We start from the raw sequence: 115,343 nt of genomic DNA, 5'->3' as shown, positions 1-115,343 counted from the left end.
GGCTGCCGGGACAGCGTGGCGGTGAGGTCGCCGTGCGGGTCGTGCAGGGCGATGCCGTGCTCGGCGGCGAAGGCGGCGACAGCCGGGTCGTCGCTGAAGACGCCCTCGACACGGACGCCGGCGTCCAGCAGCTGGGCGGCGCAGCGGGTGAGGACCCGGGTGCCGCCGATCAGGAAGCAGGTGGTCGGCATGGTCACCCCTCGGCCGTCGCGGGTTCGGCGGAGTGGTCCGGTCCGGCGGTCTCGGCGGCGACCCAGGCGTCGATCTGGGAGACGACCTCCTCGTCCAGGGAGAGCTGGCCGGGGGCCCACTGCGGGTTGGAGAGACCGCGGTGGGTGCGCTCGCACATCTCCCAGTCCTCGTAGTTCGCCTTGTCCCAGAGGGCGAACACGGCCTCGTGGGAGAAGTCGTCCTTGGCGGTCTCCGAGGGGTGGAAGAGCCAGAAGTGCCGCACGACGCAGGTGCCGGGGCTCTCCGGCCAGACCCACTGCATCATCACGTAGTCGGCGGTGAAGCCGAAGAGCAGGTTGGGCAGGATGGTGATCCAGTTGATCCGCCGGCGGTCGGCCTCGGGAACCAGCGCCATCGGTTCGCGAGCGCTGCGTCCCGTCATGGAGACGGAGTTGAAGCCGCCCCGGATGGACTGCCAGGCACCGACGAGGTCGCCCTTGAGGTCATAGGTGCCCGCGTCGTCGAAGTCGGTGATGCGGTGCAGGTCCTTGTGGGCGGTCGGGAAGTGCAGGCTCTCGTTGACGTTGTGCGCGACGAGCTTCCAGTTGGAGGCGACCGGGTAGTCCTTGGCCTGGACACACTCCAGTTCGGCGAGTTCGTAGACGCGGGCGAACTCGCCGAACTCGCCGAGGGACTCGTCGAGGTCGGGTGCGTCGTCGGAGAAGGCGATGAAGACGACGCCGTGCCGGATCTCGGTACGCACGGGCAGCAGCCCGTTCTTCTCCTTCTCGAAGAAGTGGTCGAAGTAGGTGCCGTTGTAGCTCTTGAGCGCGCCGTTCCGGTCGTACACCCAGCAGTGGTAGAGGCAGACGAGGCTCTGCCGCTTCCCCGCCGCCTCCTCCACCAGCTTGTAGCCACGGTGCCTGCAGTAGTTTTGGTACGCCTGGATGCCGTTGTCACCGTGGAGCAGCAGCACCGAGCCGGTGCCGATGTTCAGGGTGGTGTAGGAGCCCTTCTCCTTGAGCCGGGAGACGTGGTCGACGGGCAGCCAGCGGCGCCCGTAGATGCGGGCCATCTCCCGCCGGTGCTGCTCCTCACCGGTGTAGAACTCGTGCGACCGGCCGATGCCGCCGGTCTCGAAGTACGGCCGCTGCTCGGCCTGTTCACTGATGAGCTGGAACATGCTGGACGCACGCGTCATCTGCTGGGCTCCCTCGGGGTGAGGTGCGTGAAGGCGGGTGGCGGGGCCGCCGCGGCCGGGGACGGACGGCCTTCCCCTCGTCCCGCGCGGCGTGGCGGCCGTGCGGAGCGCTCGCCGTCTCCGGGCAGGGCTGTCCGGGGCCGGGGGCGAGGGGGAGGCGGGCGCGGCGGTACGGCGGGCGGCCCGGACGGAGCGTGTCGGCGGACGGGTGCCGCTCCGTGACGAAGGGGCCGGGCGGGCGGTGGTGCCGGTCGGGGCTCGCGCGCCACGCGTCCGCGTGGCGCGCGACAGCGCCGGGCCCGGAGGTGCGGGACCAGTCAGCCGGCGGGGTCGTAGATCCGCTGGTCCTGGGGGACGCCCGCGTCGTCGTAGAGGCGCTCCAGGGCGTCCGGCGCGTAGATCTCGTGGTCCTCCACGACGCCGCCGATCAGCCCGAGCATCCGGTCGGTCCACTCCTGGCTCTTGCTCATCGCGTCCATCGTGACGCGGAAGAAGGGCGGGAGTTCGGTGAGGGGGGCCAGGGTGGTGGTGAAGTCGTAGACGCCGGCGCTCTCCTCGTCGCGCACCTTGTGGTACTCGGCGAGGGCCTCGTCCATCGGCCGCTCACCGGCGAGCCCCTGGTGGAGGCGGTCGGCGAGCAGTTCGCCGTGGAGGAAGGCGTCGGTCATGCCCCAGCCGGTGTACGGGTCCTTGTGGTACCCGGCGTCGCCCACGAGGGCCCACCCGGGACCGTAGGGGCGGCGGTAGTAGTTGTCGGGGTAGCGCATGGGTTTGAAGTCCTCCTCGCGCCTGCCCTGGTCACGCAGTTGCGCGCCCATGTCCGGGTCCACGTCGTCGAAGACGGCGTGGAAGCGGTTCTCCACGTCCTGGCGGAACTCCTTGAGCTGGGCGCGGGAGCAGATGACGGCCAGCATGCTCAGGTCGTCGTTGGTGGGCCAGGTGCCGAACCACTGCTCGTTGAGCCCGGCCTTGTGATGCAGTCCCCAGTCGAGCCCGCTGTAGTACGAGTAGTAGATGAAGCCGGCGGCGGGACGCACGTTGTACAGCTCGGCCCCCACCTTCTTGGCGACGGTGGAGTGGAAGCCGTCGGCACCGACGACGACGGTGGCGCGGAACTCCCGCTCGGGTCCGTCGCCCTCGCGCCCGCGGATGCCCACGACCTGCCCTTCGACGGCCACCACGTCGGTGACGGTGAAGCTTTCGAGCACCTCGGCGCCGGCCCTGCGGGCGGCGTTGACGAGGATCTCGTCCAGGACGCGGCGGCGGGGGGCGTACACGGCGTCGAGGCCGTCGACCGGGGCCGCGAAGCCGTTGAGATGGATTCCCCGGTAGGAGTAGTGCATCTTCTTCAGTTCCGGTGTCTTGGCGGCGACTATCTCGTCGAGCAGCCCCCACTCCCGGAGTTTCAGAAGTCCCGCCTGGTGGATGTAGTGGGTGGAGACGGCGTCGCTGGGAAAAGAGGACCGGTCCACCACGAGCACCCGGTGGCCCTGCCGGGCAAGGAGCATTCCTACCGGCGATCCCGCGCAACGGGCACCCACAACAATGACGTCGTACACGCGTCCCCCAAGAATCGGATCGAGCCCACACGGCCGCCCCTCCGCTCCGTCGGCACTTCCCGGCCAACGGACCGCGGCACTGGCGAGGAGGCTATGAGGATCTCCAACTAAAGGTCAATAGTCGCCAGAGGGCAGGTAATTCGGCTGCCGCGACAACGGGATGCCCAACATGGGCACTCCTCCACCCGCACGAAATTAAACGTCAGCCTTATGCACCGTTTCGGCAGTATATGACCCCGGCGCACGCCCCACATGACGTGATCTGGATCACACTCATTCGCCTAGGCGATTCAGCCACATCCGCCGACCATTCGCGTACGCGTCACGCAAAGTACAGGTAAAGCAGAAGCCGCTATTCCGCTTCTGACCGCCGCCGCCAATGTCCAACTACTAAGGTGAAGTCAGCCGAGTAATTAATCGCTCATTTCACGCCTCGAATTAACTATTACCCGCCAGGGCGACGGCGCTTCAGCACTCCCCTGCCGCCCCGGCCGGCGCGAGGTGGGCGGGCCGATGGCCTTTCAGTTTTCGAGGGGTCTGCTCACAGCCTGACATGGGTGAGGAAGGTGGTGCGGCTGGGGCAGGTGGTCTGGGGGAGGTAGAGGGCGTGCAGGGGCGCGTGAATGGGTGGTTCGAGGGGAAGGACGTACGCTTTGCCGCCCGCCGCCGGGCCCGGTGGTGTGGTGACGAAGGCGATGTGGCGGGTGCCGATGACGGCCGTGACGGGAGGGGTGCCCTGACGGAGGGTACGTGCGGTCTCCGGCTCGAAACCCGCGTCCCGGCAGTGGTCGACGAGGAGGTCGGTGTAGCCGGAGCGGCCGGGGTCACCCCAGACCAGGAAGGACTCCTGCGCGAGTTCGGGCAGCGCCACGGAGGTGCGGGCGGCCAGCGGGTGGTCGCAGGCGACGGCGATGTGCAGACGCTGGTGGCCGAGGGTGGTGCGGGTCAGGCCGTGGGCGGGTGCCATTCCACGGCACAGCCCGAGGTCGAGGTCGCCGGCGAGGAGGGCGGCGGTCAGCTCAGAGGGGTAGCGCTGGTGGATCTCGGGGGTGACGTCGGGGTGGGCGTCGGTCACCGGTGCGAGCAGGGTGACGAGTTCGTCGCCGGTGACGGCGGGGGTGTGGCCGATGCGGAGCGTCCGGGTCTCGCCCCGTCCGGTCTGCCGGGCGCGGCACAGGGCGGCCCGGGCCATGCCGTTGAGGACGCGGGCGTCCTCGATCAGGGCCGCTCCGGCGGGCAGTACGGTGACGCCCGCGGTGCCGCGCTCCAGCAGCGGAACTCCGACCTCGCGTTCGAGAACCCGGATGGAGGTCGACAGGGCCTGCTGGGACAGGTGGAGCCGGGCGGCGGCGCGGGTGACGCTGCCTTCCTCGGCGACGGCGATCAGGTGGTCGAGCTTGTTCAGGTCCAGGCGCATCTCCACACCTCTCGGCTCGGTGGTGGACGGTCGGGGCGCGGCCGCTGTGACACAGAGCCACGGCGGCCGCGCCCGAGGCCGAGGGGCCGGGCGGGCCCCCTCAGGCCTGGCCGGTCTCGAAGTGGCTGACGCGTCCGTCGGTGACCGTGAAGGCCCACCGCGTCCGCATGCTGCCCCAGGTGTCGTTGGTGTACGTGGCCGTCAGGGTCATGCCGTCGGCCGAGACGTCCTCGACGTCCATGCGGCCGTTCGAGGAGAAGATCTCGCGCTCCGCCCACGCGGAGAGGTCACGGTCGGTGCCGTCGTCGGACATGGTGGCGTCATCGGCCAGCGCGGCGAGGAAGGCGTCCTTGTCGCCGGCGTTGACGGCCGCGACGAAGGCGGCCACGGCGGGATCACTCGGTTGTACGGTCATCAGTTCCTCCTGGGGTGGTCGGCAGGGCGTCCACGCCGACGGGCCCCGGTCGTACCGAGGCCGAGCCGGCACGCCCCGCCGGAACGGCACGGGGTCAGCGGGTGGTGTAGCCGCCGTTGGGGAACATCGTCTGGCCGGTGAACCACCAGCCTTCGGTGGCCAGGAACCTGATCACCGGGACGATGTCCTCGATCTGGGTGAGCTGGTTGCCCATCGCCTGCGACTTGTGGAAATCGACCCGCTCCGGGGTCTCCTGACCGTAGAAGAACGGCGTGTCCATCGGCCCCGGAGCCACCATGTTCACGGAGATCCCGCGTTCCGCGAACTCCTTGGCCGCCGCCCGGGTGAAGTGCTCCAGGGGCGCCTTGCCTCCGGCGTAGGTGGAGTAGCCGTCGGTGAAGGCGGCCAGCAGGGACGTACCCAGGCTGATGATCTTGCCGTGGTCGTTCAGCCGGCGCCCGGCCTCCTGGATGAAGAAGTACGCCGCCTTGGCGTTGATGCCGAACATGCGGTCGTACTCTTCCTCGGTGGTCTCCAGGATCGGCTTGCGCAGCACCATCCCGGTGGTGTTGACCGCGATGTCCGCGCCACCGTAGGTGTCCACCGCCGTGTCGAAGAGGCGCCGCACGTCGGCGACCTTCGTCAGGTCCCCCTGCACGGAGACGGCCTGCCCTCCGGCCTCCTCGATCGCCTTCACCGTCTGCTCGGCCTCGCTCTCGGAGCTGTGGAAGTGCACGACCACCTTCGCCCCGGCCTCCGCGAACGTCCTGCTGACCAGCCCGCCCAGGTTCTTCTCGCCACCGCCCACGACGGCGACCTTGTCCCGCAACGTGTTCTCAGCCATGCTCCGCACTCCTTCGCGTCTTCGCCGGCGATCGGTTCGATCACTCACTACTGGCGAGACTAGGCGGACATTCCGGGCATCGGGTAACAGAAGTTCCGGGTCGCCCCACAAACGCCGTCGATACCCCGGCCGGCGGACCTCTCGCCCGCTCCGGCTGCCCCGACTGGTTGGCCGCCGTTCCCGAATCCCCCGGAACGGAGTCGTCTCCCATGTCCTCATCCCCGCGCTCCCCGCGCCTGGCCGGTGCGGCGCTGCGCACCTGGCGGGCCCGGCAGTGGGCGGTGGCGGCGCTCGGCGCCCTCGCCACGGTCCTCGTGGTCGGCGTGCCCACCGACGTGGTGCCCACTCCGCTGTTCAGCAGGGCCGTGCCCGTCCAGTGGTGGAACTACCCGGCGTTGTCCGTCACCGCCGTACTGGCGGGTGTCACGTTGAGCACGTACGTGCGCCAGCCCCAGCGGCGCGAGCGGTCCACGGCCGGCGACGGGAGCCGGATGGGCGCGGTGGGCGGTCTGCTCACCTTCTTCGCCGTCGGCTGCCCCGTGTGCAACAAGCTCGTCCTCGTGCTGCTCGGCGCCTCGGGCGCCATGAGCTACTGGGCCCCTCTGCAGCCCCTGCTGGCCGTCCTCTCCGTGGGCCTGCTGGCGGAAGCCGCGCTGCGTCGCCTGTCCTCCCGGGCCGAGTGCCCGGTTCCGGCTCCCGCCTGACCCACGGCCCCGTTCTGTTCTGCCCGCCTCTTCATAGGGGCGCTCGGCCCCGGCACCATGGTCACCCTCAGCGGGCGGGTGGGCCGGGGGCCGGCGTGCCGGGGCGCAGGTCAGGCCGATTCGCGCAGGAGTTGTTCCAGGCTGCCGAGGAGGCGCAGGGCGTCCGCGCGGCGGGACGGGGGAAGCGCTGCCGGGGGGTCGGGAGAGACCACCCGCAGGGCCGTGGCCGCCTGGCGCGCGAAAAGGGCCAGCAGGTCGAGTTCGGGGAGGCCGGAGCGGGCCTGGGGGGACGGGTCCAGGACCTCCAGGACCCCCAGCACCCGGCCGTCGCTGACCAGGGGGGCGGCCATCAGGGCGTCCGGCACGTACTCGGTGGACTCGGCGACCGAGCGGTCGAAGGAACGGCTGGCGGTGAGGTCGTCGACGACGACCGGTTCGCCCGAGGTGGCGACCCAGCCGGCGATGCCGCTGCCCGCCGGGAACCTGCGGCCGACCAGGAACTCCTCGCCCTCGCCGGAGACGGCCGCGAAGACGAGTTCGTCGCGTTCCTCGTCGAGAAGGAGGACGGAGCCCGCCGCCGCGCCGAAGATGGCGCGCGCCACCTCGACCACGGACTGGAGGAGTTCGCGGCGCCGGGCGTCACCGGCACCGCCGGGGAGCGGGGCCGGTGCGGTGAAGGGTTCAGTTCTCGGAGTCATCGGATGCCTCTCCTGCCGGAAGGTGGTGCCGCGGCGCGAGCGTCACGTTGGCCGCGGACAGATAGAGGGCGCTCTTGAGCTGGAAGGGCGTCATCCTCGGACGGGCCGACAGGAGACGCGCGCTGAGACCGGTGATGTACGGGGTGGCGAAGCTGTTGCCGGTGGTGCGGATGGTGGCGCCGCCCAGCCAGGGCACGGTCACGTTCTGGCCGGGGGCGAAGAACTCGACCGGCGGGGACGGGTTGTAGAGGTGGACGGGGTCGTCCTCCTGGTGGCTGCCGACGGAGAGCACCGAGGCGAACCGCCAGGGGAAGCTCTCCACCGGTGTGTTGTGGGCGGAGGCGACGAGCACCGTCCGGGCGAAGTAGGCGCGGTCGGCCAGTTCGTGCAGGTGGTGGGCGAACCGCGTGCGGGTGGTGGACAGGCTGAGGTTGATCAGGTCGAATTCCTGGTCGACGGCCCACCGCAAGCCGGCGAGGAGCACGTCCCCGGTGCCGGAGAACCGCTCGCCGAGCACCCGGACGCTGGTGATCTCGCATTCCGGCGCGGTGCGGCGGATGATGCCGGCGCAGGCGGTGCCGTGGCCGCAGGTGTCCCCGGTGGTGGTGGGCAGCACCTCCGCCTCGCCCGTGGCCTCGTCCTTGACGACCACCCAGGAGCCGGCGAGCGGCCCGACCAGCGGATGGTCCCGCTCCACGCCGGAGTCGACGACGCAGACCCGCACGCCGCGCCCGGCCCCCTCGGCGGGGCCGTCCGGCACGGCGGGGTCGGCGACGACAGGCAGGTCGTCGGGGCCCCGGCCGCGCAGGCTCCAGGTCAACGCGGTACCGGGCGGTGCCCCGGTGGTGGTCGTCCCCATGGGTCAACTCGCCTTCTCGGTCGTGGTCGTACGGGCCCGGACCGCCACGAGGCCGACCGGCAGGGTGCGGGCGGCCCGTACCCCGGGCAGGTGGCCCTTGTCGCTGAAGTGCTCCTCGGCGCGGCGGGCCTCCGCGTCGGCCCGGGCGGGGGCGCCGAGCGAGGCGAGGACGCGGGCACGGTCGAGGGCGGCCGTCGCCCGCAGCAGGGGCGAGTCGGAGAGCGCGGCGGTGGCCACGGCCTCGTCGGCGGCGGCCAGGGCCTCCTCGCCCCGTCCCTCGGCGGCGGCCAGCCGGGCCCGCAGCCCGGCGAGGTCGACGGTGTCGGCGCGGGCGAGCGCGTCGGCCCGGGTGGCCGACAGGAGGCGCTCGGCCGCCTCGCGGGCGCGTCCCTCGTCCAGCAGCAGCCGTCCGGCCTCCAGCGCGATGGCGACCCGCATCCCGCCCGCGCCCAGGCGTTCCGCCTCGGCGTCGGCGTCGGCGAGCAGCCGCAGGGCCTCGGCGCGCCGTCCGGCCAGGGCGGTGACGGTGGCCCGGAAGACCGGCAGGAAGACACCGGCCTCGGCGTAGGCCAGCTCGGCGGCGAGCCGGGCCGCCTCGGCGAGGGCGGCGTGTGCCTCACCCGGCCGGTCGTCGAGGGCAAGGAGGACGGCGAGCGGGCAGTTGAGGGTGACGCCGACGGTGGGCCGGCCACCGCCGTGGGCGGTGAGCAGGGCCCGGCAGCGGTGGATCGCGGCGGCGACGGGTTCGGGCCCGCGCCACAACGACACGCCGACGGCTCCCAGAGCCGCCGCCCGCTCGGGCTCCGCGCCCGCGGCGACCGCCTGGTCCAGGGCACGGACCAGTTCGCGGTCGGCCTCCTCGTGGCGTCCGGTGGACTGGCGCTGCTGTCCGAGGCGGAGGCGGGCGCGAGCCTGGCCGACCCGGTCACCGGCCGCCTCGAAGACGGGCAGCACGGCACGGGCGACCGAGGCGAGCGCGGCCCCGGGGTCCTGGACGGCGAGGGCGAGGCGGGCGTGGGCGGCCTCGACCGGGGCCGCGCCCTCCGTCATCACCCGGCGCAGCAGGGCGGCGCCCTCCTCGGTCCGGCCGAGCGCGACGCGTACCTCGCCGAGGCGGCGCAGGGCCGTGACCGCGCCGAGCGCGTCGGGCTCGGCCAGTTCGACGGAGCGGCCGAGCAGGCTGTCGGCCCAGGTGAGGTCGGAGCGGGCCACGGCCTGGGCTCCGGCCCTGCCGAGTACGGTGGCGGCCCGGGCGCGCAGCAGAGCGGTCCGGTCGTCGACGAGGCCGAGCGCGGCCCGGAGCCGGCAGGCGCGCTCCAGGTGACCGCCGACGGCGGCGTCCCCGGCCGTGGTGACGCTCGGCAGCCGGGACGCCTGTTCGTGGCGTTCCGCCTTGGCCCGCTTGGAGAGCGAGGCGTACGCCACCTCCTGGACCAGGCCGCCGGCGAAGCGGTACGGGCCGCGAGGGCCGGTGCCGACCGGTTCGACCAGGCGGCGGCGTCGCAGGCGCTGGAGCACCGGCAGGACGGTAGGCGGCTCGTCGCCGTCCGGCGGGGCCGTCGCGCCCGGGGCGGTGGCCGCGAGGCGGGCCAGTTCGACGGGGTCGAACTCGCGGCCGACGACACAGGCGATGTCGAGGACGAAGCGTTCGGCCGGGTTGAGGGCGCCTATCCGGGCGCCGAGGAGGGCCTGGAGGGTCGGGGGCAGCTCGTCGCCGGGGAGCGCCGGGGTGCTGTCGTCGGCGGGCAGCAGGAGTTGCTCCAGGTAGAGCGGGTTCCCCTCGGCCCGGTCGAGCAGCCGGGCGGCGACCGGAGCGTCCGGTGCCCCGGTCAGCTCGGCGGCGAGGCGGGCCGACTCCTCGCGGTCCAGCCCTTCCAGGCGCAGCGGGATCGCGGCGGCGGGCGGGGCGGCGCCACCGGGGCGGCCGACGCAGACGATCAGGACCGGCGCCTTCGCGAGCCGGGAGTGGAGGAGTTCGACGGCGCGTACCAGCAGTGGCGGGGCCCAGTGCCAGTCGTCGAGCAGGAGGACCGGGCGGCAGGTGCGGGCGGCGCGGGCGAGGACCGCGGCGAGGGCCGCGCACATCTCCTCCAGGGGGACGTTGGGCGTGCCGTCGTCGAGCAGTCCGGCGGCCAGGACGCCGAGGGCGGCATCGTCCTGGGGGCCGTCGGCGGACAGCGGTGCCTCCGCGAGGACCGTGCGCACCGCTTCGGCGAGGGGGGCGAGAGAGCCGTGGTCGCCGTAGTCGCGGCAGCGTCCGGCGCCGTGCACGGGGCGGCCGGAGCCGTCGGCGCGGCCGCGCCACTCCCGTACCAGCCGGGTCTTGCCGGTGCCCGCCTCGCCCGCCAGGTGGAGCAGCCGGGCGCCGAGGCGGGCGGCCTGTGCCTCCTCGGCCAGGCGGGCGAGTTCGGCGCGGCGTCCGACGAAGGCGACGTCGAAGCGGCGCAGCAGTTCGGGGTCGTCGGCGCCGAGGGCGAGGAGCCGGTAGGCGGGGACGCGGTCGGCCTTGCCCTTGAGGGCGAGGAGGCCGGCCTCCTCGACGGAGACGGTGGGGCCGGCGGCGCTCAGCGTCTGCGGGCCGATCAGGATCTCCCCCGGGCCGGCGTTCTGCTCCAGCCGGGCGGCCACGTTGACCGTCTCGCCGGAGACCAGCGCCTGCCGGGCGGTGGCGTCGGAACCGGCCACCACCTGCCCGGTGTTGACGCCGATCCGGATACCGATGCGCAGGCCGAGGCTCTGCTCCAGTTCGGCGTTGAAGCGTTCCAGCGCCTCGCGGATGCCGAGGGCGGCGGCGAGCGCCCGGCGGGCGTCGTCCTCGTGGACGTGCGGGACGCCGAAGACCGCCATGACGGCGTCGCCGATGAACTTCTCCGGTGTCCCGCCACGCGCCTCGATCTCCGCGCTCATCAGCCCGAACCAGCGCAGGGTGACGGTGCGCAGCGTCTCCGGGTCGAGGGCGCCGGAGAGCGCGGTGGAGCCGACCATGTCGCAGAAGAGCACGGTCACCGGCTTGCGCTTGTCCTCGGGCAGCGGCAGGACGGGGGCGGCGGCCGGCACGGGCCGTTCGGCGCCGGGGGCGGCGGGCGTCCCGCAGGCCGGGCAGAACCGGGCGTCCGCGGGGAGCGCCCGGTGGCACGCGGAGCAGGTCATCTCTCGGGGTCCTTCCTGGCAGGACGGTGTCGGGCGGGCGGCGTCGGCGCACCGGTCCCGGCCCACGGGTGCGGGCCGGGACCGACGGGCGTCAGAACAGGGCGCCGCCCGCGATCTCGCCGTGCGCCTGCACCTCCGGGCCGACGGCGTCGAGCCGTCCCTTGATGTCGAGCAGGACGGCGAGTTCGTCCGGCTCCAGGCCGGTCAGGACCTCGCGTTGTTCCTCGGTGAGCAGGTCGACCGCGAACCCTGCCTCGTGCAGCCGGGTCAGCAGATCGGGTCGCTGGGGTGGTGTCATCCGGGACCTCCCGTCGGTGTGGGCCGTCCGGTCTCCCGCAGCGGCACGGCGGCCGGTGCGCGGCGCCCGAGCCGGACGAAGATACGGGTGAGCGCGTCCACGGTGTGCAGGGCGCTGACGGCGAGGAGCGCCTCGTCCCGTCCGGTCAGCGGCAGGGAGTCGAGCAGGGCGTACACGTCGTCGACGTGGCCCGCGTCGAGTTGCGCGTGGGCCTGGACCGTACGGAAGGCCGCCTCGGGCAGGCGGGTGCGCCGGGCCAGCGCGGCGCCGAGCCGAGCGGCGGGCGCGTGTCCCTCCAGGACGGCGATGTAGCCGACGAGGGCCAGCGGGTGGTGGTGCTCGGCCCAGTAGTACTGGGCGCCGGTGAGCGCGGCGACGTCGGGCGGGGGGACGGCCAAGGTCACGGCCCGCGTGTCCACCCCGGCGGCGGCCAGGTCCTCCAGCAGCCAGGCGTCGTGGCCGGCCTCCTCCAGGACGTGGGCGCGCAGGTACCGGGCGAGGGGGGCGGCGAGCGGGTCGGCGCCACACGGTGCGGCCCGGTCCGCGAGGTCGGCGGCCCGTTCCATCAGCGGCACGGAGGCCCTGATCACCTGGTGCATCGTCACGAGGTAGGCGAGGTAGCGCTCCCGTGGGCGGTCGGCCCGCCACAGGGCGGCGGTGGCGCCGTGCGGCCCCGCCTCGACGAGCGAGAGTATGGCCCGCAGGCGGCCCGAGGCCGAGCTGGTGTTCACCGGAGGGCCTCCGCTTCGCCGGGCTCGGGCCGCTCCACCCAGGCGGCGTACGGGGCGCAGCCGTGGGCGCGGACCAGAGCGGTGGGGCCGTGGGCGCGCCGGGCCCGGCCGACGGTGAGGTCCAGGAGGGCGCCGGCCGCCCCGGACGCGGTCCGTTCGGCGGCGGCGACGGCACCGGGAAGCGCGGAGAGCCCGCGGCAGGCGTCGCAGTAGGAGGCGGCCGGGGGCGCGTCCGGGGCGTGGCCTGTCGCAAGGTGGAGGGGGCCGACGGTGCGGACCGCCCGCAGCAGGGGTGAGTCGAGGGCGCGGGCGCGGACCGTGCCCCAGCCGTCCTCGGCGATGTGGCCGAGGCGCAGGTGCGGCGGTACGGGACGGCGGTCGACGGTGTGCTGGTTGCAGCAGGCCAGCACGGTCCCGTCGAAGGCGACCACCGGCCAGGCGGCCATCGCGCAGGGCGCGGGGGCGGCCGCGTCGTCCCCGCCGACGGCGCGTGCCGGGCGGGCCCAGGTCGCGGCGCGGCCGAAGGCCCTGATCTCGTTGACCAGGACGGGCAGGGTGCCGCCGAACTCGTGCTCGACGGCGGCGGTGGCCTCGGCCAGGTAGGGGTCGTCGGGTCCGGTGCCCGTCAGGTGGAGGCTGACGCGCGTACCGGTGGTGCTCAGGGCGCGCAGCGCGGCGAAGACGGCCGCGCGGGGCACTTCGCGTTCGTGGTGGAGGTCCAGGCTGGCGGAGAAGTGGTCGACGGCTTCGGCGGCGCGCAGCACGGCCCTCGGGACGCTCCGGGCGCGGGCGAAGAACATGCCGCTGAGGACGGCGGTGCGCGTCCCCTTCTCCTTGGCCGAGAGGGCGAGTTCGCGCACCAGGCCGGGCATGAGCAGGGGTTCGCCGCCGGTCAGCATCATCACGTCCGGGCGGTCCCGGGGGGTGAACGAGGCGACGAGACGCCGCAGGTCGCCGGGGGCGGGCCGCTCGTCGGTGTCCGGGCCCGAGCCGGTGGAGCAGTGGGCGCAGCTCAGCGGGCAGCGGCGGGTGAGCGTGACGAGCACGCCGGCCGCCGGTTCGGGCCGCAGGCCGATGATCTCCGCGAGTCGCATACGTCGCTCCTTCCGCCGCCCGCGCGGCGGGCCAGGTCCGCACGGCGGGCCGCGCGGGCGTCACCCGTACCGCAGGAGCTTCACGCGCCGGGGTTGGCGAACGGTCCGGAAGCGGTTGGCGAACGGTATGGGCCCAGGCCCGGGGCGCGAGGAGGCCGGGCCGGGGAGGCGTCCGGGGTTCCGGCGGGGAGGGGGAAGCCCCCGCGGGCTGGGGGTTAAGCGATGCCATACCGGCGGCGAGGCGTTAGCCGGGACGGGCTTCCTAACGTTCTGGTCATCGGCAGGCCGACGGCACGCCGAAGCCGGTGAGGCGGTTCCCGATCGCCGGCGCATCCGACGCGACACCCCACGAGTGGACGGAGACCACCATGTCCGAGAACACCAGCCCGGAGACCCCCGAGACCGTCGAGGCCCCCGAGGTCGAGGCGCACAGCGCGTCGGTCCTGGACCTGCAGGGCACCACCTCGGTGGACCAGGAGCACATCGCCGACGGCAACTGCATCAGCGTCCTCAGCGTGGTCGAGAACCAGAAGTGACGTCCGGGCCGGGCGCCCGCCACCGCGTGGCGCCCGGCCGGCCGGAGGGGCGGCTCCGTACCCACGGAGACCGCCCCACCGGACGTCATGGCCCCTCCCCGGGGCCTTTGCCGCGTTCCCTGTGCGCCCTCGCGGCCACCTCCTGACCTGACCCGACCCCACGGGAGCCGTCCCATGCCCGAGCCCGAGCGCGCGGTCGCGCTGCGCGCCAACCGAGACTTCCGGCTGCTCTGGCTGAGCGGCCTCTTCGCCGTGATCGGCACCCAGATGACGGCGCTCGCCCTGCCGTTGCTCGTCCTGCGCGAGACCGGTTCGGCCGTGCAGGCGGGCGCCATCGGGACGGTCTCCATCGCCTCGCTGCTGGTGACGATGTTGCCGGGCGGCGTGGTCGCGGACCGGGTGGAGCGGCGCCGGCTGATGCGGCTCTGCGACCTCGGCAGCCTCACCGTGGTGACGGCGCTGGTCGTCGCGGTGTGGAACGGGCACGCCCCGCTCGCCCTGGTCCTGCTGGTCGCGGCGGCCGGCGCGGTGATCACCAGTCTCTACGGCCCCGCCGCGTTCGGGCTGATGCGCGCCGTCGTGCCGAAGGACCAGATGGGGACGGCGACGGCCCGGCTCCAGGCGCGTACCGCCACCGCCCGGCTGGTGGGCCCGCTGATCGGCGGGGCGCTGTTCGGCGTCCATCCCGTGCTGCCGTTCCTCGCGGAGGCGGTCGGTCTGGCGCTCTCCACCCTGTGCGTCGCCCTGGTCCGCACCCGCTCACGCCCGGCGGCCCGCCCCGGGCGCGCCTTCAGCCGCCGCGAGCTGACGGCCGGTCTGGCCTTCCTCTGGCAGCTGCCCTACCTGCGGACGGTGCTGCTGGTCTTCGGTCTCGGGATGAACTTCGGCTTCGGGGCGATGAGCTTCACCGCCCTGTCGGTCTTCTCCGACGGCGGCCGGTCGGGAGTGGGCGGCGGCCTGGTCGTGGCCTGCACCTCGGCGGGCGCGCTCGCGGGGGCCCTGCTGGCACCCCGGCTCCGGACGGAGCGGCGTACCGCGCTGCTGGTCCCCGCCACCTGCTGGCTCTGCGTGGCGACGGCGGGCGCGCTGGCGGTGGTACGGGTGCCCCTGGTGGCCGGGTTGCTGGTGATGGCCTGCATGTTCCTCTCCACGGTCGCCAGCATCGGCTTCCTCTCGACGCTGCTGGTGGTGACCCCGGACGACCGGGTGGGCCGGGTGCAGAGTTCGGCCGGGTTCCTCTCCTCGCTGGTGCAGCCGTTCGGGCCGCTGGCGGGCGGCGCGCTGCTCGGTGCCCTCGGCCCGGCCGGTGCCTTCACCGCGATCGGCGCGGTGCTCGCGGTCTCGGCCGCCGTGGTGACCTTCGCCCCGTCGGCCCGCGCGGTCCCCGCGTACGAGACGGCGGCCGGGGACCCCGAGGACGCGCAGAAGCCCGGGAGACCGGACGCGCCCCCGGCCGGCGGAGGGGACGGCCCGGGGAGCGGCAGGGCGGACCCCGCGGCCGCCGCTCCCCCGCACTGACCCGACCCGCTCACCTCCCCGGCAGAAAGGCGGCGGACCGTGCCCGGCCTCCACCAGAACCAGCTCTACTCGCTCGCCGACCCGACGTACTACGAGACGCCCGCGCGGCTCCCCGACGAGGGGACCAGGTTCGCGCTGGACCGGCGGGCGGCGCTGCCCGGGTGGGACAAGGGGCGCTCCGGGCTGTGGACCTCGCTGCGGCCCGAGGGGGCGCCGGTCACCGAGCAGGGGTGGAAGATCCACGTCTCCACTGTTCCCGAGGAGGCCGCCGCGACGCTGCGGGAGACTGTGCGGATCTGCCTGCGCCACGGGGTGCCCGTCAAATTCCTGCGCAGCCGCCAGGCGCTCGCGCTGATGTCGGACAAGTACATGGCGCGCGGCAGCAGCGGCAAGTTCATCACCGTCTACCCGCCGGACGAGCCCGCCTTCCTGCGGCTGGTGGCCGAGCTGTCGGCGGCGCTCGACGGCCGCCGCGGCCCCTACATCCTCAGCGACCTGCGGATCGGGGACGCTCCCGTCTACGTCCGGTACGGCTCCTTCACCGACCGCTGGTGCCGGGCGGCGGACGGCAGCACGGTCCCCGCGCTGCGCGCCCCGGACGGGCGGCTGGTCCCCGACGAGCGTGACGTGGTCTTCCGGGTGCCTCCGTGGGTGACCGTGCCGCCGGAGCTGGGCCCGCACCTGGCGGCCCGCGCGGCGGCCCGGGACGACAGCTTCCCGTACGTGGTCGAGCGCGCCCTCCAGTTCTCCAACGCGGGCGGCATCTACCTCGCCCGGCACCGCGAGTCCGGCGAGCGGGTCGTCCTGCGCGAGGCACGCCCGCACTGCGGCCTGGACTCGGCGGGCGACGACGCGGTCACCCGTCTGCACCGCGAACACCGGGCCCTGCGGCGGCTGGCCGGACTGGAGTGCGTGCCACGGGTGCACGGGGTGCGCACCGTCTGGGAGCACCACTTCCTGGTCGAGGAGCACGTCGAGGGCCGCACGCTCTTCGAGGAGATCGTCGCCCGGTACGCCCTGGTCCGCGGGGAGCGCTCCGACGCCGAACTCGCCGCCTACCGAGCCTGGGTGGACGAGGTGACGGACCGGCTGGCCTCGGCCCTGGCCGCCGTCCACGCCCGCGGCCTGCGCTTCGGCGACCTGCACCCCGCCAACATCGTGCTGCGCCCCGACGGCCGCCTGGTCCTCATCGACTTCGAGTACGCGACGGAGCTGGACGACCCGAGCCCGTTCGCGGGCGCCTTCGGCATGCAGGCGCCGGCCGGCACCGCGGGCGCGGAGGCCGACGCGTACGCCCTGTGGTCGACCTGGCTGCACATGCTGATGCCGCTCACCGAGATGGCGGGCCACGACCGCCGCAAGGCCCTGGTGCTGGAGCGCTGGGCCCGCGACCGCTACCGGCTCGGCCCGGACGCCGGACCCCCGCGCCCGGCGGCTCTCACCCCGGCCGCCGGCCGGACCGACCCGGTGGCGGGGCTCCTGACGGGTACGCAGCCGGACTGGGGACGGCTGCGCACCCTGCTGACGGCCGGGATCCACGCCGCCGCCACGCCCGAGCGCCTCGACCGGCTCTTCCCGGGCGGGCCCGACGGGTTCGCCAGCGGCGGCGTGTGCGCGGCGCACGGCGCGGCCGGGGTGCTGCACGCCCTGCGGCACGCCGGCGCCGAGGTGCCCCCCGAGTGGGTGCGCTGGCTCGCCGACGCCTCCCTGCGCCGCCCGCCGGAGCGCGCGGGCGGACTCCTCGACGGTCTGCCCGGTGCGGCGGCGGTCCTCGCGGCGCTCGGGGAGGGCGACGCGGCGGTGGAGCTGCTGGAGCGGACCTCGGCCGGGCCCCCGCCGCCGGGCGCGGACCTGGCCACGGGCCGCGCGGGACGGGCCCTGGCGGCACTGCGGGTCACGCGGGCGACCGGGGGGCCGGGCGCCTGCCCGCCGCCCGAGGTCTTCCGCACCGCGAGCGACCTGGCGCGACTGGCGCGGGGCGAGACGGTGCCGGGGCTGACCGCCCCGCCCTCCGCCGGCCTGCTGCGCGGCCTCTCCGGCGCCGCCCTCCTCCACCTGGAGCTGTACGAACTGACGGGTGAGCGCCACCTGCTGGACTCCGCGCGGGACATCCTGCACCGGGAGGCCGCGCACTGCGTACGGATGCCGGGCGGCTCGGTCCAGGTCAAGGACGGCCGCCGCCACCTGCTCTACCTGGACCAGGGCAGCGGCGGCTTCGCCCTGGTGGCCCGTGCCTATCTGGACCACCGTGAGGACCCCCTGCTGTCGGGCCTGCTGCCCGGCGTACGCCAGGGGTGCGTCCTGGAGTTCGTCCGCGAGCCGGGCCTGTTCACCGGCCGCGCCGGACTGACGGCGACCGCGCACGCGCTGGACACGGCGCCCGCCGACGGCCCGGCCCGCACCGCACCGGCGCCCGACGTCCTGGCCTCGGTACGCAACCTGACCTGGCACCTCGTCCAGAGGGACGACCGTCTCCTGGTGCCCGGCGCGGGTCTGCGCCGCTTCTCCACCGACCTGGCGACCGGTTCGGCGGGCCTCCTGCTCGCCCTGCACACCCTGGCCGCCTCACCCGGCACCCCGGGCTCGCCCACGGGACCGAGGGCACTCCTGTCCCTGCTCACCCTGGGGTGACGGGCTCACCCCGGCACACCCACCCGTCTCCCGGTCCGCCCCTCGGCGTTCTCACGGGCGAAGAGCCAGGTCAGGCGTGGTACTTCGTAGTGTGCGGCGTGGGCGGTGACCTCGCCGCCGGAGGCGGTGACGGCGCCGCTGCCGATCAGGGACTCCACGGTGCGCACGGCCTCCCGCACCGGGATGTCCAGCGCGGCCGCCGCCTCGGCGAGGGTGAACGGGCCCTCCAGGCCGCCGGAGGCGAGCCGGGCGAGGGCCCCGGCCTGGGCCGGCGGGAGGTCGCGCCAGGCCACGGCGAGCCGGTCGCGCACCAGGACGTCCCCGGCGGAGAGTTCGTCGAGTGCGCCGGCGGGGTCGGCCAGCCGGTCCGCGTACTCGGCGAGCGGCAGGTGGCGCAGGACGGCGAGGCGCATCCCGGCGACCCGCACACCGAGCGGGAGCAGCCCGCAGCCGTGCACCACGCGCAGGGCGGCGCCGCGGTCGGCGGCGACGCGGGCCGCGCCGACGAACCGGGCCAGCAGGTCGAGGGCCTCCGCCGGGTCCATCGGCGGCACGTCCACCCGGCCGACCGGCGCGAGACCGCCCAGCAGCCCCCGGGCGGTGACCACGACACCCGACCGGCCGTCCGCCGGCAGCAGCCCCCGCACGGCGTCCTCGCCGGGGGCGTCGTCCAGCACCACCAGGGCACGGTGCCGTACCAGCCAGCGACGCCAGGCCTGCGGCGTCGCGGGGACCCCGGTGAGGCCGGCCAGCCGGTCCAGGACGGTGGCGGCCGGGCGGGCGGCGCCGGTGCTGTCGCGGAGCCGGACGAGGAGGCAGCCGTCGGGGTAGCGGTCGGCGAGCAGCCGGGCGGCCCGTACGGCGAGGGTGGTCTTGCCGCTGCCCGCCGGACCGGTGAGCAGCACGGTGCCACCCTCCCCGCCGGACCGGTCGAGCGCGTCGATGAGTTCGCGGAGCTGGCCGCCGCGCCCGGTGAACGCGGTCGGGTCCGGGGGCAGTTCGGCGGGGGTGGCGGGCCGGGCGGTGGGGTGGGTCCGGGCGGCGGAGAGGACTTCCCGGTAGCGGTCGGCCATGGCACCGCCCGGTTCGAGGCCGAGTTCCCGGGCGAGTTCCTGCCGGTACTCGTCGTAGACGGCCAGCGCCTCGGACCGGCGCCCGGACTGGTGCAGGGCGGTCATCCAGGCCGCGTGCAGACGTTCGCGGAGGGGATGCCGCTCGGCCAGCTCGCGCAGTTCCTCCACGACGGCCGGGCCGCGGCCGAGGGCCAGTTCGCATTCCGCCCACTCCTCGTGGACGGAAAGGCACCGGCGCTCCAGGCGTTCCCCCTCGGCCGCGAGGGCGGGAGAACGCCGCAGGTCGTGCAGGGGCGTGCCCTGCCACAGGCCCACCGCCTCGCGCAGCGGTCCGGCGGCGGAGGCGGGTTCGAGCCCGGCGGCGGACCGGGCGAGCCGCCGCATCCGCAGGGCGTCCACCTCGTCGTCCTCGACGCGCAGCGCGTAGCCGCCGCAGTCGTGGACGAGGAGGTCCGGGGAGGCGGTGCGGCCGTCGCCGAGCAGGGTGCGCAGGCTGCTGACGTAGACCTGGAGGTTCTTGCGGGCGGTGCGTGGCGGGTCGTCGGGCCAGACGGCGTCGGTGAGCGCGTCGGTGCCGACGGGGGTGTTGGGTCTGCTGAGCAACAGGCCCAGGACGAGGCGCTGTTTGAGCGGCCCGAGGGAGAGCGGCACGCCCTCGCGGTGGGCGGCGAGGGGCCCGAGGACGGTGAAGTGCGGTCGGGACGGGTGCGCGCTGGTGCGGGGCGCAGGGGTCACGGGCGGGCCTCCCAGCTCCGTTGTCCGGGCACGGTGGTCACGCGTGCCCCACCGCGATGCTGCCCGGCGGGGCCCGGCCACGGCATCGGGGCGTTCCCCCTACCTTTCCGCCGGGCCCCCGCCCGAAAATCCCCCACGGCCCCCAGGTGCCCGGTCAGCGGGGCACGGCGGCCGAGGCGCACTCGGCGGCGAACTCGCACAGGGCCGTGCGGTCCTGGCGGCCGGTCTTGGCGAGCAGGCTCGCCATGTGCTTCTCGACGGTGCGCGGGGAGATGGAGAGGTGCCGGGCGATCTGCTGGTTCCCGGGACGGTCCGGGAGGAGGACGAACACCTCGTACTCTCGCGGGGTGACGCCGCTGGTGCGCAGCGGGGCGGGGATGCGGTCGCGGCCGTCGCGGCGCTGCGGGGCGCTGGCCCCGGCCCGGCGCAGGGCGGCCCGGCAGGCGGAGGCGACGGGCTGGACCCCGGCCGCGTGGAAGTACTCCTCGGCGGTCCGCAGCCACCTCACCGGTTCGCCCCAGCCGTCGGCGACGGCGGCCTCCGCGACCAGCCGCAGCGCGAGATGGCGGGCGAGGGGGAACGCCTCCCCGGTGCGCAGGGCCGACCGGACCGCTTCCGCGGCGCCCGCCGGGTCGCCGCCGCGTCCCCGGTGGACCGCGTCGGCCATGCCGAGGAAGAGCTTGTTCCAGGCGAGCTGGGCGCCGTGCGAGGCGAGGGCCGCCCGGTGACCGGCGATGTCACCGGTCCCGTCCAGGGCACGTACGAGGGGGAGCAGGCCCCAGCGGCCGCCGAGGAAGTACAGGCTGGGCCGTTCGCGCTCCCAGGCAACCGCGGCCTCCAGGTGTTCCCGGGCGCCGCGCCGGTCCTCTTCGAGGAGGGCTCCGACGGCCAGGCACAGGCCACGCTGGAGCGGGACGAGCAGCGAGTCCTCGCCCCCGGCGCGCCGGAACCGCAGCAGCGCGGCGTCCCGGTCGCGGCGGTGCCCCTGGTGGGCGGCGAGGGTGGCGTCGGCGAGGAGGAGGTAGCGGTGGGCGGAGAGGTTGCGTACCCGGGCGGCGGCGTCGACCGAGCGGTCGACGGTGGCGCGGGCCTTCTCCCAGTCGCCGCAGAGCACGGCGTTCATGGCGAGCAGTCCGTCCACCGTCTGGGTCAGCGCGAGGGCGCCGAGTTCCCCGGCGGCGGTGCGGGCGGCCGCCAGCCGGGTCGCGTCGCCCGTGCGCAGGAAGGCGTTGGCGCCGAGCCGGACCAGGGCTTCCGTGCGCCAGGCGGCGAGCTGGTGGCGTTCGGAGACCTCGAGCATCCGCTCCAGGCAGGCGTCCGCCGCGTCGAAACCCTGGTCCCGGCTGAGCAGGCTGAGCAGTTGCCACGCCTGGCAGGCGACCACCGGCAGGCCGTGCTCCTCGGCGACGGCCGCGGCCCGGCGGGCGGCTTCGGCGGCGTCGGCGGTGCCGTCCTCCCCCAGTCCGCCGGGAAGCAGGACGAGGTGGCCCTCGACCACGGCGAGCGCGGCCTCCTGGCCGGGCGGCGGTGTGGGGCCGAGCAGGGCGCGGGCGGCGCGCACCCGGCGCCCCGCCTCCTCGTGGTGCTCGCCCATGACGGCGGCCCAGGCGACCCTGATGTGCGCGTCGGCCCGCTCCGCGGCGGCCGGTGTGCCGGGCGGCACCGGCGGCAGTCCGGCGGCCAGGGCGAACGCCTCGGCGAGCCGCCCGGCCTCGGCGAGGGCGACGGCGAGCGAGGCGGCGACCTCGGGGCGGCGGCCGTCGGGGATCAGTTCGCGGGCCCGTTCGAGGAGCACGGCCGCCGAGCCGGCGGCTCCCTGGCCGAGCATCCGGCGGCCGGCCTCGGCAAGGTGCGCTCCCGCCGCGGCGGCGTCCCCGGCGGCCAGGTGGAGGGTGGCGAGGAGCTGGCGGGCGTCCTCGCTCATGGCGGGCCCCAGTTCCTCCAGGGCGTCGGCCGCCCGGCGGGCGGTGGCGGCCCGTTCGGCGGGGAGCAGGGCGGCGGTGAGGGCTTCGGCGGTGAGCGCGTGCCGGAAGGCGTACCGGTCGGGGGCGGCCCCGTCGGGGGCGATGACGCCGGCCTCGGTGGCGGCGCGCAGATGGGCGAAGAGGGCCCGTTCCTCGTAGCCGAGGACGGTCTGCAGGAGGGGGACCTGGAAGGTGCTGCCCAGCGTCGCGGCGGTGAGCAGGAGTTCGCGGACGGGTGGGTCGAGGCGGTCCAGGCGCGCGGCCCAGCTGCGGACGATGCCGGTGGGGACGCCGCCCTCCGGGCCGTCCTCGCACCGCCAGCCGGTCTCCGTCCGGCGCAGGGTGCCGGAGTCGACCAGGTCTGCGAGGAGCACCTCCACCAGGTACGGGTTGCCGCCCGCGCGGCGCGCGATCCTGCGGTGGGCCTCGGCGGGTACCTCGCCGGGGGCGGCGTCCAGGCACGCCTCGGCCATCCGGTGCACCTGCGTGTCGTCCAGCGGGCCGAGTTCGAGGAGGGTGGCCGTCTGCCGGCCGGCGGCGGCCCGGGCGACGTCCAGGGCGGGGCCGGGCTCGGGTCTGAGGGTGCCGAGGAGGAGGACGGGCAGGTCGGCGAGGTTGTCGGCGACGTACTCGACGACGGCGATCGTCTCAGTGTCGGAGTCGTGCAGGTCCTCCAGGACCATGACGCAGCCCCGTTCCCGCCCGAGGACGGAGAGCAGACGCAGCAGGGCCTCGGCGAGTTCGACCACGGAGACGGGGAACGGGGGGCCGTGCCGCCGCCATTCGGGCACCAGCTCGGACAGGGCGGGGCGGAAGGGGTCCAGTTCTGGTTCCTCGGGGGTGCCCGCGGCACGGAACCGGGAGGAGAGGGCCTCCATCAGCGGCCGGTAGGGCACGACGAGCCCGGTGGAGGTGGCGCGTCCGCGCAGGACGGGCACCTCGCGGGCGTAGGCGTCGAAGGCGCACCGGCCCGCCAGCCGCGACTTGCCGATCCCCGCCTCGCCGATGAGGAAGACCGCCTTGCCCGAGGAGTGTCCGGCAGCGCCCAACGCCCTTTCCAGCAAAGCCGATTCGCTGTCCCGCCCGACGATGACCGAGGAAGTCGCACGCATGTGCGCAGGCTACTGGAGCGGGCCCCGGAGCGGCAGTGCGTGCCGCTCCGGACCGGCCCGGTGTCACTGCGGAGCGGTCATGGTGGTCCACGGCAGTTCGTGGGAGTAGGAGGCCCCGCCCTCCGACGCGCTGAGGAGTCTGGAGCGCAGCCCGAGGGCGCCGGTGGTGAAGAGGGTGATGGCGCCGACCGGATGTGCCCCGGCGCTCTCGCCGGCACCGTCGGTCAGGTGGGTGGCCGCGTCGTCGATCTGCATGGGATGCCTCGATCCTTGGTCGGGAGGACGGTTGAGGTGTACGGGCTTCGGTGCGGGTGGTGCGTGGGCGCACGGGTGCGCGGCGGTCAGAGTCGGTGGTCGGGGGTGGTGAGCCGGGTGGGCTGGTCGAGGAGGAGCACGGAGGGCACACGGTCGGGGAACCCGGCGCGCAGCAGCCCGTGCCCGATCCCCGCGAGGCCGGTGAGCAGCCCCGCGTGCGGGACGTGGTCGGGGGTGCCGCAGCGCGGCCCGTCGTCCTCGACCGCGGCCAGCAGCACGCCGGTGCGGTGGACGAGCCCGGCGCGGGCTCCGGCCAGGGCGGCGTGGCCGAGGAGTTCGAGCCGGCCCGCCTCCCCGTGGCAGAGGCTGTCGTCGGGGCGGGGCTCGGCGCGCCGCAGAAGGTGGGCCGTCGTGGTGAGCCAGGCGGCCAGCCGGGGGTCGGCGAGAGCGGCGGGGCTGTCGGCGACGGCGAGGGCGGTGCCGGCCCGGCCGTGGCACCAGCCGCCCTGAGCGTCGTCCTTCGCCGCCGGGAGCAGGGCGACGGCCGCGCGGAGCGCCTCCAGCCCCGCCTCCCGGATGCGCGGGGACCCGGTCCGCTCGGCGTACCGCAGCAGTGCCCATCCCGTACCGGCCGAGCCGTCCAGGAAGCCGGTCCCGGCGGGAGGGCCGGCGGCCAGCAGCCGTTCCGCGCACCGTCCGGCGGCGCGCAGCGTCTCCTGGCGTCCGGTGGCCCGGTGCGCGGCGAGGAGCACCGCGAGCCCGCCGGCCGTCCCGGCGCCGACGCCCGTCTCACGCTCCCCCGCCGCCGCTGCCTCCAGCAGCCGCAGCGCCGCCGGAAGCGACTCGGCGCACACCGGCTCCCCGAGCAGCCGCTCCGTCTCCAGCAGGGTGTACGTGATCCCGCCGAGCCCGGCGAAGGCGCCCGAGCCCACGGCGGGCGGCGCGGTGGGGTCCTCGTGCAGGGCGTCCAGCAGCCCGGCCACCGGCGCCAGGGCCGCACTCGCCGTCTCCGCGTACCGGGCGACACCGGTGACACCGGCGAGCTGGGCGAGGAAGAGGGCGGGGCCGCAGTAGCCCGCGGCCAGGTCGGCGGGCATCGGACCGAGCCGCCAGTAGCGGTCGCCCAGCAGCTCCAGGCCGAGCCAGTTGGCGCGGTCCGCCGTGCGGTAGGCGAGGGAGACCAGCTGGTCCCCGAGGGAGCGGGCCGCGGCGAGGAGCCGTTCGGGTTCGGGCGCGGCGGCGGGCCGGGGGCCGCGCCCGGCCCCGGCGGGGTGGTGGACGGGCGCGGTGGAGGCGGAGACCATCGCGGCGCGGATCACCCACTCCTGGTCCTGCCGGTCCACACTGTCGAGGGCCGCGATCTTCCGGGTGGCTCTGGCCAGTCCGGAGAGCGGCACCGTGCCGGGCACGGCGCGGCCGGTGACCCCGGTCAGGGCGGTGCCGCCGACCGGGACGGTGAAGACGGGCACGTCGTGGGACCAGAGCTGGGCGATCTCCTCGTCCTCCAGCCCGGACAGGGCGGGGCGGCCGAGCGTGCCGTCCCTCAGCCGGGCGAGGACGGCGTCCCGCGCGCCGGCCTCGCGCATCAGCTCGGGGTGGGTGGTCTCGTCGAGGAGGGTGGCGTAGACGGCGGTGGGCCGCGCCACCACCCGCACCTCGTCCCGCCGGAACCGCTCCAGCAGCCCGGTGGGCCCGAGCAGTTCGGCACGCGCCTCGCCGAGGGCCGCGTAGGCGGCCCGGAACCCTTCGCGCAGCTCGGCCGTGTACGCGGCCGGTTCGGCGGGTCTTCCGTGCAGGCGGGGGCGGTTGGCGGACTCCCGGAACCGGCCGGGGCGCCGCACCAGCCGCATGGTGTCCGTCCCGCAGTCGGCCCACCCGGCGAGCGCCACGGGGGAGAGCGCGGCGCGGCCGCCGCCGACCGCCGACATGTCGAGCGCGCTGTCGTCACCGAGGAGGAACTGCGGCAGCAGACCGACCCGGTGGACGGAGTCGTGCAGTGCCCTGCTCGCCGGGTCGTCGGAGTCGGCGATCGGCAGGGCCGGGTGGAAGAGGGTCTCCACGTCGACCAGGAGCGGGTGCTCGCCGTGGGCGATCAGGTTCTCGTGGTGCAGGTCGGTCCCGTCCAGGGCGTGCAGCAGGGCGAGCAGCGCGCCCTGGCGCCGGTAGAACTCCCGTACCTGCGGGCCGGTCCGGCAGGGCAGCACCTCCACGAACTCGACCCAGCCGTGGGTCTGGCTGTCGACCACGGTCAGCGTGCGCAGCCGGGGCGCGCCGGGCAGGCTGCCGAGCCAGTCGGCGAGGTCGTTGAAGTGGCGGTGCACGGCGACCGGACGGGGTTTGTACACCAGCCGCGCGCCGTCCGCGAAACGCAGCAGCGCCACCGTCCGGCCGCCGCCGTGGCTGTCCCCCGCCCCGGCCTCGACGTCGACGAGCAGATGTCCGTCCGCCCCGCACGGGAGCCCCGCCTCCGCCAGGGCCGCCTGGTCGGCGGCGAGGCGGTGCAGCAGTTCGGCGAAGGCGTCGGCCGCGTCGAGGCTGACCCGGCCGAGGAGGCGGGCGAGGACCGGATGGGCCGTCAGCAGCGCGGTGAGGCCCTGCCGCTCCCCCGTCCGCCGCAGGAACTCCCGGAACCGGGCCCGGCTGTCGTCGCCGGCGAGCCCGCCCGCCTCTCGTGCCCGGTGCAGTTCGGTCACGAGGACGCGGGCGGCGATCCGGGCCAGTCGCGGCCCGACCGTCCGGACCAGTCCGGCGCGGACGGCCGTGAGGTCGACGAGCCGCCGCTCGGCGCCCCCGAGAGCCGCCGCCATCCGCTCCCCCGCCGCCTCGGCGAACGGTGCCAGCACCCGCTCGAACCCGCTGAGACCTTCGTACCGCCCCTCGGGCGCGGCGAGGACCGCCGGTGTGGTGGCGAGCACCCGCTCGACCCACACCGCCCAGTCCGGCGCCTGCCCGGTCCGCTCCCCCGGGCGCAGGGCCGGGAGCCACCAGGCCGCGTCCCCGGTGTGCCGCTGACCGTTCTCCAGCAGGGCGACCGCCCCCCGTCCGGCGGGGACCGGCCCCGGAGCGGGGTGGGCGGCGCCGCACCCCGGTCCCGAAGCGTTCCGCTCCAACGTCCCACCCCCTCGATCCCGCCGCGGACCCTGTCGGCCCGCGGCGTGACCCATCGTGCCGCGTGGGGGATGGGGGCACATGGGGGTCGGGCCCCCATCTTTCCTGGCGGGCGAGGAGAGCGCCGGGCGGACGGGCCGGGACGGCCCGCCCTCACCCCCGTGCGGCTGGGCACGTACACCGCCGCGCGGCCACTCAGGTACGGGGATGCCGGTGCGCGAGGGCGTTGACAAGAGTCTCCGGGCCCTAAGATCATGAGCCGCACGCCACGTCCCCCACGCGCATGATCCCGAGCGGACACGCCGGTCGCCTCACGGGCCGCACCCCCTCATCACCCTCTTCCGGGAGGCGTTTTCCGCAAGCACGAACGTGGCCGGGGTCCCGAACGCACCGAGACACATCTGACGCTGACGCCGCTTCCGCGGCGGCCCTGGCGTCGGGAGACGATGCTCATGGAGGAGTGGCCGACGTGCACGAGGTGTACGGCCTGGCGCTCCCGGCGGACTGGTGAGGCCGATGTCGCAGGCAGGAACGGCTGACGCCGGCGAGTCGTCCTCCGGGGCCACCGAAGGAGGCCGGACGGGCACGCACGGAGGCGGCGAGGGGCAGGGCGGAGGGACGGGTGGGCGCTTCCGCGCGGTCGTCGGGGCCTACGCGGTGTCCGGCTACGGCAACTACCTGAACCTGATCGCACTGAGCCTGTTCTCGTTCCAGGTCACCGGCTCGGCCTTCGGTGTCGGCGCGCTCATGGCGCTGCGCCTGTTCGCCGGTTTCCTCGCCGGGCTCGGCTCCGCGGCGCTGGCGGCCCGGACGACCCGCCTGCGGATCATGGTCGGCGCGGACATCAGCCAGGGCGTCGCCATGACCGTCCTCGCTCTCTGCGCGGACCGCACACCGGTGTGGCTGCTGGGGTGCGCCGTCGTCGTGACGGGCGCGGGGAACGTCTGCTTCACCGTGGCTCTGCGCAGCGCGGTTCCCGCCATGGTCGGCCCGGAAGCCCGCACGCGGGCCAACGGGTTGCTGGTCACGGGGCGTTCGATCGCCACGGTGCTGGGGTTCGCCTCCGCCGCCCCGGTCATCGCGTTCGGGGGGTACGGGGCCGCGTTCGCGTTGAACGCGGCGAGTTTCGCGGTCTGCGCCGTGGCCCTGCTGGCCCTGCGGCCGCGCACGGACGCCGAGGACCAGGAGCCGGAGGAACTCGGCCGGGAGGAGGGCACCGGGCGCCCTGGGCGCCGTCGGCCGTGGCGGGGCGCGGCCGGACTTCCCGGGCTGCTGCTCGGGATGATCCTGCTCCGGGGGGTCGATGCCCTCGCCTCCTCCTCGCACAACGTCGCGCTGCCCGTGGTCGCCCACGCCGCGGAACCGTCCGCCCCGGCCCTGTTCATGACCCGCTTCTGGGTCGCCTGGGCCGTCGGCACCATCGCCGCCCACCTGGTGCTGAAACGCGCCGGCAAGGGGAGGGCGTGGGGTGAACGTGCCTTCGCGTGGGGCACGCTGGCGATGTCGGTGTGCTTCGTGGCGGCCTTCACCGGCCTGCCCGCCGCCGGCCTTGTCGCGGTCGCCGCCTGCGCGGGCTTCGCGGACGGCTGGACCGAGATCGTCTACACCTCACGCCTGCAGGCGGCACCGGACCGTCAGCGCAGCCGGCTGTTCGGAATGTCCGCCACGGCGGAGACGGCCGGCTTCGCCGTGGGCACCGTACTCGCCGCGGCGGCCCTCGAAGCGCTGCCCGCCCTGAGCGTGGTCGGGGTCTTCCACGGTACGGCGGTGCTGGCGGCGCTGTTCCTGCTGGCGTTCGCCGTCACCACGGCCCGGTCTCCGTCGCGCACCCACGGATCAGAAGGGGACACACATGGAACGCGTCCAGGGACAGGCACTCCTCCGGGGGCCTGAGCCCGAACACGGCGAGCACGATCCGCGCAGCCCCGTGGAGGCCCTGCTTCGCGCCGCCGGCGCGGCGACGGGCGCCGGAGTCGTGACGCTCACGACGGACGGCACCCCGGCCCGCCTGCCGTATCCCCAACTCCTGGCGCAGGCTCGCCGGCTTCTCGGCGGGCTGCGGGAGCGGGGGCTGCGGGCCGGTGACGTCGTGGTGTTGTGCGGGTTACCCCTCGGGGAGTTCTTCCCCGCCTTCTGGGCCTGTCTCCTGGGCGGCGCCCAGCCGGCGGCGATCGCGGAGCGGGCCGTTCCCGGCTCCCCCGCGTACGAGCGTCTGCTGCACGCCTGCACGACGCTGGACGCCCCTCTGGTGCTCACCGACGGTCCCGGGGCCCGGGACCTGACGGCCGCCGCCCCGCACCTGCGGGTCGCCGTCGCCGAGGAGTGTCTGGGCGCGGATCCGGCCGAGGACCACGCCGAGCCCGCCGGGTCCGACGTCGCGCTGCTGATGCTGTCCTCGGGCAGCACCGGTGCCCCCAAGGCGGCGCGCCTGACCCACGCCGGCCTGACGGAGTTCGCCGCGAGCGCACGCCGGGCACTGGACGTACGGCCGGACGACACGATGGTGAACTGGCTGCCCGTCGACCACAGCGGGGCGTTCCTGCTGTACCACCTGCTGGCGGTCTTCGCGGGGTGCACCAACGTCCACTCCCCCACCGACCGCGTTTTGGCCGAGCCACTGCGCTGGCTCGACCTCCTCGAGACCTACGAGGCGCGGCACAGCTGGGCCCCGACCTTCGCGTACGGGCTGGTCGCCGACGCCCTCGCCGAAGCTCCGTCCCGCAGCTGGGACCTGAGCCGCCTCAGGACACTGCTCTGCGGCGGTGAGCGGGTCGTGCTGCCGGTGCTGCGCCGCTTCCTCGACACCACCGCCGCCTTCGGGGTCCGGGAGGGCCACATCGTGCCGGCCTGGGGGATGGCCGAGACGGTCACCGCCGTCACCTACGGCCGGCTGGACCGGCCCGGCACCGTGCACCGCCTGCTCAAGAGCAGTCTGGGCGGCGACCTGGTGCGGGCCGACGAGACGACCCCGGACGAGGAGTGCGCCACCTTCGTCGCGTCGGGCTCACCCGCTCGGGGAGTCACGCTGCGGATCGTGGACGACGCCGGCCGGCTCGCCGAGCCGGGCAGGATCGGCCGCCTCCAGGTGCGGACACCCGCCCGTCTCACACCCGGCTACGTGAACAACCCGGAGGCCGACGCCGAGGCGTTCCCCACAGGAAGGGACTGGCTGGACTCCGGTGACCTCGCCTTCCTCGACGAGGGGCAGCTCGTGCTCACCGGCCGGCGCAAGGACCTGATCGTCGTCAACGGGCACAACGTGTACTGCCACGAGGTCGAGGACGCGGCCACCGCCGTCGCGGGGGTCCGCCAGGGCGAGGTCGCGGCGTGCGGCGTCCCGGACGAAGCCGGCGGTACGGAGCGGCTGGCCCTGTTCTTCGTGAGCCGGGGCGCCGACGAGGACCGGCGGATCTCGCGGGAGATCAGGGCCGAGCTGTTCTCCCGGCTGCGTCTGACCGCGGCCCGGGTCCTGCCCGTCGCCCCCGGCGACTTCCCGAGGACCCCGGCGGGCAAGGTGCGTCGCGCCGAGCTGCGCAGCAGACTGCTCGCCGACGGCGACACCCCCGCACGGCCCGTCGCCGGCGCCCCTTCGGACGACCTGACCGGGGCGGTGTGCGAGGAGATCGGCGCGCTGCTCGGCAACGCTGTGGACGCGCACGTGCCGTTCTACGAGCTGGGACTGGACTCCCTGCTCCTCACCCGGCTCCGCTCCCGCCTGGAGACCCGGCTCGCGGTGCCCGTCCCCCAGACCGTCTTCTTCGAGCACCCCACGGCCGCCGCACTCGCCGCGCACCTGTCCTCCGCCCCCGAAACACCGCCGCGCCGCGCGGCCGAGACCACGGCCACGCCCACGGGCGACGACGCGGCCGAGCGCCGCGTCGCGGTCATCGGCATGTCGTTGCGCTTTCCCGGCGCGGACTCGCCCGACGGTTTCTGGGCGAACCTGCGCGACGGCGTGGACAGTGTGCGGGTCTTCGACGCGGAGCAACTCGCCGCCGCCGGCGTCTCCCCGGAGCAGCGGCACGCCGCCGGGCTGGTGCCGGTCGGCGGCGTCATCGACGGGGTCGACGACTTCGATCCGGAGTTCTTCGGGATGAGCCCCGCGGAGGCCGGACTGACCCATCCCGCACACCGGCTCTTCCTGGAATGCTGCCACGAGGCGCTGGAGAACGCGGGGCGCGCGGCCCCCGAACAGGGCGCCGTCACCGGCGTGTTCGCCGGCGCGGCCATGCATCTGTACGACCACCAGGGCCCGCCCGCGTACGCACAGGCGGCCCCGGGGGACCCGGCAGCGGGCATGCGGGCGGCCATCGGCCGGGAGTCCGACTTCCTCGCCTCCCGTGTCGCCTACCGGCTGGGGCTCACCGGCCCCGCCATCGGCGTCCAGACGGCCTGCTCCACCTCGCTGGTCGCCGTCCACCTGGCCGTACGGGCGCTGCTGAGCGGCGAGGTGTCCATGGCGCTGGCGGGCGCTGCGGCCGTACACCTGCCGCAGGAGAGCGGCTACCAGGGCCACCCCGGGTCGGTCCTGTCCCCCACCGGGCGCTGCCGGGCCTTCGACGCGGAGGCCGACGGCACCGTGGGCGGCAACGGTGTCGCCGCCGTGCTGCTCAAACGGCTCGACCACGCGCTGGCCGACGGCGACCCCGTGCACGCGGTCATTCTCGGCTCCGCCGTCAACAACGACGGGGCGGGCAAGGCCGGCTTCAGCGCGCCGGGCGTCGCGGGCCAGGTCGAGGTGGTCCGCCAGGCCCTGCGCAGGGCGGACGTGCCCGCCGAGACCATCTCGTACGTGGAGGCCCACGGCACCGGCACGCCGCTCGGCGACCCGGTGGAGCTGGAGGCGCTGGGCAGGGCGCTGGACGAAGGGACCGGGCGGACCGGATTCTGCACGGTGGGCTCGGTGAAACCGAGTATCGGCCATCTCGACAGCTGCGCCGGGATGGCCGGATTCCTGAAGACGGTCCTGATGCTGCGCCACCGCACCCTGGTCCCCACACTGCACCTGGCGCGTCCCAACCCGGAACTGCGTCTGGAGGGCGGCCCCCTCGTCCTCGCCACCGAGCTGCGGCCGTGGACGACTCCCGAGGGAGTACCCCGCAGGGCCGGGGTCAGCGCGCTGGGGGTCGGTGGCACCAACGCCCACGTGGTGCTGGAGGAACCACCTCCGCCGTCGGCACCTGCCGTGCCCGGACTGCCGTTCCTCGTCCCGGTGTCCGCCCGTGACCCCGAGGCGCTGGAGGAGCTGGCCGGTCTGGTCGGCGAGCGGCTGCGGAAGGAGCCGGAGCTTCCCGTGGCGGACGTGGCGGCCACCTTGGCGTGGGGCAGGCGCCACCGGGCCTCGCGGGCGACGGCCGTGGGGCGGACGGCCGAGGAGCTGGCCGCCTCCCTGGAGGACCGGCACACCGGGCCACCGGCCCCGCAAGGCCCGCCGGCGTTCGCCTTCACCGGCCAGGGCACCGCCCGTCCCGGCATGGCGGCCGGTCTCCACGCCGCCCATCCGGTCGCCCGGCGGATCCTCGACCGGTGCGCGGAAGTGTACGAGGAGGAGTTCGGCGGCACGCTGCTCCCGCCCCTGCTGGACGGTTCCGCGGAGGAGGTCACCTGGCCCACCGAGACCGCGCAGGCCGCACTCTTCGCCCACCAGGCGGCGCTGGCCGAGCTGTGGCGCGCCGCGGGCGTGCGTCCGCGCCTGCTGTTCGGCCACAGCGTCGGCGAGTACGGGGCCCTGTACACGGGCGGCGGCCTCACGCTCGAAGACGGTCTGCGGCTCACGGCGTGGCGCGGGCGGCTGATGCGGGCGTCCTGTCCCCCGGGCGGCATGCTCGCGGTGCGGACCGGGCCGTCGGAGGCCGAGCGTGTCGCGCGGGCGGCGGGGGCCGTCGTGGCGGCGTTCAACGGGCCCCGCGCGCAGGTGCTCTCCGGTCCGCCCGAGGCTCTGGACGAGGCGGTGCGCCTGCTGGACCGGGAAGGCGTGAGATGGCGGGCGCTCGCCGTCGACCGGGCGTTTCACTCCCCGGCCGTCGAACCGGCTCTGGAGGAGTTCCGCGCGTACGCGGAGGGGGTGGCCTACAGCCCCCTGCACACTCCGGTGGTGACGGCCGCCGACGGACGGGTCCGGCAGGTGGGCTGGACGCCGGACGCCGGCTACCTCCTTCGCCAGGCACGCGAACCTGTCAGGTTCGACCTGGCCATGGCCGCCGCGACGGCGGAGGGCTGCGAGGACTTCGTCGAGCTCGGGGCGGGAGACACCCTCACCGGTCTCGGACGTCATTGCGTTCCGCGCAGCCGCTGGCTCGGCGGGCAGGGCGCCGGACGTGACGCCCTGGACCAGGCGCACGGGCTCCTGCTGTCGCTGGGGGCGCTGTACCGCGCCGGCACCGACCTGGACTGGCAGGTGGTCAACGGCGGCGGGGGCAGGGTGCCGCTGCCGGGACACCCGCTGCGCAGGCGCCCGATGACGGGTCCCGCCACGCCACCGCCGGCCACACCTCCGAAGGAGCCCGACGTGCCGGACCAACTGCTCTCCGACGTACGCCGTCTGACCGCCGCCAAGCTCGGCCTGGACGTACCGGACGTCGGACCCGACACGTCCTTCTTCGAGCTGGGCGCGGACTCGCTCGCGCTGATGGGCATGACGGCGGAGCTGGAGGAACGGTACGGCGCGCGTGTCCCGGTGCGGGAACTCTTCTCCACCGCCGACACCCCGCGTGCGCTGGCGGAACGTCTCGCCCAGCTGGGCGCCGGGCCCGCGTCGGCCTCCGGCGACGAGAGGAGCGGAACGGAACGGCGACCGCAGCCGGCGGACGGGCCTCGGCCGCAGCGGGAGGAGGCGCCCGTCACCGCCGCCGCGCCACCGGCACCCTCCGCCGTGGACCCCGGGCCGGAGGCTGCGGGCGGGCTGCTCGCCCTGCTCGGGCAGCAGTTGAAGCTCACCGAGCACCTCGTCGACCAGGTGACCGGGGTGATGTCCCGGCAGCTCGACGTCCTCGCCTCCACCGGGGTCCCCTCCGCTCCACCGGCCGAACCGGCACCCGCCGCCCCGTCCGCCCAGGACCTTCCCCGGCCCGAGCCCGCCGACCGGCGTCCGACGGCGCCCACGGCACCGGTGCCCGTCCCTCGCACGGCACCGGACAGCCACGCCGCACAGCGGCGGCCGGACGCGTCGCGGGGCTGCGACTTCAGCCTGTACTTCTTCGGCGACTATCCCGAGGAGGGCGAGAGCGACAAGTACGCGCTGATCATGGAGGCGTCGAAGTACGCGGACGAGCAGGGCTTCCACGCCCTGTGGCTCCCCGAGCGGCACTTCAACTCCTTCGGCGCGCTCTTTCCCAACCCGTCCGTGCTCGCCGCGGCACTCGCGGCCAGCACCCGGAACATCCGGCTGCACGCCGGATCGGTCGTCCTTCCTCTGCACCACCCGGTGCGGGTCGCCGAGGAGTGGTCGGTGGTCGACAACATCTCCGGCGGCAGAGCGGGCCTCTGCGTCGCGAGTGGCTGGCACGCCACCGACTTCTCCCTCGCCCCGCACCACTTCGGACGCCACCGCGAGGTGATGTACGAGCAGCTGGACACGGTGCGCAGGCTCTGGTCGGGGCAGCCGCTGCCGGTGGCCGCCGGTGACGGCGAGGCCGTCGAGATCCGGCTGCACCCCGCTCCCCTGCAACGCGAACTCCCCTTGTACGTCGCGGTCGTGGGGAACCCGGACAGCTATCGCCGGGCCGCCGCCGAGGGCCTGGGGGTGGTCACCAACCTGATGACGCAGACGGTCGAGCAACTGGCGGAGAACATCGCCCTGTACCGCCGCACGAGGGCCGAGCACGGGCTCGATCCGCAGACCGGCCGGGTGGTGGTACTGGTCCACACGTACCTCGACGAGGACGGGGCCCGGGCGCGGGCGGAGGCGTACCGGCCGTTCGTGTCGTACCTGCGTTCCTCCCTCTCCCTGTTCGGCCAGGTGACCAACAGCCTCGGCCTCACCGCCGACCTCGACAACACGCCCGAGGAGGACGTGGAGTTCCTGCTGGAGCGGGCCTACGAGCGCTACTGCGCCTCCCGCGCCCTGATCGGCGACGAGGAGGATGCCGCCGAGACGGTCCGCCGGCTGACGGAGGCCGGCGCGGACGAGATCGCGTGCTTCGTCGACTTCGGTGTCCGGAAGGAGAAGGTGCTGGCCGCCCTTCCGGTGCTCGACCGCCTCCGCCGCCGTACGGGCCAGGGCGGTACCGAGGCGGCGGCGTCGCGGCCGCAGCGGCTCCCGCTCACCCCCGCGCAGCGCCGCATCTGGTTCCTGGAGCAGCTGCACCCGAGGACCGCCATGTACCACGAGCCGAAGGCGATCCTGCTGGACGGGCCCCTGGACACCGCCGCCCTGCGCCGGGCCCTCCAGCGTGTGGCCGAGCGGCACCCGGCCCTGCGCACCGTCTTCCTGGACGACGACGGCGTCCCCTACCAGGAGATCCGCGACCAGGTCCGGCTGGACTGCCCGGTGGAGGAGTGCGCGGGGGCCACGGTGGAGGAGGCGCTCGGCAGCGCGCTCGCCACGGAGGGCCGCCGGCTCCTCGGTCTGCGTGAGGGACCGCTGGTGACGGCGCGGCTGCTGCGCCTGGCCGACGAACGGCATCTGCTCTTCCTCCTGGCCCACCACATCGTCTTCGACTCGGCCTCCACGGCGGTACTCGTCCGCGATCTCGCGGCCTGCTACCGGGCCGAGCGCGGCGCCGCCCCCGCGCCGCCGCCCCCGCCGCCGGTGGAACCGGGCCCCCCGTCCGACCAGGCGGCGTCCCTCGCGTTCTGGCGGCGCGAGCTGGCGGGGGCGCCGGAACTCGCCCTCCCCGTCGACCGTCCCCGGCCTCCGGTCAGGTCAGGAGAGGGGGCAAGCCTCACCCACGAACTCGACGCGGAACTCACCGGCGCGCTGAAGGCGTTCGCGGCCAGGACCCGCGTCACCCTGTTCATGGCCCTGACCGGTGCCGTCGCGGCGGTACTCGGGCGGCTGAGCGGCCAGGAGGACGTGGTCCTCGGCACGGTCCTCAGCGCCCGGCCGGCCGGCGCGGACCACCATGTCGGCCTCTTCCTCGACACCGTCCCGCTCCGGCTCGATCTGGCCGGCGACCCGGACTTCCCCACCTTGCTGCACCGGGTGCGCGCGGCCACCGCCGCCGCCTTCGAGCACAGCGGAGTCCCCTTCGACACACTGGTGGAGGAACTCGCCCCACGCCGGGACCCGGGACGGAACCCGCTCTTCCAGGTGATGGTGGAGTACGAGAACGAGAGTGCGGTGGAGTTCGACCCCGCCGGGCCGACGGCGACCCTGATCGACGTGCCGAGCGCACGAGCCCCGTTCGACCTGAGTGTCTACCTCACCCACCACGCGGACGGTGTGCGGTTCATGGTGGAGTACGACACGGCCTTGTTCGACGAGGCCACCGTCACCCGCTTCACGCACCACGTGGAACAGGTCCTGCGCCGGACCCTGCGTGCCCCTCACGCGCCACTGGGGGAACTGACGGCCCCGAGCGACGCCGACCGTGCGGCTCTCGCGCGGATGGGGCGCCTGGACGAGGCGCAGCCGGCCGTGGAGGACACCCTGCACGGGCTGTTCGAGCGCCAGGCACGGCGGACCCCGCGGGCCGTCGCGCTGGTGAGCGGAGAGCGAACCGTCCGGTACGGCCAACTGGACGGCCGGGCCAACACGCTCGCCCACGACCTGCGCGCGGGAGGAGCCGCGCCCGGCGAGCGGGTGGCCCTGCTGCTCCCTCGCGGCCCGGAGCTGATCGCGGCTGTGCTGGGGGTGCTCAAGAGCGGCGCCGCCTACCTGCCGCTCGACCCGTCGCTGCCCACCGCCCGGCTGGCCCGGCTGCTCGACGACGGCGCGCCGGTGACGCTGCTGACCACCGCCTCCGTCCTCACCGGCCACCCCGGGATCGGGACGGACGAAGCGCCGTGGACCGTGCGCCTGGTGGAGGAGGTCGAGGGCGGGCCCACGGCCCATCCGCCGGAGGGCGGTGCGGTCCCCGAGGACCCCGCGTACTGCATCTACACCTCGGGCTCCACAGGTGACCCCAAGGGGGTCGTCGTGCCCCACCGCGGCCCGGTCAACCTCGTGCGGGGGCACGGGGTGGGCCATGCGGCGCCGCGCACCCTCCAGTGGACGTCACCGGCGTTCGATGTGAGCGTGCAGGAGATCTTCACGACGCTGTGCACGGGCGCGGAACTCGTACTGATCGACGACGAGGTGCGGCACGATGCGGCGGCGGTCGCGGAGGCGGTGCGGCGCCACGGTGTGGAACGGCTGTTCATGCCGTGCACGCCGCTGAGGTACCTCCTGGAGACCGGACCCGAGCTGCCTTCGCTGCGCGAGGTGTACTCGGCGGGCGAGGCACTGCACCTGACGCCCGCCTTCCGCCGCTTCCTCGCCGCGCACCCCGGATGCGCCCTGTACAACCAGTACGGGCCGACGGAGACCTCCGTCATCGTCACCTCGCACCGCGTGGACCCGGACGGCGGGGCGTGGCCACCGGTCGGCACGCCGGTGCCGGGCGCGCGGATCGTCCTGCGGGACCACGCCGGGCGGGAGGTCCTGCCCGGGGCGGTCGGGGAGATCCACGTGGGCGGGGCCCCAGTGGCGTACGGCTACCACGACCGGGTCGCGGAGACGGCCGACGCCTTCCTCACGGACGGCTCGGGTTCCGTGCTGTACCGGACCGGGGACCTCGGGCGCTGGCGCACCGACGGCACCCTCCAGTACTGCGGCCGGACCGACGACCAGGTCAAGATCCGGGGCCACCGGGTCGAGCCGGCGGAGGTGCGGACGGCGCTCGGCGCCCTGCCCGGCGTCCGGGACGCGGCCGTCGTCTCCCGCCGCGACCGGCACGGCGACCACGAACTGGTCGCCTACGTGGTGCCCACCGGGCCGGACGGCGACCGGCCGGACCTGCGCGCGGCACTCTCCACGGTGCTCCCGGGCCACCTGGTGCCGCGTCACCTGGTGCACCTCGACCGCCTGCCGGTGAACACCTCGGGCAAACTGGACAGGGCGGCACTTCCCGAGCCCGTACCGGACCTCACGGCGGCGGACGGGGGCGAGGAGCCCGCCACCCCCACCGAGAAGGCCCTGCACGAGCTGTGGTGCGAGGAACTCGACGTGCCCCGGGTGCCGGTCACCCGCTCCTTCTTCGAGGCCGGGGGCCACTCCCTGAGCGCGATCCGGGTGCTGAACCGGATGGCGGACCAGCTGGACGTCGAACTGTCCATGGCGGAGTTCTTCCTGACCCCCACGATCCGCGCCCTCGCGGAACGCCGCGAGCGGCCCGGCCCCGCCGGTGAGGTGGCCGACTCGGTGCCGCTGACCTCCACCCTGCGCAGGCTGTGGCACCGGCACCACGCGCACGCCCGTCCGGCGGTCTACAACATCGCGCACCGCATCGACCTGCGGGGTGCGCTCGACCGACGGCACCTGGCGGGCGCCCTGAGCGACCTGGTGGGCCGCCATCACGCGCTGCGCGGCAGAGCCTCGCACCACGACGGGGAGTACCGGTTCGAGGTACTGGCCCAGGTGCCCGTGGAGCTGCCGCTGGACGACCTGACGGGGAGCTCCGACGACGCGGTCGAGCGGTGGTGCCGGGAACAGGCCACGCGCCCGTTCGCGATGGACCGGGCACCCCTGTTCCGCTTCCGGCTGGCGCGGCTCGGCCCGGATCACTGGGTGCTGGTGACGGTCTTCCACCACGCCGTGTGCGACGGCTGGTCCCTGGGGATCGTCTGGCGCGAACTGCGGGAGCTGTACGACGCCCGGCAGTCGGGCTCCGGAGAGTCACCGGCGCCGCCGGCGGTGCAGTTCACCGACTGCGCACGGCGGGAGCACGCGCTGAGCGGCGACCGCAGGGCGGAGCTGGAAGAGTTCTGGCGGACCGAGCTGGAAGGAGTCCCCCTGCGTCTGCCGCTTCCGTACGACCGGCCGCGGCCCGAGCGGCTCTCCGGCGCGGGCGCGTTGCACACCTGGCGCGTCCGAGGGCCCGTCCCGGGCCGGTTGGCGGAGGCGGCCGCCGCTCTGGGGACGACGCCCTACGTCGTGCTGGCCGCGACGTTCGCCACCTGGGCCGGCAGGCTCTGCGGGGGCCTGCCCGACGTCGTGCTGGCCGCGTCCAGCGCCAATCGTTCCGCGGCCGAGCGGGCCGGGGTGGTCGGTTTCCTGGGCGACGCCGTGCTGGTGCGCGCACGGCTGGGCGCGGCCGGCACCTTCACCGACCTGGTGCGGCAGCTGGGCGCGACCCTCTTCACCGCCCTCGACCACCAGGAACTGCCCCTGACCGAGGTGGTGGAAGTGGTGTCGGGGGAGACCGTGGAGAACCTCTTCCCGACCGTGCTGTTCTCGGTGGTCACCACACCGCCGCCGAACCTTCCCGTGCGCGGCCTGACCACCTCGGTACGCGCCCTCCCGACGTCCGGGGCGGCCCGCAACGAGCTGTACGTGGTCGTGGTCCCCGGACCCAAGGAACTCACCGTCACCTTCGAGTACTCGACGGACCTCTTCGACGAGGCCACCGTCACCGCCTGGGCCGAGGACTTCACCGAACTCCTGGAGCAGGTCCTGCCGACACCGTGATCACGGGCCTCAGGTCTTCCCGGCGGCCGGCCTCGCCGGGAAGACCTCCCCAGGAAACCCCGCCCATGACCCCGCTACCTGGAGTCCGCGGGGAGACGGCATGATCGGCCCATGCCCAGGGAACGCGTACTCGCTGCCGCCGGATATGCCGCACTCACTCTGCTGTGTCTCGCGGCGATGGCGTGGACGGTGTTCACCGGCATCGCGCGGCTGAACCTCTCGGGGAACGCCGTGGAGGTCCGGCTCACGGAGTGCCACCGTGAGGACGGTGCGCGGAACACCACCCACACCGCCTGCAGCGGCCCGGCTCCGAGCACCACGGGCCTGGGCACCGTCGAGGTCAGGTACGAGGGCCGTCAAGGCGAGACCATCCGGGTCGCGCGGACGCCCTGGGGACGCTACGAAGCGGTGGACACGGGCTTCGTCTCCTGGGGGATCGCGGTGCTGGCGCCTCTGCTGCCGCTCGGGGCGGCAGCCGCCACCGGGGCCCTTGCCGTCAGAGAGATCCGCCGGGCGAGGCGTACGGCCGGTTCCGGCGGAGCCGTGTGAGTTCTCGCGGCAGGAGCAGGAGGCGGGCACCGGAAAGGCACGCGTCCGCGTGTCTCACCCCGCCACGGTGGCCGTCAGGCGGCGGTGGGCTGCCATGCCTCCTGGAAGCGGCGGCGGGCCCGGTGGAGCCGGGAGCGGACCGTGCCGACGGGGAGGGCGAGGGTCTCGGCCATCTCCACCTCGTTCAGGCCGTACACGCGAAGGGTCAGCACCTGGCGGTGGGCCTCGGACATGCGGTCCAGGACGTCGTTGATGTGGACGGCGTCGAGTGAGTGGGGTTCGTGGCGCGAGTCCACCTCGGGGCTCGTCGTCTCGCGGCCCAGGCGCCTGGCCGTGCGCACCGCCTCCCGCACGGTGACCGAGCGGACCCACCCGTAGAAGGCGGCGGGCTCCCGCAGCCCCGGCAGGCCCCGGTAGATCGCGAGGAGGGCCTCCTGCCGGGCGTCGGAGCCGTTGTCGTGGGCGACCGAGCGGCAGACACGGGTGACGTACGGGGTGATGTGCAGCAGCAGGTCGTTCATCGCCTGCTCGTCGCCCGCCCTCGCCCGCGGCAGCAACCGGTCCACGGGGGCGGGCAGTTCGTGCGCGGTGTTCATGGGGGTGCTCTCCTTGCGGGGAGGACGGTGCGGGCGGGCGGTCCGCGGTCAGCCGGCGCTGGCCGGCGCCGGGGCGGCGTCCTGGGCGAAGGCCAGCAGCGCGGTGCGGACGTCGTCGCGGAAGGCCCGCATGTACTGCGGGGTGAAGCAGGCCGTGTGGTGCGGGAGTTCGACGGCGAGCCGGTTGTCGAAGGAGACGACGCAGGCCATGACCGGGCTGCGGCCGGCCTGGGGGAAGTACGACTCGCGAGCCGGGACGAGGCGGACGTCGGTGCCTTCGACGCCCTCGGGGAAGCGGGGGGCGGCCGTGGCGCCCATGTTGGTCACGATGACCGAGCCCATCTGCAGGGCGGGATGGGCGGGGACCCTCGGCATGATGCGCATCTCGTGGAAGTGGTCGCCGCGCTCGACGGACTCCCGCAGGCGGGTGCTGATCTCCCGGGCGAGGTCGAGCGGGTCGGTCTCCCCGCTGACCGGGACGGCCTGGAGGTGGGAGGTCACGGAGGCCACCATCACGGACGGCGAGACGGGCGGGGTGAGCCGCGCACGCAGGTCGACGGGCGACATGCAGCCCAGCATTCGTGGGCCGTCGCCGTCCAGGCGCGCACGGGCCGCCGTCATCAGGGCGGCGGCGACGAGGCCGTGCACCGAGACGCCCGCGTCGCGGGCGGCGGAGCGCAGCCGGGTGGTCTCCTCGGCATCGAGGACCAGGCGGCGGACCTCGATGCGGTGCTCCGACGGGTCTTCGGAGCCGGCGGGCCGGTCGCGCGGGGTGTCGAAGGCGAGGAGCTCGACCGGGTGGGCGCCCGTCTCCTCGATGCGGCGCAGCAGGTACTTCTCGGTCTCCTCGGGGTCGGCCGCGGGCAGCAGCTCACTGACGGGCCTGGGCCACTCCGCCTCGGCGACGGGGGCGGGCGGGGTCTGTCCCGGGACGGTCGCGACGAGTTCGCCGTAGCGGTCCCAGAGCGCGTTCATGAAGGTGATGGCGCTGTGTCCGTCGGTGACGGTGTGGTCGATCGTCACGGTCAGGAGGTGGGTGTCCGGCCCGGTGGTGACGAGGGCCGCGCGGCTGAGCGGTCCGCCCACCGGGAGCGGGACGTTCAGTTCCTCGATGTACGCCTCGTCCCCGCCCTCCCTGCGGATCAGGCGCGGCCGCTCGTCCTCCGGAAGGAGTTCCAGGGCGTGGCCTCCTTCCGCGGGGACGATGCGGGAGCGGAGGGTGGGGTGCTCGGTCGTGAGCGCGTCGAACGCCTCCGCCAGTACCGAGGGGTCGACGTTCCCGCGCAGGGCGCAGGAGAGGAACGCCCGGCTCCGCTGGGCTACATAGAGGTTTTCCACGGGACACAGCGCGCGTCGCATTTGGCAGCCCTTCCAGCCGTCACCGCACGGTCCGCACCCGCACGGATGGCGGTTCTCCACATTGAGTGCGGAACCCCTGTCACGCCTCACGGCGAGGGGAGACAGCGAAAGGCCCCGATCTTGGCATCACCCTAGGAGCCACGCGTTTAGGGATTCACCTAAGAACGGCCGGGCGGCCGGACGGCGGAGCTGCGCGGCAGGCAGCCGCGCAGCTCAGGGCGTGTGCGAAGGGGACCACCGGGGCGGCAGCCAGGACTTCCATGAATCCGACTGGGCGGAAAGTCAAGGGGCCCATTCGGCTCCTTGAATTATCGGCCGCCAGCCGACCCTTTCTTCTTTTCTCCCGCCGCTTTCCCAAACCTCTCCGGACGGACATCACAGCACCCTCTAGGTATTTCCCTGGAATGGGCCGCCGAGTGCCGTCCGCGCTTGATCCGCCCGACCGGGCGAGGGCAGGGTGAACCGGGGCACGGCCCGCGACGACCGGACGGGGTTCCTGCCCCCGGAACGCCGCGCTCGCCCTGCCCCCCCGTGAGAAGTACCTGCTCGCAACCGAGGGTTGGTGTCATGTCTGGCAACGAGGACGATCGTCGGCCGCTTTCCGGGGCACAGGAGGGGCTCTGGTTCGCCCATCGGCTCGCGCCCGGCACCGCCGCCTACAACACCGGTGAGTACGTCGAGATCCACGGACCCGTCGACACCGCCCTCTTCGAGACGGCGCTGCGGCGGACCGTCCGCGAGGCCGACACCTTCGCCCTGCGCTTCCTGGACACGCCCGACGGACCGCGCGCCGTGCGGGACGGCGATCCGGACGAGATGCCGGTGCACCGGGTGGACGTCAGCGGTGAGGCGGACCCGGCCGCAGCCGCCGAGGAGTGGATACGCCGGGACCTGGCGACGCCGGTGGACGTGGCGGCGGGGCCGCTCTTCTCGCACGCCCTGCTGACGCTCGCCCCCGACCGGTTCATCTGGTTCCTGCGCGCCCACCACATCCTGCTGGACGGCTACAGCTACAAGCTGGTGGCACGTCGTCTGGCCGACACCTACACGGCGCTGGCCGCCGGGGAGGAACCGCCGCCCGCCGGCTTCGAGTCCGCGGACCGGCTCGCCGCCGAGGAGGCCGCCTACCTCGGCTCCGACCGCCATCGACGCGACCGCGCGTACTGGACGGAGCGGCTGGCGGGGCTGCCCGAGCCGGTGCGGCTCACCGACCGCACCGCGCCGCCCAGGGCTCCGTTCCTGCGCCGTACCGCGGTCCTCTCCCCCGCCGAGACGCGCGCCCTGGACGAGGCCGCCAAGGGGATGGGGGTCGCGCGGACCGATCTGCTGGTCGCCGCCGTCGCCGCCTTCCTGCACCGCATGACCGGCGCCGACGATCTGGTCCTCGGGCTCGCCACGATGAGCCGGCTGGGCAGCGCGGCGCTGCGCACCCCCGGTACGGCCTCGGACATCCTGCCGCTGCGGGTCGCGGCCTCGGCGGACACACCGGTCGGCGGCTTCGTCCGGGCGGTCGCCGACGACCTGCGCGGGCTGCGCGCCCACCAGCGCCACCGCGGTGAGTCGATCCGCCGCGACCTCGGTGTGCTGGGCCGTGGCCGCCGTGTCCACGGGCCGGTCGTCAACATCGTCCCCTTCAGCGAGGACCTCACCTTCGGCGGACACCCCTCGACCTCCCACCACCTCTCGGGCGGGGCGGTCGACGACCTCCAGATCTCGGTGCGGCCCGGCGCGGAGGCGGACACCCTCTGGCTGGCCTTCGACGCCCACCCCGACCTGTACGAGGAGGACGGACTCGCCCTGTTCCTGGAGCGGTTCCTCAAGGTCCTGCGCGAACTGCGGACCTGCCCGGAGGAACTGCCGCTGGGTGAGACTCCCGTCCTGCTGCCCGGCGAGGAGCCCGTCCGCCGGGACGAGCCCGCACCTCGCGTGACACGTACCCTCCCCCAGCTCTTCGAGGCCCGCGTCGCCGAGAGCCCCGGGCGCACGGCCGTGTCCTACGCCGGGGAGACGCTGAGCTACGCCGAGCTGAACGCGGAGGCCAACCGGCTGGCCCGGCTGCTCGTCGAACAGGGGGCCGGGCCCGGCCGGTTCGTCGCCCTGGCCCTGCCCCGCGGTCCGCGGCTCGTCCCCGCGCTGCTCGCCGTCCTCAAGACGGGCGCCGCGTACCTTCCGCTGGACCCCGGGCACCCCGCCGAACGGCTGGCCCTGGTCATGGCGGACGCGGAACCCGTCGCCGTCGTCACCGACACCGCCGGATCGGGGCGGCTGCCCGCGACGGACGCGCGGGTCGTGGTGGTCGACGACGCTCGGACCGTGGCCGACCTGGCAGGCCGCGCGCCGCACGACCTGACCGACGCGGACCGCGCGGGCGCGACCGGCCCCTACGACACCGCCTACGTCATCCACACCTCCGGCTCGACCGGGCGCCCCAAGGGCGTGCCGGTGCCCCACGCCCACGTGGTGCGGCTCTTCGAGGCGTCCGGGGAGCACTTCCGCTTCGGCGCGGACGACGTGTGGACGCTGTTCCACTCGTACGCCTTCGACTTCTCGGTGTGGGAGCTGTGGGGCCCGCTGCTGCACGGCGGGCGGCTGGTCGTGGTGCCCTACGAGGTGAGCCGTTCGCCCCGGGAGTTCCTGCGGCTGCTCGACGAGGAGAAGGTGACGGTCCTCAACCAGACGCCGTCCGCCTTCGAACAGCTCGTCCTCGCGGACGCCGCGACGGACCGGGCCACGGGCTCCCTGCGGTACGTGGTCCTCGGCGGGGAGGCGCTCGTGGCGGAGCGGCTGCGCCCGTGGGCCGACCGGCACGGCCTGGACGCGCCGGAGCTGGTCAACATGTACGGCATCACCGAGACGACGGTGCACGTCACCTTCCACCGGCTGGTCCGTGCCGACCTGGAGGACCCGCGCCGCCGCGGCGTCATCGGCCGGCCCCTGGCCGACCTGCGGGTGTACGTCCTGGACGCGGCCGGACGGCCGGTGCCGCCCGGTGCGACCGGCGAGATGTACGTGTCCGGGCCGGGTGTGGCGCCCGGTTACCTGAACCGGCCGGAGCTGACGGAGGAGCGGTTCCTGCCGGACCCCTTCGGAGCGCCGGGCACCCGGATGTACCGCTCCGGCGACCTGGCCCGGTGGCGTCCCGACGGCACCCTCGTCCACGCGGGCCGCGCCGACCAGCAGGTCAAGATCCGCGGCTTCCGTATCGAGCCGGGCGAGATCGAGGCCGTACTGACCGCGCACCCGGCGGTCGCCGGCGGCGCCGTCGTCCCGCGCGCCGCCGAGGACGGCCTGACCCAGCTCGTCGCCTACGCGGTGCCCGCCGAGGAGGGCGGGGCCGACCCCGCCGGGCTGCGGGCCCACCTGGCGGCGCGGCTGCCCGCCTACATGGTCCCCGCCGCCTGCGTGCTCCTCGACGCACTGCCCCTGACCGCCAACGGCAAGCTGGACACGGCGGCCCTGCCCGCCCCCGACTTCGGCGGCGGCACGGGCGGTGCCCCGCCCGCGACGCCCGAAGAGCGCCTGGTGTGCGGCCTGTTCGAGGAAGTGCTGCGGCTGCCCGCGGACTCCGTCGGCACCGGCGGCAACTTCTTCGACCTCGGCGGCCACTCGCTGCTCGCGACCCGGCTGCTGGCCCGGCTGAGGGAACGGACCGGCACGGACGTTCCGATCTCGGCGCTCTTCGACACGCCGACCCCGGCGGCCCTGGCCGAGCGCCTCACCGCCGGAGCGGACGCCGGCCGGCCGCTGCCCGCGCTCACGGCGTCCGAGCGCCCGTCCCTGGTGCCCGCCTCCTTCGCCCAGGAGCGCATGTGGTTCCTCAGCCGCATGGACGGCGCGGCGGCCACGTACAACATTCCCCTGCCCGTGGCCCTGCGGCATCCGCTGGACCTGGACGCGCTGCGGGCGGCCCTGGGAGACGTCGCCGACCGCCACGAGAGCCTGCGCACCGTCTTCGGGGAGGAGGACGGTGCGATCCACCAGCGGGTGCTGCCGCCCGGCACGCTCCGGCCCGAACTGCACGTGGTGGACTGCCCCGACGAGGAACGCGCCGCGCACGTGGCCGCGGCGATGCGCCGCTCCTTCGACCTGACGCGTGACAGCGCGCTGTGGGCGGGGGTGTTCGGTACCGGTGACACGCGCACCCTGCTGCTCGTGCTGCACCACAGCGCGGCCGACGGGTGGTCGCTGCGGCCGCTCGCCGACGACCTCGGCACCGCCTACGCCGCGCGCCGCGCCGGTGCGGCGCCCGACTGGGCGCCGCCGGCACTCCAGTACGCCGACTTCGCGCTCTGGCAGCGGCGGGTGCTCGCGCCCGCCCCGGAGGGGCCGGGCCGGCTGGAGCGGCTGACCTCGTTCTGGCGCCAGGCGCTGGACGGGCTGCCCGAGGAGAGTGCGCCGCCTCCGGACCGCCCGCGCCCGGCGGCCCCGTCCGGGCGCGGTGGCGGCGTGACCGTGCCCCTGGACGCCGGGACGCACCGGGAGCTGCTGCGCCTGGCGGACCACGAGAACGCCAGCCTCTTCATGGTGCTGCACGGTGCGCTGGCCCTGCTGCTGAACCGGTGGGGCGCCGGGGACGACATCGTCGTCGGCACCCCTGTGGCCGGACGCACCGAGCCGGCGCTCGACGAGGTCGTCGGGCTGCTGACCAACACCCTGGTACTGCGCGCCGATGCCTCGGGGGACCCCACCTTCCGTGAACTCCTGGCCCGGGTGCGGGCGTTCGACGTACAGGCGCTGGACCACCAGGATCTGCCGTTCGACCGGCTGGTCGAGGAGGTGAACCCGCGCCGCCACCCGGCCCGGCATCCGCTGTTCCAGGTGATGCTGGCCCTGCAGAACAACGAGCGGGCCGTGCTCACGCTCGGCGAGGACCGGGTGCCGCTGCGCCCGGCCGCGACCGGTACCGCCAAGTTCGACCTCTTCGTCGACGTCCTGGAGCGGCACGGCGCGGACGGCACCGCCGACGGGCTCGACCTGCACGTCGAGTACGCGGCCGACCTCTACGACCCGGCCACCGCCGAGAGGTTCGCGGGCGCGCTGCGCGACCTGCTGACCGTGGTCTGCGCCGACCCCGAGGTGCGGACCGGCGCCCTGCCGCGGGCGGACCGCCCCTCCCCCGCCACGGCGGACACCACCGCCCGGGCCGGGGCGCTGACCCGCGCCGTCCTGGAGGTGCCCGGGGTCGGGGACGCGGTCGTCCTGCCCGGTCCGGACGGGGAGCCCGCCACGGTGTACGTGGTGCCGAACCGGGCCGGGGCGGCCGACCGGACCGAGCAGGTGGTCTCCTCCCTTGCGCCGGGAACGCGGGTCGTCGCGATCAGCGGCCTGCCCCGTACGGCCGAAGGCGGCCTGGACGAGGGCGCGTTGAAGGATCTTCCCGTCATCGACCAGGTGGCGGCGGGTGCCTGGCGGGAGCGACTCGCCCGGCTGCCGGGCGTCCGCGAGGCCGAGGTGGTCCTGGAGGAGGTGCCCGAGGAGCTGGAGCGCCGCCACGTGGGGCGCCCGCGGGCCGCCGGGGGCGCGGCAGAACCCGACGCGCCGTCCGTGGAGCGTCCGGCGTCCGTCCCCGCGCTCAGTGAGGGTCCCGCGCTGCCCGAGCCGTCGGTCTCCGGCTGGGCCGAGGCGCTGCTGCGCGCAGCGGGCCGCCCGGACGGCGAGGTCGTGCACGTGCGCGCGGACGGCTCGGAGACCCGGCGGTCGTACGCGAGTCTCGTCCCCGAAGCCTCACGTGTCCTGGCGGGCCTGCGCCGACGGGGCCTCAGGCCGGGCGACCGGGTCATCCTCCAGTGCGACGACACCGAGGACTTCGTCGCCACGCTGTGGGGCTGCGTCCTCGGCGGCTTCGTCGCCGTCCCGCTGACGGTGCCCGTCTCCTACGCCACCACCTCGGCCGCCGTCAGCAAGCTCGAAGGCATCTGGGAGATGCTGGACCGGCCCTGGATCGTGACCTCGGCCGCCGGTGAGCCCGGACTGCGGGAGCTGGCCGCCCGCCGCGAGTGGTCCGGACTCCGGCTCACCACGGCCGACGCGCTGCGCGAGGAGCCCGAGGACCGCGACTGGTACGAGGCCCGGCCCGACGACCTCGTCCTGATGCTGATGACCTCGGGCAGCACCGGTCTGCCGAAGGCGGTGCGGCTCACCCACCGCAACGTACTGACCCGCGCCGCGGCCACCGAGGCGATGAACGGGCTGGGTTCCGGCGACGTCTCCCTGAACTGGATCCCGCTCGACCATGTGACCGGCGTCGTCATGTTCCACCTGCGCGACGTCTACCTCGGCTGCCGGCAGATCCACGCGCCGACCTCCTGGATCCTGGAGGACCCGGTGCGGTGGCCGGAACTGGCCGACCGCCACCGCGTGAGCGTCACCTGGGCCCCGAACTTCGCGTTCGGGCTCCTCGCCGAGCAGGCCCACCGCTTCCAGGACCGCGACTGGGACCTTTCTCCCGTGCGGCTGGTGATGAACGCCGGTGAGGTCGTCGTGGCCTCCGCGGCACGACGGTTCCTGCACGTCCTCGCGCCGTTCGGGCTGCCCCAGGACGTCATGCACCCGGGCTGGGGCATGTCGGAGACCTGCTCGGTGGTGACCGACAGCGTGCTGGCCTCCGAGGCGCCCGACCACGACGAGGCGTTCGTCAGCTGCGGCCTGCCCTACCCCGGATTCGCCATGCGCGTCGTCGACGACCAGGACGCGCTCCTCCCGGAGGGCGACGTGGGCCGGCTCCAGGTCCGCGGGACCTCGGTGACACACGGCTACCACGACAACGCGCGGGCCAACGCCGAGTCGTTCACCGAGGACGGCTGGTTCGACACCGGCGACCTGGCGTTCCTGCGCGACGGCGAGCTGTACATCACCGGACGCGCCAAGGACGTCATCATCGTCAACGGCGTCAACCACTACAGCCACGAGATCGAGGCCTGCGTCGAGGAACTGCCCAGCGTCGTCCGGAGTTTCACGGCCGCCGTCGCCGTCCGGTCCGACGCGTCGGCCGCCACCGACGAACTGGCGCTCTTCCTCCGTCTGGCCCCCGGCCAGGACCCGGCCGGTGCGCTCCGGGAGATCGCCGGCAAGGTCACCCGGGAGATCGGGGTGAGCCCCGCGTTCCTGATCCCCGTCGAGGCCGAGGCGATCCCGAAGACGGAGATCGGCAAGATCCAGCGGACCAAGCTCCGCAAGTCCTTCGAGGCGGGCGAGTTCGACGGCGCCGTCCGCGAGACGCAGCTGCTGCTCGGCACGGCCGCCACCGTGCCGGACTGGTTCCTGCACCCGCTGTGGCGGCCCGCCGAGAACCTGCACGCGGCCACCCTCCCGGCGGGCCACCGCGTCCTCGTCCTCGCGGGACCCGCGCCGCACGCCCACGCGGTGGCCGAAGAGGTCGCCGGGGCGGTGCGCGACGCCGGCGGACTGTGCACGGTCGTCACGGAGGGCCCGGCCCCTGAGCGGAACGGCGCGGCCGCCTACCGCGTACGTCCCGGCGAGGCCGGGGATCTCGCGGCGGTGCTGGAGAGGCTGGAGGCGGACGGGCGGACGCCGGACACGGTGGTGCACCTCGCCGCGACGGAGGACGCGGAGGACGGCGCGGCCCCGGGAAGCGACGTGTCGCTGCTGGTGCTGGCACAGGCACTCGCCGGCCGGACCGGCGGCGAGCGGCCGGTGGACCTGCTGTTCGTGACCGCCGGCGCGCAGGCCGTGACGCCCGAGGAGCGGCCCACGGCCTCGCACGCCGCGGCCGGGGCGCTGCTCAAGTCGTTGCGCGAGGAACTGCCGTGGCTGCGCGGCGTCCATCTCGACCTCTCCGGCGGGAGCGCCGGGGACCGGGCGGCGGCGGTGCTGGCGGAGGCGGCCGGCTTCCCGGCCGACACCGAGGTCGCCCGGCGCGAGGGCCTGAGGTACGTGCGGCGGCTGGCCCCGCTGCCCGATTCCGCGCCCCGGACCGCCCCGGCCCCGGCCCCGGCCGACGGTTTCCACCTGGTCAGCGGTGGTCTGGGCGGAGTCGGCAGCGAGGTGGCCGCCCACCTGCTGAAGGAGCCCGGCACACGGCTGCTGCTCATCGGCCGCACCGGGCTGCCCCCCGAGGACACCTGGGAGCGGCACCTGGCCGACGCGGGTCCCGCCTCGTCCCGTATCGAGGCGTTCCGGAGGCTGCGAGGGCTCGGCGAGGTCCGTTACGAGACCGCCGACGTCACCGACGCCGCGCAGGTGCGGGCGGCCGTGCGGCGGGCCGCCGACGCCTGGGGCGTCCCGCTGGTGTCGGTGCTGCACCTGGCCGGCGCCTTCGACGAGCGGCCCGTCCGGGAACTCACCCCGCAGGAGTGGCGCGAGGCGCTGGCGGCCAAGGTCGACGGGGCGTGGGCCCTGCACCGGGTCGCCGCCGGCCACCCGGTCACCTCGTTCGTCACCTTCTCCTCTGTCAACGGGTTCTTCGGCGGCGCGATGAACGCGGCCTACTCGGCGGCCAACGCGGCCCTGGACGACCTCGCCCTCCGGCGCCGGCGCGAGGGCCTGCCGGGGCAGAGCCTGGCCTGGAGCATGTGGCGCGAGCGGGGGATGAGCCTCGGCTACCAGCTCACCTCGCTCACCGAGGCGCGCGGCTACCGGGTGCTGGACGCCCAGGCCGCCCTGCGCTCCTTCGACCTCGCGCGCACGCTGGACCTCCCGCACCTGCTCATCGGCGCCGACCGCACCGCCCCCTGGGTGCGCTCGCACGTCCTCGCACCGGTACGGCAGGTACGGCGCACGGCCGCCCGGGTCGTCCTCGACGAGGGCACCGATCTGGGCGCCCTGTACGGCGCCGCCGCACGGGCCGCCGGACCGGAGGGCACGTTCGTCCTGCGGTCGGCCGGCTCCTCCGGCCGGAGCGAGGACACCGGCGGCGCCGACGAGCTGCGGCGGCTGGAGAGCGAACTGGCCGCCGTGTGGTGCACGGTCCTGGGCCGCGACCGGGTGGGACGGGACGAGAACTTCTTCGACCTGGGTGGCAACTCGCTGCTGCTCGTGGCGGCGCAGACCGCGGTCAACAAGGCCCTCGGGTGCGAGCTGGGCGTCGTGGACCTCTTCTCCCGTCCCACCGTGCGGGCCCTGGCCCGGCACCTCTCCCAGCAGGGGGCGGCAGCCGCGCCACGGGACGCCGCGTCCGGGCCGGTCCCGGACGCCCCCGCTCCCCCGCCCTCCGGGCTGGAGAGGGCCAAGCAGCAGGCAGAGCGGCAGCGGTCGGCGCGCGGCGCCCGCCGGTCCGCGCAGCAGAGGAAGGACCGACGCCATGGATGACCCGCAGGCCCTGCCCGAGGACGAGGCGCCGGCCGTCGCCGTGATCGGCATGGCGGCGCGCTTCCCCGGCGCCGACGACGTCGACGCCTTCTGGGACAACCTCGCCCGGGGACACGAGTCCGTACGGCCGGTCAGCGACGAGGAGTTCCTGGCGGCGGGCGGTGACCCGGAGGACCTCGACGACCCGTCCCTGATCCGGATGGCGTCGGTGATCGAGGGCATCGACCGCTTCGACTCGGGCTTCTTCGGGTACAGCCCGGCCGAGGCGGCGGTCGTCGACCCGCAGCAGCGGCTGCTGCTGGAGACGGCCTACCACGCGCTGGAGGACGCGGGCCGTCTCGGCGAGGACACCCCGTCCGGTACGACCGGGGTGTACGCGGGCAGCGGCGACAGCCGCTACTACCCCGCGCACGTGCACCCCCGGTTCGCCGGGCAGCCCGGCTCGGTGGCCCTGGTCCACGCGGCCACCGCCAACTCGCTGGGCACGCTCGCCACCCGGGTCTCCTACGAGCTGGGTCTGACCGGGCCGAGCCTGTCGCTCCAGACCGCCTGTTCCACGGGGCTGGTGGCGTTGCACACCGCTTTCCAGGATCTCGTCGAGTACCGCTGCGACACCGCTCTGGCGGCGGCGGTCTCGCTGAATCCCTCGGCCCACCTCGGCTACCGCCATGTGCCCGACGGTCCGTTCTCCCCCGACGGGCACTGCCGCACCTTCGCCGACGACGCGGCGGGCACCTCGTCGGGCGACGGCGTGGGCGCGGTGGTCCTCAAGCGGCTGGAGGACGCGCTGGCCGACGGCGACCGCATCCGGGCCGTCGTCCGCGCCACGGCCGTCAACAACGACGGCCGCCGCAAGGTCGGCTTCACCGCGCCGAGTACGCAGGGCCAGACGGAGGTGGTGCTCGCCGCACAGGCGCTGGCCGGGATCGACGCGGACACCATCGGTCTCGTCGAGGCGCACGGCACCGCCACCCGCATCGGCGACCCCATCGAGGTGGCGGCGCTCACCGAGGCGTTCCGCCAGAGCACCGACCGGCGCGGCTACTGCGCCCTCGGCTCGGTCAAGACCAACATCGGGCACCTCGGGGCGGCGGCGGGGATGGCCGGGCTCGTCAAGGCGGTCCTCGCGCTGGAGCACCGCCGGATCCCGCCGAGCCTGCACTTCGACCGACCGAACCCGCTGATCGACTTCGGCTCCGGCCCGTTCCGCGTGCCGACCACGCTGGAGGAGTGGCCACAGGAGCCCGGCCATCCCCGGCGTGCGGCGGTCAGCGCCTTCGGGGTCGGCGGCACCAACGCGCACGTGATCCTGGAGGAGGCTCCGCCGGTCGCGCCCGCCCCGCCGCGCCCCGCGGAGGACGGCCGCCGGCTCGTCCTGCCGCTGTCGGCGCGGACCTCGGGGGCCTTGCGCGGGCAGGCGGACGCGCTCGCGCTCCGGCTGGAGGAGCGGCCGGGGCTGCGGCTGGACGACGTGGCGGGCGCGCTGCGCACCGACCGGCCCGCGCTGCGGCACCGTCTCACCGTGTCGGCGTCGTCGGTGCCGGAGGCGGTGGGGGCGCTGCGCGCGGCGGTGCCCGCCGTGCCGCCGGTGCCCGACGAGCCGCCGAAGGTGGCCTTCCTGCTGCCGGGCGGCGGCACCCAGTACGTCGGCATGGGCAGTGGGCTGTACCGGGAGAACGACGTCTACCGGGACACCGTGGACCACTGTTCCGCCCTCCTGCGGCCGGCCCTCGGCTCGGACCTGCGCACCGCCCTGTTCGAGGAGGTGGAGCCGGGCAGCACGGCCGCCTTCATGGCGCTGTTCGTCACCGAGTACGCGCTGGCCCGCACCCTGATGGAGGAGGGGGTCCGGCCCGACGCCCTGATCGGGCACTCGCTCGGCGAGTACACCGCCGCCTGTCTGGCCGGGGTGATGGAGATCGACGAGGCGCTGCCGGTGGTCGCCGAGCGCATCCGGCTCATCGCCTCCTCGGGCGGTGCCACCGTCGGGGTCGCGGCCTCCGTCGACACCGTCCTCCCGCTGCTGGGCGAGGGGCTGTCGCTGGCGGCGGTCAACAGCCCCGTGGCGTGCACGGTCGCCGGCGACACCGACGCGGTCGACCGGCTGGAGGCGGAACTGACCCGCCGCGACGTGCCGTTCCGCCGGCTGCGGATGCCCGCCGCCGCCCACTCGCACGTGCTCGACCCGATCCTGGAGAGCTTCGCCGGTCACCTGCGCACGCTGACCCTGCGGCCGCCGCGCATCCCGTACGTCACCAACGTGACGGGCGACTGGGCCACCGACGCGCAGGCGACGGAGGTCGGTCACTGGGTGGACCACACCCGGCGCACCGTCCGGTTCGCCGACGGCATCGCCGCGCTGTGGGAACGGGAGCGGCCGGTCCTCGTCGAGATCGGGCCCGGCGACAGCCTCACCAAGCTGGCGCGGGCGCGGCTCGACGGCGAGGGCCCGGTCACCGTGACGACCATGCGGCACGCCAAGGCGCAGGCGGCGGACGGCTTCGTGCTGGCCGAGGCGCTGGGGCGGCTGTGGAGCGCCGGTGTGGACGCCGCGCTCCCGCCCGTCCCGCGCCCGCCGCGCGGCACGGGCCGGGTACCGCTGCCCGGGTACGCCTTCGAGCGCCACCGCCACTGGATCGACGCACCCGGGGCGCGCGCCCCGGAGGGGTCCGGCGCCCGGCCGGAGGAGCCGGCCCCGGGCGGGGGGACGGGGCTCGCGCCGCGTCCGCACCTGGCGACCGCCCACGTGGCTCCCGGCACCCCGCGCGAGCGGGCCGTCGCCGAGCTGTGGGAGGAGGCCCTCGGGATCGGTGGCATCGGGGTCCACGACAACTTCTTCGACCTGGGCGGCGACTCGATGCGCGCGGTGCTCCTCGTGGGGCGGCTGCGGCAGAAGGGTGTGCTGGACGTGCCGGCCGCCTCCCTGCTGGCCGCGCCGACGGTGGCGGGCCTGCTCGCCGCCGGCGAACCCGCCGAGGACGCCGTCGCCGGGCCGGGCGCGCTGGCGCCGCTGCTGCCCCTGCGTCCCGACGGCGGCAGGCGGCCCCTGTTCTGTGTGCACCCGGGCGCCGGAGTCTCCTGGCGGTACTCCGGACTGCTGCCTCATCTCGGCGCGGACCAGCCGGTGTTCGGCCTCCAGGCCGCCGGTCTGGACGGCGCCCGGCAGCCGGCCCGCGACGCCCGGGAGATGGTCGAGGGCTATCTCGACCTCCTCCGCACGGTCCAGCCGAGCGGCCCGTACCGGCTCCTGGGCTGGTCGTACGGCGGTTTCGTCGCCCACGCGATGGCGTGCGCCCTGCAGGAGCGCGGTGAGGAGGTCGAGTTGCTGGCGCTGCTCGACGCCCCGCTCCCGCACGGGAGCGCGCACGACCCGAAGACCGCGGAGAGGCAGGTCGCGGGACTGCTCTCGCGGGTGGCGGGGCTGGAGGTCGGCGCGGACGGCCCGCCCGGAGTCGAAGACGTGCTCGACCGCGTCGGTGCGGCCCACGCCGCCGGCTCCTCGCCCGTCTCCCGCGACGAGGCGGCCTCCATCGCCGCCGTGATGCGCAACAACCTGCGGATCGCACCGGAGTTCACGCCCGGCGTCTTCCGCGGCGACGCGTTGTTCTTCAGCGCCACGCGGGACCTCGTCCCGGCCGCCGACGCCGGGGACCTCTCGCTCGCGGCCGGCAAGGCCGACGCCTGGCGCCCGTACGTGCGGGGTGCCTTCGAGGACCACGCCGTGCCCTGCGGCCACTACGACATGACCGAACCCGACCCGATCGCCCGCATCGGCGAGGTCGTCGCCAAGGCCCTGCGCCCGGCCTCCGGCTGACCCACTGCCCCGGATCCGACCCGCCCGCCCCGCTCCCGAAGGACTCCCCGTGACCATGACCAAGGACCTCTACGAACTCGGCGACGCCCCTCCCCTCGGCACCGCGCCGAAGCAGATGTACGCCTCCCTGATCCGCCAGGAACGCTACGGCCGTCCCGTCGACGCCTTCCGCACCGAAGTGGTGGACGTTCCGCCCGTGGGCCCCGGACAGGTGCTCGTCAAGGTGATGGCCGCCGGCGTCAACTACAACAACGTGTGGGCGGCGCTCGGCGAGCCGCTCGACGTGATCGCGGCCCGCCAGAAGCAGGGTGCCACCGAGGACTTCCACATCGGCGGCTCGGACCTGTCGGGCATCGTCTGGGCGGTCGGTGACGGCGTGCGCCTGAAGCCCGGTGCCGAGGTGGTCGTGCTGGCCTGCCGCTGGGACGAGTCGGCCCAGGACATCCGGCTGGGTGCCGACCCGGTGACCTCCTCCACCCAGCGGGTCTGGGGGTACGAGGAGAACTACGGTTCGTTCGCGCAGTTCGCCGTCGTCGACGAGTACATGTGCCACCCGAAGCCGCAGCGGCTCTCCTGGGCGGCGGCCTCCTGCTACATGGCCACCGCGGCGACCGCCTACCGTCAGCTCTTCGGCTGGGAGCCGCACACCGTGCGGCCCGGCGACCCGGTCCTGATCTGGGGCGGCGCCGGCGGCCTCGGCAGTATCGCCATCCAGCTCGTGCGCCATGTCGGCGGGATCCCCGTGGCCGTGGTCTCCAGCGAGGAGCGCGGCGAGTTCTGTATGCGGCTCGGGGCGAAGGGGTGGATCGACCGGCGCGAGTTCGACCACTGGGGCCGGCTGCCCGACACCACCGACGAGGAGGCGATGAAGCAATGGCTGGACGGCGCCCGCGCCTTCGGCCGCCGCTTCTGGGAGGTCCTCGGGGAGCGCCGCGCGCCGCGCATCGTGCTGGAGCACTCGGGTGCCGACACCATCCCGACCTCGATCTACATGGCCGACAACGCGGGCATGGTCGTGATCTGCGGCGGCACGACCGGCTACAACGGCGACGTGGACCTGCGGTTCCTGTGGATGCGGCAGAAGCGCCTGCAGGGCTCGCACGTCGCCAGCGCCCGTGAGGCGCGCGAGATCACGCGGCTGATCGACCAGGGCGCGATCGACCCCTGTCTGTCGCGCACCTTCGGCTTCGAGGAGATCGGGCTGGCCCACCAACTCATCCACGACAACCAGCACCCCTCGGGCAACATGGCGGTGCTGGTGAACGCCACCGAGTAGCGCCGGCCGGCACGTACGAGGGCCGGTACCCCCAGCGGGGTACCGGCCCTCGTCTCTTCTCCGGTGGAGCGGTGCCGGGGCGCTCAGGCGCGCAGCGCCTTCTTCAGGATCTTCCCGGCGGGGTTGCGGGGCACCCGCTCGATGAACTCGAAGGACCGGGGCCGCTTGTAGGGAGCCAGGTTCTCGCGGACGTGCGCCAGCAGGGTGGCCGTGGTCGTCCCCTCCTCGACGACGACGTAGGCGAGCGGGACCTCGCCGTAGTCCTCGTCGGGCACGCCGACGACGGCCGCGTCGCGCACCTCCGGATGGGCCGTCAGGGCGCGTTCGATCTCCGAGGGGTAGACGTTCTGCCCGGCCCGGATGATGACGTCCTTGCTGCGGTCCACCAGGTGGATGCGTCCGCCCTCGTCGACGAAGCCCAGATCGCCGGTGCGGACCCAGCCGTCGGCCGTGACCTCCTCGGTGGCCTCCGGGTCGTTCCAGTACCCCTGCATGACGCCGGGTCCCCGGACGACGATCTCGCCGATCTCGCCGCGCGCCACCTCCTGCCCGTCCTCGCCGACGGCGCGGGCGGACATGCCGGGGACGACGCGTCCGCAGGGGATGCGCGCGGTGACGTCGCCGGGCTCGGGGTGCTCGTCCGGCCCCAGGGTGACGAAGGGACCGCCGACCTCGGTCATGCCGTACACCTGGCGGAAGCCGCAGCCGAGCCGTTCGACGGCCTCCGCGTACACGTCGAGCGGCATGGGCGCGGCGCCGTACAGGATCTCCCGCAGGGAGCCGAGGTCGGTGCGGTGGGAGCCCTTGGCCTGGAGCATGAACCGCACCATCTGCGGGACCATCCACATGTGCGTGGCCCGGTTCTCCTCCACCGCGGCGAGAGCGCGCTGCGGGGTGAAACCGGGCATCAGCACGATGGTGGCGCCCGCGGCCATGTAGGTCAGGGAGACGACCATGCTGCCGTGGTACAGCGGGCAGCAGTTGACCATCACGATGTCGTCGGTGGGGCGGGCGAGGACGAGCCAGCCGAGGGCGATGGCGCGGAAGGAGCCGCCGTCGACGGTGACGCCCTTGGCCTGCCCGGTGGTCGCGGAGGTGTGCAGGATCGCGACGGGGTCGGTGTCGGCGACCTCGGGCAGCTCGACGGGCTCGTCCACCGTGCCGAGCGCGTCGAAGACCGGCTTGTCCAGCGGCATCCGGATGCGCACGGAGGCGGGGAGCGAGGTGTGCCGGTCGAGCAGGGCGGACTCCCCGAGGACGGCGACGGCGCCGACCCGCTCGATGATGCCGGCCACCTCGGGGACGGCCAGACTGTGGTTGAGCGGAACGAAGAGCGCGCCGAGCCGGGCGAGGGCGAAGTAGCTCTCCACCACCTCGATCCGGTCCTGGGCGAGGACGGCGACCCGGTCACCGCGCCGGATTCCGAGGGCGGCCAGGCCCCGGGCGAGTTCGACCGTGCGGTCGTGGAACTGGGCCCAGGTGACGCTACGGCGCTCGTCGACGAGGGCGGTGCGGTCGGGGTGGCACTGGCGGTTGCGCTCCGCCAACTGGGTCAGCCACATCAGGCACCGCCGGCCGTCCCGGCGGCCGGGGCCGTCGTGCGCTCGGCGACGAACCGCTCGTAGTCGGCGATGGTCCGCAGTTCCTCCATGTCGTCCCCGGTGATCTCCACTCCCGTGCGCTGCTCGACCAGGAGGACCAGGCGCACCAGGTCGCCCGAGTCGATGCCGCTGCCGGCCAGGTCGACGTCGTCACCGAGGGTCTCGGCGTACTCGGTGGTACCGGTGAGTTCGACCAGCAACTCCCTGATGGTGCTCATGCCTTCTCCTCTTCACTCAGCCGCGGCCGTCCGCCGGTCCCGGCCACACACGTGTGTTGTCGCAGAGGAAGAGGCGCGAGGAGGCGGCGGCAATCCCCCGGCCCCGTGGTGACGCTCGTCACGCGGCGGATCGGGAGGGCGGGGGATAGCGGACCGGGCCGGACGACTCTTCCCGGGTACGGAGGTTCCGCCCTTGGCAGCAGAGGATGTGATGCAGGTGCTCAGGCAGCGCGCGCAGAGGGCCGTCGCGGTCCGCGACACCGGTCCGGTGTGGCCCCGGCCCGGGGGCGGGGCCGTATGACCGGCTCACCGGCGCGGGCGGCGGCCTCCCCCGGCGCCGGCGAAGAGGCGGCGTCGCAGGCCCGGCTCACCGCCGAGTTCGAGGCGCTGCTCGCCGAGGGGGAGACGGTCGAGCCCCGGGACTGGATGCCGGACGGCTACCGCCGCATGCTGATCCGGCAGATCGCCCAGCACGCGCACTCCGAGATCATCGGGATGCAGCCGGAGGGCGCCTGGCTGACCCGGGCACCGTCGCTGCACCGGAAGTCCGTCCTGCTGGCGAAGGTCCAGGACGAGGCGGGCCACGGCCTGTACCTGTACTCGGCGGCCGAGACGCTGGGCGTGGACCGCGCGGAGCTGCTGGCGGCGCTCCACCGCGGCCAGCAGCGGTACGCGGCGACCTTCAACCACCCGGCACTGACCTGGGCGGACACCGGGGCCGTCGCCTGGCTGACGGACGGCGCGGCGGTCATCAACCAGGCGCCGCTGTGCCACACCTCGTACGGGCCCTACGCGCGGGCCATGCGCCGGGTGTGCCAGGAGGAGGCGTTCCACGTACGGCAGGGGTACGACCTGATGAAGGCGCTCTGCGAGGGCACGCCCGCGCAGAAGGCGATGGCGCAGGACGCGGTGGACCGCTGGTGGCTGCCGGCGGTGGCGCTGATGTTCGGGCCGCCGGACACGGAGGCGGCGGGCGGCGACGCCAAAACCGCCGCGCTGGGGGCGGCGGTCTCCCGCCGGGCCATCGCCTGGGGCATCAAGCGGCACACCAACGACGAGCTGCGCCAGCGGTTCGTCGACCACTGCGTGCCGCAGGCGGAACGCCTCGGCCTGACCCTGCCCGACCCCGGCATCCGCTGGAACGAGGAGCGCGGGCACTACGACTTCGGCCCGGTCGACTGGGAGCTGTACCGGGGCGCGCTGGGCGACGACACGCACACCGCCCGGCAGCGGCTGGCCCACCGGGTCGCCGCGCACGAGGACGGCGCGTGGGTCCGGGAGGCGGCCGCCGCGTACGCGGCGCGGCAGTCCGGTGCGGACACGGCGGGCACGAGTACGGAGGCGGTGGCGTGAGCAGGCCGGCGGAGGGCGCCCCGGCGTCCTGGGAGGTGTTCCTGCGGCCCCGCCGCGGGCTGTCCCACCAGCACGTGGGTTCGGTACGGGCGAGCGATCCCGACATGGCGCTCTCCCACGCCCGCGACCTGTACACCCGGCGCGGCGAGCCGCTGTCGCTGTGGGTCGTGCGCTCGGACACGGTGTACGCGGCGTCGCCCGGTGAACGCGACCCGTTCTTCAGCAACGCGCCGCACAAGCCGTACCGCTACCCGGAGGAGTTCGTACCGCTGTCGGAAGGAGGCGAGGGCGATGACTGAGACGGTGACCGGGCCGGCCCGGCAGGGTACGGACGCCGCGCTGGCGCGGTACGCGGTGCGGCTCGGCGACGACGCGCTGGTGCTCGCGCAGCAGTTGTGCGGGTGGATCACCAGGGCGCCGACCATCGAAGAGGATCTGGCGCTCTCCAACATCGCGCTCGACCTGGTCGGCCATGCCCGGACCCTGCTGGCCCTCGGCGGGCGCCTGGACGGCACCGGCCGCACCGAGGACGACTTCGCGTTCCTGCGCACGGAACGGGAGTTCACCAACGCGCTGCTCGTCGAGATCCCGGACGGCGACTTCGCCGGGACGGTGGCACGGCAGCTCGCCTACACCCACCACGCCGTGCTCCTGTACGAGGCCCTGGCCGCGAGTACGGACCCGGAGCTGGCGGCGTTCGCGGTCCGGGCGGCCAAGGAGGTCGCCTACCACCGGCGGCACGCCGACGACTGGGTCGTCCGGCTGGGCCTGGGCACCGCGGAGAGCGCGCGGCGGATGCGGGCCGGGCTGGAGCGGGTGTGGCCGTGCACGGCCGAACTCTTCGAGGAGGACGCGCTGGTGCGCGGGCTCACCGCGGCGGGTGCCGTACCCGCACCGGGCCCGCTGCGCGAACGCTGGCACGAGGAGGTGGCGGCCGTGCTGAAGCGGGCCGGGCTGCCGCTCCCGGCGCCCAAGTGGCACGCCACCGGGGGCCGCGACGGCCTGCACACCGAGGCGTTCGGCCCGCTGGTCGCCGAACTCCAGTCGGTGCACCGGCAGTTCCCGGGAGGCACGTGGTGAGCGGCGCCCCGCACCCGGAGCCCTCCCCCGCCCCGCTGCCCGTGGCGGAGGTGGCGCGGCAGGTGGGCGAGGTGCCCGATCCGGAGCTGCCGATGATCGGCCTCGGCGACCTCGGGGTGGTCGAGTCCGTGGCGGTCGCGGACGACGGCAACCTCGAAGTGGCGATCCTGCCGACCTTTCTGGGCTGCCCGGCCCTGCCCGCGATCACCGCCTCCGTGCGGGAGGTGCTGGTGCGGTGCGGTCACCCCGAGGGCCGCGTCCGGCACGTGCTGGCGCCCGCCTGGAGTTCGGACCGGATCAGCGAGCGGGGCCGGACCGCGCTGGCCGCGCACGGGATCGCGCCGCCCGTGCCCTCGGACGCCCCCGAGCCCGTACGGCTCGGTCTCGGTACGCCCTGCCCGTACTGCGGCTCCCTGGCCACCCGCCCGCACAGCGCGTTCGGCCCCGCCCGCTGTCAGTCGATGCTCCACTGCGCCGGCTGCCGGGAGACCTTTCCCCTGATGACGGCGATGTGAGGCGACACCCCATGGACACTGCGGTTCCGAGGGCGGCGCAGGCGGCGCCCCCGCGCACCGGCTGGTACCCGCTGCCGGTCACCTCGCTGGACCGGCTCACCGAGGACACGATCGCGATCACCCTGGAGGTTCCGGACGGCCTGCGCGAGCGGTTCGCCCACCGGCCCGGCGCCCACGTCGTCGTCCGGCACCGGTCCGGCGGCCGGGAACTGCGCCGCAGTTACTCGGTGTGCCCGCCTCCCGAGGACCCGGCGGCGCTGCGGCTGGTGGTGAAGCGGAACACCTCCGACGGTTTCGGCGCGTACGCCCTGGAACGGCTCGCGGCCGGTGACCTCCTGGAGGTGGGTCCGCCCGCCGGCCACTTCGGGCTGCCGCCGGTACGCGGCGCGCACCACGTGCTGATCGCCGGGGGCTGCGGCATCACGCCGCTGGCCCCGATGGCGGCGGCCGCCCTGCGGGAGGACCCGACGTGCCGGGTCTCCCTGGTGCACGCGGCGCGCACCGCACGCGGCGCCCTGCTGGCCGACGAGACGGCCGTGCTGAAGGACGCGTACGTCGACCGCTTCACCGCGCTGTACGTGCTCTCCCGCGAACGGCGCGAGACCGAGCTGTTCAGCGGCCGGATCGACGCGGACCGGCTGACGCGGCTGCTGACCCTGCTGGGCGCCCGGCCCGGCCCCGGGACCCGGTTCGCGGTGTGCGGACCGTACGGCCTGGTGGAGACGGTCCGCTCCACGCTCGACGGGTGGGGGGCCGAGCCGGACACCGTCCGTTTCGAGCTGTTCTCCACCGACGGGGCACCGCCGGAGCCGGAGCCCGAGGCGCCCGCCGTCCGCCGGGGACGGGTCACCACCGTGCTCGCCGGGCGCACCGGCACGGTGACGACGGCACCGGAGGACACCACGCTCCTCGACACCGTGCTGCGGTCCCGCCCCGACGCGCCCTACGCCTGCCGTGACGGGGTGTGCGGGAACTGCCGCGCCAAGGTCGTCCGGGGGGCCGTGACCCTCGGCCGGCAGCACGCGCTGGACGCGGCCGACCTCGCGGCGGGCTACACCCTCGCGTGCCGGGCCCGGCCGCGCACCGACGACGTGACGCTCGACTTCGACGCCTGAGTCCCCCCCCCTCCCCCCCCCTTCCACCCCTTCCCACGAGGAGAGTCCCATGACCACCACCCAGCGGCACCAGGGCAGAACCGCACTCGTCACCGGCGGCAGCCGGGGCATCGGCCGCGCCATCAGCCGGCGGCTGGCCGCCGAGGGCGCCCTGGTCGCCGTCCACTACGGCCACGACCACGCGGCGGCCGAGCGGACGGTCAAGGAGATCGAGACGGACGGCGGGCGCGCCTTCCCCGTCCACGCCGAACTGGGCGTGGACGGGGACGCGGCCACGCTCTGGGCGGCCTTCGACGAGGCGCTGTCGGGGACGGGTTCCGGGCCGGGGCTGGACATCCTGGTCAACAACGCCGGCATCACCCTGCCCCGTCCCATCGCCGCCGTCACCGAGGAGGAGTACGACCGGGTCTTCGCGGTGAACACCCGGGCGCCGTTCTTCATCGTCCAGCGGTCCCTGGAGCGGCTGCGCGACGGCGGCCGGATCATCAGCATCTCCTCCGCCGCGACGCAGACCGCCTACCCGGCGATCGTCGCCTACTCGATGAGCAAGGGCGCCCTGGACGTGCTCACGCCGGCCCTCGCCAAGCAGCTGGGCCCGCGCGGCATCACGGTCAACACGGTCGCGCCCGGCTTCACCGAGACCGAGATCAACCCGACGCTGAGCAACCCGGAGATCCGCAAGGCCCTCTCCTCGGCGTCGGTCTTCGGCCGGCTCGGCGCCCCCGCCGACATCGCCGATGTCGTCTCCTTCGTGGCGAGCGACGAGGCCCGCTGGGTCACCGGGCAGTGGATCGACGCCACCGGCGGTGTCGGCCTCGGTCTGTGACCGGCCGTCCCCGCGCCCCACACCGGTCTGTCCCTAGGAGCCCCGATGAACGACGGCCCGTCCGCTCTCGCGGATCCCGCCGAGGACACCGCGCTGACCCGCCCCTTCCCCGGCGCCAGCCCGTACGAGGAGTACGTCCACGCCTCCGTCCTCAACACCCTGCAACAGCCCCTCACCGAAGCCGCCGACGAGATGGGATTCCTCGTCACCACGCAGGTGATGGAGTTGTGGTTCACCCTGATCGTCCACGAGTGGCGCACGGCGCGTGAGGCGTTGGTCAAGGACGACCTGCCCGCCGCGCTGGACGCCCTGGTCCGCAGCCGGCGCGCCCTCTCCGCGCTCAACGACTCCTGGCAGCCGATCGCCGCGCTGACGCCCCTCCAGTTCGAGGGGTTCCGGGCCGCGTTCGGCCGGGCCTCCGGTTTCCAGTCGGCGATGTACCGGCACATCGAGTTCCTGCTCGGCGAGAAGTCGCAGTCCATGGTGAACGCCCATCGCGGGGACCCGGCCGTCCACGAGGCGCTGCGCGACGCCCACCGCGAGCCGTCCCTCTACGACGAGGTCCTGTGCTTCCTGCACCGCCAGGGCCTGCCGGTGCCGGCGCACGTCCGCGAACGCGACGTCTCCCTCTCGTACACCTCCGACCCGGCCGTGGTGGAGCTGTGGCGCGGCGTCTACGCCGGATCGCCGTACGAGGCACCGGCCCGGCTCGCGGAGGCGCTGACCGACATCGCCGAGCTGGTCGCCCGCTGGCGGTTCGACCATCTGATGGTGGTGCGCCGGGCCATGGGGGCCAAGCCCGGCAGCGGGGGCACCGCCGGAGTGGCCTACCTGGAGCAGCGCGCCCGGCGTGTGGTCTTCCCCGAGCTGTGGGAGGCACGCGGTGCGCTCTAGGGTCATCTCCGCGTTCGCGGCGGAGGAGGAGAAGCGTGTCCTGAGCCTGAAGCCGGTACTGGCGCCGCACCACGGCCGGTACGGCGACCACCCGCACCAGGTCTACGACGCCTGGCCGGCCGAGGACCCGGACGCCCCGCTGGTGATCCTGCTGCACGGCGGGTACTGGCGGTACGACCGGATGCATCTGACGCCGTTCGCCGCCTACCTGGCCGGGCAGGGGCTCTCCACGGTGCTTCCGGGCTTCCGCAGGTCCGGCGGGGCGGGGGGATACCCCGAGACCTTCGACGACGTCGCCCGCCTCGTGGACACGCTGCCCGAGGGGCGGCCGTACATCCTCGCCGGGCACTGCTCGGGCGGTCATCTGGCCCTGTGGTGCGCGGCCCGCGGGCTGCTGCCGCCCGGGTCGCCGTGGCACACCTCCACGCTCCCCACGGGTGTCCTCGCCCTGGCACCGCTCACCGACCTCGCGGCGACCCGCCGGGACGGGCTGAGCGACGACGCCGCCCTGCAACTGATGGGCGGCGAGGAGGGGTTCGACGCGCACATGGCGTCGGTGGACCCGCTCACCCTGCTCAGCGGCGCGGGGACGACGGGTGTGCCGACCGTACTGCTCCACGGCGAGGTGGACGAGGAGGTGCCGCTGACCCAGTTCTCCGACTACGCCGCCGTCCACCACGACCTGCGTACCGTCGTCCTGCCGGGCACGGGGCACTACACGCTCATCGAGCCAGGGGCGCCGGCGGCCCGCGAGGTCGCCGACACACTGTGGCGGATGGCCCGCGCATGACCGCCCGCCAGATGTCTCCCGACCCGGCCGAGGTGGCGCGGGCGGACCGGGTCGGGGACGTGGGCGGCGGGTGAGCGGGCGCGGCCCGGCAGCCGGGGGCGGGGCCTCGCTGCCGGGTCCGCTGCTGTGCCGCGTCGAACAGCACCTGTGCCTGGCTGGCTTCGAGCCGCCACCGGGGGCCAGGCCACCCATCATTTCGAGCCTCGCGAGAGGCCGGAGAGGTCGTCCCGATCGGCTGGGACACGTCTGTCCGGACCGTGCACTTCTCATGTTTTTCAAGTGTTTCCCTAATGGTGCCGCCGCACCGGGTACGCACCCACTCGCTCGCGCCGCCGCCTTCCGCGGCTCCCCCGGCGCGGGTAAAGCCCCTCTCACGTGCACTTTCGCACCGAGGCCCGGTGGAACCACGGGTCCGAGGCGGTCTCGTGCCGTCCTCATCGCCCCACACCACGTCCTGCGGGCCTCCCGTGCGCCAGATGTGAAGACAGGTGTCGATCCATCACATCACCCACACATACGGAGACTTGACTCTCGCGCCTCACACGCGGACAGCACCCGCCAAGCCGCCCCGAAGGGCCGGCCGAAGGGCGCAAAATCGCCCATCAGGCGTGTAACCGCTGTCCGCCGGCGCCGTGTCGGGGTTTCACCGCTGATCCCACGTGTGATCGAACTGGGGTGATCATGTGCGCTTGAGTGCTCTGGATTCTCAACAATGCGTACATCCGCGGTCACTGGCGAACACGTAGGATCAGGCCGCGCCATCGCTGCCCCGTCTGCCCTCTCTGTGACGATGCGCGCGGTGTGCCAGCTCCACCCCCCACTTCCCCCATCCCTAGGTATCTGCGTGTCACCGATACTCAACACCGGTTCCTGCGATGGAGCCGTTCAGTGAAAATCAATCGCCGCCTCACCCTGCTCGTGGCCGCGCCCCTGGCGGTGGCCGTCACCTTCTCGGGGCTGGCCCTCGCTCCGGCGGCCAGCCAGGCGCTGCAGGCCGACCGGCTGGCCGACATGGTCGAAGCCGCCGCCGGAGCGGCGGAGTTGACCGAGCATCTGCAGCACGAACGGGTCGCGGCGACCGCGCTCGTCTCCGGCCAGGGAGACCTGGACACCTTCCGCGAGAGTTCCGAGACGACCGACCGGAGCGTCACCCGCTTCCGTCAGGGGATCGCGGACCTGTCCGAGGTCCCGCAGAACGCCCAGGTCATGCTGGACCGCATCGAGCGCTCCGTGGAGAAGCTGGTGTCCCTGCGCGCCCAGGCGCGCTCGGGCAGCAGCACCATCTCCGCGCTCGCCTTCGGCTACCGGATCGTGATCGCCGACCTGATCGGCTACCGGGACGGCATCGCCCAGGCCGACGGTGTCGACGCCGACATCGCCGACCGGATCCGCGCCGCCGCCGCCCTCTCCGAAGCAGCCGAGTACACGGCTCAGGAGCAGGTCACGGTCATGCGCGCGCAGGCGACGGGCGGCTTCACCACCGCCTCGCGACGGACCTTCGACGCCAGCCGCCTCGGCTACACCGAGTCCATCGGGGCCCTGTACGGCCTCGGCCCCGGTGAGTGGCGGACCATGCTGGAGCGCACTCTCTCCGGCGAGAAGGCACTGGAGGCCCGCCGGCTGGAGGACCGCATCAGCCGCACCGGTGTCGACCAGGACATCGATGTCGCCCCGAAGGAGTGGATCAAGGCCTCGGCGGACCGGCAGGAGCTGCTGCGGTCGGTGGAGAAGCGGGTCGACGCCTCCGTCCACGAGACCGTCTCGGCCGAGCGCACCCTGCTGTTCTGGACGGCCGGCGGCGAACTCGTCCTGGTGGTGCTGACGCTGGTCGGCGCCGTGGTCGTGGCCTTCCGTCTGGGCCGCGTCATGATCCGCCGTCTGCACGGTCTGCGCAACGCGGCCCGTGGCGTGGCCCAGACGGGCCTGCCCGCGGTGATGAGCGAGCTGTCCCAGCCCGGAGCCCTGCGGGGCGCCACTCCCGAGGAGGTCGCGAAGCGGACCGCCGATCCGGTCGAGGCCACGGGTGACGACGAGATCGGCGAGGTCGGTGAGGCGTTCAACGCCGTCCATCACGAGGCCGTCCGGCTGGCCGCGCAACAGGCGCACATCCACGCGCAGTTCGCCGAGACGCTGGTCGGGGTCGCGCGCCGTGGCGCCCAGCTCACCAGCATCATGGTGTCGGAGCTGGACACGGTGCAGCGCGACGAGGCCGACCCGGAGCGGATGAAGACCCTCTTCGCCCTCGACCACCTCGCCGTCCGGATGGAGCGCAACACCAACAACATCCTGGTGCTGGGGGGGTTCGGGCACGGCCGGGTGCGGACCGACGATGTCGACTGCTCCACCGTCGTCATGGCCGCGGCCCAGCAGATCGAGCGCTTCGAGCGGGTGTCGCTCGGCGTCGTCGAGGCCGATGTCGGCATCGCGGCGCGGGCGGTGCACGACGTGGCGCACATCCTCGCCGAGATCCTCGACAACGCGACCCGCTTCTCGTCCCCCGAGTCGCCGGTCGGCGTCACCGTCTGGCGCCTCGGCGAGCAGGCCGTCGTGCAGATCGTGGACGAGGGCGTGGGCATCCCGCCGGACCGCCGTGCCGTCCACAACGCCGCGCTGCGCGAGCCGCAGGCGGGTGTCGGCGACGTCCGCTTCATGGGCCTGCACGTGGTGGCGCGGCTCGCCGCCCGGCACGGCATCGTCGTGGAACTGCGTGACTCCTCCGGCCCCGGCACCATCGCCGAGATCACCCTGCCCCCGGGCGTGCTGGTCACGATGGAGCGGAACACCGCCGCCTCCCCCTGGGAGACCGGCACCCCACCCGGCGCGGAGCTCGCCGGCGGCCGTCCCCGGCCGGCCCGCCGGTCGGCGCCCCGCCCGTCCGGGTCGACCGCGGTGGCCGAGCGCGAACGCGTCCCGGCGCCTCCCCCGCCCCCGGCGGGCGAGCCGGCCGACCGGATCGCCGGGGTCAGCGCGTCGGGTCTGCCCGTCCGCAAGCGCAACGCTCCGCAGCAGTGGCCCTCGGCCAACAAGCGCGAGAACACCGAGCGGCGCCCAGGGGCGACCGGCTCCCGCAAGCCGCCCCGCCGCCGCGATTCCCGGCAGGTGTCCGACGTTCTGGCGGCCTACGCGCAGGGAGTCAACAGGAGCACGACCCACCGCGGTCGCTCCACCGACGACGGCAACACCGAACGGAGCAAGTGATGAACGAACCCACCGAACTGAGCTGGATCCTCCAGGACTTCACCGGTCGCGTCCCGGAGGTCACGCGGGCGATAGCCGTCTCTGTGGACGGTCTGGCACTGGCCTACGCCGGTCTGGACCGCGACGAGGCCGACCGGCTCGCCGCCATCGCCTCCGGCATCGTGAACCTGTTGTCCGCGGCCGCCCAGTCCACGGAGACCGACCCGGTGGAGCACAGCCTGACCGCCATGGAGGGCGGCTACATGTTCTCCATGGCCGTCTCCACCGGCGCCTCCCTGCTGGTGACGACCACCCGGGACGCCGACATCGGCGAGGTCAGCTACATGATGGCCGAGCTGATCAACCAGGTGGGCGACTCCCTCTCCCCGCAGCTCCGCGACCCGCACACCCAGCTCTCCAGCTGACCGGGCCGCTCCGTCGGAACGCGGCGGCGCGCCACCCCCGTGCCGCCGCCCGACCGGTCGACCCGCTCGTACCCCCGCCCCCTTTCCCCCGATTGGGTACCTCCATGTTCTTTCGCGCCTCTTCCTCCCGCCGCAGAGCCCGGGCGCTCGGCGCCGCCGCCGTCGCCCTCGGCCTGGCCGCGGTCACCGGATGCTCCGGTGGCGGCGACGCCGGCGACGGCAAGCTGAAGGTCGGCCTCGTCGCCTCGCTCTCCGGCACCTACAAGCCGGTCGGCACCGAGTTGCGGGCCGGTTTCGAGCTGTACCTGGAGACGCACGACAACAAGCTGGGCGGCCGTGAGGTCGAGCTGATCGTCGCCGACGAGGGCGACGGCCCGCCGACCGCCGTGCCCGCGGCGACCAAGCTGGTCAAGAAGGACAAGGTCGACGTGTTGACCGGCTTCGTCAGCGGCGGCTCGGTCAACGCCGTCCTGCCCCTGGTCGAGCAGGCCAAGATCCCCTTCCTGGGGTCCAACGCCCGGCCGCCCGTCAAGGACCTCGAGTACATCTGGACGACGAGCTTCATGTCCGACGAGCCGGGCAGGGCGATCGCCCCGTACATCAAGGAGAAGGTGGACGGCCCGGTCTACGCGATCGGACCGGACTACCAGGGCGGCTACGACGAACTGCGCGGCTTCACCGACGAGTTCAAGCGGGTGAAGGGCAAGCTCGCCAACCCCAGCGGCAAGACCACCTGGACGCCCTTCCCGAAGACCACGAACTTCATGCCGTACTTCGCGGAGATCGCCAAGACGGACGCCAAGGCGGTCTACTGCTTCTACGCCGGCAAGGCCGCGATCGACTTCGCCAAGCAGTACGCGCAGTCCGACATCGCCCATCTGCCGCTCTACACCGCGTTCGTCACCGAGGGCAGCGTGCTCCAGGCCCAGGGCGACGCGGCGAAGGACATCTACTCGGTCCTCAACTACTCGGCCGACCTGGACAACGACGCCAACCGCAAGTTCGTCGCCGACTGGACCGCCAAGCACGACTCCCAGCCCACCACCTACGCCATGTCCTCGTACGACGCGGCGGCCGTGCTGGACAAGGCGGTCGCGGACGCCGCCAAGGACGGCGAGGTGACCCCGCAGACCGTCAACAAGGCCATCGACGGTCTGGGCCAGATCGACAGCCCGCGCGGCGCCTGGGAGTTCGGCGCGAAGGAGCACGCCCCCGTGCAGACCTGGTACCTGCGTCAGGTCCGCAAGGACGGTGACCAGCTGGCCAACGTCATGGTCGAGGACCTGGCGACACTCGGCGGCTGACATGGGACTCCTCGACGCTCATCTCGTTCCGGCCGTGGACGGGGTGGCCTACGGGCTGCTGCTGTTCGTGGTCGCCTCCGGGCTCAGTCTCGCCTTCGGCACCGCAGGCGTGCTGAACCTCTCCCACGGCATGCTGTACGCGGTCGGCGCCTACACGGGGGCCGAGTTGAGCGACGGGACGTGGGGCGGCCTTCTCCTCGGGCTGGCCGCCGGGACCACTGCCGCCTGCCTGGTGGGGGCGGGGCTGTCCGCGGCCTCGTTCCCGCTGGCGCGGCGCGGGCATCTCGCCCAGGCACTTCTGACCTTCGGTCTCGCCCTGATCGGCGGTGACCTGCTCATCCAGTTCTTCGGGGCGGACGACCTGCCGGTACGCGTACCGGCGGCCCTGGACACCTCGGTGTCGCTGCTGGGCCACCGCTACCCGGCCTACCGGCTCTGCTTCATCGTGATGGCGGTGCTCCTGGCGGCGTTCGGCACCTGGGTGCTGGTCCGCACCCGGGTGGGCGCGGCGGTGCGTGCCGCCGCGGACGACCCGCAGATGCTGGCGGCCACCGGGTACAGCCCGCGGACGGTGCACCTCGGGGTGCTCGCCGCGGCGGGCGCGCTGGCCGGGGCCGCGGGGGTCCTGGGAGCCCCGATCATCGGCCCCGGCCCCGGTACCGCTGAGACCGTGCTGATGCTCTCCCTCGTGGTGGTCGTCCTGGGCGGCCTGCGCTCGCTGTGGGCGACCTTCTTCGCGGCGATCGGCGTCGGCGAGGTCCAGACGCTCGGGGTCTCCGTGGCACCGGGCCTCGCCCCGTACCTGCTGTTCGCCGCGATGGCGGCGGTGCTGGTGCTGCGTTCCCGGTTCGCGGAACCGGCCACCGGGCACAGCACGGACGGACCCGTCCCGGACCCGCTGGGCCGGCTCGTCGGCCGCGTCGGCGCAGGCCTGCGCCGGGTGATGCGCTCCGCCCGGCCGAAGACCCGGTCGGCGTCGCCGCCGGGGCGTGGCCGACTTCCGTCCGGCGCCGCCTGGCGGCGGGCGGCACCCCTGCTCGTCCTGTGCGTGGCGCTGGTGGCCCTGCCGGGGCTGCTCGACGCGTACACCATCTCGCTGGCCGGGTCGGCGCTGGCGCTGGGGCTGCTCGCCGTCAGCGTCACCGTCCTCACCGGCTACGCGGGGCTGCCGACGCTGGGCCAGACCGCGCCCTTCGCCGTCGGCGCGTACACGACGGCCAATCTGGCGGCCGCCGGCTGGACCGTGGGCCCCGTGCAGATCCTGCTCTCGGCGCTCGCCGCCGCGGTGTTCTCCGCCGTCACCGGGCCCGCCGTGATCCGGGCCCGCGGCACGACCGTGCTCATGATCACGCTGGCCGTCGGCGAGCTGACGAGCGCCGCCGTCAACCAGCTCAAGTCCGTCACGGGCGGCGCCGACGGCCTCGTCGGCTTCCCGGCCACGCAGGCGCTCTGGGGCGGGGAGGACCTGTTCGAGGAGAGCGAGCTGTACACCTACGCGCTCGTCGTGGCGGCCGTCGCGGTCGCCGCCACGCTCCTGGTGCTCCGCTCCCCGGCGGGGAAGCTGCTGACCGGGGCGCGCGGGGCGGAGGCGCGGATGCGCGCCTCCGGGCACCCGGTGTGGCGCTACCTGCTGGTGGCCTACATCGGTGCCGGGGCGCTGGCGGGCGTCGGCGGTTCGGTGATGGTCACCGTCCAGCAGTACCTCTCCCCGGCCGACGTGGGCTTCGAGATCGCGGCCTTCGCACTGCTGGCGGCGGTCATCGGCGGGACGACCTCCGTGGTCGGCGCGCTCTTCGGCGCCGGGCTCATCGTCGCCACCCGGGACTGGGTGGCCGGCGCGTGGCCCGGCCACGGGCCGCTGCTGCTCGGGGTGCTGTTCGTCGCGGCCGTGTACCTCCTGCCCCGGGGCCTGGCCGGGCTGCGCGGCACCTCCGGCGAGGAGGAGACCACAACCGCCTCTCCCGGCCCCCGGGACGAGCCACCTGTGGTGTCCGCGCCCTCCCCCGCTCCTGCTCCGAGCCCTGTCGGAAAGGCCGGCCCATGACGCCCACGACGACCGCCGCCCCCACCGGGACGGCGCTGGAACTGACCGGTGTCACCCGCGCGTTCGGCAGCCTCACCGCCGTCGACGACGTGAGCCTGCGGCTCCCTCCGGGGGCCCGGCACGCCGTCATCGGACCGAACGGCGCCGGCAAGACCACCCTGCTCAACCTGATCGCGGGAACCGACCGCCCCGACCGGGGCTCGATCGTGCTGGGCGGGGCGGACGTCACGCGGACGAGCACCGCCCGGCGCAGCCGCGCCGGCATCGCCCGGAGCTTCCAGCAGCCCACGGTGATCGGCGCGTTGACCGTGCTGGACAACGTCGTGCTGGCGGGCTGGCCGCACGGCGGCCTCGGTGCGGCGTGGCGCCGGCCCGCGCGCCTGCGGGAGCGGGCGGCGGCGGCCGGCTCCCACCTGGAGGCCGTCGGGCTGGCCGACGCCGCGCACTGGCCGGCCTCCCGGCTCTCCCACGGGCAGCGGCGCATGCTCGACCTGGCCGCCGCGCTGGCGGGCGAGCCCCGGCTGCTGCTCCTGGACGAGCCGGCGGCCGGGCTGACCGACGGCGACATCGGGCGGCTGCTCACCCTCCTCGACTCCCTGCCGCAGAGCGTCGCGGTGATCCTCGTCGAGCACCACGTCGAGGTCGTCGCGCACTTCGCGCGGACGGTGACCGTCCTGGCGGCCGGACGCGTCCTGGTCACCGCGCCGACCGGGGAGGCGCTCGCCCACCCGTCGGTCCGCGACGCCTACCGCGGCACCGTCACCGGGACCGCGCCCGACCCGAAGACCGGAAGGTGACCACGCCATGCTCGAAGTGACCGGCCTGACCGCGGGCTACCACGGCGGCACCGTGCTGCACGGGCTCGACCTCTCGGTCCCCGCCGGCACGGTGCACGCGGTCGTGGGGCACAACGGCGCGGGCAAGACGACCCTCGTCCACTCCGTGGCGGGTCTGCTGCGTCCGGGCTCCGGCACCGTGCGGCTCGGCGGCCGGGACGTGACGGGGCTGCCCGCGCACCGGATCGCCCGTGCGGGGATCGGCCTGGTGCCGCAGGGCCGCAGGGTGTTCGCGGGGCTCACGGTCGCCGAGCACCTGCGGCTCTCCCACCGCCCGCCGCCCTCCGGCGGCGCCTCGCGCCCCAGCGTGTGGACGCCCGCGCGGGTCCTGGAGCTGCTGCCCCGGCTCGGCGAGCGGCGCGGCCACCGCGGTGCCAGCCTGTCCGGCGGTGAGCAGCAGATGCTGGCGCTGGCGCGAGCCCTGCTGGCCTCGCCGAGCGTGCTGCTCCTGGACGAGCCGACCGAGGGCCTGGCCCCCGCCCTGGTCCAGCAGGTGTACGACCTGGTCACCACCTTGGCCGGGGAGGGGATCGCGGTCCTGCTGGTCTCCCCGAGTCCGGCGCAGGCGATCCGCTGCGCCGACCGTCTCACGGTGCTCACCTCGGGGCGGGCGGTCCTGCGCTCGGACGGCGACCAGGCACGTGCCGACCCCACGGCGCTGAACGCCGCGCTCGAACTGGCCCCGGCGAAGGGCTGAGACGCCGGACGGGGCCCGGGTGCCCGCGCACACGTGAGGGGCGGCGGCCGGACTCCGGCCGCCGCCCCTCACGTACGACGCCCTCGGTCAGCTGGACTTCAGGCTGTGTCCGCCGAAGCCGCTGCGCCGGTCGGAGCCGTTGTTCTGCTCCTGCCACCACGCGTCGAACTCGGCCTGGCCCATCGCGGACCAGTCGGGGGTCTCCTCGACCTGGGCACTGCCCATCCGGCGGGCGAGTCCCACCATGGCCGTGCCGACGGGACCCCGAGCCGCGTGGTACCCCTCCAGGATCTCCTTCCAGCTCTCCCCGGCCACCCAGGCGGCTTCCAGCGCGGTGGCGTCCTGGAGTGCCTTCACACTGCCTGCGCCGAGGTGCGGCCGGGCCACGCTCGCGGCGTCCCCGATGAGCACCATCCGGTCGGTGGCGTAGTGCGGCACGTCCAGGTCGTAGATGGGCTGGATGAAGGTGGTCTCGGCCGGGGTGGAGAGGAGCTTGGCGGCCCAGAAGGGCGGGAAGTGCTCTGCCACCAGGGCGCGCAGGTGCTCCGTCAGTTCCGCGTTGAGCCGGCCCGGCGGCAGGGACGTGGGGGTCCGCAGGTCGGGGTGGAGGCCGTCGATCCGCGGGGGTGCCGTGTAGAGCACCCAGTTGAGGCGGTGGCCGCCGGAGCCGTCCGGGATGCGGTAGGCCATGCAGTGGCCGCCGGGGAAGGTGATGTTGTGCGCGTCGAGCCCGTCCGAGGGAAGACCGGAGACGTCCGGGGAGGTCCCGCGCCAGCCGATGTAGCCGGCGTACGCGGCGCCGGTGCCCGGGTACATGGCCTCACGGACCACGGAGCGGTAGCCGTCGGCGCCTATGACCAGGTCGAAGCGTTCCGGCTCGCCGTCGGCGAGACGTACCGTGACCCCGTCGGCGTCCTGCTCCACCGCTTCCACCTTGGCGCCGGCCCGGTAGGTGGCGGTCTCGGGCACCCGGCGGCGCAACTCGCTCCACAGCGAACCCCAGTTGTAGGCCCGGAAGGGGAACGGCTGGGTGCCGATGGCTCTGCCGTGCTCGGCGTCGCCGTCGCGCACGCTCCACACCCTGCGGTTCAGCGGCGCCCACGGCATCTCGTCCGCCATGTAACCGGCGTCGCGCAGTTCGGCGTACCGGGCGTCGTGGACACCGATGCCCACTCCCCTGTCGCGGAGTCGCGCGTCGGCGCGTTCGAAGACGGTGATCCTCTCCGCCCCGCCGCGCGACGCCGCCAATGCGGCGGCGCATCCCGCGATACTGCCGCCGACGACGGCGACACTGCCTCCACGCATACTGACTCTCCACTTCTTCGCGTGCTGGTGCCCTTTCCGGACTTTTCCGCAGGGGCGCGTCGGAACGGCGATCCGCCGTCCCCGACTTGTCCGCCCTTTCCTGCGGTGAGGACACCCGCGAAACCCTATCGAGGTGGGTGCCGGGCATGTCGAGGGCATTCGCCGGTCCGTCAGGCCGCCCTGGACGCAGGCGTATACGCGGGGCCTGGCGCATTCACCGTTCCCGGCGCGGAAGGGCCGGCCTCTCCGGACCGTACACACGGTTCGCGACGCCGCGATGCACACGAGATCATTTCTTCCCGCATCCGCTTTCCTCACATGCCTTGCAGGGAAATGTCCGGGTGCTGCCGAAAAGGAGAGCGGGTGGGCGAATGGCGAATGCCGGGCGGCATGGAGGAAATGGGCGATCGACCGTCCGCCCGAGGACTCCTGCGCGAGCGGCGGAACGGAGCGCCCCGGCGCCGCCGCCCCGTCAGAGCGGGGAGCCGGGAAGTGCCTGGTAGATCTCCGCGAGCCGGGTCACCGAGTGATGGGCCGCCGGGAACTCACGGTCGTCGATGCCGGTGACGGGACGGACCCCGACGGCGGCGTTGGTCGCGAAGACCGCCTCGACGGAGTCGAGGTCCGCGAGGCCGACCAGTTCGGTGGGACCGTCGGTGGCCCGCCGCAGCAGCTGCCGGGTCGTGCCGGCCAGCACCTCCCCGCCGGGCCAGACCACCTCGCCGTCGCGCACCAGGCCGATGTTCCAGGTGCCGCCCTCCAGGATGTCGCCGTCGGGGCCCGTGAACAGCACGTCGTCGTAACCCGCCCGTTGGGCCTGCCTGCGCAGCCGCAGGGTGGGACAGAGGCCGACCGACTTCACCTCTGGGAGGTCTCGGCGGTGGACCACCGAACGTACCCGCAGTGGACCGGGGGGCCTGTCGGGGGCGGGCCGGGAGGTCACCAGGATGCCCGGCCGGGCGTCGGCGGCGATGTTCCCCAGGTTCAGCGCCGGGTCGAAGACGGTGACACGGACGGTGGCCCGGCCGTCTTCCGGTGCCGCCCGGCGGGCGAGCTTCCGCACCCGGTCCGGGTCGAGCGCCGCGTCGAAGAGGGTCCGGCAGTCGCGGATGAGGCGTTCCAGGTGGAGGTCGAGCCCGCGCACCCGGCCGTTCTCGACGAGCAGCGTGGTGAAGTGGCCGTAGTTGGTGAGGGCGAGCGAGGCCAGCGCCTCGGGCCCGGCGGGTTCCCCGTCCAGTTCGATCATGACGTCACCCTGTCACTGTGACCGCCGTACCGTGCGCGGAGCGCGCGACGGGGACGAGCGGGGGTGCGGACCGGCGGCCGGGATGCCGCCGGCGGGGCACACGGTGTACGGATCACTTGATGAAGTCCTCGACGACCTTCGGCGGCCAGGTGCCGACCTTGAGGACGCCCATGGAGTAGGCGCGGGAGACGAGAGCGGCACGGTTGGGCACCTTGAGCTTCCGCAGCAGCCCGGTGACGTGGTACTCCACGCCCTGGCGGCTGAGGTAGAGGCGCGAGGCGAGCGGGATGGTCGAGACCCCGGCGGCTATGCCCTCCAGGATGCGTGCGTCGATCTCGCTGAGGAGCTTCTTGCGGGGCGCCATGACGTCCGCGTCCCCGGCCTCCTCCTCCGCGGCATTCATCACCACGAGGATCGCGGCCACGTCGGGCGTACGGCCACCGCGTACCGCGAGCGCGTTCAGCGGCAGCGTGGACGCCGTGCGTTCCTGGTCGACCGCGATGACCTCGGTGGCGAAGCGGTGCCGCTTGCCGTCCAGCATCCGCGCGAACTGGTGCATGAGGGGCTGCTGGACGCTCGGGTGGACGAGGTCGCAGAAGCGGCTGCCGCAGAGTTCGGAGGACGAGCCGCCGAAGCGGCGCTCGAACTCCTGGTTGACCTGCTGGATCGTGAGAGACGGGTCGAGGCAGGCGACATAGGCACCGGCCCGGTCGAACCCGTCCGCGAGAACGGCGGCCCGTTCCGGCGAGCCTGCCGGGTCGGCCGCCGGCGCGGGATCCATGAGCGTGCTGTGGGGGGTGGCGGGCATCAAGGAACTCATAGCCTTTCATCGTTTCGCATTACGGGGGTGGGGTGGCGCGGCCCGCGCTCAGGAAAAGGCGACCGCGCCCAGGGCCCTTGAGTAAGGGCCAGCGACGAGAAAGAAGATGTTTTGGATCCTACGAAAGCGGCTATCGGCGGTCAACGCGGTCCAGGGCTGACCGGCCAATACTGTGGTAGCCCCTTCGGTAGGTACGGTCCCGTACCGAAGAGGTTCGGGCGGGGAGGGTTCGGTGTGCGTACCTCACCGCCCCGCACCGCGTCCACCTGCGAAGAAGGGTCGAATTCGGGCGCCGTTCCCCGCCCCGGGGGCCGGACGGCCCTAGCCGTCCCCGCACCGTGGTCCCGCACACCGCGGAAATGGTGACGAACGTTCATCCAGATTTCCCGGCCCGGGGCGCAAACGACATTCTGGGGGACGCCGGATGTCCTGGCCGCACCATGGCCGGAAAACAAGGACGCCCGGGGTCCTTCCGCGAATATGCGGCGGAAGGAGCCCGGGCGTTTCCCTCGGCGCGTATCAGTCGGCGGTGCCCGCGTATTCCGCGCGGGAGAAGAGGACGATCAGTTCCCGGCGGCCGGAGATGCCCAGCCGCCGGTAGGCGTGGGTCAGGTGCTTCTCCACGGCGCGCGAGCTGACCCCGAGGGCGCCGGCGATCTCCTGGTTGGTCAGCCCCCGGCAGGCCAGCCCCACCACGCGGCGCTCGGTCGGGGTGAGCACGTCCTCCGGCGTGGCCGGCGGGCCGGAGCGATGACCGGCACCCCGGGCCGCTCGTTCGGCCAGCCCGGGGGCGCCGCACGAGGTGGCCAGGGTGGCGGCCTCCCGGGCGAGCGCCTCGGTCTCGGCGCCGCCGCCCAGGCGTTCGGCGAGGGTGGACAGGGCGCGGGCCAGTTCGAGCTGGTTGGCGGAGCCACGCAGCACGGTGACGGCCTCGCGCAGCAGGCCGATGCCCCGGCCGCCGTCCTCCAGGCGGCCGAGCAGCCGCAGCGCGCGGCCCACCCCGACGGGGGCGCCCCACTGCTCGGCCCGCGCGTACTCCTCCTCGGCGAGGCTCCGGGCGGTGCGGATGTCACCCAGGCGGCGGTGGACGCCGACGGCCCAGGGGCGCCAGGGGAAGAGCACCGGGTTGTGCCAGCCGGCGGCTTCGAGCTGGCGGCCGCAGGAGTGCAGCGAGTCGAGGGCCCCGGTCTGGTCGCCCGCGGCGATCTCCCGGGTGGCCTCCAGCAGGCGCAGGATCCCGGTGAGGGTCAGACCCTGCGGCCGGATGCGGCTCGCGCGCCGCAGCACCTTCTCGGCGAGCGAGGGGTCGCGGGACTCCAGCGCGACGATCGCGTGCGTCATCGTCGCCGCGGTGTCCAGGCCCTGATGGGCGGGCTCCGTCATCCCGAGGGCCGTCTCGGACTGCTCGCGGGCCTGGGCGAGCCGGCCGCGCCCGAGGTGGACGAGGGCCTGCTCGATGTGGACCAGGGCGTTGGCGGGGGTGGTACCCCGCTCGTTGGCACGGTGCTCGACGGCGAGCCAGGAGTCGACGGCCTCCACCGAGTCGGCGGCGATCATCGTGATGATCGCCAGCGGGAGGGTGGAGTGGATGCGGGCGGAGGTGGCGGGCTCGCGGTCCAGGACGCGCCCGGCGAGGCGCACCACCTCGGAGGCGGGCAGGTGACAGCCGAGGGTCGCGGCACCGAGCAGCGCGATCGTCAGCTCCCGCTCGCCTCCGGTGTCCACCGGGGGCTCGGGGCCCAGTTCCTTCAACCGGTGCGCGGAGGCGGCGAGTTCGTGGGGGTCCTCGTGGCCGCAGTGGCGCAGCCTGGCTTCCAGACGGAGCGCGAGATCGCGGTCGGTGCCGGTGAGCCCGTCGGCGGGTCCGAGGTCCTCGGCGGCCTGGCGCAGCAGGTCGACGGCGGTGAGCGGGGCGGGGCCCAGCGCGGTCGGGGAGATGCGCAGGGCGGCGACGGCCCGGTCCCGGGGTTCGGGGAGCAGGGTCATGGCCTGGGCGATGTGGCGTTCGCAGGCGAGGGGGTCGAACCCTCTCTCCGCGGTGCCCAGTTCGACGAGGAGGCGGCCGCGGCCGACGCCGGCCGCGGGGCTGTCCAGCAGGGCGCGGCACAGGTAGCCGGCGGCGGTGTCGGGGGCGCCGCGGCGCAGCGCGGTGTCGGCGGCGGCGCGCAGCACGTCGACGGCCCACGGCTGGCGCCGGGTGACGACGGCCATGAGCTGGGCGGCGACCTGTTCGGCCGGGGAGCCGGCGGCGTAGAGGAGGGCGGCGGCCTCGTCGTGCATCCGCTCCCGCTGGACCATGGTGAGGGTGGACTCGGCGGCGTCGCGGACGGACCGGTGGATGAAGCGCGGTTCGTCGGGGGCGGCGAGGGCGCCGAGCGCGCCGAGCGCGCGCAGGGCCCCCGCGTAGCCGATCGAGTCGAGCCCGGCCAGCCGGGCCAGGGTGGGCGCGTCGCTCTGTTCGCCGAGGATGGCGATGGCGGCGGCGAGGTCGCGGACCGGGGCCGGCTGGGTGCGCAGGATGCTGGCGAGCCGTTCGCGCAGTTGGGAAGGGCGCAGCCGGCGTGCGGTCTCGGCGTGTTCGGCGAGCGGGCGGCGGCCGAGGAAGCCGGTGCCGACGAGGATCGACAGCAGGAAGAGCGGGTTGCCGACGGACGCCTCGTGGCAGGCCTGGACGAACTCGTCGTCGCCCGACTCGCCGAAGTGCTCCCGGACCAGCTCGTGGGTGGCCGTCAGGCTGAGGGAGGCGGGGCGCAGGGTCTGGGTGGCCGCCTCGCGGATCTCGCGGACGAGGGTGTGGTGGCTGCGGGGGTCCCCGTCGCGCAGGGCGCAGACGACGACGGCCCGCAGTCCGTGCAGCCGCTTGGCGAGGTAGGTGAGCCAGCGCAGCGAGGGCACGTCGGACCACTGCAGGTCGTCGACGAGGATGAGCAGGCGGCTGTCGGCACTCACGTTGGCGAGCAGCGAGAGCAGTCCGTGCAGCACGGCCTCGGTGGCGGCGATGGCCTGGTCGGCCCCGGGCGGTGCGGCGTCGTCGGCCAGGACGTGGCGGGCGAAGGAGGCGTGCGCGTCCATCCAGCGGTCCCGGGCGTCCTCGGGCGAGTCGCCGAGCAGCGTCTCGAAGAGCTGCCGTACGACTCCGAAGGCGAAGTCCTGTTCCATGGGGGCCGCGTGGGCCCGCAGCACCCGGACGTCGTCCCGGTCGTCGGCCAGGCAGGACAGCCGCTGCAGGAGGGCGGAGCGGCCGATGCCGAGGGGGCCGGTGAGGAGGACGAGGGAGGACCTGCCTTCGGTCGCGGCGCCCAGGGCGGCGTCGACCAGGGCGATCTCGGTGGTGCGCTCCAGCAACATGCGATCAGCTGCCCTCCGCTTCTTGTACGAGTGCGCGCAGTTCCTCACGTCCGCGGATGCGGAGTTTGCGGTAGACGCCGCTGAGGCGCAGCTCCACGGCGCGCGTGGTCACGGCGAGTTCCGTGGCGATCTCCCGGTTGCCCAGGCCCTGGGCTGCGAGGGCCGCGGTCTCCCGTTCGACGGTGGTCAGGCCGTGCCAGACGGCCGCGTCGTGGCCCGGGGCCTTCGCGGTCCGCCGGCCGGTCAGCACCGCCGGGCGCGGGCCGGGGGGCCTGGCCGCCGCGGAGGGGACGTGCGGACCGGGGGGTGGGGCGACCGGCGGGAGCACCGTGGCGGCCGGGCCGAGGGCGACGGCGGTCCGGCGCTCGTTCTCCTCGCGTTCGGCGGCGGCCAGTTCGATGACGGCCCGGGTGTAGGCGGTGCGGGCCGATGCCGCGCTGAGGGTGGTGACGGCGGCGCGGAGGTTTTCGACCCGGTTCTCCTCGGTGACGACGGCGAGGCTGAGCTGGGCGCGGCCGAGCGGGGCGGCGGCGCCCCAGCGGCGGGCGAGGCGGACTTCCTCGTCGACCAGCCTGGCGGCCTCCTCGGTGTCGCCGAGGGTGTGGGCGGCCTCGGCGGCGAGGGAGCGCCAGGGCTGGACGGCGGGGTTGGCGCAGCCGTGCCGCAGGAGCCAGCGACCGCAGGCGCGGAAGTGTTCCCTGGCCTGGTGGGGCTCGTCGTCCGTGCGGGCCAGCACCCCCCGGGCGAAGAGCAGTTGGGCGGTGGTGGCGCTCTCGTGGGCGAGCGGCGGCAGCGGCCGGGCGGCGGTCTCGCGGGCCCGTTCGGTGTGGCCGTTCTGCAGATCGGTGATCATGCTCAGGGCGAGCCAGTACGGGAGGAAGAGCGGGTGGAGGCGGTCCAGCGGGAGTTCCGCCTGGGCGGCGGCCAGGTCACGGGCGGCGGCGTCGGGGCGGCCGTGGCGGATGTGCAGCTCGGCGCGGACGGTGAGGATGTGGGCGACCGAGATCGCCGCGCGCTCCCGGTGGGACTCGTCGAGCAGGGCACCGAGGTGGTTCTCCGCCTCGTCGCCGTCGTCGGTGAGCAGGAGGGCGCGGCAGCCGAGCAGCCGGGGTACGACGAGGAGCGGGCGGCCGGTGGCGGCGGGGACGAAGGCGGAGCGGGCGAGTCTGCGTACTTCCTCGCGGTGGACGCCGGCCACGCCGTGTTCCCAGGCCCAGACCCCCGCGACGGCCGGGTTGTGCACCGCGTCGGGCAGGGCGGGGACGGGGAGGACGTCGAGGTCGGCGTCGTCGTGGCGGAGGAAGGAGGCGACGCGGCACAGGACGGTCAGTTCGTGCCGTTCGGCGACGGCCGGGTCCTCGTCCGGTCCGGCGGTGTCCGGTCGTCCTGCGGCCTCGGGGCCGGGCGAGCGGGGGGCGTCGTGGGCGCGGGGGGTGCCGGGAAGGCCCGGCGCGGCGGATCTTCTACCGCCCGGCCCGGTGGCGCCGGGCGGGGTGCCCGCGTAGGGGCGGTGAGGGACGAGGTGGGTGCGGGGAGTCGAGGGGGGCTTCGCCTCGGGCGGGAGGGCCGGGGCGCCGGTCGGGCCACGTCGTGGTTCGGGGGCGGCCGGGGCCGAGTCGATGGCTCCGGCGAGGGCGTGGCGGGCCGCGCGGGTGTCTCCGCCGAGGAGGCACAGGTCGGTGGCGCGGGCCCGCAGTCCGGCGCCGGGGCCGGGCCGGGTGGCCCGGATGAGCCCGCCCAGGCGGCGTTCGGCGGCCGTGGGGGCGGTGACCATCTCCACGGAGGCCAGCTGGAACTCGATCCGGGCGCGGTCCTCGGCGGCCATTGGTTCGTCCAGGGCGCGTGCGAGGTAGGCGACGGCGAGGTCGCGGCGGCTGCCGCGCAGCGCGGAGGTGAAGCCCCGCCGCAGGGTGTCGACGGCCCAGGGGTCGCCGACGGGGCGGGCCAGCAGCAGCAGGTCGGCTATGCCCTGGTCGTCGGCGGCGACGCGCTGGGCGAGCCCGGCGGCGCGTGCGTACAGCTCGGCCCGGTCCGCTGCGGGCATCTCCTCCAGGACGCGGGCGCGTACGACGGCGTCCTGGACCCGGGGGTGGCCGTCGCGCAGGGTGGTCAGGCCGCTGGCCGCCAGGGCGGCGCGCAGGCGGGACTCGGAGACGGAGTGCGGTCCGGCGAGCGTGCAGACGAGGGGGAAGTCGAGGAGGTCGCCGCAGACGGCGAGGGCGCGCAGGGCGTCGACGGCGGCCGGGTCGCGCAGGTCGCTGAGGGCGCGGGTGGCGTGGTCGCCGACGACCTCCGCGGTCAGGGCGCGCAGGGGGTCGATCCGGTCGGCCCGGGGACTGTGCCCCGCGCGGGCGAAACGGTCCAGCACGTCGTGGACGACGGCCGGGATGCCCCGGGTCGCCTCGGCGAGGGCCTCGGTGAAGGCGGGGTCCCCCGGGGCGCCGAAGGCCCGCAGGACGGCGGTGGCGGTGCCGCCGGAGGTGAGGGGCGGCAGCGCCAGCTCGATGGTGGTGGCCAGTCCGGTCAGGGGGGTGCCGACGCTCCACTCGGGCCGGGTCAGGGCGGTGCCGGTGGTGCTGGTGAGCAGGGCGACCGGGGCGCGGGGCAGCCGCCGGGCGAGGGCTTCCAGCCAGCGCAGGGAGGCCGGGTCGAGCCACTGGGTGTCGCGTACCACGAGCAGGGTGGGCCGGTCGCGGACGGCGCTGAGCAGGCCGTTGAGGCCCGGCAGCCCGCCGGGCTGCTCGTCGGTGAGGAAGAGGCGCGGGGCGAGTGCGCGGTTCTCCTCCGCGAGGAGCTGGGCCACCACGCCGTACCGCACCTCGTGTTCGGCGGGGGTGGCGTGGGCGCTGAGGACGCGCAGTCCGGCGTCGGTGGCGTACGCGGCCGCCCAGCGCAGCAGATCGTTCTGGCCGAGCCCCGGTTCTCCGGTCACCGTCACCACCGCGGGACGGCCGGATCCGAGCTCGCCGATGACGGCGGAGAGGGCGGCCAGTTCGCGGTCGCGCTCCAGGAGCGGGAGCTCGATGGGCGGCATGTGAAGATCATACATTTGCGCAGTGCAGCAGGTGGGCGTCTGTAACCCACTGTTCTTCCTATGGATTTCTCCGCTTCGCATGTCCCGGCCGCCTCTCCGCAGCCGGCCGGGCGGTGGCGCCGGCCTCGCGCAGGGCCTCGGTCAGATCGGCCCGGCGGGCGACTCCCAGTTTCCGGTAGACGCTGGTGAGGTGGAGTTCCACGGTCCGCACGGTGACGAAGAGGGATTCCGCCACTTCGCGGTTGCCGGCGCCCGAGGCGACCAGCCCGGCCACGGTGCGCTCGGTGCCGGTGAGCATGTCCAGCGGTGAGGCGGTGACCTCGCGCATCCGCCCGCCGGCCGCGATCAGCTCGTCGCGGGCGCGCCGGGCGAGGGCGACGCACCCGCACCGCCGGGCCAGCCCGACGGCCTCCCGTAGATGCTCCCGGCCCTCCCGCACGGCCCCGTCCTCCACCAGGGCGCGTCCCAGCAGCAACAGGCCGCGGGCGTGCCCGCTCCGCGCGGGCGAGTCCGCCAGCAGGGCGACCGCCTCCCGCAGCGCCCCGGTGCGCGCCGTGCCGCGCGCCGCCGCGCCCCGGGCGAGCGCGGCGTACCCCAGGGCACGGCGGGTGCCCCAGCGTTCCGCGAGCCGGGTGCCGTGCGCGGCGGCCCGCCCCGCCTCCTCGCCACGTCCGGCCTCGCCCAGCAGACAGGCCGTCTCCAGCCACCACGGCGCGAGGACCGGGTTGGTGAGTCCGGCCTCCGCCATCGAGGCGCCGCAGGACCCGAAGACCTCCAGGGCTCCGTCCAGGTCGCCGTCGGCGGCAAGCGCCCGGCCACGCGCCATCAGGTACCAGTGGTACTCCCAGACGAAACGGTCCAGGTGGGGGCGTTTGATGGCGTCCAGCGCCTCCAGCGCGCGCCCCGGATCACCCCGCTCGGTGAGGACGGAGGCGTACGCCGTGTGCGGCATCGTGGCGGTGTCGCCCCAGCGTTCCTGGCCGAGGATCTCCAGCGCGGTCTGCGCGTCGGCCATCGCGTCCGACACCGCCCCGTTCTCCAGGCGGAACAGCGACCGGGTGGAGAGCGCGAGCACGTACGTCCAGACCGCGGCGGTGTCGCCGCTGCCGCGCAGCACGGTCTCCAGGACCTCCTCGGCGGCCTCGTTCTCGTCGGCCAGCGACAGGGCGAGCGAGGTGGGCAGCAGTGACCAGACGCCCAGCGGAACCCCGGGGGCGCGCAGCGCGCGGCGGGCCCGGCCCACGGTCTCCTCCGCTCCCCCGCCCTCGGCGGCGGAGAGCACACTCAGCATGGCGAGTTGCTGACGTTGGGCGGGGGTGTCCCCCGGCTGTGGGGTGAGGCCGTCGGTCCGGCGCAGGATGTCGGGCAGGGTGGCCTTCTCGTCGGAGCCTACGATCAGCAGAGCCGACTCCGTGAGGGTGCGCAGTTCACGGTCGGCGGGTTCGGGCTCGGGACCCAGCTCGGCGTCGAGGGCGTCCAGCGCCTCGGTGAGGGCCCGGGCACCGTCCGGCGACTGCTGCACGGCAAGGCAGGTCAGGCCCAGCTGGACCGCTGTGGCGGCACGGGCGCGGACGTCCGTGGTCAGGGAGTGGGCCTCGTGCAGCAGGGTCACCGAGCGGGCCGGGTCGGTCTCGGCCAGCGCCTTGCCGAGCCGGGAGAGGACGTCGGGGTCCTTCGGCTCGGCCTCACGTACGCGCTCCAGGTAGCGGGCGGCGGCCTCACAGGCGCCGCGCTGTTCGGCCTGGGCGGCGGCGTCCCGGAGCACGGAGACCGCCCAGTCGTCGGGGGTGCCCGGGACCAGCAGCAGCTGCGTGGCGATCTCCTCGGGGGACCGTCCGACGTCGCTGAGGAGCCGGGCGGCGCGTCTGCGCAGGACGGCGACGCCCGACGCGCCGACGGCGTCGAGGACCGCGGCGCGCACCAGGTCGTGGGAGAGCTCCAGGTGGCCGGGGTGGATCAGCCCGGCGTCGCGCAGGATCTCCACGGCCTCCTCCACGTGGACGACGGAGACCCTGCCGAGGGCGGCCAGGTACGTCGGGTCCTCGTCGCCGAGCACGGCCACGGCACGCGCGACCTGGCGCACCCAGTCCGGCTGGTGTTCCAGCACACCCCGGACGGAGGCGGCGACGACCTTCCCGCCGGCCTGGGCGAGGCGTGCCGTCCCGGTGTCGTCGGGGCCCAGTCCGGCGGAGCGCAGGTCGCGCAGGAGCCGGACGATCTCCAGCGGGCTGCCGCCGGTCACGGAGAGGAGGCGGCCGACGAACGACGGCAGGGGGTCCTGCTCCGGGAAGGAGTGGGCGGTCAGCTCCGCCACCTCGGCGGTGTCCAGCGGGCCGAGCCCGAGTGAGGCCGGCAGGTGGTGGGCGACCAGGTCGGCGAGGGCGTCGGGAGCGGTGAGGCCGGTGCCGGTGCGGTGGGCGGCGACGACGAGCAGCGGCAGGCCGTCCGCGCGGCGCAGCAGGAAGTCGAGCCAGCGCAGGGACCGCTCGTCGCACCAGTGGACGTCGTCGAGGACGAGCACCAGGGGGCCGTCCGCCATGAGGTTGGCCGCGAGCCAGTACAGGCCCTGGAGGACGGAGAAGGTGCTGCCGGGGTCTGCGTCCAGCTCCCCGGGGTCGGCGGCGAGGGCAGGCAGCGCGCGCCGGGCGCCGCCGGCGAGGAGCGGCGAGGTACGGCCCTTGCGGCCGGTCAGGCCGAGTCCGCCGAACAGGGCGCGGACCCCGCTGTAGCCCGTGGCGACGTCGACGGCGCGGCAGGAGCCGTACAGGGTGGTCATGCCGGCGAGGGGGCCGTCCTCGGCCAGGGCGGCGCGCAGCAGGGCGGTCTTGCCGATTCCGGCGGGGCCGTCCAGGAGCACCAGGCGGGGTCTTCCCGCGCGGGCGGCGTCCGCGTGCCGGGCGAGGACGTCGAGCTGGTGGGCCCGGCCGACGAGGGGCGGGGCCGGGGGCACGGCACGGGACCGGTGAGGCACAGGGCTCTCCCTCGCGTCGGACGGGGCCAGGGACGGCGGCCCGGCAGGACCGGAACGGCCCGGGGCGGCGCCCCGGGACCGGTCACCTGCCCCACCGGACCCACATCTACGCATACCCGGGTGGCCGGCGCAGCGGCCCGGCGCCGAATCTAAGGATTTCCCCGGTGCCGGACGTGAGATCAAGTGGTGGTGCGGTCGGGGCCGCCCCTGTCCGGCCCGGCCGGCGGGCGGCATCCGCCACCGCCCCGCGCCCGTCCGCGCGTGACCGGCGGGCCGCGACGACTGTCGCCGTCACTTCGTGAAAGGGCTCCCATGGACTCCGCCGCCCGGCCGATCCTCTTCGTCAGTCTCCCCGAGAGCGGGCTGCTCAACCCGTTGCTGGTGCTGGCCGGGGAGCTTGCCCGGCGCGGTGTGCCGGACCTGTGGTTCGCCACCGACGAGCACCGGCGCGAGGAGGTGGAGGCGCTCTCCGACGTCTCCAAGGTGTCGTTCGCCTCGCTGGGCGAGGTGGTCCCCGAACTGTCGGCGGTGACCTGGGACGACGCGGTGTACCGCGAGGTCACCCAGTCCTCCCGCTTCAAGGCCCACCGCGCGGTCGTCCGGCAGTCCTACCGGCCCGCGCTCCAGGCGCGCAAGTACCGCGAGCTGGAGCAGGTCGTCGACGAGGTCCGGCCGGCGCTGATGGTCGTCGACTGCGTCGCGGGCTTCGGCGTCGACCTGGCCCTGGCCCGGGGCATCCCGTACGTGCTGAATGTGCCGTTCGTCGCCAGCAACGTCCTGACCTCGCACAACCCGTTCGGTGCCTCGTACACCCCCAAGAGCTTCCCGGTGCCCAACTCGGGGCTGCCCGCGCGGATGTCGGTGCGGCAGAAGCTGGCCAACACGCTGTTCAAGTGGCGGACGCTCGGCATGTTCCTGCACCCGGACATGGCGGCACTGCTGCGCGAGGACGCCGCGATACGCAAGGAGCTGGGCATCGCCCCGCCGAACGCCATGACCCGGGTCGACGAGGCCGCCGCCGTGGTGTGCTCCTCCGTCGCGGAACTGGACTACCCCTTCGACATCCCGGACCGGGTGAGCCTGGTGGGCGCCGTGCTGCCGCCGCTGCCCGAGGCACCGGACGACGACGAGGTCACCAGGTGGCTCGACGCGCAGTCGTCGGTGGTCTACATGGGCTTCGGCACCATCACCCGCCTCACCCGCGAGGAGGTCGCGGCGCTGGTGGAGGTGGCCCGGCGGATGTCCGGCACCCACCAGTTCCTGTGGAAGCTGCCCAAGGAGCAGCAGCACCTGCTGCCCGAGGCCGGGTCGCTGCCGGACAACCTGCGGGTGGAGAGCTGGGTGCCCTCGCAGCTCGACGTGCTGGCCCACCCGAACGTCTCCGTCTTCTTCTCGCACGGCGGCGGCAACGCCTACCACGAGGGCGTCTACTTCGGTAAGCCGCAGGTCGTGCGGCCCCTGTGGGTGGACTGCTTCGACCAGGCGGTCCGGGGCCGCGACTTCGGCATCAGCCTGACCCTGGACAAGCCGCACACCGTCGACCCCGACGACGTGGTGGACAAGCTGACCCGGGTCACCTCCGACCCCGCCTTCCGTACCGAGGCCGAACGCCTGGGCGCCCTGCAGCGGGCGGCCGGAGGCCGTGCGGCCGCCGCCGATCTCGTGACCGGCCTGCTCCCGGCGGCATGACAGCGGCCGCGCCCGAGGCCGCCTGACCCATCGACCGACAGCAGCGAGGACCCCATGGCCTTCACCCATCCCGTCTCCCGGCCCGCTCTGGACGGCCGGGAACTGGAGTACGTCTCCGAGGCCGTCTCCGGCGGCTGGATCTCCTCCCAGGGACCGTACGTCCGGCGCTTCGAGGAAGCCTTCGCCGAGTGGAACGGCGTGGCGCACGGGGTGGCCTGCTCCTCCGGCACCGCCGCCCTCACCCTGGCGCTGCGCGCGCTGAACATCGGCCCGGGTGACGAGGTGATCGTGCCGGAGTTCACGATGGTCGCCTCCGCGTGGGCGGTGACCTACACCGGCGCCACCCCGGTCTTCGTGGACTGCGGCGACGACCTGAACATCGACGTCACCCGCATCGAGGAGAAGATCACTCCGCGCACCCGGGCGGTCATGCCGGTGCACGTCTACGGCCGGCGCTGCGACATGGACGCCGTGATGGACCTCGCCCTGCAGTACAACCTGCGGGTGGTGGAGGACTCGGCGGAGGCGCACGGGGTCCGCCCGGTCGGCGACATCGCCTGCTTCTCGCTCTTCGCCAACAAGATCATCACGGCCGGCGAGGGGGGCGTCTGCCTCACCGACGATCCCCGGCTCGCCGAACAGCTGGCCCATCTGCGGGCGATGGCCTTCACCCGCGACCACAGCTTCCTGCACAAGAAACTGGCCTACAACTACCGGATGACGGCCATGCAGGGCGCCGTCGCCCTGGCCCAGACCGAGCGGCTCGACGAGATCCTCGCCACCCGCCGGGAGATCGAGGCCCGCTACGACGCGGGGCTCAAGGACCTGCCCGGCATCACCCTGATGCCTGCCCGCGACGTCCTGTGGATGTACGACCTGCGTGCCGAGCGCCGCGAGGAACTCCGGGCTCACCTGGACGAACGCGGCATCGAGACCCGGCTGTTCTTCAAGCCGATGAGCCGCCAGCCCGGCTACCTCGACCCGGTGTGGCCGACGCTCAACGCCCACCGGTTCAGCGAGGACGGCCTGTACCTGCCCACCCACACCGGGCTGACCGCCGCCGACCAGGAGTACATCACCGGCGCCGTCCGGGACTTCTACCGCGCGGGCTGACCGACGGCCCGTGCAGCGGGCCGCGCAGACCGCCCGCCGCCGGCCCGACCGGGCGCGGCACCAGCCGACGCAGGAAGAGAAACGAGGAGCGGACATGACGACCAGCCCCGGCCCGACGGTGGTCGACTTCCCACGGCGCACGCCCCGGGAACCGCTGCCGCTGTCCCAGTACGCCGAACACCGGAAGCAGAACGGCCTGGTCCAGACCCACCTGCCGAACGGCCGGCCGATCTGGCTGGTGACCCGGCACGAGGACGTGCGCGCGGTCCTCACCCATCCCCGGATCAGCGCCAACCCCGACAACGAGGGCTTCCCCAACGTCGGCGAGACGATGGGGGTGCCCAAGCAGGAGCAGATCCCCGGCTGGTTCGTCGGTCTGGACTCCCCCGAGCACGACCGTTTCCGCAAGGTGCTGATCCCCGAGTTCACCGTGCGCCGCGTCCGTGAGCTGCGGCCGGCGATCGAACGGACCGTGGACGAGCGGATCGACGCGATGCTGGCCGGCGGGAACACCGCGGACCTGGTGAACGACTTCGCGCTGCCCGTACCGTCCCTGGTCATCTCCGCGCTGCTGGGCGTGCCGTCGGCGGACCGGGACTTCTTCGAGTCCCGCACCCGCACGCTGGTCGCCATCCGCACCTCGACCGACGAGGAGCGCGCCGAGGCCACCCGGCAGCTCCTGCGGTACATCAACCGGCTCATCGTCATCAAGAAGAAGTGGCGCGGCGAGGACCTCATCAGCCGCCTGCTGTCGACCGGCAAGCTCTCGGACGAGGAACTGTCGGGCGTCCTGCTGCTCCTGCTGATCGCGGGCCACGAGACCACGGCGAACAACATCGGGCTCGGCGTCGTCACGCTGCTCTCGCACCGGGAGTGGATCGGCGACGACCGGCTCGTGGAGGAGCTGCTGCGCCTGCACTCGGTGGCCGACATGGTGGCCCTGCGCGTCGCCGTGGACGACGTGGAGATCGCCGGCCAGACCATCCGCAAGGGCGAGGGCATCGTGCCGCTGCTCGCCTCCGCCAACCACGACACCGAGGCGTTCGGCTGCCCGCACGCCTTCAACCCGGAGCGCACCGAGCGCCGTCACGTGGCGTTCGGCTACGGCGTCCACCAGTGCCTGGGCCAGAACCTGGTCCGGGTCGAGATGGAGATCGCCTACCGCAAGCTCTTCGAGCGCATCCCGGAGCTGCGGCTGGCCGTGCCCGAGGACCAGCTCGCCTACAAGTACGACGGGATCCTGTTCGGGCTGCACGAGCTGCCGGTGCGCTGGTAGCCGGGCGCCGCCGACGGACCCCCCATCCACCGAGGAGCCAACGATCATGCGTGTCACCGTCGACAGCGAGCAGTGCGTAGGAGCAGGCCAGTGCGTCCTGAACGCGCCGGAGGTCTTCGACCAGGACGACGACGGCGTCGTGGTCCTGCTCCGCGCGGAGCCCGACGAGCGGGACCACGAGGCGGTCCGCACGGCGGGCGATCTGTGCCCGTCGGCCTCGGTCGTCCTCCAGGAGGACTGAACCAGCCGGGTGCGCGGACCGGTACCGGTGCCCCGTCCGGCCCGGCCCTCGCACCCGCGGACCCGCCGCCGGCGGAACACCGACCGGCGCCAGAACCATCGAAGGGACTCCCCCGTGACCACCGCTGACGACACCGCGGCCCGCTGGCTGCGGCGGTACCACCCGGCCGAGGCCGACGCGGTACGGCTGGTGTGCTTCCCGCACGCCGGCGGCTCCGCCAGCTTCTACCACCCGGTCTCGGCGCGGTTCGCGCCGGGCGCCGAGGTCGTCTCGCTCCAGTACCCGGGCCGGCAGGACCGCCGCAAGGAGCCCTGTGTCCCGGACCTCGGCACGCTGGCCGACCTGATCACCGAGCAGCTGCTCCCGCTGGACGAGCGGCCCACCGTCTTCTTCGGGCACAGCATGGGGGCCGCGCTCGCCTTCGAGACGGCGTGGCGGCTGGAGCAGAAGGGCGCCGGTCCCCGCACCGTCATCGCCTCCGGACGGCGCGGCCCCTCGACCACCCGCGCCGAACGGGTCCACACGAGGGACGACGACGGGATCGTCGCGGAGATGAAGCGGCTGAATGGCACGGCGGCCGGTGTCCTCGGCGACGAGGAGATCCTCCGCATGGCGCTGCCCGCGCTGCGCGGCGACTACCGCGCCATCGAGACCTACACCTGCCCTCCGGACCGCCGGCTGGCCTGCGGGCTGACCGTGCTGACGGGCGAGGACGACCCGCTGACCACCGTCGAGGAGGCCGAGCGGTGGCGCGACCACACCACCGGGCCGTTCCGGCTGCGGGTCTTCACGGGCGGGCACTTCTTCCTCACCCAGCACCTCGACGCGGTCAACACGGAGATCGCCCAGGCCCTCCACCCCGACCGGGCCGCCCCGGCCGCCTGAGCGTCCGGCCCGGCCGGCGGCGGGACCGCCGGCCGGGCAGGCGCTGGAGCCGTGACCGACGCACCGCCGACGGCGTACGCGCGTACGCGGCGGACGTCGTCCGCACCACCGGAGAGCCCGCACAGGCCCGGACGGCGATCCCGTCCGACCGCCTCCCCCGTCACTTTCCGCTCACGCGCCTGAGGGACAAGGACACATGCGCACCCTTCTCGTCGACAACTACGACTCGTTCACCTACAACCTCTTCCACTACCTCTCCCGGGCCAACGGCCGGGAACCCGAGGTCATCCGCAACGACGACCCGGCCTGGCGGCCTGGTCTGCTCGACGCGTTCGACAACGTGGTGCTCTCCCCGGGGCCGGGTACCCCGCACCGCCCGGCCGACTTCGGCCTGTGCGCCCGGATCGCCGAGGAGGGCCGGCTGCCGGTGCTCGGCGTCTGCCTGGGCCACCAGGGCATGGCCCTCGCCCACGGCGCCCGGGTGGGGCGGGCCCCCGAGCCCCGTCACGGCCGCACCTCGGCGGTACGGCACGACGGCACCGGGCTCTTCGAGGGGCTGCCGCAGCCGCTGGAGGTGGTGCGGTACCACTCCCTCGCGGTGACGGAACTGCCGCCGGAGCTGGAGGCCACCGCCTGGTCGGAGGACGGGGTCCTGATGGCGCTGCGCCACCGCACGCTGCCGCTGTGGGGAGTGCAGTTCCACCCCGAGTCGATCGGCACCCGGGACGGCCACCGGCTGCTGGCCAACTTCCGCGACCTCACCGAGCGCCACGGCCGAACGCGCCGCGGCGCCCGGGCGGGGCGCGGCACGCTCCCGCCCCCCGCGCCCGCCCGGGAGACGACGACCACCACCGGCACGCCACGGCGGCTCCGGGTCATCGCCGAGTCGCTGCCCACGCGCTGGGACGCCGAGGTCGCCTTCGACTCGCTGTTCCGCACCGGCGACCATCCCTTCTGGCTCGACAGCAGCCGTCCCGGAGGCGAGCTGGGCCAGCTCTCCGTGATGGGCGACGCCTCAGGCCCCCTCGCCCGGACCGCCAAGGCCGACGTGCACGCCGGAACGGTCACGGTGAGAGCCGACGGCGCCAGCAGCACGGTCGAGAGCGCCTTCCTGACCTGGCTGGAGAACGACCTGGCGGGGCTGCGCACCGAGGTGCCGGAACTTCCCTTCGCGTTCGCGCTCGGCTGGGTCGGCTGCCTGGGCTACGAGTTGAAGGCCGAGTGCGACGGCGACGCCGCGCACCGCTCACCCGATCCCGACGCCGTGCTGGTCTTCGCCGACCGGGCCCTGGTGCTGGACCACCGCACCCGCACCACCTACCTGCTGGCGCTGGTGGAGGACGACGCCGAGGCCGAGGCGCGCGCCTGGCTCGCGGCGGCCTCCGCCACCCTGGACGCCGTCGCCGGGCGGGAGCCCGAGCCGTGCCCCGAGGCGCCCGTGTGCACGACGGGTCCGGTGGAGCTGCGCCACGACCGGGACGGCTACCTGAAGCTGATCGACGTCTGCCAGCAGGAGATAGCCGCCGGGGAGACCTACGAGGTCTGCCTGACCAACATGGCCGAGGCGGACACCGACCTCACCCCGTGGGCGGCCTACCGCGCGCTGCGCCGGGTGAGCCCCGCCCCGTTCGCCGCGTTCCTGGACTTCGGTCCCATGGCCGTGCTCAGCAGCTCTCCGGAGCGGTTCCTGCGCATCGACCGGCACGGGCGGATGGAGTCCAAGCCGATCAAGGGCACGCGGCCACGCGGCGCCACCCCGCAGGAGGACGCCGCGCTCGTACGCGCCCTGGCCACCTGCGAGAAGGACCGCGCCGAGAACCTGATGATCGTCGACCTGGTCCGCCACGACCTGGGGCGGTGCGCCGAGGTCGGCTCGGTCGTCGCCGACCCGGTGTTCCAGGTCGAGACGTATGCGACCGTGCACCAGCTGGTCAGTACCGTCACGGCGCGGCTGCGCGAGGACAGCAGCCCGGTGGCGGCGGTCCGGGCGGCCTTCCCCGGCGGGTCGATGACCGGGGCGCCGAAGATCCGCACCATGCAGATCATCGACCGGCTGGAAGGCGGGCCGCGCGGTGTCTACTCGGGCGCCATCGGCTACTTCTCCCTCACCGGCGCGGTGGACCTGTCCATCGTGATCCGCACGGTGGTGCTCAGCGGCGGCAGGCTGCGCTACGGCGTCGGCGGCGCCGTCATCGCGCTCTCCGACCCGGCCGACGAGTTCGAGGAGACGGCGGTCAAGGCCGCCCCGCTGCTGCGTCTCCTCGACACCGCCTTCCCGGGCCGTGAGGCTCCCGGCAAGGACCTCGACGGGGAACCCGACGACGGCACGGACGCGGGTGCTCCGAAGGACCTCGTCCTGCCCGGGTGACCTCACGGGGTGCCCCGGCGGTCCGGCGGGCCGCCGGGGCCCCGCGCGGCCGGCACCGGCCGCATCTCTAGGGAAAACACGGGCCCCGTGGCAAGAGCCTGGAACCGTTCCCCCCTCTGACGGCGACGCTCGACATCCCGGGAGTGATGGTGCCCGTCCACGCACACGACTACGTGACCGATCCGCCCTCCACCACCGGCAGGACCCTGGACGGGCTGACGCTGCCACGGGTGTTCGCCGACGCCGTGCACCGGGGCGGCGACGCCGTGGCCCTGGTGGACGGGGAGTACGCCCTGACCTGGAGCGCCTGGCGGACGGCGGTGGACGCGCTGGCGCGCGGCCTCCAGGAGTCCGGCGTCGTCTCCGGCGACGTGGTGGCCCTGCACCTGCCCAACAGCTGGGAGTACCTGACGCTCCATCTGGCCGCCGCCTCGGTCGGGGCGGTCACGATGCCGGTGCACCAGGGCAACGCCCCCTCGGACGTCCGGGCCCTGCTGGAACGGGTCCGGCCCGCCGCCGTCGTCCTGACGGCGCGGACCCAGGAGGGTGGGGGCCCGCTCGGCGGCACGGCGCTGCGCGAGGTCCTGCCCGAGCTGCGCGCCGTGCTCGTCACGGGCGACGCGGCGGGCGAGGGCACCGAGACGGTGACCGAGATGCTGGAGCGGTGGTCCGGAGAGGACCCGCTGCCCGTCGAGGTGCGCCCGGACTCGCCGTTCCTGCTGCTGCCGTCCTCGGGCACCACCTCGGCGCGGCCCAAGATCTGCCTCCACTCGCACGAGGGGCTGCTCACCAACTCCCGGGCCGCCACCGAGGACACCGCGGACGCCTACGCGGGCACCCTGATCACCGCGTGCCCCCTGACCCACTGCTTCGGCCTCCAGTCGGCGTACTCGGCGCTCTTCCGCGCCGGCCGCCAGGTGTTGCTGTCCGGGTGGGACGTCGGCCGGTTCCTGGAGCTGGCCCGCCGGGAGCGGCCCAGCGTGGTGGTGGCGGTCCCCGCCCAGCTGCACGACCTGGTCACCCGGGTGCGCGAGGACGCGGACGGCCCCGGCTTCCGGCCCGGCCGGATCCTCACCGCCGGAGCGGCCCTGCCCCCGGCGCTCGTCCGCGACGTGCGGGAGGCGCTGGACACCACGCTGGTGGTGGTGTGGGGCATGTCGGAGGCGGGCAACGGCACCAGCAGCCTCTCCGCCGACGCGCCGGAGGTGGTCTCCCGCAGCGTCGGCCGGCCCACCCGCGACGCCGAGATGCGCGTCCTGGACGAGGACGGCGCCCCGTGCCCGCCCGGGCAGCCCGGCGAGCTGTACTACCGCAGTCCCAGCATGTTCCGTGGCTACTTCGGCGAGCCGGAGCTGACCCGGTCGGTGGTGTCGGAGGACGGCTGGCTGCGCACCGGCGACCTCGCCTCGATCGGCGAGGACGGCCTGGTCACCTTCCACGGCCGGTCGGCCGAACTGATCAACGTCGGCGGCCGCAAGTTCAACGCGGTGGAGATCCAGGCGCTCCTCGCGGACCTGCCGGACATCGGCCCGCTCGCCGTGGTCGCCGCGCCGGACCCGCGTCTGGGCGAGTACCCGGTCCTGGTGGTCACCGAACGGCCGGCCGCCGCACCGGCGGACGGCACGGCACCGCGCCCGCGCGGCACGGTCGGGCTCGACGAGGTGACGGCTCATCTCCGGGGCCTGGGCACCGCCGAGTACAAGATTCCGCTGGAGCTGGTGGCCCTTCCCGAGCTGCCCCGCACTCCCGCGGGGAAGATCAACCGGCGGGCGCTGGAGCAGTACCTCGCCGAGGCCGCCGAGCGGACCGCCGTCCCTCCCGCCGGGGCGCCGCGTCCCGGTCTCCGGACGGCGCTGGAGCTGGTGGTGACCGCCGTCGCCGAGGTGCTGGCCGCCGTGCCCGGCGAGGACGGCGCGCGGCCCGCCGCCGCCGGTCCGATCGGGCCGGACACCACCTTCCGCGCCCACGGTCTGGACTCGGTCGCCTCCGTACGGCTGCGCAACGCGCTCGCCGAGGCCACGGGGCTGACGCTGCCCGCCGGACTCGCCTTCGACTTCCCCACCCCGGCCGCCCTGGCCCGGGAACTGGCCGGGCTCTCCTCCCCGGCCGCAGAGGAGAGCCCGGCTGCGTCCACCCACGAGGACGAGCCCGTCGCGATCGTCTCCATGGCCTGCCGCCTGCCCGGCGGCGCCACCTCCCCCGAGGCGCTGTGGGAGCTGCTGCGCGACGGCGTCGACGCCGTGTCCGGCTTCCCCGAGGACCGGGGCTGGGACCTGGACGCCCTCTTCGGCGACGACCCCGACGCACCGGGCACCTCGGTGGCGCGCGAGGGCGGGTTCCTGCGCGACGCGGCCCACTTCGACGCCGGCTTCTTCGGGATGTCCGCGCGGGAGGCCCTCGCCACCGACCCGCAGCAGCGGCTGCTGCTGGAGACGGCCTGGGAGGCCGTGGAGCGCGCCGGCATCGCCCCGCGAACCCTGCGGGGCAGCCGTACCGGTGTGTTCACCGGCGCGATGTACCACGACTACGCGGCCGGCGCGTCCGACCCGGCCGGGGAGCTGGAGAGCCTGCTGCCGGTGGGCACCGCGGGCGGCGCGCTCTCCGGGCGGATCGCCTACACCCTCGGGCTGAGCGGTCCGGCGCTCACCGTGGACACCGCCTGCTCCTCCTCGCTGGTCGCCCTGCACCTCGCCTGCCGCTCCCTGCGCTCCGGCGAGTCGGACCTGGCGCTGGCCGGCGGCGTCGCCGTGATGGCCACCCCCGCCGCGTTCGTGGGCTTCTCCCGGCTGCGGGGCCTTTCCCCCGACGGCCGCTGCAAGTCCTTCGGCGAGGGAGCCGACGGAGCCGCCTGGTCGGAGGGGGCCGGCCTGCTCATGCTGGAGCGGCTCTCCGACGCCCGCCGCAACGGCCACCCGGTCCTCGCGGTGATCCGCGGCTCCGCCGTCAACCAGGACGGCGCCTCCAACGGACTCACCGCCCCCCACGGGCCGGCCCAGCGCCGGGTCGTCCGGCAGGCCCTGGCCGACGCCGGTGTCCGCGCCGCCGAGGTGGACGTGGTCGAGGCGCACGGAACCGGTACCGCCCTCGGCGACCCCATCGAGGCCGAGGCGCTGCTCGACACCTACGGACGGGACCGGCCGGAGGGCCGTCCGCTGTGGCTGGGTTCGGTGAAGTCCAACCTGGGACACACGCAGGCCGCCGCCGGCGCCGCCGCCGTGATCAAGATGGTGCTGGCCCTGCGGCACGACCTGCTCCCGGCCACCCTGCACGCCGACACCCCCACCTCCCGGGTGGACTGGTCTCCCGGCACCGTGCAGCTGCTGACGCGGGCCCGCGACTGGCCCCGCGAGGAGGGCAGGCCGCGCCGCGCGGGCGTCTCGTCCTTCGGCATCAGCGGCACCAACGCCCACCTCGTCCTGGAGGAGGCACCCGCGCCCGCCGCCGGCACGGAGCGGAGCGCGGACGCGGGAGCCGCCGCCCCCCGTGCCGCCGTGCCGTGGCTGGTGTCGGCCAAGGATGCGGACGCGCTGCGCGGCCAGGCCCGGCGCCTGGCCGCACACGCCGCCGCCCACCCGGAGGCGTCCGCACGCGACCTCGCGTACTCCCTGCTCACCACCCGGGCGCTGCACCCCCGCACCGCCCTGCTGACCGGCGGCGACCGGGACGGGCTGGTCGCGTCCGCCGACGCCTTCGCCCGTGGCGAGGCACCCGGGAGCATCGTCCGTGGCCCGCTCGGTCCCGCCCCCGGGACCGCCTTCGTCCTCACCGGGCAGGGCAGCCAGCGGCTCGGCATGGGGCGCGGGCTCGCCGCCGCCTTCCCGGTCTTCGACGACGCTCTGCGCGAGGTGTGCGCGCTCCTCGACCCGCTGCTGGAACGGCCGCTGACCGAGGTCATGTGGGCCGCGCCGGACAGTGACGAGGCGGGGCTCCTCGGCGGCACGGGCTACGCCCAGCCCGCGCTCTTCGCGTTCGAGGTCGCCCTGTACCGGCTTCTGGAGTCGTGGGGGATCGTCCCCGACCGGCTGGTGGGGCACTCGGTCGGCGAGATCGCCGCCGCCCACGTGGCCGGGGTGCTCTCCCTGCCGGACGCCTGCGCCCTGGTCGCCGCGCGGGGGCGGCTGATGCAGGCGCTGCCGCCGGGCGGCGCCATGGCGGCGGTGCGCTGCTCCGAGGCGGAGATCCTGCCGCTCCTGGCCGGACGCACCGCCGGGGTCACCGTCGCCGCCGTCAACGGTCCGCGGTCCGTGGTGCTGTCGGGCACCGAGGAGGCCGTGGCCGAGGTCGTCACGGAGGTCTCCGCCGCCGGGCACAAGACGCGTCGGCTCATGGTCAGCCACGCCTTCCACTCTCCGCTGATGGAGCCGATGCTCGCGGAGTTCCGGGCGACGGTCGCCGGGCTGTCGTTCGCCGCGCCCCAGGTTCCGCTGGTCTCCGACGTCACCGGACGGCCGCTCACCGCCGAGGAGGCCCGCGACCCGGACCACTGGGTACGCCATGCCAGGGACACCGTCCGCTTCGCCGACGCGATCAGCCATCTTGCCGGAGAACACACCGAGATCTACGTCGAGTTGGGCCCGGAGGCCGCACTCACCCCGATGGTCGAGGAGTGCCTGGGCGAGCCGGAGAGCGGCGACGGCCCCGCCGTGGAGCCGGTGGTACGGGGCGACGTGGACGAGGAGCGGGCGGCACTGGCCGCCGCCGTACGGCTGCACGCGCTCGGCCTGGACGTGCAGTGGCGGGCGGTGCTGCCGGAGGCCCGCGCGGTGCCGCTGCCGACCTACGCCTTCCAGCACGAGGCGTACTGGCTGGCCTCGTCCGGTTCCGTGGTCGCGGGGCTGTCCCTGCCGGGCGGCCGGGCGGCCGACACCGTTCCGGACCTGGCCGGGCGGCTGGCGGGGCTGTCCGGCGGTGAGGCGGAGGCGCTCGTCACCGAACTGGTGCGGACCGAGCTGGCGGCGGTGACCGGTGGTGAGATCTCCGCCGCCGGAGCCGGCACGGCCTTCACCGAGCTGGGCGTCACCTCCGTCACGGCGGTGGAGCTGCGCAACCGGCTGACCGCCGTCACCGGCGTGCGGCTTCCCCCGACCCTGATCTTCGACCACCCCACCCCCACGGCCGTGGCCCGCCTCATCGGCGAGACGCTCCGGGGGAGTTCGGTCCCGGGCCGCCGGGACGCCGTGTCCCTGGTGGACGAGTTGGAGGCGCTGCTCGTCTCGGGCGCCGAGGTCGACTCGGACACGGCGGCGCGGCTGCGTTCCCTGGCCGGCCGGTGGGCTCCGTCGAGCACCGGAACGGCGGCCGTCGCGAGCGGTCCGCTGGATCTGGACGACGCCTCCGACGAGGAGCTGTTCCGCCTCATGGACGGCGGCGCCCCGTGACTCTCTCCGCCCGGCGGCTCCTCGGCGGCGTCCGTCCCGGGCGAGCCGTCGGGCACCCCTGACCGACCGCGTTCCGGACGGCCCCCGCTGCGCCGGCGCCCCGGCCCGAACGCGGCCCCGCCAGGCGGTCCGCCGGTCGCCCACCCTTCACAGACCCACGAGCGGAAGTACCCCTCATGAACGGGCTCCACCTGCCCCCCGCCCCCTTGCCCGCCCCAGGCGTGAGCGCCGCCGGTTCCGGCGATCTGATGATCGAGGCGGAGGGCGTCAGCAAGGTATACGGCACGGTCCACGCCCTGGACTCGGTCAGCCTCGCCGTCCCCCGGGGCACCGTGCTGGGACTCCTCGGCCACAACGGCGCCGGGAAGACCACCCTGGTCGACATCCTCACCACGGCGCTGCCGCCCACCTCGGGGCGGGCGAGGGTCGCCGGGTACGACGTGGCCGACAAGCCGGTCGAGATCCGCCGGCGCATCGGGCTCACCGGACAGTTCGCCTCGGTGGACGCGCAGCTCAGCGGGTACGACAACCTCGTCCTGATCGCCCGTCTGCTGGGCGCCGGGCGCCGGGCGGCCCGCGTGCGCGCGAGGGAGCTGCTGGAGCTGTTCCGGCTGACGGAGGTCGCGGACCGGCGTGCGAGCAGCTACTCGGGCGGGCTGCGGCGGCGCCTGGACCTGGCCGTGTCGCTGGTCGGCGCGCCGGAGGTGCTCTTCCTCGACGAGCCCACCACCGGCCTGGACCCCTCCAGCCGCATCAACCTGTGGGAGATCGTCGAGGGGCTGGTCGAGCAGGGCACCACGGTGCTGCTGACCACGCAGTACCTGGAGGAGGCCGACCGGCTGGCGGACCGGATCGCGGTGCTCTCCGCGGGCCGGGTCGTCGCGGCGGGCACGGCGCCCGAGCTGAAGGCCACCGTGGGACGCCGCACGGTGACGCTCACCCTGGAGACCGGCGAGGACGTGAGCGCGGCGCGCACGGCGCTGCGCGGGGCGGGCTTCGCCCCGGTCGACGGCGAGGCCCGCACCGTGGTCGTCCCGATCGACGCCACACGGGAGATCGCCGACATCATCAGAAGCCTGGACCAGGCCGGCGTCGAGGCGAGCGAGCTGAACTTCGGCGAACCCACGCTCGACGACGTGTACCTGACCCTCGCCGAGCAGGCCGCCGGCCGGACCCGGGCATGACCGCGCGGAACCCCGTCCCCCGCGGGCCCCGCCTCCCGCGCCCCGACACCCCGGCGGGCGCTGCCGCCGGCCGACGACGCCTTTCACGGAGGACCCCTTGACCACTCAGCTCGCCCCGCCGCTGCCTCCGGCCGTGCCACGGCCCGCGGCGGTGCCTGCCTTCGGCGGGAGTTCACTCCTCACCCAGATCAGGGTGCTCACCGGACGGTCCCTGCGGGCCATGGTGACCGACCCGGGCATCGTGCTCTTCGGCCTGATCCAGCCGGTGGTCATCCTCTTCGTGCTGACCCAGGTCTTCAGCAAGATGGGCATGCCGCCCCACTTCCCGGACGGCGTCAGCTACCTCGACTACGTCCTGCCCGCCGTCCTGGTGGACAACGCCGCCCAGTCGGCGATGCAGTCCGGCGTGGGCCTGGTCGAGGACCAGAAGAACGGCATCGTGGCCCGGCTGCGCTCCCTGCCCGTCCACCCGGGCGCGCTGCTGGCCGCCCGCAGCCTGGTCGGCCTGGTGCGCAGCGCCGTGCAGGTCGCGGTCATCATGGCCCTGGCGATGACCGTCCTCGGCTACTCCCCCAACGGCGGGGCCGCCGAACTGGCCCTCTCCGCGGGGCTGACGCTCTTCATCAGCTTCTCGCTGGGCTGGGCGTTCATCGCGGCCGGCGCCTGGCTGCGGCGGGCCGAGCCGCTGCAGAACCTCGCCCTGATCGTGATCTTCCCGCTGATGTTCGCCTCCAGCGCCTACGTCCCGGTCGCGGACCTGCCCTCCTGGCTGGGCGCGGTCGCGAGCGTCAACCCCCTGACGTACGCGATCGACGCGACCCGGGCACTGGCGCTGGACGTGCCCGGCCTGGACCACGCGATCCCGGCGGTGGTGATCTGCGCCGTGATCGCGGTGGTCGGCATGATCACCGCCGTACGCGGCTTCCGCCGGCCTCTCTGACTCCCCGCACGAACTCCCCCCGTGCGTGCGGGGACGGGGCCCGTGGACGCCTCTCGCGTCCACGGGCCCTCTTCCTTGCCCGGAGGAGGCGGAGACAGCCCTAGGCAGGAGGAAACAGGCGACTTCGGACCGTCCCTGGCTCCCGGACGGCGCCCGTCCGGACCACAGCGCGGGCACCCGAACGGGCAGCGGACGACGGTCGGTCCGGACCAGGGTCGCGGAACACCGGAGCATACGGAGGTGCGCACCGGTATGTCGGCCCCGAGTAGCGGGCAAAAACGGGCACAGTTCCGCGCGGAAACGGACCGAGAGACTCCAATATCTGTCTCGCTTCTGTCAGGAGCGCTCGTCCGCACTCCCTGAGACGGTCTCGGCACCCGGCTCAACGGCGTCCGGAACCCACTGCGGCGTCCCAGAAACCGGGCGGTGGTGATCCCCACCGCGAGGCTGGAGCCGCTCGGTCACTCCCTGCCCGCAACGGGCACGGCTCACGTGCCGAGGGGCGCACGGAACGCACACGGTCCACGCCCGAAACTCTCTGACCAGCGGGGCAAGCTCCGCATCCCCACAGCAAAGCAGTCCGCGTCGGGCCGGGAACGGGCAGAATCGGGCCTCATCGCTTCCGGACGGCGGGCAGGAGAACGGCCCTGGGGCCGGCACCGTGGTGCCGGCCCCAGGGCCGTTCGTTCGTGGCCTGTGCGGTCAGGAGAGTCCGAGTTCGTTGTCGAGCATGTCGAACATGTCCTCGTCGGAGGCGGAGGCGAAGTCGAAGGACTCCTCCGCCTTTTCCGCGCCCTTGAGGGCCTCGGCCCGCAGCTCCTGCCACTTGCCGCGGAGCACCTCCAGCCGGCCCGCCACCTGGTCGAAGAGCTCGGCTCCGACCTCGGCGCCCGCGAAGGCCCTCTCCAGCTTGTCCAGTTCCGCCAGGACCACCGCCGACCCGTCGGCCGGTGCCGGGGCCACCCGCGTGTACAGGTGGGCGACGAGTTTGCCGGGCGTCGGGTAGTCGAACAGCAGCGTGGCCGGGAGCCGCACCCCGGTGAGCGCGCCGAGCCGGTTCCGCAGCTCGACCGAGGTCAGCGAGTCGAAGCCCAGGTCCTGGAAGGCACGGGCGGGTTCGATGTCGGCCTGGCCCGCGTGGCCCAGTACGGTCGCGATCTGGCCGCGTACCAGGTCCAGCAGGACCTCCTCGCCCTCGGTCCGGGTGAGGCCGGTGAGGCGCCGGGTGAGGTCGGCGGCGGCCGCCGCTCCCCCGTCGGAGGCGGCACGGCGGGCCTGGGTCCGGATCAGCGACCGGAACAGCGGCGGCACCTCGCCCAGGGAGCGCAGGGCCCCCAGGTCGAGCCGGACCGGGAGGACGGCAGGCTCTTGCTCGGCGGCGCCGGTGACCGCGTCGAACAGGGCCAGGCCCTGCTCGGGGTCGATCGGGGGCATGCCCGCCCGTGCCATCCGGGCGGTGTCCGCCTCGGTCAGCTCACCGGTCATGCCGCTCCCCCGGGTCCACGGGCCCCAGGCCATCGACACCGCGGGCAGTCCACGGTCCCGGCGGTGGCGGGCCAGCGCGTCGAGGAAGGCGTTGCCCGCCGCGTAGTTGGCCTGTCCCGCGCTGCCGAGCGTGCCGGCGACGGAGGAGAAGAGCACGAAGGCGTCGAGCGGGAGCCCCGCGGTCGCCTCGTGGAGGTGCCAGGCGGCGTCCGCCTTGGGCCGCAGCACGGCGGCGAGGCGTTCCGGGGTGAGGGAGTCGAGAACCCCGTCGTCCAGGACACCGGCCGCGTGGATCACCGCCCGCAGCGGGCGGTCGGCGGGGATCTCCGCCAGCAGCGCGTCGACGGCCGTACGGTCGCCGACGTCGCAGGCGGCGACGGTGACGTGGGCGCCGGACTCCTCCAGCGCGGCGGCCAGTTCACCGGCTCCCTCGGCGGCCGGACCACGACGGCTGACCAGGAGCAGGCTCCGGACCCCGTGCTCGGCGACCAGGTGCCGGGCGACGGTGGCGCCGAGGCCGCCGGTGCCGCCGGTGATCAGCACGGTGCCCTCCGGGTCCCAGCCGGCCGCGTCGCTCTCGGCGGGCGTCGCCGCGCGCACCAGGCGAGGTGCCAGCAGGCGGTCCTCGCGCAGGGCGAGCTGCGGTTCGCCCGAGGCCAGCGCCGCCCGCAGGGCGGACATCCCGAGCGGAGAGGTGGCCGAGGGCTCCAGGTCGAGGAGGATGAACCGGCCCGGGTTCTCCGCCTGCGCGGCGCGCACCAGCCCCCAGACCGCCGCGGCGGCCGGGTCGGCGCCGTCGGAGGCACCCCGGGTGACGACGACCAGGCGGGAGGCGGCGAACCGCTCCTCGGCCGACCAGTCGCGGAGGGTCTCCAGGACCCGGGCGGTGGCGGCGTGGGCGGCGGCGGCCGCGTCCCCGGTGCCGGACCCGGCCTCCGGGGCGGTGGCGACCGGCAGCAGCACCACGGACGGCACGTCCTCCACGGGCCCGGTGCCGGTGACGAGGTCCGCCAGACCGGTCACGCCCTCCGTCCCGGCTTCGGCGAGGAGGTCGCCGCCGCCGAGGAGCGCGGTGTCCGGGCCGAGCACGGCGAGCGGGCCGGGCGTCTCGGCCGCCTGCGTGGCGGGGTCCCCGGCGGCCGTCCAGTCCAGCTGGAACAGGGAGTCGCGGCCCGCGCCGCCCGCGCCGCCGAACTGCCCGGCGGAGAGCGGGCGGGTCACCAGGGACCCGACCGAGGCGACCGGGGTGCCGGCGGTGTCGGTGACGGCGATCGCGAGGGTGCCGTCGTCGGTACGGGAGAGCCGCAGCCGTACCGAGGAGGCGCCCACGGCGTGCACGGAGACCCCGTTCCAGGAGAACGGGACGCCGCCGGTGCCTTCGGACTCCCCGCCGTCGCCGGCCAGGGCGGTGGCGTGGAGTCCGGCGTCGAAGAGCGCCGGGTGCAGGGTGAACGCGTCGCCGTCGGTGCCGTCGGGCAGCGACGCCTCGGCGAAGACCTCGCCGTCGCGGCTCCAGGCGGCACGCAGCCCCTGGAAGACGGGCCCGTAGGCGAACCCGGCGTCCTCGAAACGCTCGTACAGCCCGGTGGTGTCGAGCGGCTCGGCCTTCTCCGGCGGCCACACGGTGGCGTCGAAGTCGGTGGCGGGGGCCTGTGCCGGTCCGGCGGCCAGGGTGCCCTCGGCGTGCGAGGTCCACGGGGCGCCGGAGTCGTCGGCGGGCCGGGAGTGGATGGTGATCCCGCGCCGGCCCTCCTCGTCGGGGGCGCCGACGCCGACCTGCACCTGGACGGTGCCCTGCTCGGGCAGGACCAGCGGGGCCGCCAGGGTCAGTTCCTCCACCACGTCGCAGCCGAGCACGCCGCCCGCGTGGACCGCGAGTTCCAGCAGGGCGGTGCCGGGCACCAGGACGGCGCCCATGACACGGTGGTCGGAGATCCAGCCGTGGGTGCCCTGGGAAAGACGTCCGGTGAACAGGTGGCCGTCCGTGCCGGCCAGTTCGACCGCGCCGCCGAGCAGCGGGTGGCCGGCGGGCGCGAGCCCGGCGGCCTCCGCCCCGGCGCCCAGGGGCATCATCCCGGCGGGCCAGAACCGGCGCCGCTGGAAGGCGTACGTGGGCAGCTCCACCCGGCGGGCGCCGCGGCCGGCGAAGAACGCGGGCCAGTCGACGCGGACACCGTGGCCGTGCAGCCGGGCGACCGCCTCGACCAGGGCCTGCTCGCCGGGGACGGTGCGGCGCTGGGCGGCGACCGTCACGGCGGACTCGGGCAGGGTCTCGCGGGCCATGGCGCAGGCGACACCGTCGGGGCCCAGTTCCAGGTAGCGGGTGGCACCGGCCTCGTGCAGCGCCCGGACGCCGTCGGCGAAGCGGACGGCCTCCCGGACGTGTCGCACCCAGTACTCGGCGGAGCACAGTTCCTCCGCGCGGGCCGTGGTCCCGGTGAGGTTGGAGACGACGGGTATCACGGGTGCCTGCGGGGAGAGGCCGGCGACGACGGTCCGGAACTCGGCGAGCATCGGTTCCATCAGCGGTGAGTGGAAGGCGTGCGAGACGCGCAGCGCGGTCGTCCGGCGACCGCGCTCCCGCAGGGCCTCGGTCACCTTCTCCACGCCTTCGGCGGTGCCCGACACCACGACGGACGTGGGTCCGTTGACGGCGGCGACCGAGGCCCCGTCGGTGAGGTGCGCGAGCACCTCGTCCTCGGTGGCCTGGACGGCGGCCATCGCGCCGCCCTCCGGCAGTGCCTGCATCAGGCGGCCCCGCGCGGCGACCAGGGCGCAGGCGTCGGCCAGCGAGAAGACCCCGGCGACGTGCGCGGCGGCGATCTCGCCGATCGAGTGGCCCGCCACCAGGTCGGGGGTGACGCCCCACGAGGCGAGGAGCCGGTGGAGGCCCACTCCGAGGGCGAAGAGCGCGGCCTGCGCGTAGGCGGTGGCGTTCAGGGCGTCCTCGTCGTCGCCCCAGACCACCTCGCGCAGCGGGCGGTCCAGGTGCGCGTCGAGTCCGGCGCAGACCGCGTCGAACGCCTCGGCGAACACCGGGAAGCGCTCGTAGAGGTCGCGGCCCATGCCGAGCCGCTGGGAGCCCTGCCCCGGGAAGAGGAGGGCGAGCAGTCCCTCACCGGTCGTCGTGGCCGGTTCCTCGCCCCGGGCCACGGAGCCGAGCGCGGCCAGCAGACCGTCCCGGCCGGCGCCCGTGACGGCGACCCGGTGCTCGAACGCGGTACGGGCGGTGGCCAGGGAGTAGGCGACGTCCAGCGGGCGCGGCGCCCCGGTTCCGCCGGCGGCCGGGTGGTCGTCCGTCAGGTGGTGGAGGAGCCGCTCGGCCTGGGCACGCAGGGCGTCCCGGTCGCGGGCCGACAGCAGCCACGGGACGACGGGGGCGACGCCGTCGTCGTCCGCGCCGGTCGCGGGCTCGCCGGACGGCACGGCCGCGGGCGCCTGCTCGACGATGACGTGGGCGTTGGTGCCGCTGATCCCGAAGGAGGAGATCCCGGCGCGGCGCGGGCGGCCGGAGCCGGTCCACTGCCGGGCCTCGGTCAGCAGCTCCACCGACCCGGTGGTCCAGTCGACCTGGTCGCTGGGGGCGTCGACGTTCAGCGTGGCGGGCAGCAGCCCGTTGCGCAGTGCCAGCACCATCTTGATGACGCCGGCGACTCCCGCCGCGGCCTGGGTGTGCCCGATGTTGGACTTGACCGAGCCGAGCAGCAGCGGCCGGTCCTCGGGGCGGTCCTGGCCGTAGGTGGCGAGGAGCGCCTGGGCCTCGATGGGGTCGCCCAGGGTGGTGCCGGTGCCGTGCGCCTCGACGGCGTCGACCTGGTCGGCGGCGAGCCGGGCGTTGGCCAGGGCCTGCCGGATGACGCGGCGCTGGGACGGGCCGTTGGGCGCGGTGAGGCCGTTGCTCGCGCCGTCCTGGTTGACGGCGGAGCCACGGACGACGGCGAGTACCTCGTGGCCGTTGCGCACCGCGTCGGAGAGCCGCTCGACGACGAGGAAGCCCGCGCCCTCGGAGAAGCCGGTGCCGTCGGCCGCCGACGCGAAGGACTTGCAGCGGCCGTCGGGGGCGAGACCGCCCTGGCGGCCGAACTCGGCGAACACGGCCGGCGTCGACAGCACGGTGACACCACCGGTGACCGCCAGGGAGCACTCGCCCTGCCGGAGCGCCTGCACGGCGAGGTGCAGGGCGACCAGCGAGGAGGAGCAGGCGGTGTCGACGGAGACGGCGGGGCCCTCCAGTCCGAGCTTGTAGGCGACGCGGCCGGTGACCACGCTGCCGTTGCCGTCGCTGCCCGGGTAGTCGTGGTACATCACGCCGGTGAAGACGCCGGTCCGGCTGCCCTTGAGCGAGGCCGGGTCGATCCCGGCCCGCTCCAGGGCCTCCCAGGACATCTCCAGTGCCAGGCGCTGCTGCGGGTCCATGCCGAGCGCCTCGCGCGGCGAGATGCCGAAGAAGGCGGGGTCGAAGTCGGCCGCCCCGTCGAGGAAGCCGCCTTCCCGGGCGTACAGGCCGTCCGGGTGGTCGCCGTCGGGGTCGCGGAGGATCGACAGGTCCCAGCCACGGTCCTGGGGGAAGGGGACGATCGCGTCGTCGCCGGAGGTGACCAGGCGCCAGAGATCCTCGGGCGAGCTGACGCCGCCCGGGTAGCGGCAGGCCATGCCGACGATGGCGATGGGTTCGTGCTGGGCCGAGGTGAGCCTGCGGTTGTCGCGGCGCAGCCGGGCGGTCTCGGCACGGGCGGCACGGAGCGCGTCGGCGCCCGGTTCGGTGGCCGTACCGCTCCCGGCGGTCTCGGCCGCGCCGTCGCTCTCGTCGTACGGTCCGCACGCGTCGTCCTCGTCGTCGCCGTCGAAGGCGGCGAGCAGGGCGTCCCGGTCGGTGTCGGACATCTCGTCGGAGTCCGCGGCGAGTTCGAGCAGCGTCTCCGCCAGCCCCGCGTCACGCAGGCGGCGGGCCGGGATGGCGGTCGCGGCCAGCGAGTCGAAGCCCAGCTCCTGGAAGGCCCGGTCAGCGCCGATCGCCTCCGCCGAACCGTGCCCCAGCACCGCCGCCACCTGCGACCGTACGAGATGCAGCACCGCGCGGTGCCGTTCGGGCGCGGGCAGTTCGGCGAGCCTGCGGGACGGGGAGTCGTCCGGGCCCGGCGCGGGAGCCGAACCCGAGGCCGCCGTGGCGCGGCGGGCGGGAGCCAGCGCGCGCAGGAGGGCGGGGATCTCGTCGGTGCGGGTGCGCAGCGCGGCGGTGTCGACGCGCAGCGGCACGACGGTCGCCTCGCCCCGGTCCAGGCCGGCCGCGAACAGCTCCAGCCCCGCCTCGTGCGACAGCAACGGCAAACCCTGCGACGCCATCCGACGCCGGTCCACCTCCGACAGATACTCCCCCAGCCCCGCACCCACATCCCAGAACCCGAACGCCATCGACGTGGCCACCAGGCCCTCGGCCCGACGCCGCGACGCCAACGCGTCCAGGAACACGTTCGCCGCCGCGTAGTTACCCTGCCCCGCCGTCAGCACCAGACCACCTGCCGACGACACGAGCACGAACGCAGCCAGCTCCACACCCACCGTCGCCTCGTGCAACCACCACGCCGCATCAGCCTTCGCACCCAGCACCGCATCGAACCGGTCGAGAGTGAGGGAGCCCAGGAGCCCGTTGTCACCGACTCCGGCCGCGTGGACCACGGCCAGCAGCCCGCGCCCGGAGACGAGAGAGCCGACGAGGTCCACGACCGATTCACGGTCGGACAGGTCGCACGCGACGACCTCCACCGCCGCACCGCCCTCACGCAGTTCCGCCACCAGCTCCGCCGCACCCGGGGCGTCCCCGCCCCGCCGCGACACCAGCACCAGATCCCGCACCCCACGCTCAGCCACCAGATACCGCGCCATCACCGCACCCAGACCACCCGTACCACCCGTCACCAGCACCGCACCCTCACCATCCAACGACGGCACGGACACCGGCAGTTCGGCAGCGGGTGCGTCGGCGGTCAGCCGCGTCAGCCTCGGTACGAGGACGACGCCGTCACGGACGGCCACCTCGGCCTCGCCCGAGAGGACAGCCGCGACAGCACGATCCACCGCCGCATCATCCGCGTCCACGGCGACATCGGCCAGGGCGAACCGGCCCGGATTCTCCGCGAGCGCCGCCCGCACCAGACCCCACACGGGGGCCTGCACGACGTCTCCCTCGGCCGGGGCGCCGCCGGGACCCACGGGCATGGCGCCCCGGGTCACCACGACGAGCCGGGAGGCGGCGAACCGCTCCTCGGTCAGCCAGCGCTGTGCCACGGTCAGCACACCGTCCAGCGCGGAGCGCACCGAGCCGGGCACGTCGGCCCCGGCCGGAGCGGAGGCGTCCAGCACGACCACGGCGGGCACCTCGGTACCGGCCTCCTCGACCCGGGACCAGGTGGCCCAGGCCGTGTCGGTGTCGTCGAGCCGGGCCACGGGGACCCACTCGGGGGCGTAGAGCGCGCCGGCGTCACGGGGCGCCGCACCGAGCTGGCCGGCGGAGACGGTGCGGCTCACCATGGAGCCGACCGTCAGGACCGGGGCTCCGGTGACGTCGGTGACGCGGATGTCCATACCGCCGTCGGCGGCGGTGGCGATGCGGACGCGGACGGCGGCGGCGCCGACCGCGTGCAGGGCCACCCGGTTCCACGCGAACGGGATGACGGTCCCGCCGCTCCCGCCCTCGGCGTTGTCGTTGCTGTCGTTGCTGTCGTTGAGGATCGCGACGTGCATGGCGGCGTCGAGCAGCGCCGGGTGGAGGCCGAAGCGGCCCGCCTCCGAGGCAGCCTCCTCCGGGAGCGCCACCTCGGCGAAGAGTTCCCCGCCCCGGCGCCAGGCGGCGCGCAGCCCCTGGAAGACCGGCCCGTAGCCGTAGCCACGCTCGCGGAAGATCTGGTACGCGCTGTCCACGGGCACGCTCGCGGCCCCGGTCGGCGGCCACTGCTCCAGTGCGGCCTCGGCCCCTGCCACGAGGGCGTTGTCGATGAGGAAGCCGGTGGCGTGGGTGGCCCACTCCTGCCCGGTGCCCTCGGGGCGTGAGTAGACGGCGACCGTGCGGCGTTCGGCGGTGCGCGGTCCGACGACCACGCGGACCTGGGCGCCGCCGTGCTCGGGCAGTACCAGGGGTGTCGCCAGGGTCAGTTCGTCGAGTACGGCGCAGTCGACGGACTCTCCGGCGGCGAGGGCCAGTTCCACGAGGACGGCGCCGGGCAGCATGACCCGGCCGAGGACCACGTGGTCGGCGAGCCACGGCTGCGCCTCCACCGACAGCCGGCCCGTCAGCACCGCGCCTCCGGAGTCCGGCAGCGACACCACCGCGCCCAGCAACGGATGGTCGGCCGCGTCGAGTCCGGCTCCGGCCGCGGCCGGGGCTCCGTCGGTGGCGGTCAGCCAGTACCGCTGGCGCTGGAAGGCGTAGGTGGGCAGGTCGACGGGGCCGGCGCCGGAGCCGGCGAAGAAGCCGGCCCAGTCGACGGCCGTGCCCGCGGTGTGCAGCTGCGCGAGCGCGGTGAGCAGGGCGTCGGGCTCCTCCCGTCCCTTGCGGGCCGACGGCACCAGCAGGACTGCGGTGTCCTCGTCGCCGTCGAGGCAGGTGCGGGCCATGCCGGTGAGTACGGCGTCGGGGCCGATCTCGACACAGCGGTCCACGCCCGCGGCGCGCAGTGCCCGGACGCCGTCGCCGAAGCGGACGGCCTCACGGACGTGCCGCACCCAGTAGTCCGGCGTGGTCAGTTCACCGGATTCCGCGATCCGGCCCGAGACGTTCGAGACGACGGGCAGGCGCGGCTCGGCGAACGACAGACCGGCCAGGACCTCGCGGAAGTCAGCGAGCATCGGTTCCATCAGCGGCGAGTGGAAAGCGTGCGACACCCGCAGACGGCTGATCCGCCGTCCCTGCTCACGGAACGCCTCCGCCACCGTCTCGACGGCTTCCTCGGCGCCCGAGACGACCACCGACGACGGACCGTTGACGGCAGCGATCGACACACCTTCGACGGACTCCAGGTGCGGCAGCACCTCCGTCTCGCTCGCCTCCACGGCCACCATCGCGCCGCCTTCCGGCAACGCCTGCATCAGCCGCCCACGAGCAGCCACCAGAGCACAGGCGTCCGCCAGCGAGAACACACCCGCGACATGCGCGGCCGCCACCTCACCGATCGAATGACCGGCCACCAGGTCAGGCGTGACGCCCCATGAGGCGAGAAGCCGGAAGAGGGCGACTTCGTAGGCGAACAGGGCGGACTGGGCGTACGCCGTGCCGTCGAGGTCCGGCGCGTTCTCGCCCCAGGCCACCTCGCGCAGCGGGCGGTCCAGGTGCTCGTCGAGCCCGGCGCAGACCGCGTCGAACGCCTCCGCGAAGACGGGGAACGCCTCGTGGAGGCCGCGCCCCATCTCCAGGCGCTGTGCGCCCTGCCCGGAGAAGAGGAAGGCCGTGGTGCCGACGGAGCGGGCGGTTCCGGTGATGACCCCGGGGGCGTGCTCGCCGGCCGCGAGGGCGCGCAGGCCGGTCAGGAGGTCGTCCCGGCCGGTGCCGAGGACCACCGCGCGGGCCTCCAGCGGGGTGCGGGAGGTGGCCAGCGCGTGGGCGACGTCCAGCGGACGGGTGCCGGGCCGGTCCGCCAGGTGGTCCAGGAGGCGGGTGGCCTGGGCGCGCAGGGCGTCCGGGGTGGCCGCCGAGACCGTCCACGGGAGGACGGCGGGGGCGCGGCCCTCCTCGGCCGTGCTCGGCGCGTCGGCCCCGGCGTCGGGGCCCTGCTCCAGGACGACGTGCGCGTTGGTGCCGCTGAGGCCGAACGCCGAGACGCTCGCCCGGCGCGGGCGGCCGGTGACCGGCCACGGCCGGTCCTCGGTGACGAGTTCGGCGCTGCCCTCGGTCCAGTCGACGTGCGGGGACGGCCGGTCGACGTGGAGGGTGCGCGGCACGGTGCCGTGCTCCATCGCCATGACCATCTTGATGACGCCGGCGACTCCCGCCGCGGCCTGGGCGTGCCCGATGTTCGACTTGACCGAGCCGAGCAGCAGCGGCCGGTCCTCCGGGCGGTCCTGGCCGTAGGTGGCGAGGAGCGCCTGGGCCTCGATGGGGTCGCCCAGGGTGGTGCCCGTGCCGTGCGCCTCGACCACGTCGACCTCGGAGGCGGGGACCCCGGCGCCGTGCAGGGCCTGGCGGATCACGCGCTGCTGGGAGGGGCCGTTGGGGGCGGTGAAGCCGTTGGAGGCGCCGTCCTGGTTGACGGCCGTGCCCTTGACGACGGCCAGCACACGGTGGCCGTTGCGCACGGCGTCGGAGAGCCGCTCCACCAGGAGGACGCCGACGCCCTCGGACCAGCCCACGCCGTCCGCCGCGCCCGCGAACGCCTTGCAGCGGCCGTCCACCGACAGGCCACGCTGGCGGCTGAACTCGACGAACATGCCGGGCGTCGACATCACGGTGGCGCCGCCGGCCACGGCCAGCGAGCACTCGCCCGAGCGCAGGGCCTGTACCGCGAAGTGCAGCGCGACCAGGGACGAGGAGCAGGCCGTGTCCACGGTGACGGCCGGGCCCTCCCAGCCGAAGGTGTACGACAGGCGGCCGGAGACCACGCTGCCGCCGGCGGTGCCGGAGGGCGAGACGTTCAGCGCGTAGTCGTGGTACATGACGCCGGCGAAGACGCCGGTGCGGCTGCCCCGCAGCGTCGCCGGGTCGATCCCGGCGCGTTCCAGCGCCTCCCAGGAGGTCTCCAGGAGCAGGCGCTGCTGCGGGTCCATGTACAGGGCCTCACGGGGCGAGATGCCGAAGAAGCCGGGGTCGAACTGGGCGGCGTCGTGCAGGAAGCTGCCGCGCCTGGTGTAGCTCTTGCCCTCCTTGCCGGGCTCGGGGTCGTAGAGGCCCTCGATGTCCCAGCCCCGGTCACCGGGGAGGTCGGAGACGGTGTCGACGCCGTCGGTGACCAGGCGCCACAGCTCCTCGGGGGTGGTGACGCCGCCGGTCGCGGCCAGCGAGTCGAAGCCCAGCTCCTGGAAGGCCCGGTCAGCGCCGATCGCCTCCGCCGAACCGTGCCCCAGCACCGCCGCCACCTGCGACCGGACGAGATGCAGCAGGGTGCGGTGCCGCTCCGCCTCCGGAAGCGAGGCCAGCCGGTGGGCCGGCGAGCCCTCGACGGTGGCCGGGGTGACCACGGCCGCGGAGCGCCGCACGGGAGCGAAGGACTTGAGCAGGGCGGGGATCTCGTCGGTGCGGGTGCGCAGCGCGGCGGTGTCGACGCGCAGCGGCACGACCGTCGCCTCGCCACGGTCCAGGCCAGCCGCGAACAGCTCCAGCCCCGCCTCGTGCGACAGCAACGGCAGCCCCTGCGACGCCATCCGACGCCGGTCCACCTCCGACAGATACTCCCCCAGCCCCGCACCCACGTCCCAGAACCCGAACGCCATGGATGTGGCCACCAGGCCCCCGGCCCGACGCCGCGCCGCCAACGCGTCCAGGAACACATTGGCCGCCGCGTAGTTGCCCTGCCCCGCCGTCAGCACCAGACCACCCGCCGACGACACCAGCACGAACGCAGCCAGCTCCACACCCGCCGTCGCCTCGTGCAACCACCACGCCGCATCAGCCTTCGCACCCAGCACCGCATCGAACCGGTCGGACGACAGCGTGCCCACCAGGCCGCCGCCGCCGACCCCGGCCGCGTGCACGACGGCGCGCAGTCCACGCCCGGCGACGAGGGACTCGACCAGGCCGACGACCGATTCGCGGTCGGACAGGTCGCACGCGACGACCTCCACCGACGCGCCGGCCTCACGCAGTTCCCCGGCCAGCTCCGCCGCACCCGGAGCATCCCCGCCCCGCCGCGACACCAGCACCAGATCCCGCACCCCACGCTCAGCCACCAGATACCGGGCCATCACCGCACCCAGACCACCCGTACCACCCGTCACCAGCACCGCACCCTCACCATCCAACGACGGCACGGGCAGAGGCAGTTCGGGCTCACCGAGCCGACTGAGCCTCGGCACCAGCACCACACCGTCACGGACGGCCACCTCGGCCTCGCCCGAGAGGACAGCCGCGACCGCACGGTCCACCGCCGCATCGTCCGCGTCCACGGCGACATCGGCCAGGGCGAACCGGCCCGGGTTCTCCGCGAGTGCCGCCCGCACCAGACCCCACACAGGGGCCTGCACGACGTCGGCGGATGAACCGGCCGGGGCGGCGCCACGGGTGACGACGACCAGACGCGAGGAGGTGAAGCGCTCGTCGCGGAGCCACTGCTGGATCGCGGGAAGGACCTGGTCCAGGACGGCCCGGACGGCGGCAGGGACGTCCGGACCGGCGGGCTCGCCCACCTCCAGGACGACCGCGCCCGGCGCCGTGGTGTCCGTCTCCAGGGCTTCGGCCCAGGAGACGTGGGCGGGGGCCGTGGGGGTGTCCACGGTGACCGGCGTCCACTCGATGCCGTAGAGGGCGCCCGCGCCGGCGGAGGCGCTGCCGAGCTGTTCGGCGGAGACCGGGCGGCTCGCCAGGGAGCCCACGGTCAGGACCGGCGCGCCGGCGGAGTCGGCGAGGGTCAGGGAGACGGTGTGGGCGTCGACGCGGCTCACGCGTACGCGCACGGCGGAGGCGCCGACGGCGTGGAGGGTCACGTCGTTCCAGGCGAACGGGACGACCGCCTGGCCCTCCTCCTCGTTCAGGATGCCGGCGTGCATGGCGGCGTCGAGCACGGCCGGGTGCAGGCCGAACCGGCCCGCCTCACCTGCCGCGTCCTCGGGGAGCGCCACTTCCGCGAACATCGCGTCGTCGCGCCGCCAGGCGGCGCGCAGGCCCTGGAAGACGGGCCCGTAGCCGTATCCCCGGTGGCGGAACTCCTCGTAGGCGTGCTCGACCGGTACCGGGTCGGCGCCGGGCGGGGGCCACTCGGTCAGGGCCTCGCCGGAGCCTGCCGGGGCGTCGGTGAGGAAGCCGTGCGCGTGGGCCGTCCACGGCGCGTCCTCCGCGCCCTCGGGACGGGAGTGGACGGCCACGGTGCGGCGTCCGTCGGTCTTCGGCCCCGCGACGACGCGGAGCTGGAGGCCGGTGTCCTCGGGCAGCACCAGCGGCGCGGCGAGGGTCAGCTCCTCGAGAGCGGCGGAGCCGGCCGCGTCCCCGGCCGCGAGGGCCAGTTCCACCAGGCCCGTACCGGGCAGCAGGACCCGGCCGAGGACCACGTGGTCGGCGAGCCACGGCTGCGCCTCCACCGACAGCCGGCCCGTCAGCACCACGCCACCCGAGTCCGGCAGTGACACCACCGCGCCCAGCAACGGATGGTCGGCCGCGTCGACCCCCGCCGACCTGGGGTCGGCGGCGGCGCGGACCGTGGTCTCCGGCCAGAAGCGCCGCTTCTGGAAGGCGTAGGTCGGCAGGTCCACGGTGCGGGCCGCGGTACCGGCGAAGAAGCCGGTCCACTTCACCTCGGCGCCCACCGTGTGGAGACGGGCCAGCGCGGCGAGGGCGGTCGACGTCTCCTCGCGGTCCTTGCGCAGGAGCGGGACGAGGACGGCGTCCTCACCGGCGCCCTCGCGCGCCATGCCGCTGAGCACCCCGTCGGGACCCAGCTCCACGAACCGGGTGACGCCCTCTTCCGCGAGGGCCCGGACACCGTCGTCGAACCGGACGGCCTCGCGGACGTGGGTGACCCAGTAGTCAGGCGTGGTCAGTTCACCGGTTTCCGCGATCCGGCCCGAGACGTTCGAGACGACCGGCAGCGACGGCTCCGCGTACGACAGGCCGGCCAGGACCTCGCGGAAGTCACCGAGCATCGGCTCCATCAGCGGCGAGTGGAAAGCGTGCGACACCCGCAGGCGGCTGACCCGGCGTCCCTGCTCACGGAAGACCTCGGCGACCGCCTCGACGGACGGGCGGCGACGAGCGCGGCGGCGTCGGCGAGGGTGAACACCCCGGCCACGTGGGCCGCGGCGACCTCACCGATGGAGTGACCGGCCACGAACTCCGGACGCACCCCCCACGACTCGACCAGCCGGAACAACGCCACCTCGACCGCGAAGAGACCGGCCTGCGCGTACGCCGTCCCGTCCAGAACCGACGTGTCGTCGCCCCAGACCACCTCACGCAGCGGGCGCTCCAGGTGCTCGTCGAGTCCGGCGCAGACCGCGTCGAACGCCTCCGCGAACACCGGGAAACGCTCGTACAGACCACGCCCCATTCCCAGACGCTGCGACCCCTGTCCCGAGAACAGGAACGCGGTACGGCCTCCGGTGGCCACGCCTTCCACGACGCCCGCGTCGGGCAGACCCGAGGCCAGGGCTTCCAGGGCCGCTTCACGGTCGGTGCCCAGGACCACCGCCCGGTGGTCGAAGGTGGCGCGGCCGGAGACGAGCGAGAAGGCCACGTCCGGCGCGCTCACCGGCTCGGCGGCCACGTACGCGCGCAGCCGCTCGGCCTGGGCGCGCAGCGCCGGGGCCGACCGTGCGGAGAGCACCCACGGCACGTCGACGGCGGGCGCCACCGTGGGCGCGGGCTCCTGCGCCTCCTCGGGCTGTTCGAGGATGACGTGGGCGTTGGTGCCGCTGATCCCGAACGAGGACACACCGGCCCGGCGCAGCCGCTCCTCCCCCGGCCACACACGCTCACCGGTCAGCAACTCCACAGCACCGGCAGACCAGTCG

The 115,343-nt window shown here is 74.6% G+C and carries 60 protein-coding genes and 1 pseudogene (1 of these 61 running past the window's edge); 33 read left to right on the top strand and 28 right to left on the bottom strand.

Annotated elements, in window-relative coordinates; all coding sequences use genetic code 11:
* The 6 genes from IF45_RS31940 to IF45_RS0119685 all read right to left on the bottom strand — a co-directional run.
* Positions 1-191, bottom strand: part of the annotated coding region (locus IF45_RS31940) for an amino acid adenylation domain-containing protein (protein ID WP_051720714.1) (this coding region is incomplete at its 3' end). 7,162 nt of the annotated region lie to the left of the window's left edge; 191 of its 7,353 annotated nt are in view.
* A 2-nt stretch (positions 192-193) separates the two neighbouring features.
* Positions 194-1,372 carry an aromatic ring-hydroxylating oxygenase subunit alpha gene (locus tag IF45_RS0119705; RefSeq protein WP_237548188.1) on the bottom strand — a complete coding sequence of 393 codons (1,179 nt, stop codon included), beginning with the start codon at positions 1,370-1,372 and terminating at the stop codon, positions 194-196.
* Between the two features lie 317 nt (positions 1,373-1,689).
* A complete protein-coding gene (locus IF45_RS0119700; RefSeq protein WP_003946468.1) occupies positions 1,690-2,931 on the bottom strand; it encodes an NAD(P)/FAD-dependent oxidoreductase in 1,242 nt (413 codons plus the stop codon).
* A gap of 541 nt (positions 2,932-3,472) precedes the next feature.
* Positions 3,473-4,348: a LysR family transcriptional regulator gene (locus tag IF45_RS0119695; protein WP_030308650.1), complete on the bottom strand. Its 876-nt coding sequence runs from the start codon at positions 4,346-4,348 to the stop codon at positions 3,473-3,475.
* Between the two features lie 100 nt (positions 4,349-4,448).
* A complete protein-coding gene (locus tag IF45_RS0119690) occupies positions 4,449-4,763 on the bottom strand; it encodes a nuclear transport factor 2 family protein (RefSeq protein ID WP_030308648.1) in 315 nt (104 codons plus the stop codon).
* 94 nt (positions 4,764-4,857) lie between these two features.
* Complete coding sequence (locus IF45_RS0119685; protein ID WP_030308646.1) at positions 4,858-5,607, bottom strand: SDR family oxidoreductase; 750 nt, start codon at positions 5,605-5,607, stop codon at positions 4,858-4,860.
* Between the two features lie 209 nt (positions 5,608-5,816).
* Here IF45_RS0119685 and IF45_RS0119680 point away from each other — a divergent pair, with 209 nt between their 5' ends.
* Positions 5,817-6,311: a hypothetical protein gene (locus IF45_RS0119680; RefSeq protein ID WP_030308645.1), complete on the top strand. Its 495-nt coding sequence runs from the start codon at positions 5,817-5,819 to the stop codon at positions 6,309-6,311.
* Positions 6,312-6,421: 110 nt separating this feature from the next.
* Here the strand turns inward: IF45_RS0119680 and IF45_RS0119675 are convergent, their stop codons facing one another.
* The 6 genes from IF45_RS0119675 to IF45_RS0119650 form a co-directional block, all read right to left on the bottom strand.
* Positions 6,422-7,009 (bottom strand): GAF domain-containing protein, encoded by a 588-nt coding sequence (locus IF45_RS0119675; protein ID WP_003946473.1) that lies wholly within the window; start codon positions 7,007-7,009, stop codon positions 6,422-6,424.
* A complete protein-coding gene (locus tag IF45_RS0119670) occupies positions 6,993-7,868 on the bottom strand; it encodes a S8 family peptidase (RefSeq protein WP_030308642.1) in 876 nt (291 codons plus the stop codon). Before IF45_RS0119670 ends, IF45_RS0119675 begins: the two co-directional genes overlap by 17 nt.
* Before the next feature lie 3 nt (positions 7,869-7,871).
* Complete coding sequence (locus tag IF45_RS0119665) at positions 7,872-11,018, bottom strand: adenylate/guanylate cyclase domain-containing protein (RefSeq protein ID WP_030308640.1); 3,147 nt, start codon at positions 11,016-11,018, stop codon at positions 7,872-7,874.
* Positions 11,019-11,109: 91 nt separating this feature from the next.
* Positions 11,110-11,316: an aroma-sacti cluster domain-containing protein gene (locus IF45_RS0119660; protein WP_010639217.1), complete on the bottom strand. Its 207-nt coding sequence runs from the start codon at positions 11,314-11,316 to the stop codon at positions 11,110-11,112.
* Entirely contained in the window at positions 11,313-12,047 is a 735-nt protein-coding gene (locus IF45_RS0119655) for an iron-containing redox enzyme family protein (protein WP_015508341.1), read from the bottom strand. Before IF45_RS0119655 ends, IF45_RS0119660 begins: the two co-directional genes overlap by 4 nt.
* Positions 12,044-13,141 (bottom strand): radical SAM protein, encoded by a 1,098-nt coding sequence (locus IF45_RS0119650; RefSeq protein WP_003946478.1) that lies wholly within the window; start codon positions 13,139-13,141, stop codon positions 12,044-12,046. The genes IF45_RS0119655 and IF45_RS0119650 overlap by 4 nt, the downstream gene beginning before the upstream one ends.
* Positions 13,142-13,509: 368 nt before the next feature.
* Between IF45_RS0119650 and IF45_RS33400 the strand changes: the two genes are divergently transcribed.
* The 3 genes from IF45_RS33400 to lanKC all read left to right on the top strand — a co-directional run bounded on the left by IF45_RS33400 (position 13,510) and on the right by lanKC (position 17,826).
* Positions 13,510-13,677 carry a hypothetical protein gene (locus tag IF45_RS33400; RefSeq protein WP_010639223.1) on the top strand — a complete coding sequence of 56 codons (168 nt, stop codon included), beginning with the start codon at positions 13,510-13,512 and terminating at the stop codon, positions 13,675-13,677.
* Positions 13,678-13,851: 174 nt separating this feature from the next.
* Positions 13,852-15,195 (top strand): MFS transporter, encoded by a 1,344-nt coding sequence (locus IF45_RS0119640; protein WP_030308638.1) that lies wholly within the window; start codon positions 13,852-13,854, stop codon positions 15,193-15,195.
* Between the two features lie 39 nt (positions 15,196-15,234).
* Complete coding sequence (gene lanKC / locus IF45_RS0119635; RefSeq protein ID WP_030308636.1) at positions 15,235-17,826, top strand: class III lanthionine synthetase LanKC; 2,592 nt, start codon at positions 15,235-15,237, stop codon at positions 17,824-17,826.
* A gap of 5 nt (positions 17,827-17,831) precedes the next feature.
* Here lanKC and IF45_RS0119630 read toward each other — a convergent pair whose 3' ends face one another.
* The 4 genes from IF45_RS0119630 to IF45_RS0119615 all read right to left on the bottom strand — a co-directional run bounded on the left by IF45_RS0119630 (position 17,832) and on the right by IF45_RS0119615 (position 26,075).
* Entirely contained in the window at positions 17,832-19,634 is a 1,803-nt protein-coding gene (locus IF45_RS0119630; protein ID WP_030308634.1) for an AfsR/SARP family transcriptional regulator, read from the bottom strand.
* A 154-nt stretch (positions 19,635-19,788) separates the two neighbouring features.
* Positions 19,789-22,710, bottom strand: a complete 2,922-nt coding sequence (locus tag IF45_RS0119625) for a helix-turn-helix transcriptional regulator (RefSeq protein WP_030308632.1) — start codon at positions 22,708-22,710, stop codon at positions 19,789-19,791.
* A 63-nt stretch (positions 22,711-22,773) separates the two neighbouring features.
* Positions 22,774-22,965, bottom strand: coding sequence for a hypothetical protein (locus IF45_RS0119620; RefSeq protein WP_003946487.1), 192 nt, complete (start codon positions 22,963-22,965; stop codon positions 22,774-22,776).
* An 86-nt stretch (positions 22,966-23,051) separates the two neighbouring features.
* Complete coding sequence (locus tag IF45_RS0119615; RefSeq protein ID WP_008409450.1) at positions 23,052-26,075, bottom strand: type 2 lanthipeptide synthetase LanM family protein; 3,024 nt, start codon at positions 26,073-26,075, stop codon at positions 23,052-23,054.
* Between the two features lie 514 nt (positions 26,076-26,589).
* Between IF45_RS0119615 and IF45_RS0119610 the strand changes: the two genes are divergently transcribed.
* The 3 genes from IF45_RS0119610 to IF45_RS0119600 all read left to right on the top strand — a co-directional run bounded on the left by IF45_RS0119610 (position 26,590) and on the right by IF45_RS0119600 (position 39,229).
* On the top strand, positions 26,590-27,966 hold the full coding sequence (locus IF45_RS0119610) for an MFS transporter (RefSeq protein WP_030308628.1): 1,377 nt from the start codon (positions 26,590-26,592) through the stop codon (positions 27,964-27,966).
* Positions 27,926-38,680, top strand: coding sequence for a hybrid non-ribosomal peptide synthetase/type I polyketide synthase (locus IF45_RS0119605; protein WP_030308627.1), 10,755 nt, complete (start codon positions 27,926-27,928; stop codon positions 38,678-38,680). Before IF45_RS0119610 ends, IF45_RS0119605 begins: the two co-directional genes overlap by 41 nt.
* Before the next feature lie 111 nt (positions 38,681-38,791).
* The gene (locus IF45_RS0119600; protein WP_003946492.1) at positions 38,792-39,229 is read left to right on the top strand and encodes a hypothetical protein; all 438 of its coding nucleotides are present in this window, start codon (positions 38,792-38,794) and stop codon (positions 39,227-39,229) included.
* Positions 39,230-39,303: 74 nt separating this feature from the next.
* Here the strand turns inward: IF45_RS0119600 and IF45_RS0119595 are convergent, their stop codons facing one another.
* Positions 39,304-39,825 (bottom strand): RNA polymerase sigma factor, encoded by a 522-nt coding sequence (locus IF45_RS0119595; RefSeq protein ID WP_003946493.1) that lies wholly within the window; start codon positions 39,823-39,825, stop codon positions 39,304-39,306.
* 48 nt (positions 39,826-39,873) lie between these two features.
* Complete coding sequence (locus IF45_RS0119590; protein ID WP_406692848.1) at positions 39,874-41,163, bottom strand: phthiocerol/phthiodiolone dimycocerosyl transferase family protein; 1,290 nt, start codon at positions 41,161-41,163, stop codon at positions 39,874-39,876.
* 588 nt (positions 41,164-41,751) lie between these two features.
* Between IF45_RS0119590 and IF45_RS0119585 the strand changes: the two genes are divergently transcribed.
* From IF45_RS0119585 to ccrA, 3 genes are read left to right on the top strand one after another with little or no spacing between them, the layout of a single operon-like run.
* A complete protein-coding gene (locus IF45_RS0119585) occupies positions 41,752-50,451 on the top strand; it encodes a non-ribosomal peptide synthetase (protein ID WP_015508335.1) in 8,700 nt (2,899 codons plus the stop codon).
* Positions 50,444-54,265, top strand: coding sequence for a type I polyketide synthase (locus tag IF45_RS0119580; RefSeq protein WP_030308624.1), 3,822 nt, complete (start codon positions 50,444-50,446; stop codon positions 54,263-54,265). The genes IF45_RS0119585 and IF45_RS0119580 overlap by 8 nt, the downstream gene beginning before the upstream one ends.
* 49 nt (positions 54,266-54,314) lie before the next feature.
* A complete protein-coding gene (gene ccrA, locus IF45_RS0119575; protein WP_003946498.1) occupies positions 54,315-55,541 on the top strand; it encodes a crotonyl-CoA carboxylase/reductase in 1,227 nt (408 codons plus the stop codon).
* Positions 55,542-55,624: 83 nt separating this feature from the next.
* Here ccrA and IF45_RS0119570 read toward each other — a convergent pair whose 3' ends face one another.
* Both IF45_RS0119570 and IF45_RS0119565 read right to left on the bottom strand, forming a co-directional pair.
* Positions 55,625-57,103, bottom strand: coding sequence for a class I adenylate-forming enzyme family protein (locus IF45_RS0119570; RefSeq protein WP_003946499.1), 1,479 nt, complete (start codon positions 57,101-57,103; stop codon positions 55,625-55,627).
* Positions 57,103-57,360 (bottom strand): acyl carrier protein, encoded by a 258-nt coding sequence (locus tag IF45_RS0119565; protein ID WP_003946500.1) that lies wholly within the window; start codon positions 57,358-57,360, stop codon positions 57,103-57,105. Before IF45_RS0119565 ends, IF45_RS0119570 begins: the two co-directional genes overlap by 1 nt.
* 297 nt (positions 57,361-57,657) lie before the next feature.
* Here IF45_RS0119565 and paaA point away from each other — a divergent pair, with 297 nt between their 5' ends.
* From paaA to IF45_RS0119495, 14 genes are all read left to right on the top strand, one after another.
* Positions 57,658-58,713, top strand: a complete 1,056-nt coding sequence (paaA, locus tag IF45_RS0119560) for a 1,2-phenylacetyl-CoA epoxidase subunit PaaA (protein WP_023420848.1) — start codon at positions 57,658-57,660, stop codon at positions 58,711-58,713.
* Positions 58,710-59,012, top strand: a complete 303-nt coding sequence (paaB, locus tag IF45_RS0119555) for a 1,2-phenylacetyl-CoA epoxidase subunit PaaB (protein WP_003946502.1) — start codon at positions 58,710-58,712, stop codon at positions 59,010-59,012. Before paaA ends, paaB begins: the two co-directional genes overlap by 4 nt.
* Entirely contained in the window at positions 59,005-59,793 is a 789-nt protein-coding gene (gene paaC / locus IF45_RS0119550; protein ID WP_023420847.1) for a 1,2-phenylacetyl-CoA epoxidase subunit PaaC, read from the top strand. Before paaB ends, paaC begins: the two co-directional genes overlap by 8 nt.
* Entirely contained in the window at positions 59,790-60,308 is a 519-nt protein-coding gene (paaD, locus tag IF45_RS0119545) for a 1,2-phenylacetyl-CoA epoxidase subunit PaaD (RefSeq protein WP_023420846.1), read from the top strand. Before paaC ends, paaD begins: the two co-directional genes overlap by 4 nt.
* 11 nt (positions 60,309-60,319) lie before the next feature.
* On the top strand, positions 60,320-61,423 hold the full coding sequence (locus IF45_RS0119540; RefSeq protein WP_023420845.1) for a 2Fe-2S iron-sulfur cluster-binding protein: 1,104 nt from the start codon (positions 60,320-60,322) through the stop codon (positions 61,421-61,423).
* A 49-nt stretch (positions 61,424-61,472) separates the two neighbouring features.
* Positions 61,473-62,249, top strand: a complete 777-nt coding sequence (locus IF45_RS0119535; RefSeq protein ID WP_003946506.1) for an SDR family oxidoreductase — start codon at positions 61,473-61,475, stop codon at positions 62,247-62,249.
* 45 nt (positions 62,250-62,294) lie between these two features.
* Positions 62,295-63,143 carry a tryptophan 2,3-dioxygenase gene (locus tag IF45_RS0119530; protein ID WP_023420844.1) on the top strand — a complete coding sequence of 283 codons (849 nt, stop codon included), beginning with the start codon at positions 62,295-62,297 and terminating at the stop codon, positions 63,141-63,143.
* Positions 63,133-63,933, top strand: a complete 801-nt coding sequence (locus tag IF45_RS0119525) for an alpha/beta hydrolase family protein (RefSeq protein WP_008405862.1) — start codon at positions 63,133-63,135, stop codon at positions 63,931-63,933. The genes IF45_RS0119530 and IF45_RS0119525 overlap by 11 nt, the downstream gene beginning before the upstream one ends.
* An 888-nt stretch (positions 63,934-64,821) precedes the next feature.
* The gene (locus IF45_RS0119520) at positions 64,822-67,131 is read left to right on the top strand and encodes a sensor histidine kinase (protein WP_030308621.1); all 2,310 of its coding nucleotides are present in this window, start codon (positions 64,822-64,824) and stop codon (positions 67,129-67,131) included.
* Positions 67,131-67,535 carry a roadblock/LC7 domain-containing protein gene (locus IF45_RS0119515; protein ID WP_008405866.1) on the top strand — a complete coding sequence of 135 codons (405 nt, stop codon included), beginning with the start codon at positions 67,131-67,133 and terminating at the stop codon, positions 67,533-67,535. Before IF45_RS0119520 ends, IF45_RS0119515 begins: the two co-directional genes overlap by 1 nt.
* 104 nt (positions 67,536-67,639) lie before the next feature.
* A complete protein-coding gene (locus IF45_RS0119510) occupies positions 67,640-68,839 on the top strand; it encodes an ABC transporter substrate-binding protein (RefSeq protein WP_008405868.1) in 1,200 nt (399 codons plus the stop codon).
* A gap of 1 nt (position 68,840) precedes the next feature.
* Positions 68,841-70,883, top strand: coding sequence for an ABC transporter permease (locus IF45_RS0119505; protein WP_030308618.1), 2,043 nt, complete (start codon positions 68,841-68,843; stop codon positions 70,881-70,883).
* Positions 70,880-71,680 (top strand): ABC transporter ATP-binding protein, encoded by an 801-nt coding sequence (locus IF45_RS0119500; RefSeq protein WP_015508331.1) that lies wholly within the window; start codon positions 70,880-70,882, stop codon positions 71,678-71,680. Before IF45_RS0119505 ends, IF45_RS0119500 begins: the two co-directional genes overlap by 4 nt.
* Positions 71,681-71,687: 7 nt before the next feature.
* Entirely contained in the window at positions 71,688-72,416 is a 729-nt protein-coding gene (locus IF45_RS0119495) for an ABC transporter ATP-binding protein (protein WP_010639257.1), read from the top strand.
* A gap of 87 nt (positions 72,417-72,503) precedes the next feature.
* Here IF45_RS0119495 and IF45_RS0119490 read toward each other — a convergent pair whose 3' ends face one another.
* From IF45_RS0119490 to IF45_RS0119465, 6 genes are all read right to left on the bottom strand, one after another.
* Positions 72,504-73,721 (bottom strand): FAD-dependent monooxygenase, encoded by a 1,218-nt coding sequence (locus IF45_RS0119490; RefSeq protein ID WP_003946515.1) that lies wholly within the window; start codon positions 73,719-73,721, stop codon positions 72,504-72,506.
* Positions 73,722-74,193: 472 nt separating this feature from the next.
* A complete protein-coding gene (locus IF45_RS0119485; protein WP_003946516.1) occupies positions 74,194-74,967 on the bottom strand; it encodes an aminotransferase class IV family protein in 774 nt (257 codons plus the stop codon).
* A gap of 112 nt (positions 74,968-75,079) precedes the next feature.
* Positions 75,080-75,775 (bottom strand): PAS and helix-turn-helix domain-containing protein, encoded by a 696-nt coding sequence (locus IF45_RS0119480; RefSeq protein WP_008408073.1) that lies wholly within the window; start codon positions 75,773-75,775, stop codon positions 75,080-75,082.
* A gap of 531 nt (positions 75,776-76,306) precedes the next feature.
* Positions 76,307-79,135 (bottom strand): ATP-binding protein, encoded by a 2,829-nt coding sequence (locus IF45_RS0119475; RefSeq protein ID WP_008408076.1) that lies wholly within the window; start codon positions 79,133-79,135, stop codon positions 76,307-76,309.
* A 4-nt stretch (positions 79,136-79,139) separates the two neighbouring features.
* Positions 79,140-82,169 (bottom strand): helix-turn-helix transcriptional regulator, encoded by a 3,030-nt coding sequence (locus IF45_RS0119470; protein WP_023420840.1) that lies wholly within the window; start codon positions 82,167-82,169, stop codon positions 79,140-79,142.
* Positions 82,170-82,227: 58 nt separating this feature from the next.
* Complete coding sequence (locus IF45_RS0119465) at positions 82,228-85,140, bottom strand: helix-turn-helix transcriptional regulator (protein ID WP_037638260.1); 2,913 nt, start codon at positions 85,138-85,140, stop codon at positions 82,228-82,230.
* A gap of 312 nt (positions 85,141-85,452) precedes the next feature.
* On the opposite strand from IF45_RS0119465, the gene IF45_RS0119460 reads away from it, so the two are divergent.
* The 9 genes from IF45_RS0119460 to IF45_RS0119420 all read left to right on the top strand — a co-directional run bounded on the left by IF45_RS0119460 (position 85,453) and on the right by IF45_RS0119420 (position 100,214).
* Entirely contained in the window at positions 85,453-86,829 is a 1,377-nt protein-coding gene (locus tag IF45_RS0119460; protein ID WP_023420838.1) for a glycosyltransferase, read from the top strand.
* Positions 86,830-86,883: 54 nt separating this feature from the next.
* Entirely contained in the window at positions 86,884-87,942 is a 1,059-nt protein-coding gene (locus IF45_RS0119455; protein WP_030308614.1) for a DegT/DnrJ/EryC1/StrS family aminotransferase, read from the top strand.
* Between the two features lie 94 nt (positions 87,943-88,036).
* Complete coding sequence (locus tag IF45_RS0119450) at positions 88,037-89,218, top strand: cytochrome P450 (RefSeq protein ID WP_003946523.1); 1,182 nt, start codon at positions 88,037-88,039, stop codon at positions 89,216-89,218.
* 46 nt (positions 89,219-89,264) lie between these two features.
* On the top strand, positions 89,265-89,459 hold the full coding sequence (locus IF45_RS0119445; protein ID WP_008414609.1) for a ferredoxin: 195 nt from the start codon (positions 89,265-89,267) through the stop codon (positions 89,457-89,459).
* Positions 89,460-89,573: 114 nt separating this feature from the next.
* Positions 89,574-90,344, top strand: coding sequence for a thioesterase II family protein (locus IF45_RS0119440; RefSeq protein WP_008414605.1), 771 nt, complete (start codon positions 89,574-89,576; stop codon positions 90,342-90,344).
* A gap of 196 nt (positions 90,345-90,540) precedes the next feature.
* The gene (pabB, locus tag IF45_RS0119435; RefSeq protein WP_030308613.1) at positions 90,541-92,712 is read left to right on the top strand and encodes an aminodeoxychorismate synthase component I; all 2,172 of its coding nucleotides are present in this window, start codon (positions 90,541-90,543) and stop codon (positions 92,710-92,712) included.
* Between the two features lie 146 nt (positions 92,713-92,858).
* On the top strand, positions 92,859-98,090 hold the full coding sequence (locus IF45_RS0119430) for a type I polyketide synthase (RefSeq protein ID WP_030308611.1): 5,232 nt from the start codon (positions 92,859-92,861) through the stop codon (positions 98,088-98,090).
* 176 nt (positions 98,091-98,266) lie between these two features.
* On the top strand, positions 98,267-99,274 hold the full coding sequence (locus tag IF45_RS0119425; protein WP_030308609.1) for a daunorubicin resistance protein DrrA family ABC transporter ATP-binding protein: 1,008 nt from the start codon (positions 98,267-98,269) through the stop codon (positions 99,272-99,274).
* 97 nt (positions 99,275-99,371) lie between these two features.
* Positions 99,372-100,214 carry an ABC transporter permease gene (locus IF45_RS0119420; RefSeq protein ID WP_030308607.1) on the top strand — a complete coding sequence of 281 codons (843 nt, stop codon included), beginning with the start codon at positions 99,372-99,374 and terminating at the stop codon, positions 100,212-100,214.
* Between the two features lie 702 nt (positions 100,215-100,916).
* On the opposite strand, the gene IF45_RS33975 is transcribed toward IF45_RS0119420, so the two are convergent.
* Positions 100,917-112,586, bottom strand: coding sequence for an SDR family NAD(P)-dependent oxidoreductase (locus IF45_RS33975; RefSeq protein ID WP_370443955.1), 11,670 nt, complete (start codon positions 112,584-112,586; stop codon positions 100,917-100,919).
* Positions 112,587-112,745: 159 nt separating this feature from the next.
* A pseudogene (locus tag IF45_RS34420) lies at positions 112,746-115,298 on the bottom strand (acyltransferase domain-containing protein); the annotation flags it as partial.
* Positions 115,299-115,343 lie beyond the last annotated feature (45 nt).

Source organism: Streptomyces albidoflavus (genome assembly GCF_000719955.1).
Classification (GTDB): domain Bacteria; phylum Actinomycetota; class Actinomycetes; order Streptomycetales; family Streptomycetaceae; genus Streptomyces; species Streptomyces albidoflavus.
The sequence above is the reverse complement of the archived record's forward strand: the minus strand, read 5'-3'. Positions and strand labels throughout refer to the sequence as shown.

Bases quoted from the DNA above. Each gene is read 5' to 3' on its own strand.
- IF45_RS0119705 (WP_237548188.1), bottom strand. From the start codon at position 1,372: ATGACGCGTGCGTCCAGCATGTTCCAGCTCATCAGTGAACAGGCCGAG.
- IF45_RS0119695 (WP_030308650.1), bottom strand. From the start codon at position 4,348: ATGCGCCTGGACCTGAACAAGCTCGACCACCTGATCGCCGTCGCCGAG.
- IF45_RS0119690 (WP_030308648.1), bottom strand. From the start codon at position 4,763: ATGACCGTACAACCGAGTGATCCCGCCGTGGCCGCCTTCGTCGCGGCC.
- IF45_RS0119685 (WP_030308646.1), bottom strand. From the start codon at position 5,607: ATGGCTGAGAACACGTTGCGGGACAAGGTCGCCGTCGTGGGCGGTGGC.
- IF45_RS0119680 (WP_030308645.1), top strand. From the start codon at position 5,817: ATGTCCTCATCCCCGCGCTCCCCGCGCCTGGCCGGTGCGGCGCTGCGC.
- IF45_RS0119675 (WP_003946473.1), bottom strand. From the start codon at position 7,009: ATGACTCCGAGAACTGAACCCTTCACCGCACCGGCCCCGCTCCCCGGC.
- IF45_RS0119670 (WP_030308642.1), bottom strand. From the start codon at position 7,868: ATGGGGACGACCACCACCGGGGCACCGCCCGGTACCGCGTTGACCTGG.
- IF45_RS0119665 (WP_030308640.1), bottom strand. From the start codon at position 11,018: ATGACCTGCTCCGCGTGCCACCGGGCGCTCCCCGCGGACGCCCGGTTC.
- IF45_RS0119660 (WP_010639217.1), bottom strand. From the start codon at position 11,316: ATGACACCACCCCAGCGACCCGATCTGCTGACCCGGCTGCACGAGGCA.
- IF45_RS0119650 (WP_003946478.1), bottom strand. From the start codon at position 13,141: ATGCGACTCGCGGAGATCATCGGCCTGCGGCCCGAACCGGCGGCCGGC.
- IF45_RS33400 (WP_010639223.1), top strand. From the start codon at position 13,510: ATGTCCGAGAACACCAGCCCGGAGACCCCCGAGACCGTCGAGGCCCCC.
- IF45_RS0119640 (WP_030308638.1), top strand. From the start codon at position 13,852: ATGCCCGAGCCCGAGCGCGCGGTCGCGCTGCGCGCCAACCGAGACTTC.
- IF45_RS0119625 (WP_030308632.1), bottom strand. From the start codon at position 22,710: ATGCGTGCGACTTCCTCGGTCATCGTCGGGCGGGACAGCGAATCGGCT.
- IF45_RS0119620 (WP_003946487.1), bottom strand. From the start codon at position 22,965: ATGCAGATCGACGACGCGGCCACCCACCTGACCGACGGTGCCGGCGAG.
- IF45_RS0119610 (WP_030308628.1), top strand. From the start codon at position 26,590: ATGTCGCAGGCAGGAACGGCTGACGCCGGCGAGTCGTCCTCCGGGGCC.
- IF45_RS0119605 (WP_030308627.1), top strand. From the start codon at position 27,926: ATGGAACGCGTCCAGGGACAGGCACTCCTCCGGGGGCCTGAGCCCGAA.
- IF45_RS0119600 (WP_003946492.1), top strand. From the start codon at position 38,792: ATGCCCAGGGAACGCGTACTCGCTGCCGCCGGATATGCCGCACTCACT.
- IF45_RS0119595 (WP_003946493.1), bottom strand. From the start codon at position 39,825: ATGAACACCGCGCACGAACTGCCCGCCCCCGTGGACCGGTTGCTGCCG.
- IF45_RS0119585 (WP_015508335.1), top strand. From the start codon at position 41,752: ATGTCTGGCAACGAGGACGATCGTCGGCCGCTTTCCGGGGCACAGGAG.
- IF45_RS0119580 (WP_030308624.1), top strand. From the start codon at position 50,444: ATGGATGACCCGCAGGCCCTGCCCGAGGACGAGGCGCCGGCCGTCGCC.
- IF45_RS0119570 (WP_003946499.1), bottom strand. From the start codon at position 57,103: ATGTGGCTGACCCAGTTGGCGGAGCGCAACCGCCAGTGCCACCCCGAC.
- IF45_RS0119565 (WP_003946500.1), bottom strand. From the start codon at position 57,360: ATGAGCACCATCAGGGAGTTGCTGGTCGAACTCACCGGTACCACCGAG.
- paaA (WP_023420848.1), top strand. From the start codon at position 57,658: ATGACCGGCTCACCGGCGCGGGCGGCGGCCTCCCCCGGCGCCGGCGAA.
- paaC (WP_023420847.1), top strand. From the start codon at position 59,005: ATGACTGAGACGGTGACCGGGCCGGCCCGGCAGGGTACGGACGCCGCG.
- IF45_RS0119540 (WP_023420845.1), top strand. From the start codon at position 60,320: ATGGACACTGCGGTTCCGAGGGCGGCGCAGGCGGCGCCCCCGCGCACC.
- IF45_RS0119535 (WP_003946506.1), top strand. From the start codon at position 61,473: ATGACCACCACCCAGCGGCACCAGGGCAGAACCGCACTCGTCACCGGC.
- IF45_RS0119530 (WP_023420844.1), top strand. From the start codon at position 62,295: ATGAACGACGGCCCGTCCGCTCTCGCGGATCCCGCCGAGGACACCGCG.
- IF45_RS0119515 (WP_008405866.1), top strand. From the start codon at position 67,131: ATGAACGAACCCACCGAACTGAGCTGGATCCTCCAGGACTTCACCGGT.
- IF45_RS0119510 (WP_008405868.1), top strand. From the start codon at position 67,640: ATGTTCTTTCGCGCCTCTTCCTCCCGCCGCAGAGCCCGGGCGCTCGGC.
- IF45_RS0119505 (WP_030308618.1), top strand. From the start codon at position 68,841: ATGGGACTCCTCGACGCTCATCTCGTTCCGGCCGTGGACGGGGTGGCC.
- IF45_RS0119500 (WP_015508331.1), top strand. From the start codon at position 70,880: ATGACGCCCACGACGACCGCCGCCCCCACCGGGACGGCGCTGGAACTG.
- IF45_RS0119495 (WP_010639257.1), top strand. From the start codon at position 71,688: ATGCTCGAAGTGACCGGCCTGACCGCGGGCTACCACGGCGGCACCGTG.
- IF45_RS0119490 (WP_003946515.1), bottom strand. From the start codon at position 73,721: ATGCGTGGAGGCAGTGTCGCCGTCGTCGGCGGCAGTATCGCGGGATGC.
- IF45_RS0119485 (WP_003946516.1), bottom strand. From the start codon at position 74,967: ATGATCGAACTGGACGGGGAACCCGCCGGGCCCGAGGCGCTGGCCTCG.
- IF45_RS0119480 (WP_008408073.1), bottom strand. From the start codon at position 75,775: ATGCCCGCCACCCCCCACAGCACGCTCATGGATCCCGCGCCGGCGGCC.
- IF45_RS0119475 (WP_008408076.1), bottom strand. From the start codon at position 79,135: ATGTTGCTGGAGCGCACCACCGAGATCGCCCTGGTCGACGCCGCCCTG.
- IF45_RS0119470 (WP_023420840.1), bottom strand. From the start codon at position 82,169: ATGCCGCCCATCGAGCTCCCGCTCCTGGAGCGCGACCGCGAACTGGCC.
- IF45_RS0119460 (WP_023420838.1), top strand. From the start codon at position 85,453: ATGGACTCCGCCGCCCGGCCGATCCTCTTCGTCAGTCTCCCCGAGAGC.
- IF45_RS0119455 (WP_030308614.1), top strand. From the start codon at position 86,884: ATGGCCTTCACCCATCCCGTCTCCCGGCCCGCTCTGGACGGCCGGGAA.
- IF45_RS0119450 (WP_003946523.1), top strand. From the start codon at position 88,037: ATGACGACCAGCCCCGGCCCGACGGTGGTCGACTTCCCACGGCGCACG.
- IF45_RS0119445 (WP_008414609.1), top strand. From the start codon at position 89,265: ATGCGTGTCACCGTCGACAGCGAGCAGTGCGTAGGAGCAGGCCAGTGC.
- pabB (WP_030308613.1), top strand. From the start codon at position 90,541: ATGCGCACCCTTCTCGTCGACAACTACGACTCGTTCACCTACAACCTC.
- IF45_RS0119430 (WP_030308611.1), top strand. From the start codon at position 92,859: ATGGTGCCCGTCCACGCACACGACTACGTGACCGATCCGCCCTCCACC.
- IF45_RS0119425 (WP_030308609.1), top strand. From the start codon at position 98,267: ATGAACGGGCTCCACCTGCCCCCCGCCCCCTTGCCCGCCCCAGGCGTG.
- IF45_RS33975 (WP_370443955.1), bottom strand. From the start codon at position 112,586: ATGGCCCGGTATCTGGTGGCTGAGCGTGGGGTGCGGGATCTGGTGCTG.